This window comes from Actinomadura mexicana, assembly GCF_900188105.1.
In the GTDB taxonomy this organism is placed as follows: domain Bacteria; phylum Actinomycetota; class Actinomycetes; order Streptosporangiales; family Streptosporangiaceae; genus Spirillospora; species Spirillospora mexicana.
This window is the reverse complement of record NZ_FZNP01000001.1, coordinates 855,671-967,252: the sequence shown is the minus strand read 5'-3', so window position 1 is coordinate 967,252 and position 111,582 is coordinate 855,671. Positions and strand designations below refer to the sequence as shown.

At 73.3% G+C, this 111,582-nt stretch carries 109 protein-coding genes (2 of these 109 only partly in view); 58 read left to right on the top strand and 51 right to left on the bottom strand.

What is annotated here, in order from left to right:
• The 3 genes from CHC11_RS04320 to CHC11_RS04310 form a co-directional block, all read left to right on the top strand.
• Nucleotides 1-143: the 3' end of an acyl-CoA synthetase gene (locus tag CHC11_RS04320; protein WP_089310203.1), read on the top strand. 1,426 nt of this gene lie to the left of the window's left edge; only the last 143 of its 1,569 coding nucleotides appear in the window; its start codon lies beyond the left edge, outside the window; the stop codon is at nt 141-143.
• Between the two features lie 251 nt (nt 144-394).
• Complete coding sequence (locus CHC11_RS04315; RefSeq protein ID WP_089310202.1) at nt 395-865, top strand: MarR family winged helix-turn-helix transcriptional regulator; 471 nt, start codon at nt 395-397, stop codon at nt 863-865.
• Nucleotides 866-1,116: 251 nt separating this feature from the next.
• Nucleotides 1,117-1,647 carry a pyridoxamine 5'-phosphate oxidase family protein gene (locus CHC11_RS04310; RefSeq protein WP_089310201.1) on the top strand — a complete coding sequence of 177 codons (531 nt, stop codon included), beginning with the start codon at nt 1,117-1,119 and terminating at the stop codon, nt 1,645-1,647.
• A gap of 67 nt (nt 1,648-1,714) precedes the next feature.
• Here CHC11_RS04310 and CHC11_RS04305 read toward each other — a convergent pair whose 3' ends face one another.
• Nucleotides 1,715-2,152 carry a VOC family protein gene (locus CHC11_RS04305; RefSeq protein WP_245918731.1) on the bottom strand — a complete coding sequence of 146 codons (438 nt, stop codon included), beginning with the start codon at nt 2,150-2,152 and terminating at the stop codon, nt 1,715-1,717.
• Nucleotides 2,153-2,350: 198 nt separating this feature from the next.
• On the opposite strand from CHC11_RS04305, the gene CHC11_RS04300 reads away from it, so the two are divergent.
• Entirely contained in the window at nt 2,351-3,076 is a 726-nt protein-coding gene (locus CHC11_RS04300) for an SDR family oxidoreductase (RefSeq protein ID WP_089310199.1), read from the top strand.
• 4 nt (nt 3,077-3,080) lie between these two features.
• Here the strand turns inward: CHC11_RS04300 and CHC11_RS04295 are convergent, their stop codons facing one another.
• Nucleotides 3,081-3,656 carry a TetR/AcrR family transcriptional regulator gene (locus CHC11_RS04295; RefSeq protein ID WP_089310198.1) on the bottom strand — a complete coding sequence of 192 codons (576 nt, stop codon included), beginning with the start codon at nt 3,654-3,656 and terminating at the stop codon, nt 3,081-3,083.
• A 15-nt stretch (nt 3,657-3,671) separates the two neighbouring features.
• On the bottom strand, nt 3,672-4,226 hold the full coding sequence (locus CHC11_RS04290) for a YhgE/Pip family protein (protein ID WP_245918698.1): 555 nt from the start codon (nt 4,224-4,226) through the stop codon (nt 3,672-3,674).
• A 356-nt stretch (nt 4,227-4,582) separates the two neighbouring features.
• On the opposite strand from CHC11_RS04290, the gene CHC11_RS04285 reads away from it, so the two are divergent.
• The gene (locus CHC11_RS04285) at nt 4,583-4,954 is read left to right on the top strand and encodes a DoxX family protein (RefSeq protein WP_089310196.1); all 372 of its coding nucleotides are present in this window, start codon (nt 4,583-4,585) and stop codon (nt 4,952-4,954) included.
• A 73-nt stretch (nt 4,955-5,027) separates the two neighbouring features.
• The gene (locus tag CHC11_RS04280) at nt 5,028-6,641 is read left to right on the top strand and encodes a serine/threonine protein kinase (RefSeq protein ID WP_089310195.1); all 1,614 of its coding nucleotides are present in this window, start codon (nt 5,028-5,030) and stop codon (nt 6,639-6,641) included.
• A gap of 9 nt (nt 6,642-6,650) precedes the next feature.
• Here the strand turns inward: CHC11_RS04280 and CHC11_RS04275 are convergent, their stop codons facing one another.
• The gene (locus CHC11_RS04275) at nt 6,651-7,841 is read right to left on the bottom strand and encodes a lipid-transfer protein (protein WP_089310194.1); all 1,191 of its coding nucleotides are present in this window, start codon (nt 7,839-7,841) and stop codon (nt 6,651-6,653) included.
• Complete coding sequence (locus tag CHC11_RS04270; RefSeq protein ID WP_218825922.1) at nt 7,838-8,287, bottom strand: Zn-ribbon domain-containing OB-fold protein; 450 nt, start codon at nt 8,285-8,287, stop codon at nt 7,838-7,840. The genes CHC11_RS04275 and CHC11_RS04270 overlap by 4 nt, the downstream gene beginning before the upstream one ends.
• Nucleotides 8,288-8,510: 223 nt before the next feature.
• Here CHC11_RS04270 and CHC11_RS04265 point away from each other — a divergent pair, with 223 nt between their 5' ends.
• The 3 genes from CHC11_RS04265 (at nt 8,511) to CHC11_RS04255 (ending at nt 10,666) form a co-directional block, all read left to right on the top strand.
• Nucleotides 8,511-9,278, top strand: a complete 768-nt coding sequence (locus tag CHC11_RS04265) for an SDR family oxidoreductase (protein WP_089310193.1) — start codon at nt 8,511-8,513, stop codon at nt 9,276-9,278.
• 34 nt (nt 9,279-9,312) lie between these two features.
• Nucleotides 9,313-10,272, top strand: coding sequence for an LLM class F420-dependent oxidoreductase (locus CHC11_RS04260; protein WP_089310192.1), 960 nt, complete (start codon nt 9,313-9,315; stop codon nt 10,270-10,272).
• A 94-nt stretch (nt 10,273-10,366) separates the two neighbouring features.
• Nucleotides 10,367-10,666, top strand: coding sequence for a Fe-S cluster assembly protein HesB (locus CHC11_RS04255; RefSeq protein ID WP_089310191.1), 300 nt, complete (start codon nt 10,367-10,369; stop codon nt 10,664-10,666).
• A 70-nt stretch (nt 10,667-10,736) separates the two neighbouring features.
• Here CHC11_RS04255 and CHC11_RS04250 read toward each other — a convergent pair whose 3' ends face one another.
• The gene (locus CHC11_RS04250) at nt 10,737-10,937 is read right to left on the bottom strand and encodes a hypothetical protein (RefSeq protein ID WP_089310190.1); all 201 of its coding nucleotides are present in this window, start codon (nt 10,935-10,937) and stop codon (nt 10,737-10,739) included.
• A gap of 122 nt (nt 10,938-11,059) precedes the next feature.
• Nucleotides 11,060-12,127: a phosphotransferase family protein gene (locus CHC11_RS04245; RefSeq protein WP_089310189.1), complete on the bottom strand. Its 1,068-nt coding sequence runs from the start codon at nt 12,125-12,127 to the stop codon at nt 11,060-11,062.
• Between the two features lie 116 nt (nt 12,128-12,243).
• On the opposite strand from CHC11_RS04245, the gene CHC11_RS04240 reads away from it, so the two are divergent.
• From CHC11_RS04240 to CHC11_RS43275, 4 genes are all read left to right on the top strand, one after another.
• Complete coding sequence (locus CHC11_RS04240; protein ID WP_089310188.1) at nt 12,244-12,894, top strand: MBL fold metallo-hydrolase; 651 nt, start codon at nt 12,244-12,246, stop codon at nt 12,892-12,894.
• Nucleotides 12,891-13,661 carry an HAD family hydrolase gene (locus tag CHC11_RS04235; RefSeq protein WP_245918697.1) on the top strand — a complete coding sequence of 257 codons (771 nt, stop codon included), beginning with the start codon at nt 12,891-12,893 and terminating at the stop codon, nt 13,659-13,661. The genes CHC11_RS04240 and CHC11_RS04235 overlap by 4 nt, the downstream gene beginning before the upstream one ends.
• A gap of 87 nt (nt 13,662-13,748) precedes the next feature.
• The gene (locus tag CHC11_RS04230; RefSeq protein ID WP_245918696.1) at nt 13,749-14,009 is read left to right on the top strand and encodes a PspC domain-containing protein; all 261 of its coding nucleotides are present in this window, start codon (nt 13,749-13,751) and stop codon (nt 14,007-14,009) included.
• An 83-nt stretch (nt 14,010-14,092) separates the two neighbouring features.
• A complete protein-coding gene (locus CHC11_RS43275; RefSeq protein WP_089310186.1) occupies nt 14,093-18,079 on the top strand; it encodes a hypothetical protein in 3,987 nt (1,328 codons plus the stop codon).
• Between the two features lie 3 nt (nt 18,080-18,082).
• On the opposite strand, the gene CHC11_RS42390 is transcribed toward CHC11_RS43275, so the two are convergent.
• Nucleotides 18,083-18,583, bottom strand: a complete 501-nt coding sequence (locus CHC11_RS42390) for a CGNR zinc finger domain-containing protein (RefSeq protein ID WP_245918695.1) — start codon at nt 18,581-18,583, stop codon at nt 18,083-18,085.
• A 207-nt stretch (nt 18,584-18,790) separates the two neighbouring features.
• Between CHC11_RS42390 and CHC11_RS41080 the strand changes: the two genes are divergently transcribed.
• Together CHC11_RS41080 and CHC11_RS04215 are read left to right on the top strand one after the other, a co-directional pair.
• Complete coding sequence (locus CHC11_RS41080; RefSeq protein WP_179278667.1) at nt 18,791-18,949, top strand: hypothetical protein; 159 nt, start codon at nt 18,791-18,793, stop codon at nt 18,947-18,949.
• A 39-nt stretch (nt 18,950-18,988) separates the two neighbouring features.
• Nucleotides 18,989-19,474, top strand: a complete 486-nt coding sequence (locus tag CHC11_RS04215) for a hypothetical protein (RefSeq protein ID WP_089310185.1) — start codon at nt 18,989-18,991, stop codon at nt 19,472-19,474.
• Here the strand turns inward: CHC11_RS04215 and lysX are convergent.
• Nucleotides 19,471-22,770, bottom strand: a complete 3,300-nt coding sequence (gene lysX / locus CHC11_RS04210) for a bifunctional lysylphosphatidylglycerol synthetase/lysine--tRNA ligase LysX (RefSeq protein ID WP_179278666.1) — start codon at nt 22,768-22,770, stop codon at nt 19,471-19,473. The genes CHC11_RS04215 and lysX overlap by 4 nt on opposite strands.
• A 158-nt stretch (nt 22,771-22,928) precedes the next feature.
• On the opposite strand from lysX, the gene CHC11_RS42385 reads away from it, so the two are divergent.
• Genes CHC11_RS42385 through CHC11_RS04195 form a run of 3 tightly spaced genes read left to right on the top strand, consistent with a single transcriptional unit; the run spans nt 22,929 to nt 27,971 of the window.
• Complete coding sequence (locus CHC11_RS42385) at nt 22,929-24,770, top strand: serine/threonine-protein kinase (protein WP_245918694.1); 1,842 nt, start codon at nt 22,929-22,931, stop codon at nt 24,768-24,770.
• Nucleotides 24,770-26,467 (top strand): serine/threonine-protein kinase, encoded by a 1,698-nt coding sequence (locus CHC11_RS04200; protein ID WP_143226911.1) that lies wholly within the window; start codon nt 24,770-24,772, stop codon nt 26,465-26,467. Before CHC11_RS42385 ends, CHC11_RS04200 begins: the two co-directional genes overlap by 1 nt.
• A 22-nt stretch (nt 26,468-26,489) precedes the next feature.
• Nucleotides 26,490-27,971 (top strand): serine/threonine-protein kinase, encoded by a 1,482-nt coding sequence (locus tag CHC11_RS04195; protein ID WP_089310184.1) that lies wholly within the window; start codon nt 26,490-26,492, stop codon nt 27,969-27,971.
• Between the two features lie 20 nt (nt 27,972-27,991).
• Here CHC11_RS04195 and CHC11_RS04190 read toward each other — a convergent pair whose 3' ends face one another.
• The 8 genes from CHC11_RS04190 to CHC11_RS04155 all read right to left on the bottom strand — a co-directional run bounded on the left by CHC11_RS04190 (nt 27,992) and on the right by CHC11_RS04155 (nt 35,357).
• Nucleotides 27,992-28,603, bottom strand: a complete 612-nt coding sequence (locus CHC11_RS04190; RefSeq protein WP_089310183.1) for a response regulator — start codon at nt 28,601-28,603, stop codon at nt 27,992-27,994.
• 88 nt (nt 28,604-28,691) lie between these two features.
• Nucleotides 28,692-29,357, bottom strand: a complete 666-nt coding sequence (locus CHC11_RS04185; RefSeq protein ID WP_089310182.1) for a response regulator — start codon at nt 29,355-29,357, stop codon at nt 28,692-28,694.
• Entirely contained in the window at nt 29,354-30,637 is a 1,284-nt protein-coding gene (locus tag CHC11_RS04180) for a sensor histidine kinase (RefSeq protein ID WP_089310181.1), read from the bottom strand. Before CHC11_RS04180 ends, CHC11_RS04185 begins: the two co-directional genes overlap by 4 nt.
• A 58-nt stretch (nt 30,638-30,695) precedes the next feature.
• On the bottom strand, nt 30,696-31,757 hold the full coding sequence (locus CHC11_RS04175) for an alpha/beta hydrolase-fold protein (RefSeq protein WP_089310180.1): 1,062 nt from the start codon (nt 31,755-31,757) through the stop codon (nt 30,696-30,698).
• Between the two features lie 60 nt (nt 31,758-31,817).
• Nucleotides 31,818-32,951: an alpha/beta hydrolase gene (locus CHC11_RS04170; RefSeq protein WP_089310179.1), complete on the bottom strand. Its 1,134-nt coding sequence runs from the start codon at nt 32,949-32,951 to the stop codon at nt 31,818-31,820.
• A 31-nt stretch (nt 32,952-32,982) separates the two neighbouring features.
• Nucleotides 32,983-33,855 carry a cytochrome P450 gene (locus CHC11_RS04165; RefSeq protein ID WP_089310178.1) on the bottom strand — a complete coding sequence of 291 codons (873 nt, stop codon included), beginning with the start codon at nt 33,853-33,855 and terminating at the stop codon, nt 32,983-32,985.
• A gap of 102 nt (nt 33,856-33,957) precedes the next feature.
• Nucleotides 33,958-34,605 carry a response regulator gene (locus tag CHC11_RS04160; protein WP_089310177.1) on the bottom strand — a complete coding sequence of 216 codons (648 nt, stop codon included), beginning with the start codon at nt 34,603-34,605 and terminating at the stop codon, nt 33,958-33,960.
• Nucleotides 34,602-35,357 carry a sensor histidine kinase gene (locus CHC11_RS04155; protein WP_179278665.1) on the bottom strand — a complete coding sequence of 252 codons (756 nt, stop codon included), beginning with the start codon at nt 35,355-35,357 and terminating at the stop codon, nt 34,602-34,604. Before CHC11_RS04155 ends, CHC11_RS04160 begins: the two co-directional genes overlap by 4 nt.
• A 340-nt stretch (nt 35,358-35,697) precedes the next feature.
• Here CHC11_RS04155 and CHC11_RS04150 point away from each other — a divergent pair, with 340 nt between their 5' ends.
• Together CHC11_RS04150 and CHC11_RS41075 are read left to right on the top strand one after the other, a co-directional pair.
• Nucleotides 35,698-37,260 carry a Rieske 2Fe-2S domain-containing protein gene (locus CHC11_RS04150; protein ID WP_218825920.1) on the top strand — a complete coding sequence of 521 codons (1,563 nt, stop codon included), beginning with the start codon at nt 35,698-35,700 and terminating at the stop codon, nt 37,258-37,260.
• A 132-nt stretch (nt 37,261-37,392) separates the two neighbouring features.
• The gene (locus CHC11_RS41075) at nt 37,393-37,545 is read left to right on the top strand and encodes a hypothetical protein (RefSeq protein ID WP_179278664.1); all 153 of its coding nucleotides are present in this window, start codon (nt 37,393-37,395) and stop codon (nt 37,543-37,545) included.
• A 4-nt stretch (nt 37,546-37,549) separates the two neighbouring features.
• Here CHC11_RS41075 and CHC11_RS04145 read toward each other — a convergent pair whose 3' ends face one another.
• From CHC11_RS04145 to CHC11_RS04115, 7 genes are all read right to left on the bottom strand, one after another.
• Nucleotides 37,550-38,470 (bottom strand): hypothetical protein, encoded by a 921-nt coding sequence (locus CHC11_RS04145; protein WP_089310175.1) that lies wholly within the window; start codon nt 38,468-38,470, stop codon nt 37,550-37,552.
• A gap of 41 nt (nt 38,471-38,511) precedes the next feature.
• Nucleotides 38,512-39,261 carry a sugar transferase gene (locus CHC11_RS04140; RefSeq protein ID WP_143226909.1) on the bottom strand — a complete coding sequence of 250 codons (750 nt, stop codon included), beginning with the start codon at nt 39,259-39,261 and terminating at the stop codon, nt 38,512-38,514.
• 2 nt (nt 39,262-39,263) lie between these two features.
• Complete coding sequence (locus tag CHC11_RS04135; protein ID WP_179278663.1) at nt 39,264-41,957, bottom strand: O-antigen ligase family protein; 2,694 nt, start codon at nt 41,955-41,957, stop codon at nt 39,264-39,266.
• Nucleotides 41,954-43,174 carry a glycosyltransferase gene (locus CHC11_RS04130; protein WP_089310172.1) on the bottom strand — a complete coding sequence of 407 codons (1,221 nt, stop codon included), beginning with the start codon at nt 43,172-43,174 and terminating at the stop codon, nt 41,954-41,956. Before CHC11_RS04130 ends, CHC11_RS04135 begins: the two co-directional genes overlap by 4 nt.
• A gap of 67 nt (nt 43,175-43,241) precedes the next feature.
• Nucleotides 43,242-44,387 carry a DegT/DnrJ/EryC1/StrS family aminotransferase gene (locus CHC11_RS04125; protein ID WP_089310171.1) on the bottom strand — a complete coding sequence of 382 codons (1,146 nt, stop codon included), beginning with the start codon at nt 44,385-44,387 and terminating at the stop codon, nt 43,242-43,244.
• A 4-nt stretch (nt 44,388-44,391) separates the two neighbouring features.
• A complete protein-coding gene (locus tag CHC11_RS04120; RefSeq protein ID WP_089310170.1) occupies nt 44,392-45,744 on the bottom strand; it encodes a YveK family protein in 1,353 nt (450 codons plus the stop codon).
• Nucleotides 45,745-45,854: 110 nt separating this feature from the next.
• Nucleotides 45,855-46,508 (bottom strand): response regulator, encoded by a 654-nt coding sequence (locus tag CHC11_RS04115; RefSeq protein ID WP_089310169.1) that lies wholly within the window; start codon nt 46,506-46,508, stop codon nt 45,855-45,857.
• Nucleotides 46,509-46,771: 263 nt separating this feature from the next.
• Here CHC11_RS04115 and galE point away from each other — a divergent pair, with 263 nt between their 5' ends.
• Nucleotides 46,772-47,776, top strand: coding sequence for a UDP-glucose 4-epimerase GalE (gene galE, locus CHC11_RS04110; RefSeq protein WP_089310168.1), 1,005 nt, complete (start codon nt 46,772-46,774; stop codon nt 47,774-47,776).
• A gap of 69 nt (nt 47,777-47,845) precedes the next feature.
• On the opposite strand, the gene CHC11_RS04105 is transcribed toward galE, so the two are convergent.
• Nucleotides 47,846-48,529 carry an HNH endonuclease family protein gene (locus CHC11_RS04105; protein ID WP_089310167.1) on the bottom strand — a complete coding sequence of 228 codons (684 nt, stop codon included), beginning with the start codon at nt 48,527-48,529 and terminating at the stop codon, nt 47,846-47,848.
• A gap of 156 nt (nt 48,530-48,685) precedes the next feature.
• Nucleotides 48,686-49,309, bottom strand: a complete 624-nt coding sequence (locus tag CHC11_RS04100; protein WP_089310166.1) for an NAD(P)-dependent oxidoreductase — start codon at nt 49,307-49,309, stop codon at nt 48,686-48,688.
• Nucleotides 49,310-49,409: 100 nt separating this feature from the next.
• Between CHC11_RS04100 and CHC11_RS04095 the strand changes: the two genes are divergently transcribed.
• Nucleotides 49,410-49,796: a winged helix-turn-helix transcriptional regulator gene (locus CHC11_RS04095; protein ID WP_089310165.1), complete on the top strand. Its 387-nt coding sequence runs from the start codon at nt 49,410-49,412 to the stop codon at nt 49,794-49,796.
• An 89-nt stretch (nt 49,797-49,885) separates the two neighbouring features.
• Here CHC11_RS04095 and CHC11_RS04090 read toward each other — a convergent pair whose 3' ends face one another.
• Both CHC11_RS04090 and CHC11_RS04085 read right to left on the bottom strand, forming a co-directional pair.
• Nucleotides 49,886-50,293, bottom strand: a complete 408-nt coding sequence (locus tag CHC11_RS04090) for a YybH family protein (protein ID WP_179278662.1) — start codon at nt 50,291-50,293, stop codon at nt 49,886-49,888.
• Nucleotides 50,290-50,982 (bottom strand): SDR family NAD(P)-dependent oxidoreductase, encoded by a 693-nt coding sequence (locus tag CHC11_RS04085; RefSeq protein ID WP_089310163.1) that lies wholly within the window; start codon nt 50,980-50,982, stop codon nt 50,290-50,292. Before CHC11_RS04085 ends, CHC11_RS04090 begins: the two co-directional genes overlap by 4 nt.
• Before the next feature lie 88 nt (nt 50,983-51,070).
• Here CHC11_RS04085 and CHC11_RS04080 point away from each other — a divergent pair, with 88 nt between their 5' ends.
• Nucleotides 51,071-51,505 (top strand): MerR family transcriptional regulator, encoded by a 435-nt coding sequence (locus CHC11_RS04080; protein WP_089310162.1) that lies wholly within the window; start codon nt 51,071-51,073, stop codon nt 51,503-51,505.
• Nucleotides 51,506-51,626: 121 nt separating this feature from the next.
• On the opposite strand, the gene CHC11_RS04075 is transcribed toward CHC11_RS04080, so the two are convergent.
• Together CHC11_RS04075 and CHC11_RS04070 are read right to left on the bottom strand one after the other, a co-directional pair.
• Entirely contained in the window at nt 51,627-52,004 is a 378-nt protein-coding gene (locus CHC11_RS04075) for a hypothetical protein (protein WP_089310161.1), read from the bottom strand.
• Nucleotides 51,983-52,381: an ATP-binding protein gene (locus CHC11_RS04070; protein WP_143226908.1), complete on the bottom strand. Its 399-nt coding sequence runs from the start codon at nt 52,379-52,381 to the stop codon at nt 51,983-51,985. The genes CHC11_RS04075 and CHC11_RS04070 overlap by 22 nt, the downstream gene beginning before the upstream one ends.
• 215 nt (nt 52,382-52,596) lie before the next feature.
• On the opposite strand from CHC11_RS04070, the gene CHC11_RS04065 reads away from it, so the two are divergent.
• The 7 genes from CHC11_RS04065 (at nt 52,597) to CHC11_RS04035 (ending at nt 58,814) form a co-directional block, all read left to right on the top strand.
• Nucleotides 52,597-53,391, top strand: a complete 795-nt coding sequence (locus tag CHC11_RS04065; RefSeq protein WP_179278661.1) for a helix-turn-helix domain-containing protein — start codon at nt 52,597-52,599, stop codon at nt 53,389-53,391.
• Nucleotides 53,382-53,567 carry a DUF397 domain-containing protein gene (locus CHC11_RS04060; protein ID WP_089310158.1) on the top strand — a complete coding sequence of 62 codons (186 nt, stop codon included), beginning with the start codon at nt 53,382-53,384 and terminating at the stop codon, nt 53,565-53,567. The genes CHC11_RS04065 and CHC11_RS04060 overlap by 10 nt, the downstream gene beginning before the upstream one ends.
• Nucleotides 53,568-53,627: 60 nt before the next feature.
• Nucleotides 53,628-54,284 carry a hypothetical protein gene (locus CHC11_RS04055; protein WP_143226906.1) on the top strand — a complete coding sequence of 219 codons (657 nt, stop codon included), beginning with the start codon at nt 53,628-53,630 and terminating at the stop codon, nt 54,282-54,284.
• 86 nt (nt 54,285-54,370) lie between these two features.
• Nucleotides 54,371-55,750 carry a Fic family protein gene (locus CHC11_RS04050; RefSeq protein WP_089310322.1) on the top strand — a complete coding sequence of 460 codons (1,380 nt, stop codon included), beginning with the start codon at nt 54,371-54,373 and terminating at the stop codon, nt 55,748-55,750.
• 286 nt (nt 55,751-56,036) lie between these two features.
• The gene (locus tag CHC11_RS04045; RefSeq protein ID WP_089310156.1) at nt 56,037-56,627 is read left to right on the top strand and encodes a PadR family transcriptional regulator; all 591 of its coding nucleotides are present in this window, start codon (nt 56,037-56,039) and stop codon (nt 56,625-56,627) included.
• Nucleotides 56,614-57,234, top strand: coding sequence for a GyrI-like domain-containing protein (locus CHC11_RS04040; RefSeq protein ID WP_089310155.1), 621 nt, complete (start codon nt 56,614-56,616; stop codon nt 57,232-57,234). The genes CHC11_RS04045 and CHC11_RS04040 overlap by 14 nt, the downstream gene beginning before the upstream one ends.
• A gap of 299 nt (nt 57,235-57,533) precedes the next feature.
• Complete coding sequence (locus CHC11_RS04035; protein ID WP_143226905.1) at nt 57,534-58,814, top strand: CE1 family esterase; 1,281 nt, start codon at nt 57,534-57,536, stop codon at nt 58,812-58,814.
• Here the strand turns inward: CHC11_RS04035 and CHC11_RS40050 are convergent.
• Nucleotides 58,799-59,074 (bottom strand): hypothetical protein, encoded by a 276-nt coding sequence (locus CHC11_RS40050; RefSeq protein ID WP_143226904.1) that lies wholly within the window; start codon nt 59,072-59,074, stop codon nt 58,799-58,801. The two genes, CHC11_RS04035 and CHC11_RS40050, sit on opposite strands and share 16 nt — an antisense overlap.
• A gap of 149 nt (nt 59,075-59,223) precedes the next feature.
• Here CHC11_RS40050 and CHC11_RS04030 point away from each other — a divergent pair, with 149 nt between their 5' ends.
• The 5 genes from CHC11_RS04030 (at nt 59,224) to CHC11_RS04010 (ending at nt 64,737) form a co-directional block, all read left to right on the top strand.
• Nucleotides 59,224-59,904 (top strand): TetR/AcrR family transcriptional regulator, encoded by a 681-nt coding sequence (locus CHC11_RS04030; RefSeq protein WP_245918693.1) that lies wholly within the window; start codon nt 59,224-59,226, stop codon nt 59,902-59,904.
• 214 nt (nt 59,905-60,118) lie between these two features.
• Nucleotides 60,119-61,345 (top strand): PucR family transcriptional regulator, encoded by a 1,227-nt coding sequence (locus tag CHC11_RS04025; RefSeq protein WP_245918692.1) that lies wholly within the window; start codon nt 60,119-60,121, stop codon nt 61,343-61,345.
• Between the two features lie 32 nt (nt 61,346-61,377).
• Complete coding sequence (locus tag CHC11_RS04020) at nt 61,378-61,986, top strand: TetR/AcrR family transcriptional regulator (RefSeq protein ID WP_089310151.1); 609 nt, start codon at nt 61,378-61,380, stop codon at nt 61,984-61,986.
• Nucleotides 61,983-63,323: an MFS transporter gene (locus CHC11_RS04015; protein ID WP_089310150.1), complete on the top strand. Its 1,341-nt coding sequence runs from the start codon at nt 61,983-61,985 to the stop codon at nt 63,321-63,323. The genes CHC11_RS04020 and CHC11_RS04015 overlap by 4 nt, the downstream gene beginning before the upstream one ends.
• The gene (locus CHC11_RS04010) at nt 63,313-64,737 is read left to right on the top strand and encodes a pyridoxal phosphate-dependent decarboxylase family protein (protein WP_089310149.1); all 1,425 of its coding nucleotides are present in this window, start codon (nt 63,313-63,315) and stop codon (nt 64,735-64,737) included. Before CHC11_RS04015 ends, CHC11_RS04010 begins: the two co-directional genes overlap by 11 nt.
• On the opposite strand, the gene CHC11_RS42380 is transcribed toward CHC11_RS04010, so the two are convergent.
• A complete protein-coding gene (locus CHC11_RS42380) occupies nt 64,734-67,214 on the bottom strand; it encodes a D-alanyl-D-alanine carboxypeptidase family protein (protein WP_245918691.1) in 2,481 nt (826 codons plus the stop codon). The two genes, CHC11_RS04010 and CHC11_RS42380, sit on opposite strands and share 4 nt — an antisense overlap.
• A 215-nt stretch (nt 67,215-67,429) precedes the next feature.
• Between CHC11_RS42380 and CHC11_RS04000 the strand changes: the two genes are divergently transcribed.
• The 3 genes from CHC11_RS04000 to CHC11_RS03990 all read left to right on the top strand — a co-directional run bounded on the left by CHC11_RS04000 (nt 67,430) and on the right by CHC11_RS03990 (nt 69,527).
• Entirely contained in the window at nt 67,430-68,008 is a 579-nt protein-coding gene (locus CHC11_RS04000) for an RNA polymerase sigma factor (protein WP_245918690.1), read from the top strand.
• Nucleotides 68,005-69,039 carry an LCP family protein gene (locus CHC11_RS03995; RefSeq protein WP_143226903.1) on the top strand — a complete coding sequence of 345 codons (1,035 nt, stop codon included), beginning with the start codon at nt 68,005-68,007 and terminating at the stop codon, nt 69,037-69,039. The genes CHC11_RS04000 and CHC11_RS03995 overlap by 4 nt, the downstream gene beginning before the upstream one ends.
• A gap of 68 nt (nt 69,040-69,107) precedes the next feature.
• Complete coding sequence (locus tag CHC11_RS03990) at nt 69,108-69,527, top strand: CBS domain-containing protein (protein WP_089310146.1); 420 nt, start codon at nt 69,108-69,110, stop codon at nt 69,525-69,527.
• Between the two features lie 151 nt (nt 69,528-69,678).
• Here CHC11_RS03990 and CHC11_RS03985 read toward each other — a convergent pair whose 3' ends face one another.
• A complete protein-coding gene (locus CHC11_RS03985; RefSeq protein WP_089310145.1) occupies nt 69,679-70,077 on the bottom strand; it encodes a DUF3224 domain-containing protein in 399 nt (132 codons plus the stop codon).
• Between the two features lie 72 nt (nt 70,078-70,149).
• Entirely contained in the window at nt 70,150-71,328 is a 1,179-nt protein-coding gene (locus tag CHC11_RS03980; RefSeq protein WP_245918689.1) for an aminotransferase class V-fold PLP-dependent enzyme, read from the bottom strand.
• A gap of 107 nt (nt 71,329-71,435) precedes the next feature.
• On the opposite strand from CHC11_RS03980, the gene CHC11_RS03975 reads away from it, so the two are divergent.
• A complete protein-coding gene (locus CHC11_RS03975; protein ID WP_089310144.1) occupies nt 71,436-73,316 on the top strand; it encodes an ABC transporter ATP-binding protein in 1,881 nt (626 codons plus the stop codon).
• Between the two features lie 36 nt (nt 73,317-73,352).
• On the opposite strand, the gene CHC11_RS03970 is transcribed toward CHC11_RS03975, so the two are convergent.
• Genes CHC11_RS03970 through CHC11_RS03960 form a run of 3 tightly spaced genes read right to left on the bottom strand, consistent with a single transcriptional unit; the run spans nt 73,353 to nt 74,445 of the window.
• Nucleotides 73,353-73,781, bottom strand: a complete 429-nt coding sequence (locus tag CHC11_RS03970) for an SRPBCC family protein (protein ID WP_089310143.1) — start codon at nt 73,779-73,781, stop codon at nt 73,353-73,355.
• Entirely contained in the window at nt 73,778-74,089 is a 312-nt protein-coding gene (locus CHC11_RS03965) for an ArsR/SmtB family transcription factor (RefSeq protein WP_089310142.1), read from the bottom strand. Before CHC11_RS03965 ends, CHC11_RS03970 begins: the two co-directional genes overlap by 4 nt.
• Nucleotides 74,086-74,445, bottom strand: a complete 360-nt coding sequence (locus tag CHC11_RS03960; RefSeq protein ID WP_089310141.1) for a VOC family protein — start codon at nt 74,443-74,445, stop codon at nt 74,086-74,088. Before CHC11_RS03960 ends, CHC11_RS03965 begins: the two co-directional genes overlap by 4 nt.
• A gap of 103 nt (nt 74,446-74,548) precedes the next feature.
• Here CHC11_RS03960 and CHC11_RS03955 point away from each other — a divergent pair, with 103 nt between their 5' ends.
• Nucleotides 74,549-75,469: an NADP-dependent oxidoreductase gene (locus CHC11_RS03955; RefSeq protein WP_089310140.1), complete on the top strand. Its 921-nt coding sequence runs from the start codon at nt 74,549-74,551 to the stop codon at nt 75,467-75,469.
• Between the two features lie 21 nt (nt 75,470-75,490).
• Here the strand turns inward: CHC11_RS03955 and CHC11_RS03950 are convergent, their stop codons facing one another.
• Nucleotides 75,491-76,315 carry a hypothetical protein gene (locus CHC11_RS03950; protein WP_089310139.1) on the bottom strand — a complete coding sequence of 275 codons (825 nt, stop codon included), beginning with the start codon at nt 76,313-76,315 and terminating at the stop codon, nt 75,491-75,493.
• Between the two features lie 112 nt (nt 76,316-76,427).
• Here CHC11_RS03950 and CHC11_RS03945 point away from each other — a divergent pair, with 112 nt between their 5' ends.
• Both CHC11_RS03945 and CHC11_RS03940 read left to right on the top strand, forming a co-directional pair.
• Entirely contained in the window at nt 76,428-76,673 is a 246-nt protein-coding gene (locus tag CHC11_RS03945) for a hypothetical protein (RefSeq protein ID WP_089310138.1), read from the top strand.
• Entirely contained in the window at nt 76,670-77,128 is a 459-nt protein-coding gene (locus tag CHC11_RS03940) for an SRPBCC family protein (RefSeq protein WP_089310137.1), read from the top strand. The genes CHC11_RS03945 and CHC11_RS03940 overlap by 4 nt, the downstream gene beginning before the upstream one ends.
• Before the next feature lie 61 nt (nt 77,129-77,189).
• Here CHC11_RS03940 and CHC11_RS03935 read toward each other — a convergent pair whose 3' ends face one another.
• Nucleotides 77,190-77,927, bottom strand: a complete 738-nt coding sequence (locus CHC11_RS03935; protein ID WP_089310136.1) for an SDR family NAD(P)-dependent oxidoreductase — start codon at nt 77,925-77,927, stop codon at nt 77,190-77,192.
• A gap of 164 nt (nt 77,928-78,091) precedes the next feature.
• On the bottom strand, nt 78,092-80,773 hold the full coding sequence (locus CHC11_RS03930) for an ATP-binding protein (protein WP_089310319.1): 2,682 nt from the start codon (nt 80,771-80,773) through the stop codon (nt 78,092-78,094).
• A 109-nt stretch (nt 80,774-80,882) separates the two neighbouring features.
• On the opposite strand from CHC11_RS03930, the gene CHC11_RS03925 reads away from it, so the two are divergent.
• Nucleotides 80,883-81,341 carry an SRPBCC family protein gene (locus CHC11_RS03925; RefSeq protein WP_089310135.1) on the top strand — a complete coding sequence of 153 codons (459 nt, stop codon included), beginning with the start codon at nt 80,883-80,885 and terminating at the stop codon, nt 81,339-81,341.
• Nucleotides 81,342-81,434: 93 nt separating this feature from the next.
• On the opposite strand, the gene CHC11_RS03920 is transcribed toward CHC11_RS03925, so the two are convergent.
• From CHC11_RS03920 to CHC11_RS03905, 4 genes are read right to left on the bottom strand one after another with little or no spacing between them, the layout of a single operon-like run.
• Nucleotides 81,435-82,376 carry an ROK family protein gene (locus CHC11_RS03920; RefSeq protein ID WP_089310134.1) on the bottom strand — a complete coding sequence of 314 codons (942 nt, stop codon included), beginning with the start codon at nt 82,374-82,376 and terminating at the stop codon, nt 81,435-81,437.
• Complete coding sequence (locus tag CHC11_RS03915; RefSeq protein ID WP_089310133.1) at nt 82,373-83,188, bottom strand: carbohydrate ABC transporter permease; 816 nt, start codon at nt 83,186-83,188, stop codon at nt 82,373-82,375. The genes CHC11_RS03920 and CHC11_RS03915 overlap by 4 nt, the downstream gene beginning before the upstream one ends.
• Entirely contained in the window at nt 83,185-84,129 is a 945-nt protein-coding gene (locus CHC11_RS03910; protein ID WP_245918688.1) for a carbohydrate ABC transporter permease, read from the bottom strand. The genes CHC11_RS03915 and CHC11_RS03910 overlap by 4 nt, the downstream gene beginning before the upstream one ends.
• Nucleotides 84,130-85,377 (bottom strand): extracellular solute-binding protein, encoded by a 1,248-nt coding sequence (locus CHC11_RS03905; RefSeq protein WP_089310132.1) that lies wholly within the window; start codon nt 85,375-85,377, stop codon nt 84,130-84,132.
• Nucleotides 85,378-85,757: 380 nt separating this feature from the next.
• Here CHC11_RS03905 and CHC11_RS03900 point away from each other — a divergent pair, with 380 nt between their 5' ends.
• Nucleotides 85,758-86,561 (top strand): SRPBCC family protein, encoded by an 804-nt coding sequence (locus tag CHC11_RS03900; protein WP_089310131.1) that lies wholly within the window; start codon nt 85,758-85,760, stop codon nt 86,559-86,561.
• 11 nt (nt 86,562-86,572) lie between these two features.
• Complete coding sequence (locus tag CHC11_RS03895) at nt 86,573-87,778, top strand: SRPBCC family protein (protein ID WP_245918687.1); 1,206 nt, start codon at nt 86,573-86,575, stop codon at nt 87,776-87,778.
• Between the two features lie 25 nt (nt 87,779-87,803).
• On the opposite strand, the gene CHC11_RS03890 is transcribed toward CHC11_RS03895, so the two are convergent.
• Nucleotides 87,804-90,554: an AAA family ATPase gene (locus CHC11_RS03890; protein WP_089310130.1), complete on the bottom strand. Its 2,751-nt coding sequence runs from the start codon at nt 90,552-90,554 to the stop codon at nt 87,804-87,806.
• Between the two features lie 271 nt (nt 90,555-90,825).
• On the opposite strand from CHC11_RS03890, the gene CHC11_RS03885 reads away from it, so the two are divergent.
• On the top strand, nt 90,826-92,082 hold the full coding sequence (locus CHC11_RS03885) for a PucR family transcriptional regulator (protein WP_089310129.1): 1,257 nt from the start codon (nt 90,826-90,828) through the stop codon (nt 92,080-92,082).
• 23 nt (nt 92,083-92,105) lie between these two features.
• Here CHC11_RS03885 and bdeA read toward each other — a convergent pair whose 3' ends face one another.
• Complete coding sequence (gene bdeA, locus CHC11_RS03880; protein ID WP_425427266.1) at nt 92,106-92,981, bottom strand: bis(hydroxyethyl) terephthalate hydrolase; 876 nt, start codon at nt 92,979-92,981, stop codon at nt 92,106-92,108.
• A 132-nt stretch (nt 92,982-93,113) separates the two neighbouring features.
• Entirely contained in the window at nt 93,114-93,362 is a 249-nt protein-coding gene (locus CHC11_RS41070; protein WP_179278613.1) for a hypothetical protein, read from the bottom strand.
• A 45-nt stretch (nt 93,363-93,407) separates the two neighbouring features.
• On the opposite strand from CHC11_RS41070, the gene CHC11_RS03875 reads away from it, so the two are divergent.
• On the top strand, nt 93,408-95,516 hold the full coding sequence (locus CHC11_RS03875; RefSeq protein WP_218825919.1) for a sensor histidine kinase: 2,109 nt from the start codon (nt 93,408-93,410) through the stop codon (nt 95,514-95,516).
• Here the strand turns inward: CHC11_RS03875 and CHC11_RS03870 are convergent.
• Complete coding sequence (locus tag CHC11_RS03870) at nt 95,513-96,118, bottom strand: response regulator transcription factor (protein ID WP_089310127.1); 606 nt, start codon at nt 96,116-96,118, stop codon at nt 95,513-95,515. The genes CHC11_RS03875 and CHC11_RS03870 overlap by 4 nt on opposite strands.
• A gap of 122 nt (nt 96,119-96,240) precedes the next feature.
• Here CHC11_RS03870 and CHC11_RS03865 point away from each other — a divergent pair, with 122 nt between their 5' ends.
• Nucleotides 96,241-96,972 (top strand): ABC transporter ATP-binding protein, encoded by a 732-nt coding sequence (locus CHC11_RS03865; protein WP_218825918.1) that lies wholly within the window; start codon nt 96,241-96,243, stop codon nt 96,970-96,972.
• On the top strand, nt 96,972-99,398 hold the full coding sequence (locus CHC11_RS03860; RefSeq protein WP_089310126.1) for an ABC transporter permease: 2,427 nt from the start codon (nt 96,972-96,974) through the stop codon (nt 99,396-99,398). The genes CHC11_RS03865 and CHC11_RS03860 overlap by 1 nt, the downstream gene beginning before the upstream one ends.
• A 6-nt stretch (nt 99,399-99,404) precedes the next feature.
• Here the strand turns inward: CHC11_RS03860 and CHC11_RS03855 are convergent, their stop codons facing one another.
• Together CHC11_RS03855 and CHC11_RS03850 are read right to left on the bottom strand one after the other, a co-directional pair.
• Complete coding sequence (locus tag CHC11_RS03855; RefSeq protein ID WP_089310125.1) at nt 99,405-100,154, bottom strand: SDR family NAD(P)-dependent oxidoreductase; 750 nt, start codon at nt 100,152-100,154, stop codon at nt 99,405-99,407.
• Nucleotides 100,154-100,849: an SDR family NAD(P)-dependent oxidoreductase gene (locus CHC11_RS03850; protein ID WP_089310124.1), complete on the bottom strand. Its 696-nt coding sequence runs from the start codon at nt 100,847-100,849 to the stop codon at nt 100,154-100,156. Before CHC11_RS03850 ends, CHC11_RS03855 begins: the two co-directional genes overlap by 1 nt.
• 176 nt (nt 100,850-101,025) lie before the next feature.
• On the opposite strand from CHC11_RS03850, the gene CHC11_RS03845 reads away from it, so the two are divergent.
• The 9 genes from CHC11_RS03845 to hpnH all read left to right on the top strand — a co-directional run bounded on the left by CHC11_RS03845 (nt 101,026) and on the right by hpnH (nt 110,987).
• Nucleotides 101,026-102,069, top strand: a complete 1,044-nt coding sequence (locus tag CHC11_RS03845) for a PucR family transcriptional regulator (protein WP_089310123.1) — start codon at nt 101,026-101,028, stop codon at nt 102,067-102,069.
• A gap of 405 nt (nt 102,070-102,474) precedes the next feature.
• Nucleotides 102,475-103,278 carry an SAM-dependent methyltransferase gene (locus tag CHC11_RS03840; protein WP_089310122.1) on the top strand — a complete coding sequence of 268 codons (804 nt, stop codon included), beginning with the start codon at nt 102,475-102,477 and terminating at the stop codon, nt 103,276-103,278.
• A 139-nt stretch (nt 103,279-103,417) separates the two neighbouring features.
• Nucleotides 103,418-104,362, top strand: coding sequence for a helix-turn-helix domain-containing protein (locus tag CHC11_RS03835; RefSeq protein ID WP_245918686.1), 945 nt, complete (start codon nt 103,418-103,420; stop codon nt 104,360-104,362).
• 293 nt (nt 104,363-104,655) lie between these two features.
• Nucleotides 104,656-105,522, top strand: coding sequence for a squalene synthase HpnC (gene hpnC, locus CHC11_RS41985; protein ID WP_218825917.1), 867 nt, complete (start codon nt 104,656-104,658; stop codon nt 105,520-105,522).
• Nucleotides 105,523-106,383: a presqualene diphosphate synthase HpnD gene (gene hpnD, locus CHC11_RS41980; protein ID WP_218825916.1), complete on the top strand. Its 861-nt coding sequence runs from the start codon at nt 105,523-105,525 to the stop codon at nt 106,381-106,383.
• Entirely contained in the window at nt 106,380-107,756 is a 1,377-nt protein-coding gene (hpnE, locus tag CHC11_RS03825; RefSeq protein ID WP_218825915.1) for a hydroxysqualene dehydroxylase HpnE, read from the top strand. Before hpnD ends, hpnE begins: the two co-directional genes overlap by 4 nt.
• Entirely contained in the window at nt 107,753-108,025 is a 273-nt protein-coding gene (locus CHC11_RS03820; RefSeq protein WP_089310120.1) for a hypothetical protein, read from the top strand. The genes hpnE and CHC11_RS03820 overlap by 4 nt, the downstream gene beginning before the upstream one ends.
• A gap of 30 nt (nt 108,026-108,055) precedes the next feature.
• Complete coding sequence (shc, locus tag CHC11_RS03815; protein WP_089310119.1) at nt 108,056-109,918, top strand: squalene--hopene cyclase; 1,863 nt, start codon at nt 108,056-108,058, stop codon at nt 109,916-109,918.
• A 64-nt stretch (nt 109,919-109,982) separates the two neighbouring features.
• Nucleotides 109,983-110,987, top strand: coding sequence for an adenosyl-hopene transferase HpnH (hpnH, locus tag CHC11_RS03810; RefSeq protein WP_089310118.1), 1,005 nt, complete (start codon nt 109,983-109,985; stop codon nt 110,985-110,987).
• A 70-nt stretch (nt 110,988-111,057) separates the two neighbouring features.
• Here the strand turns inward: hpnH and CHC11_RS03805 are convergent, their stop codons facing one another.
• Nucleotides 111,058-111,582 carry the 3' portion of an NlpC/P60 family protein gene (locus CHC11_RS03805; protein WP_089310117.1) on the bottom strand. Its footprint extends 192 nt past the window's final position, so 525 of the gene's 717 nt are visible here — the last part of the coding sequence; its start codon lies beyond the right edge, outside the window — the gene reads right to left on this strand; it ends in the stop codon at nt 111,058-111,060.

The following is a 111,582-nucleotide window of genomic DNA, read 5'->3' as shown; positions in this document are numbered from 1 at the left end:
AGGAGCTGAACGAGCACTGCCGCAAGCAGCTGTCGGGCTACAAGGTGCCGCGCGTCTACGCGTTCGTCGCGGAGATGAAGCGCTCCCCGGCCGGCAAGGCGGACTACCGCTGGGCGAAGCAGGTGGCGGAGGAGGCCGGATAGGGGGCGGATGGGGGTCGGCCCCGAATCCTCGTGGGATCCGGGGCCAGGAGCGGACCTCTGTTAGTGGTCCTAACAAAAACCATGGTAGGCGCCGTCCCGCAGTGGTGCGATCATTGAACGGTGTCGGCTCCGCCACACGCCGTCGCCGTTCCACCTGGTCCCGGCGGGGCCGGGTCGATAGAATCTCCCCCAGAGAGTCGCTCTTGAAATGAGTGTCTCTACATGAGAGAAAAAGGGAGAGAGGTCAAGGCGTGTCGACCCCGGAGCGCGAGCGGATGGCGGGCGAGCTGCAGATGGCGATGCAGCGCAGCACGATGTTCACGGTGCTGCTGCACCATGCCACCGCGAGCAAGGCGGGCATGAACGTCACCGACGCGCAGTGCGTCAACGCGCTGACGCTGGACGGCCCCCAGACGCCCGGCCGGCTCGCCCAGCTCATGGGCATCACGACCGGCGGCGCCATCACCGCCGTCATCGACCGCCTGGAGCGCGCCGGCTACGTCCGCCGCACCCGCGACCCCGACGACCGCCGCCGCGTGATCGTCGAACTGGTCGAGGAGAACGTCGCCCAGTTCGCCCGCTACTTCGAGCCGATAGGCCGCGCCTTCCGCGACCGCCTCGACACCTACACCGACGACCAGGTGGCCCTCCTCCTCGACTGGATACGCCGCAACAACGAGACGATGCCGTCCGTGATCGAGGAAATCCGCAAACTCCCCTGACGCCCGAAAGACGAGGAACGCTCCGGCGTGGCGGGGGCCGCCGCGCCGGAGCGTCAGTTGCTTGTGCGGAGGGACGCGTCAGTCCACGTGGCCCTTGAGGTCCTCCGCCAGGGTCGCCTGGTCCCCGTGTATTCGAGTCGGGCGGGGGAGAAAACATGACGGTAGGTGTCAGGTTTTGGGGCGAGGGTGGAGGTACCGGCCGGCGCTGGGGGATGAGGATGTGGACCGGACCCTTCGGACTAGGACTTGCCATGCGTGAAACCCGAGAAGAACTCGTAGAGCTCCAGGCGCTTCTGGACGACTCTCTGTCCCGCTCTACCGCGCATCTGCGTTCGATCATCAACACGGAGAGGAGCCTGACCGCGCAACAGCTCTGCCGGGTGCTCACCGGCATGCGCACCCTGGCCCTGTCCACGGTGACCGCCAAGGGGGAGCCGCGGATCAGTGGTGTGGACGGGCACTTCCTGCACGGGAGGTGGCACTTCGGCACGGCGCGCGACGCGGCCAAGGCCCGCCATCTGGCGGCCCGGCCCGCCGTCAGCGCGGCGCACATGCGCGGGGAGGACCTGGGGGTGTTCACGCACGGCACGGTGGAGATCCTCAACCCGCCGGACGGCGAGCCGGCCGCGGACTGGCCGGACCTGCTCGCCTACTTGAAGGGCTTCTACGGCGGGGACGCCTTCGACTGGGACGACGAGATCGTCTACTACCGGTTGCGTCCGCACTGGATGGCCGCCTACGCGCCCGACGTCGCCAAGATCACGGCGGAGGCCGGATCCTGACCCGGTCGGATCAGGCGGGCGGCGCGCTGCCGTCGGCCGGGGCCCACGGCGACCGCGGAGCGCGGGATCAGCGGCCTGGCAGGCGGGTGGTGATCTCCTGGAGGTGCCAGCCGTTGCCGTCGGGGTCGTTGAAGGAGGCGAACGAGCCGTAGCTCGTCCGATCGGGATCCGGACCGGGGCGCAGCGCGTGGGCCTGGGCGTGGTGGAAGACGCCGCCGGCGTCGTGGAAGATCTCGCTCACCTGCGCGCCGCGCTCGACCAGTTCCGCCCTGGCGGCTTCGATGTCGTCCACCACCAGGTGCAGGCCGTGCGCCGATCCCGGTTCGTCCGGGCTGACGCCGGAACCGAAGATGACGGAGCACGCCGACCCCGGCGGCGTCATCTGGACCACCCGGAAGTCGTCGCCGGTGGCGACGTCGGCGTCCTCCCTCCAGCCGAGGGCTTTGTAGAAGTCCTTGGCCCGGTCGACGTCGGTGACGGGCACCACCACGACCTCCAGTGTCATGTCCACGCTGCGGCCTCCTCCGTGCTGGATCTTCTCCACGTTCACATCTTTGGCGCGTGAGCCCGGGAAGCCACCCAAAGGCCGATAAAGACTTCGAAAGATGGGTTTTGACATGAACGGCGCGGGCGATGGTGGCGCCGTACGCCTTCCGGTCGCCGTCTCGTCGGCTCCCGGGAGCCACCACCGGTCGGGGGGATCATGGGGACGCAGTTGGAGGGGCAGACCGTCGTCCTGGTCGGCGGCAGCGCGGGGATCGGGCTGGAGACCGCACGGCTCGCCCGGGCCGAGGGAGCCGAGGCCGTCCTCACCGGGCGCAGTCCGGAACGGCTGGAGCGCGCAGCCCTGGACGTCGGCGCGCGGAGCACGGCCCTTTTCGACGCCAACGACCGGGCCGCCGTGGAGGAGTTCTTCCGGGAGCTTCCCTCACCCATCGACCATGTGCTGATCACGGCCGGGGGACCGCGCTACAAGCCCCTGCTGGAGATGGACGCCGACGAGGTGCGTGAGGAGGTCGGCGGGCACATGGTGGTGGCGCTCCAGGTCGCGCGCAGCGCGGCCCCGAGGATGCGCCCCGGGGGCACGCTCCTGCTCATGGGCGGCACCGGTGGCCGCCGCATCCGCCGCGGACTCGGGCTCATCTCCGCCGCCACCGCCGCGCTTCCCCCGTTCACCGCGACCCTCGCGCTCGAACTCGCGCCCGTCCGGGTCAACCTCATCGCCGCGGGCTTCGTCGACACGCCGCTGTCGGCGTCGCTTCTCGGGGACCGGCTCGACGAGCGCAGGAACGAGCTGCGGTCGGCGCTCCCGATCGGCCGGGTCGTGGGTCCGGCCGACGTGGCCGCACTGGCCGTCCACATCATGGCCAACACGGCGCTCACCGGCGCCACCTACGACATCGACGGCGGCCAGCAGTTCGTCCAGTGAAGGATCAGGTGGTGAGGCGGCCTCGCAGGAGGGCCAGCAGGGTCGCCTGGACGTCGTCCAGCGAGCGGCCGGGCTGGAGGGCGCGCCAGTCCAGTGCGACGGTGAGGACCATGCCGAAGACGGCGGAGGCGGCCGTGCCGGTGTCCAGGTCGGAGCGGAGGTCGCCCGTGCCGACCGCTTCGCGCAGGACGCCGGCCACGACGTCGATGGCGCGCTCGCGGATCAGGCGGGCGGCGTGCTGCCAGTCGCCGCCGGCCCGCCACGTCTCGGCGATCAGCAGCCGGGCGAAGGACTCGTGCTCGCCGATGAACGCCAGCTCGGCGGCGACGACGGCCTCCAGCGCCTCCAGCGGGGGACGGCCGGACGCGGCGTCGCGCAGCGCGGTGGCGAGGCGGTCGACGCCGTACTCCAGCAGCGCCGCGAACAGCGCGGCCTTGCCGTCGAAGTTGTAGTAGACGGTGCCCTTGGCCACACCGGCGCGCTCGGCGATCTGGTCGACGGTCGTCGCGGCGAGCCCGCTCTCGGCGATCAGCTCGATCGCCGCGGTGAAGAGCTTCTCCCGGGTCGTGATGCGGGCCACGTCCGCTGCCTCCGATCAGAGCTTCAGTGCCGGGTGCAGGCGCTTCATCGTCCAGACCCGGTTGTGCCGGACGGCCGGGGCGGTGAGCGCGAGCCCGCCGCCCAGGAAGGCGGCCAGCACCGCACAACCCTGCCATACGGAGGCCAGGTCGCCGCCGCTGATCAGATGCCGGACGGCGTCCACGACCCACGGCGTCGGCAGGTACGGGCAAACGGCCTGGAAGAACGCCGGGCTCGTCTCGACCGGGTAGGTGCCGGCGGCCGAGGTGAGCTGGAGCATCAGCAGCGCCAGCGCGATGATCCGGCCGATCGGCCCGAAGCGGGCGTTCACCCACTGGATGACCGCGAGGAACGCGGCGGACGCGAGCGCGAGGAACGCGACGAGGCCGGGCCAGTGCTCGGCGCGCAGGCCGAGCGCGAAGTGCAGGACGGCGAGGGCGGCGCAGGGCGCGGTGCGGCCGGTGCCCGCGATGCCGCTGACGGCGACGAGCGCGCCGGCCGGGACGGGCAGCTCGACGTCGCGGAATGCCCAGCCCCGCGCGCCTTTCACCCCGAGGCCCCGCGCCCGCACGGACGCTCCGCGTGCGGGACCGGCTCCGGGGCGGCCCCCGCCAGCCCCGAAGCCGATCGGGCGGGGTCCAGGGACGGGCGCCGGGGTCCCCCCGGCCACGGCGGCCGTCCCTGGAGTCTGGTGCTCGGACGTCAGCGCGACCTTCCGAAGAGCCAGATTTGTACTGACTGGTCAGTGCAAATCTAGCTCCGCCGAGAACCTCGCGGATCCGCCCGAAGCGGTGACATCAGACACGTGACCGCCACGACTCAGGTCACACGGAACAGAGCCGTGATTTGAGTCACAAAAGGCACATCCGACCAGGGAGACGGCGGGATCACTATTGGACGCACTGTCTGATCTGACACACTTCGGGGATGACCGAGTCGTCGCGCGCGCACCGCAGGCTGGCCACGCTCATGGCCGGGATGGGCACCCTCCACATGATCGTTCCGAAGCCGTTCGACGCGCTCGTCCCCGAGCGGCTCCCCGGCGGGCCGCGGACCTGGACCTACCTCAGCGGCGTCGCCGAGCTGGCCTGCGCCGCGGCCGTCGCCCACCCCCGCACCCGCAGGGCGGGCGCGCTCGCCACGGCGGGCCTGATGGCGGCGGTCTTCCCCGCCAACGTGAAGATGGCCCGCGACTGGCGCCACCGCCCGCTGCCCCTCCGCGCAGCCGCCTACGGCCGCCTGCCGTTCCAGGCCCCGCTCATCGCCTGGGCCCTCCACGTGGCCCGCAAGGCCGACTGACGACCCGGGGGCGCGGCTCCTCCCGGAATGAGATCATTCTCGGCGGTGCGTGGCGACGAGGGGCCGGTGAACCATGGAAGCACTCCGTGCGGAGGATCCCGCTGAGATCGGTGGCTATCCGCTGCTGGGGCGTCTGGGCGCGGGGGGCATGGGGCAGGTCTATCTGGGGCTGACCGGTAGCGGGCGGCATGTCGCGCTCAAGGTGATCCGGGAGGACTTCGAGGGGCCGACGGCGCTCGCCCGGTTCCGCCGCGAGGTCGCGACCGTCGAGCGGGTGCGCAGCAGGTTCGCCGCCGCGATGGTCGGCGCGGGGCTGGACGCGCCGCCGTACTGGCTGGCGACGGAGTACGTTCCCGGACCGACGCTCCGGCAGGCGGTGGCCGCGCACGGGCCGCTGCCCCCCGAGACCTGCCTGCGGCTGCTCGCCGAGCTGGCGCAGGGGCTCCTGGAGATCCACCGGCACGGCGTCCAGCACCGCGACCTCAAGCCGGGCAACGTGATCCTCGCCCCGGACGGGCCGCGGCTGATCGACTTCGGGATCGCGCGCGGCGAGGGCCAGACGCAGATCACCCAGACCGGCGCGTGGAACGGCACCCCCGGCTTCGTCGCGCCCGAGGTCGTCCGCGAGCAGCGGCCCCTTCCCTCGTCGGACGTGTTCTCGCTCGCCGGGACGGTCGTCTACGCCGCCACGGGACGTCCCCCGTTCGGCGGCGGCCGCATCGAGGCGATCATCCACCGCACGCTCAGCGGTGAGATCGACCTGGAGGGCGTCGACCCGCGCGTCGCCGGCCTGGTCCGGCAGTGCGCCGAGAAGGAGCCCGAGGCCAGGATCACGCTGGAGCGGCTGCTGCGACAGGCGCCCGTGCCGGGTCCCCTCGCCGCCGATCCCGCCTACCGGCGGATCGTCGGCGTCCCGCGGCCGATGCCCGCCAGCGTCACGGACGCCATCGCGTCGGGGCTCGTTCCGGCCGACCGCACGAGGACGGTCCCGGGCGTCTCGCGTGGACGGTCGCGCGCCGCCGTCATCGCGGCGGGCGCGGGGGTGGCCGCCGTCGTCCTGGTGGGCGCGCTCCTCGCGCGGTTCGTCCTCGACGGGGACGGCGGCGACGACAACCGGAACAAGCCGCAGGCAGGGCAGGGAACGCAGGGCGGGACCGCGACCGGTGACCCCGCGGGCTCGACTCCCGGCGGCAAGACCCCGGGCGCGACCAAGGGCGCCAACGGCGCCCCACCGGACCGGATCCTGGTCAAGCAGCCCGGTGACATCGCCGACCTCCGGTGGAGCGCGGCGAACTCGGCGTGCCAGCCCGCCGCCCGTCCGGAGGACTTCGACCTCACCCGCGACACCCAGACGTCAGTGCCGCGTGAGCCGTACACCAAGAAGACCGTCGACTTCGGCCTGCGCTTCAAGTACTCGGAGCCGCCCAGGTACTACGTGGCCGTCCAGGTCCGCCCGCCGGTGGAGCAGCAGGGGAACGGGGTCACCGGGGTGGTGCAGAGCAAGCCGCACCTGTACCCCGGCAACGCCGCGTGGCTGAACATCCACTACCCGTCGGAATTCGAGTGGGGGGGCGCGGGCAACGGCACCTACCCGCTGATGAAGGGCGACTGGACGGTCATCTGGCTGCACGTCCACCCGAACGGCGACGCCTACTACCTGACCTGCGACGGCTTCACCGTCGCCTAGGCGCCCGGCTCAGCGGACGGTGATCACGGCGGAGCCGTGGCCGAAGAGGCCCTGGTTCACGGCGATGCCGGCCCGCGCGTTCTCGACCTGGCGGCCGTCGGCCTGACCGCGCAACTGCCAGGTCAGCTCGCAGACCTGCGCGATCGCCTGCGCCGGGATCGCCTCGCCGAAGGAGGCGAGCCCGCCGCTCGGGTTGACCGGGACGCGACCGCCGAGCGTCGTGGCGCCCGACCGGAGCAGTTCCTCGGCGCCGCCCCTCCCGCACAGGCCGATGTCCTCGTACCAGTCGAGTTCGAGGGCCGTGGACAGGTCGTAGACCTCGGCGAGCGACAGGTCCTCGGGGCCGAGGCCCGCCTCCTCGTAGGCGGCGTGCGCGATCGCGGACCGGAACGGCCGCTCGGGTTCCGGGACGGTCATCGCCGAGTCCGTCGCGAAGTCGGGCAGGTCCAGGACGTTCTTCGGGAACGTGGGCGTCACCGTCGACAGCGCCGGGATGCGCACCGGGTCGGCTATCCCGTGCTTCCGCGCGAACTCCATGGACGTCAGGACGAGCGCCGCGCCCCCGTCGCTGGTGGCGCAGATGTCCAGCAGCCGCAGCGGATCGGCGACCACGGCGGACTCGCGTACGTCCTCCACGGTCACCTCCTTGCGGTACCGGGCGTTCGGGTTCGACAGCCCGTGCCGGGCGTTCTTCACCTTGACGGCGGCGAAATCGTCCAGTGTCGCGCCGTACATGGCCATCCGCCGACGCGCGTACAGGGCGAAGTAGATGGGGTTGGTCGCGCCCAGCAGGCGGAAGCGGAGCCAGTCGGGGTCGTCAGGGCGGTCCCCGCCGACGGGCTTGAAGAAGCCCTTCGGTGCGGCGTCGGCACCCACGACCAGCGCGACGTCGCACAGGCCCGCGAGGATCTGCGCGCGCGCATTGCCGATCGCCTGCGCCCCGGACGCGCACGCGGCGTAGCAACTGGACACGCGCGCGCCCGACCAGCCGAGCGCCTGCGCGAACGTCGCTCCCGCGATGAACCCCGGATAGCCGTTGCGGATGGTGTCCGCGCCCGCCACGTACTGGACGTCCGTCCACGCGAGGCCGGCGTCGGCGAGCGCGGACCGTGCCGCCGCGAGCCCGTACTCGACGAAGTTGCGGCCCCACTTGCCCCACGGATGCATGCCCGCGCCCAGCACGGCGATGTCGCGCGTCATGTGACGGGCCTCCACATCCAGACGGTGTACTCGGCCTCGTCGTCCTCGTAGAGGACGCCCTCGGTCAGCTCGACCTCCATGCCGACCGCGAGGTCGTCGACGGTGTGGCCGGGGGCGACCTGGCCCAGGACGACCATGCGTTCGGCTTCGAGTTCGACGGCCGCGACGGTGTAGGGGACGAACGGGTCGGGGGAGACGTACGGCGGCGGCGGCTTGTAGCGGGAGTCGGCGTACGACCAGATGCGCCCGCGCCCCGACAGCGCGTAGGGCTCCAGTTCGGAACCGTCCTTCGGGCCGGCGCAGCCGGGGTTGCGGCAGGCCAGCTCGTTGCGCGGGAAGTACGGCGTTCCGCAGGCGCCGCAGCGGGTACCCACCAGGCGGACGTCGCCGTCCCCGGTGGTGAACCAGCCCTCGATCGCCGGACGGCGTTCCTTGGTCGTGGTCACGCGGTCCTCCTCGTCTCCGACCGGGCGCAGCGTAACAACCGGGCGAGCGCTCGAAACGGGACGTGTCCGGTGAGCGGGACGGCTCCGGCGCCGACCCGCGCGAACCCAGCTAACTGACTCGTCAGTCACTTCGGTACAGTGAACCGAGTCGGATTCTGGTCATGCCGCCCGCAGGGTGCGAAAAGGCAGGCCCTCGGGGTGCGAACAGGTAGGGAGCGTGCGGATGCGGACTGGTCTAGAGGGCAAGACGGCGCTGGTCACCGGGGCGTCCCGGGGGATCGGGAAGGCGATCGCCACCGCGTTCGCCGCCGAGGGGGCGAACGTCGTCCTCTCCTCCCGCAAGCAGGAGGCGCTGGACGAGGTCGCCAAGGAGATCGGCGCGGCCCACCCGGGCGCCGGCGTCCTGGCCAAGGCGGCGCACGTCGGCGACGCGGAGCAGGCCGCCGCGTGCATGGACGCGGCCGTCGCCGAGTTCGGCGGCCTCGACATCCTGGTCAACAACGCCGGAACGAACCCCTACTTCGGCCCGATGGCCGACATCGAGCCCGCCGCCGCGGCCAAGACCGTCCAGGTCAACCAGTTCGCGATCGTGCAGTGGACGCAGCTCGCGCTGCGCGCCTCGCTCGCCGAGCGCGGCGGCGCGATCATCAACATCGCCTCGGTCGGCGGCATGGTCACCGAGCACGGCATCGGCTACTACAACGCCACCAAGGCCGCCGTGATCCACCTCAGCCGGCAGTTCGCGATGGAGCTGGCCCCGAAGGTCCGGGTGAACTGCATCGCGCCCGGCCTGGTCAAGACGCACCTCGCCCGCGCCCTGTGGGAGAACAACGAGGCCGAGATCAGCAGGTACATGCCGCTCGGCCGCCTCGGCGAGCCCGAGGACATCGCCGACGCCGCGGTGTTCCTCGCGGGCGACGCCTCGTCCTGGATGACCGGGCAGACGCTCGTCGTGGACGGCGGCGCCACCATCCGGCCCTCGATCGCCTGACCGTCCGGGAACACCCCTAGAAAGGGAGACGCGCATGTCACGCTGGGGACTGACCATTCCGCTGACCGGCCTCCCGCTGGCCGAGCACCGCGAGATCGTTTCCGGGCTGTCCGGGCTCGGCTACACCGACGCCTGGTCGGCCGAGACCAACGGCGCCGACGCCTTCACCCCCCTGGCGCTCGCCTCGCAGTGGGACCCCGGGCTGCGCCTCGGACCGGCGATCGTCCCGGTCTACACGCGCGGCCCCGCCCTGCTGGCCCAGCAGGCCGCCACGATCGCCGACCTCGCGCCGGGACGGTTCGTGCTGGGCATCGGGACGTCGTCCGACACGATCGTGGAGCGCTGGAACGGCATCCCGTTCGACGAGCCCTACAAGCGCACCCGCGACACGCTGCGCTTCCTGCGCAGGGCGCTCGCGGGGGAGAAGGTGAAGGAGGAGTACGACACCTTCGCCGTGAAGGGCTTCAAGCTGGAGAGCGCACCGGCGACGCCGCCGCCGATCGTCCTCGCGGCGCTGCGCCCCGGCATGCTGCGGCTCGCCGCCCGCGAGGCCGACGGCGCGATCACCAACTGGCTCGCGCCGAAGGACGTCCGGACGGTCCGCGGCGCGCTCGGCGACGAGCCGGAGCTGATCGCGCGGCTGTTCGTCTGCCCCACCGACGACGCCGAGGAGGCCCGCGCGATCGGCCGCTGGATGATCGCCGCGTACATGACGGTCCCCGTCTACCGGGCGTTCCACGAGTGGCTCGGACGCGGCGAGGCGCTGCGCCCGATGAACGAGGCGTGGGCGGCCGGCGACCGGAAGAAGGCGCTGGAGGTCATCCCGGACGAGGTGGTGGACGACCTGATCGTGCACGGCTCCCCGGAGCGGTGCCGCGCCCGCGTCCGCGAGTACACCGCCAACGGCCTCACCACCCCCGTGCTGGCGATCGTCCCGGGCGGGGGCCTCTCCCAGGCGGAGGCGGTGCGGGCGCTCGCCCCGAGTGCGGACTGAGACCGTCCGATCACGTCCCGATGTTTACCGCAGTGAGGATCGGGGAGGGTGGGGCAAATCCCGACAGCGAACGAAGAGACGTGAGGAGCTGATCGTGCTCACGCTGACCAGCGGTGCCGTCCAGGTCATCCGTACGGTGACCGCCAACCCGGAGCTTCCGCCCGAGACCGGCATCCGCATCGAGTCCGGGCTCGACGGCTCGGACGCGCTGCGGCTATCGGTGGCCCCGGCCCCCGAGGCCGGCGACCAGGTCGTGGAGGAGGAGGGCGCCAAGGTGTACCTGGAACCCACGGTCGCCGAGATGCTCGACGACAAGACCCTCGACGCCCAGGTCGACCCGCAGGGCGACGTGGCCTTCACCATCGCGGAGGGGTCTGAGGGAACTCCCACCTGACGTGTAGGACGAGACCGGGGCGCGCCCGCCGGGCCGCCCCGGTCTCGCGTCCTGTCCGCCGTCCCGCGCGTCAGCGCATCGCCGCGACCACGGCGACCACGGCGAACACGAACGCCGCCGCGGTGAGGACAGCGAACGCGGCGATCACCGCGCAGGCCAGGCCGCGCGGCTGGTCGCGCCAGATGGGGGAGCGGTCGCGCGCCTGCCGGTCCGGTTCTCGCCGGAACGACCGTCCCGCGTCCAGGGGGTCGGGCGAAGGCGGGGTCGTCACGAGCGCCAGTGTCGCAGATGGATCACTCCGCCCGCCGCCCGCCCGGGACGTCGCATCGCGGGGGCGCGGGCCCGTGTTCGGGCGGCCGTCGGGGACCGGTCAGCCCGGGAACCACGGGTGCGTCACCGGTCCCCTCCCAGGATGCGGGCGAGCAGCTGCGTGCAGTTGTTGTCGTGGGGGAAGTCGGACGTCTCGTCGATCCAGCCGAAGTCGATCATCGCCTGCCCGATCCGGGCCATGATCACCGAGAACTTGAAGCCGGACAGGATCTCGTAGTACGCCATGTGGCGCATCGGGCGTCCGAGCAGCTCCTCGTAGCGGGCGACGGTCTCGGTGTAGGAGGGGAAGCCCTCCAGCCGGGCCGCGCCGACGCCCTCGGAGTGGTGCCGGTCCAGGAACATGAACCAGGCGAGGTCCTCTTCGGGGGCGCCGAGCACGGCGCCCTCCCAGTCCAGCACCGCCGCCGGCGTCCCGTCCTGGAAGATCACGTTGCCGATGCGGGCGTCGCCCCACAGGGCGACGGGGTCGTCCGGCTCGTCGGGGCGGTTCGCCTTCAGCCACTCCAGGGCCCTGAGCGCCGTCTCCTGCGGCCCCTGGTAGGCCCAGCCCAGGTAGTGCTCGTAGTAGGTGAGCCGCTGGTCGAGGCCCGGCGCCCCCCAGGCCGGCTGGTCGAGGAAGCCGAGGTCCAGCGCGCGGACGTCCAGCCGGTGCAGCCGCGCCATGATCTCCAGGGTGGACCACCACATCGCGGCCCGCTCGCCCGGCGGTACCTCGGTCACCCAGCCGTCCATGTGGTACGGCGGCATGTCGGTCGGGACGCGGCCGTCGACGCGGCCCATCACGAAGAACGCGGCGCCCAGCACGTCGCTGGACGGCTCGTACCAGCGGATCGGCGGCACCGGGATGGAGGTGCGCTCGTCCAGGATGCGCATCAGCCGGTACTGCTCCTCGAACCGCGGCTCCGGGAAGATCTGGTACTTCTCCGGGGCGACCCGCGCGACGAGCGGTTCGCGCCTCGGCGCGCCGCCGGCGTCGTTCCACTCGGCCTCGAAGAGCAGGGTCTCGTTGGAGAAGCCGCTGGTCTGGGGCGTCTCCACGCGCGGGATGCGGACACCGGGCAGATGGCCCTGCAGCCACCGCGTGAGGGTCCGCCTGGTGATCTCGGGATCGCGCTGGTCGGGAACGGGCATCGCACCGCCTCCTTGCCGTGCCTGCTGGCCGGGGTCGGGCCCGAATTAGAACGTGTTCTATCAACGGTCCGGGGGGTGGTCAATGGGCGGGGGCGGTCCCGTGAAAAAATCGCCGGATGCGCCTCACCAAGCTCGGACACGCGTGCGTGCAGCTCGCCGAGGACGACCGCGCGATCGTCATCGACCCCGGCTCGTTCAGCGGGGCCGCGGACGCGCTGGCCGCCGCCGACGCCGTACTGATCACCCACGAGCACTTCGACCACTTCGACGCCGACGCGCTGCGCGCGGCGATGGCCGACCGCCCCGCCCTGGAGGCGTGGACGTCCCGCGCCGTGGCGGAGAACCTCGCCGACCTCGGCGGACGCGTCCACCAGGTCGGCCACGGCGACGCCGTCACGATCGCCGGCTTCGACGTCCACGTCTACGGCGAGGACCACGAGATCATGCATCCGGACCTGCCGCCCGTCCCGAACGTCGGGTTCCTGGTCGACGGCGAGGTCTTCCACCCGGGGGACGCGCTGACCGTCCCGTCCGAGCCCGTCCCGACGCTGTGCCTGCCCGGCAACGCGCCCTGGATGCGGGCGCTCGACCTGTACGAGTACACGCGGGCGGTCCGCCCGGAGCGCGCCTTCGCCATCCACGACGGGCTGCTCAACGACATCGGCCTCCAGGTGATGCAACGCGTCCTCACCAGTGCCGGCGACGAACTCGGCAGGGAGTTCGTGCGCCTCGCTCCCGGCACCACCGTGGACCTGGCCGCCAAGTGAACGCCTCCCCCCGCATCCCCCCGACCGCCGAGCCGCCGGCCGGCGAGCGCGCCGGTTCCGCCGAGCACGGAGCGCGCCTCCTGGAGCCCCGCTCCATCCAGGCCGTCTTCTTCGACATCGGCGAGACCCTCATCAACGAGGGCGAGATCTACGGGCGCTGGGCCGACTGGCTCGGCGTGCCCAGGCACACCTTCCTCACCAAGCTCGGCGCGCTGCTCGCGACCGGCGGCGACCACGCGGACCTGTTCGAGTACTTCCGGCCCGGGTTCGACCTAGAGGAGGAGCAGCGGCGCCGCGAGGAGGCGGGCGTCCCGAACGGGTTCGGGCCGGACGACCTGTACCCGGACGCGCGGGCGTGCCTGTCGGGCCTGCGCGACCAGGGCCTGTTCGTCGGGATCGCGGGCAACCAGCCGGTCCAGGCGGCCGAGCAGATGGCGGAGCTGGCCCTGGACGCGGACGTCGTCGGCATCTCGGACGTGTGGGGCGTCAGCAAGCCGTCCCACGAGTTCTTCGAGCGCTGCGCCCAGCTCGCCGACGTCCTGCCCGACCGCGTCCTGTACGTGGGGGACCGCATCGACAACGACGTCCGGCCCGCCCTGGACTTCGGGATGCGGGCGGCGTTCCTGCGCCGCGGCCCGTGGGGGAACATCCAGAAGGACGACGAAGCGCTCGGCGAGTGCCTGTTCGTGCTCGACGACCTGGCCGGCCTGCCGAGCCTCGTCGCCGAGCACAACGCCGGCCGCGCCCAAGGGCCGGCTGCCCCCTAGGGGACGTCCCGTACTCCTGAGGTAGCAGCGGGGAACACGCCGAGAGAGCGATGTGGGACCGGCCGTCCGGTTCGTAGCGTGAGGGACATGGCCGCGAGAACCGCGGTCGTGTTCACCGCTCGAAGAATCGGGGAGAGAAGAACCATGAACGGCCTCTATCGTCCGCGTCGCGACCGCGTCATCGCGGGTGTCTGCGCCGGTCTCGCGCGCCGGTTCGGCATGACCCCGTGGACCGTCCGGATCCTGTTCCTGCTCTCGTGCCTGCTGCCCGGGCCGCAGTTCGTCGTCTACCTGGTCCTCTGGGCCATGATGCCGAACGAGGAGCGCCACATGGCCGGCGCCCGCTAACTCAAGATCAACGATTGTGCTCGACCGGGGCCGCCCAGGGGTGTTAGATCGGGGCACCACCATTCCCGTGGGGAGGAGCCGCGGTGCCTGACGAGGCTCCGGGTCCCGGCCGTCCGGGCCAGGCCCTGGACGAAGCCGCCGCGCGGGAGGCAGACCACGCGGCGCGACTGCTCGGGTACCTGCGCGACCTGGCGCGGGCCCGGCGGCGCCCCTCGCGCGACCTCGCCGACCACGAGCACGTCCACTGGCTGGCCGGCCTGCCCGGCGACGTCTACGTGGAGGCCGACGCCGGGCCCGGCGAGGTGCTGTTCAGCGTCCCGGTCATCCCGCTGACGCCGCCGGTCGTGCTGGAGGAGTTCGACGGCTGGCTCGGCCTCCGCAACTGGTACCGCATCCTGCGCGACCTGTCCGGCGAGGAGGCGGTCCTCGCCACGGGCCTGCTGTCGTGGCGGCCCGCCGTCCACGACCATCTGCTGAGCACGCCCGTCCGGATCGTCCTGGACGAGCGGACCGAGCGCGTCGACGTCGTCCTCGCCGGGCACACCACCCTGCGCGACCGGGAACTGCTGTCCGGGCACCCCGGCTTCCGGCCCGCGGACTGGATCGCCGACGCCGTGCAGGCCGGGCAGGGCTTCGGGCTCAACGCCTCCGTCGGCGACGTCCTGCGCAAGTGGTGCCAGGTCGCGCTGACGAGCCCCGCCGACTACCGCGAGGACTGGACGCCCGACGCCGACGCCGCCTCGCCCGTCCCCCGACTGCGCCTCGCGCCCGCCCTCGTCGTCCGCCCGGCGGGCCGCGAGGCCGTCGCCGACCACCACGCCAAGCTGCTGAGCCTGCTGCCGCGCGGCGTCCCCGAGGGGGTCGCGCGGTTCGTCTCGCCGACGCTGAAACCGCAGGTCATGCACATACCGGAGCGGGCGCCGGAGACCGTCCCGGACCTGCTCGCCGGGCTGCTCGCGCGGGGCCGCCGGGTGCTCGTCGCCACCTCCGGCCCGGCCGCGTCCGCCGCGCTGCGCAGCGCGCTCCCGCCCGGCCTCGCCGCCCTCACCGCCACCGACGCCGCCATGGCGGCCCGCGTGGCGGACGCGATCCGCGCCGCGGGCGACCCCGGCCTCGACGCCCTCGCCGAGCGGGAGGAGGCCGCCGCCCGGCGGGTCGCCGAGATCACCGAGCGCCTGCGCGGCGGCGAGCCGGCGGAGCCCCCGCCCGACCTGCGCGGCGAGGAGCCCGAGCTGTCGTGGATGCCGGTCCGGCCCGACCTGCCGCCGGGCCCGCCGATCTCCCGGTCAGAGGCCGCCGAGCTGGTCGTCCTCCTCGCGGAGGAGACCGCCGAACGCAAGGCCCGCACCGAGCAGCGGGACGTCGACCCGGGCGCGCTGCCGAGCGCCGCCTACGTCCGCACCCTGATCGAGGCGGAGGCCGCCGCCGCCGAGCGCGCCGAACGGTCCCGGACCGAGCTGTCGCAGCTCCTGCGCGACAGCGACGTCACCCTTCTCGCCCGCCTCGACGGGGACGCCTCCGTCGTCGGCGCCGCGCTCCGCGACCTCGGCCTGGAGGGCCACCCGGGCGGCTGGAGCCCCTCCGACCTCGCGGTGCGCGCCCTCGGCGACGCCCTCGCCGAGCGGCGGCCCCTCATCTGGGCCCGCGTGGTGGAGATGACGTCCCGCGCGCAGTGGGCCGAGCACGCCCTCGGCGAGCTGAGCGGCCACCGCGTCGAGCTGCCTTCCGACGCCGACCTGCGCGGCCTCGCCGCCGCCGCCCAGGACCTGCGCGCCTACCTGGCCGACGGCGGCGCCCTCAAGCGCGGTCCGCTGCGGTCGGGGGCCCAGCGCCAGGCCGAGCCACTCCTCGCCACGGTGAAGGTGGACGGCGCGGCGCCGACCACGCCGGAGCTGCTCGACATCGTCCACACCGACCTCATGGTGCGGATCACCTGCCGGGAGCTGCAGTACGTGTGGGAGGCCGCGGGCATCTCCTTCCCCGCCGACCTGCCGCCCGACGAGCGCGTCGCCCGCTTCGTCCGCGCGCACGCGCGGCTCGCCCGCGTCCGCGACGCGATGACCGCCCTGGACTCGACGCGGCGGCTCCTCGAACGCTCCGGCTTCCGCGTGCCGCTCGTCCATCCGATCCAGTGGCACGACTACGCCGCGGCCCTGCGCAACGCCCTCGAAGGGCTCGGCGTCGGCCGCGCCACCGCCGACCTGGACGCCCTCCGCGACTCGATCGGCCCCGCCGACGGCGACGACCCGCCCGAGCTGCGCGCCGCGCTCGCCGCCGTCGACGCCCGCGACGCCGCCGCCTACGGCCGCGCCCTCGGCGCCCTCGCCGAGGCCCGGCACGAGCGCTCCCGGCAGATCCGGTCCGAGGAGCTGGTCGCCCGCGTCCGCGCCGTCCACCCCGACCTCGCCAACCTCATGGTCGCCACCGACGGCGACGAGGTCTGGCACGCCCGCGCCCGCCGCTGGGACGACGCCTGGACGTGGGCCCGCCGCCGCGCCGCCTCCACCGGCCCCGCCGCCGCGGACCGCCTCCGCGACGCCCTCGCCGAGGCCGAGGACGCCCTGCGCAAGGCCCGCGCCGACCTCACGGCCGCCCGCGCCGCCGCGTCCGCCCTCGCCCGCTCCGGACCCGACATCGTGCCCGCGTGGATCCTCCCGCTGTGGCGCGTCCCGGACGTCCTCCCGCCCGCCCCCGACGGCTTCGACGTCGTCATCGTCGACGGCGAGCACGAGGCAGGCGCCGAGGCGCTCTTCGTCCTGTGGCACGCGCCCCGGACCATCCTCGTCGGCCCGTCCGGCCCCGAGCTCCCGCCCCCCGAGGGTCCGCCGCCGAGCCCCCGCCTCCCGTCCGACCTGCACGACGTGATCACCCCCACCACCCCGCTCTTCACCGCCCTCACCACTCCCCGCACCCCGCCGTCGCCCGCCGCGCACCCCCTGTTCGAGCGCCCGGACGCGACCCAGCGGGACATTCCGATCCAGCCCCCGAGCCCCGCCTCGGAGCTGCCTGCGCGCAAGGAGGCAGACCCGCGAGCTCGTGATCCCCGCGCGGGGCAGCGGCCGGACGTGACGCAACAAGACCTCCGTCCCCGGCCGCCCGCGGCTCCGCGTAAGGAAGCCGAAACGAGACCCCGCGATCCGCGCCCGCTGGAACGGCCGAAAGAGCCGCGCCAGGAGGAACCGCGCGGCGACGTGCGCGGTCGGGCACCCGCGCGCCCGCAGGGGACCGCCTCCGGACCGGGAGCACGTGAGGACCGTGGCCCGCGTGCGGGGGAGCGGCCGGACGTGACGCAGCAGGACGTGCGGGCCCGGCCGCCCGCGCGTCCTGGCGCGGGTGCGCCCGGGCAGGGCGTCCCGCCCCGGCGCCTGGACGCGGCGCGGCGGGAGCCGCAGGGCACGGAGCAGCAGGGGCAGGGCGAGGCGCCGCCCCGCCCGGGCGGGCGCGGCGGCGGCCTCCCGCCTCGGCGGCTGGACGCCATGAGGCGGGACGAGCCCGCCCAGGAGGCGGGCGTCCAGGCCACGGGCCCCAACCCGCGCGTCCCGGAGCCCGAGCACGCTCCGCCTCCCGGCCGGACGGACATCCCGGCGATCTGGGGTAACCCCGGCCCGCTACCGGACCCGAAGCCGACCCGGCGATCACCGCCTCAACAACCACAACCTCGCCCGCAGCCGGAACCCCCGCCACGGACACGACCCCCGCAGCAGGCGCAGTCTCGTCCGCAGTCGGAGACCCCGCCACGGACGGAACCCGCGCGCCGGCAAGGCCCGCAGCAGGGGCGGCCTCGTCCGCAGGCGGGATCTCCGGCGCGCGCGGAAGGGGCGTCGCAGGGGCGGGCGAGTGGGGCATCGGGTGGGCAGGCGAAGGTCCGGCGGGGGCGGTCGATCGCGTCCTACAAGCGGCCCGAGCTGGTCGAGATCGTCGGGCACGTCGCCGAGCGCGAACCGGATCTCACCGACGACCAGATCGTCGAGCTGGTCACGCGGCTCCTCGGATGCCCTGAGGACGAGGCGCTGCTCGTCGGGGCGCGCCTGCGGTACGCGGTGGAGGCGTACCGGGAGGGCACCCGGTAGCGGTCACCGGCTCGCCCGGCGGCGGGCGCGGTGGGCGGCGACGGTCGTGCGGCTGGCGCAGGCGTTGGAGCAGAACCGGCGGCTGCGGTTGCGGGATTCGTCCACGTAGAAGCGGGCGCAGCCGTCCGCGCGGCACCGGCCCACGGTGACGTCCGGGTCCCCGCACACGACGTGGGCGAGGGCGGCGGCGCAACTGCGGCCGAGCCACTGGACGCCGTCTTCCCCGTCGCGGGCGAAGTGCAGGTGCGGGCCGTCCCCGTCGTGCGCGGCGACGTGCATCGCGGGCGGGTGGCGGTCCAGGAGCAGGTTGACCGGGAGGGGCGGCCCGCCGTCGGCGACGGCCGCGACCGCGTCGCGCAGGGCCGGAAGGAGGTCTCCCAGGTCGTCCGGTTCCGCCACGTGGTGCTGCTGGAAGAACTCCCGCCGCAGCTCGCTCGGCTCGTCCCCGTTGACCAGTTCGACCGCGAGCCGGGTCAGGTTGCCGATGTAGGCAACATAGCGCACGTGACCACCTACCTTCCCGATCCCATGATAGGAGCATGGCGAAGGGTCCGGTGTCGCCGCCGACGCCACCCGATCCTGCGCCGCACGCGGTGAGCCCGCCGGGCCTCCGACGACGGCACAGACCACCGCGAGTACGGGCCCGTCCACGGGGGCACTCCGGCCGGTGAGTTCGGGACGATCGATCTCGACCAGGCGCCGGGCTGGGCCGTGTACGGGCACCACAACGACATCCTCACCTTTGTCGCTCCCGAAGAGGCCGGGGACGACGCGCCCGATCTGGCCGGGGGACTTCTCGGACGTTCCAAGCGCGATCAGGACGGCCGGGAACTCGTGGTCGTGCATGTGGAGGACAAGCGCATCCGGTGAACGGGGCGTGTGTCAGAGGATGTCTGTACAAATGTGTGCGTGACGGAATGGGGCGAGGCGGCGTTGGCGCGGTTGCGGGCGGACGCGCACCGGGGGCTCGGGGACGCCGGCCTGCTCCAGGGGCGTCCGCTGACCCCGGTGCTCCAGTACGCCGGGGACGTGCTCGTCGCCGGCCTGGCGCGGGGCCGTGACGTGCGGCCGCTCGCCCTGGCGTGCCTGGACGGGCTGGACGAGCGCGGTCTGCCCGGCGACGCGGAGCTGGCGGACGAGCTCGCCGCCGCCCTCGGGGTGCGGGCGCCGACCGGGCTGGCTCCGCTGCCCGTCGATCTGGGGGCGGTGGCCGCGGCGATGGAGGACGGGTTCCAGGTGCTCGATCCCGAGCGCGGGGACGTGCTCCCGGCCGACGAGGCGGAGGGGCTGCCGGTCCCGCCGGGCGACCTGCCCGAGGGGGAGGACGCCCGGCGGGGAGCGGCGCGTGCGTGGCTCGCGGGGCAGGGGTTCCGGCCCGTTCCGCGGAGCCTCTAGGAGCCGGGGCGCACCAGCGGGAACGGGATCGTCTCGCGGATGCTGCGGCCCGTCAGCGTGATCAGCAGCCGGTCGACGCCCATGCCCATGCCCCCGGCGGGCGGCATCGCGTACTCCAGGGCGCGCAGGAAGTCCTCGTCCAGCTCCATGGCCTCCGGGTCGCCGCCCGCGGCCTGGAGCGACTGCTCGGTCAGCCGCTGCCGCTGGAGGATGGGGTCGATCAGCTCGGAGTAGGCGGTGCCGAGTTCGAGGCCGAAGATGATGAGGTCCCACTTCTCGGCCAGGCGCGGGTCGTCGCGGTGCGGGCGGGTCAGCGGGGACGTCTCGGCCGGGTAGTCGCGGACGAACGTCGGCGCCGCCAGCTTCTCCTCCACGAGCGCCTCGAACAGTTCCTGGACGACCTTGCCCTGCCCCCACTGCGGGTCGACGTTCAGCCCCGTCCGCTCGGCGAACGACCGGACCCGTTCCGGCGAGGTGCCCGGGGTGATCTCCTCGCCGAGCGCCTTGGACACCGACTCGTAGACGGTGATCTCCTCCCACGGCTCGGCGAGGTCGTGCTCGACGCCGTCCCGGACGACGACGGTGGTGCCGAGGGCGGCGCGGGCCGCGTCCACGACGAGGGAGCGGGTCAGCTCGGCCATGGTGTCGTAGTCGCCGTAGGGCTCGTAGGCCTCCAGCATCGTGAACTCGGGGTTGTGCCGCTGCGAGACGCCTTCGTTGCGGAAGCTGCGGTTCAGCTCGAAGATGCGGCCGGCGCCGCCGACGAGGAGGCGCTTGAGGTAGAGCTCGGGCGCGATCCGCAGGTAGAGCTGCATGTTGTAGGCGTTGATGCGGGTGGTGAACGGGCGGGCGGTGGCGCCGCCGTGCACCGGCTGGAGCATCGGCGTCTCGACCTCCAGGTAGCCGCGGGCGCGCAGGCCGTCCCGGACGGCGGCGACGGCGTCGCCGCGCATCCGCAGCATCCGGCGGGACTCGTCGTTGACGATGAAGTCCACGTACCGCTGCCGGACGCGGGCCTCCGGGTCCGACAGCCCGGAGCTCTTGTTCGGCAGCGGGCGCAGGCACTTGGCGGCGAGCGTCCAGGAGGACGCGAGCACCGAGAGCTCCCCGCGCCGGGACGTGACGACCTCGCCCCGCACGCCGACCTGGTCGCCGAGGTCGATGAGCGACTTCCAGCGGCGCAGCGAGTCCTCGCCGAGAGCGTCGGCGGTCAGCATGACCTGGAGGTCGCCGGTCTCGTCCCGCAGCGTCACGAAGATCAGGCGGCCGTGCTCGCGGGCGAGGACGACGCGCCCCGCGATCGCGACGGCGTCGCCGGTGCGGGTGTCGGGGGCGAGGCCCGGGTGCCGCGCCCGGATGCCGGAGGCGGCGTCGGTGCGCTCGCAGCCGCGCGCGTACGGCTCCATCCCGGCGGCGCGGATCTGGTCGAGCTTGGCGTGCCGGACCCGCTCCTGCTCCGACAGCCGGCGCTGCGGGGCGCGGGCCGCCTCCGCGGCCTCCTCGATCTCCTTGATCTTGTCCACGAGGTCGTCGGCCGGGACCATCGCGGCGGCCCGGTCCAGTTTCGGGCGGTTCAGGCTCGGCAGGAACCCCTCGGCGCGCGCGTAGGCGAGGCCCAGCCGGACGAGGTGCCGCCCGTGCTGGTAGCAGATGAAGCGGGGACGCCAGTCGGGCATGTACTTGGCGTTCGACAGGTACAGCGACTCCAGCTGCCAGAACTTCGACGCGAACGACAGGAACCGGTAGTAGAGCCGGGCGACGGGGCCCGCGCCGATCTGGGAGCCGCGCTCGAACGCCGAGCGCAGCATGGCGAAGTTCAGCGACAGCTGCTGGGCGCCGACCGCGGCGGCCTTCTCGGCGAGCTTGGCGACCATGTACTCGTTGAGGCCGTTCTCGGCGAGCCGGTCGCGGCGCATCAGGTCGAGCGACAGCCCGGCCCGCCCCCAGGGGACGAAGCTGAGCAGGCCGCGCAGCTCCCCGTGCGCGTCGAACGCCTCGACCATGACGCAGCGCCCGTCGGTCGGGTCGCCGAGCCGGCCGAGCGCCATGGAGAAGCCGCGCTCGGTCTCCTCGCCGCGCCAGGCGTCGGCGCTGCGGATGAGCTTGGCCATCTCCCAGCCGGGGATCTGCGAGTGGCGGCGGATCCGCACGGTGTACCCGGCCCGCTCGACCCGCCGGACGGCCTGGCGGACTTGCCGCATCTCCCGTCCGTCCAGGTTGAAGTCGGTCAGGTCGACGATGGCCTCGTCGCCGAGCTCCAGCGCGTCGAAGCCGTGCCGCCTGTAGACGCGGGCGGCGCGCTTGCCGACGCTGACCGCGCCGGGGATCCAGGCGTGCGCGCGGCACTCGCCGAGCCACGCCTCGATCGCCTGGTCCCACGACTCGGGGTCGCCGAGAGGGTCGCCGCTGGCCAGCGAGACCGAACCCTCCACCCGGTAGGCGATGGCCGCCTTACCGTTCGGTGCGACGATGACGTCCTTGTCGCGGCGCAGCGCGAAGTAGCCGAGGGAGTCCTGGTCGCCGTACTCGGCGAGCAGGGCGCGCGCCGCCAGCTCCTCCTGGGGGCTGAGGACGGGGTCGCGCCGGCCCGGCCTGAACAGCGCCCAGAAGGTGGCGATCATCAGTCCGGTGCCGAGCACCCACAGGATCACGTTCACCCAGAACGGCACCGACACGTCGATCGGCTTGCCGGTGACGCGCGGCCCGAGGACGGTCTGGGAGACCGCGTAGAGCGGGTGCGTCCAGAAGTCGCCGCGGGAGTTGCGGTCGGTCAGGGTGACCAGGAACGTCCCGATCCCGCAGGTCACGATCAGGAGGCTGGTGAACACGACGGTGGCCAGGCGCCGGTTGGCCCGGTCGGGCAGGGTGGTGAACTGGCCGCGCGCGCAGATCAGCAGGCCGAGCACCGCCAGGTACACGGCGGCGGTGACGATCAGACCGACGGGGGTGGGCTTGTCCGGGTTGAACAGCGTCGTCAGGACGGCGGTGACGCCGAGCGCGGTGGGCAGGCAGAAGATCAGGACGAGGATCCGCCACGCGGCCTTCTTGCGCCGCCGGACGCCCATCGACAGCAGGATCCACAGCAGGCCGATCGGGACGCTCGGGAACCAGCCGAGATAGCCGATCCATCGCAACGCCCAGATATCGGCTATCTCAAGGATGAGACCATAGGAGACCCATGCGAGCAGCGACAGGATCCCGGAGAGTCGGGTGTACCAGAAGAAGATCGTCGGCGCGGCCTGGATCAGCCGCCCCCACTCGCCCCGCAGGCCGCGCTGCTGGCCCTGCTCGGTCATGGTCCCCTTCCTACCGGGTCGCACGTCGGCCACGCCTCCGCTTCCGCGCACCCGGCCGGCGGCGAACCGCGTGGTGATCTCGGACGTCGTACGGGTAGGGGGAAGTGGCTTGCACTCTCAGTCCAAGGTTGTCAGCAAAAGTCGATATGGTCGCGGATATGCCAAATGAACCCGCCGGTGAGCGGTTGCTCGCTCGCCGCTACCGCCTGGTGACCCAGGTCGGCCGAGGCGGCATGGGGACGGTCTGGCAGGCGCACGATGAGGTCCTCGGTCGTGACGTTGCGGTGAAGGAGGTCATCCTCCCGCATGGTCTCACCGATGAGGAACGCGCCGTGCACCACAAGCGCACGTTCCGTGAGGCCCGCACCGCGGCCAGGCTCAGCCACCCCGGCGTCGTCGCCGTCTACGACGTCGTCGAGGAGGACGACCGCCCCTGGATCATCATGGAGCTCATCAGGGCGCGCTCCCTGGACCAGGTGATCAAGCAGGACGGGCCGATGGAGCCGCGCCGCGCCGCGGAGATCGCCCGGCAGATGCTCGCCGCGCTGCACGCCGCGCACGAGGCCGGGGTGCTGCACCGCGACGTCAAGCCGAGCAACGTGCTGATCACCGGCACGGGCCGGATGGGCGAGCGCGCCGTGCTCACCGACTTCGGCATCGCGACCGCCTCGGGCGACGCCACCCTCACCCAGACCGGGCTCGTCATGGGCTCGCCCGCCTACATCGCGCCGGAGCGGGCCCGCGGCCGCGTCGCCGGACCGGCCTCCGACCTGTGGTCGCTGGGCGTCACCCTGTACGCGATGCTGCACGGCAAGTCGCCGTTCGAGCGCCCCGAGCCGATGGCCGCGCTGGTCGCGGTGATCTCCGATGAGCCCGACCCGCCGGAGAAGGGCGGCCGGCTCGTCCCGGTCATCGAGGGCCTGCTGCGCAAGAACCCCGACCAGCGGATGGACGCGATCGAGGCCGGCCGCATGCTGGACGAGATCGTCCGGCAGGAGACCGTCGACACCCAGCGGACGATGGCCGTCGAGTACCCGGCCGCGGAGGCGCCGGGCACGCAGACGACCATCCCGGAGGCGCCCGGCGAGGCGCTCCGCCCGGCGGACGCCGGCGCCCGCCCCGACCAGCTCACCAGCTTCGACCTGCCGAGGGGGGCGCCGAGCGCGCCCGAGACCGCGAACCCGGCCGAGACCGCGCCCGACCCCGACCGGGTCCGCTCGTGGCGGCCGGGCCCCCGCACGCAGCCAGCCGGAAGGGTGACGACTCCGGGCGAGGGACCCGCGCCCGGGCCGGACACCCACTTCCCGCCGACCACCCACCACCCGGTCGCCGGGCGTCCCGCGCTCGCGTCCAACCGCAACGTGCTGATCATCGCGGGGGTGGTGCTGCTCGTCATCCTGGTCGTCGTGGGGATCGCGCTGGCCGGCAATGGCGGAGACGACGACGCGAAGGGGCAGAAGAAGGGCGCCTCGACGCCGCCGGCCACGGGGAAGGCATCCTCGTCCTCCCCGGTCAAGTCCACGAACCCGAGCCCGGCCCTCCCCGCCGGGTTCAGGACGCACAAGGACCGCAGCGGCTACTCCGTTCCCGTCCCGGACGACTGGAAGGGACCCGAGCGCAAGAACGGCGGCGACTTCTTCTACGCGCCCGGCCGCAAGACCTACATCCAGATCGACCAGACCGACGACCCGGGCGCCAGCGCGATCGACGACTGGCGGCGCCAGGAGCGGGGCGGCTCCGGCTGGCCCGGCTACCGGAAGCTCAGGATCGCGGCGACCGGGGACCACCCGCCGGTGCCCGACACCGGGAACGGCGACAAGTCGGCGGACTGGGAGTTCACCTACGACGGCGACGGAGGCCGGGTGCACATCCTCAACCGAGGGTTCGTGACGAAGGGGCACGGCTACGCGATCCTGCTGCGGGCCCCCGCCGGCGACTGGGACGAGGTGTACTCCGAACTCCAGCCGGTCTACCGGTTCTTCAAGCCCGCGGACGCCTGATGGAAGGGCGGCTGCTGGCCGGTCGGTACCGGCTCGAATCCGTCGTCGGGCGCGGCGGCATGGGCACCGTGTGGCGCGCCACCGACGAGACCCTCGACCGCGAGGTCGCGGTCAAGGAGGTCGTGCTGCCCGCGGGCCTGAGCGATGAGGAGCGCGAGAACCGGCACCGCCGGACGCTGCGCGAGGCCCGCGCCTCGGCAAGGCTGAACCACCCCGGCGTCGTGACCGTACACGACGTCGTGGACGAGGACGGCCGGCCGTGGATCGTCATGGAGCTGGTGCGGGCCCGCTCCCTCCAGGAGGTCGTGGAGGAGGACGGCCCGCTGCCGCCCGGACGGGTCGCGACGATCGGCGCGCAGATCGCGGGCGCGCTGCGGGCGGCGCACGCGATCGGCGTCCTGCACCGCGACGTCAAGCCGGCGAACGTGCTGGTCACCGGCGACGACCGGGCGGTGCTCACCGACTTCGGCATCGCGCAGGTGGCGGGCGACGCCACCCTCACCGGCACCGGACTGATCATGGGGTCGCCCGCGTACATGTCGCCCGAGCGGGTGAACGGCGACCCGGCGATCCCCGCGTCCGACCTGTGGGCGCTCGGCGCCACCCTGTACGCGGCGACGGAGGGCAGGGCGCCGCACCACCGCAGCGACGCGATGGCGGTCCTCGCCGCCGTGATGACGCAGGACGTCCCGCCGCCGAAGAACGCGGGGCCGCTGGCGCCCGTCCTCACCGGGCTGCTGGAACGCGACCCGGTGCGGCGGATGACCGGGGACCGGGCCGAGGAGGCGCTCAGGGCCGTCGCCTCCGGGCACGCCGCGGACGCGGCCGCCGCGCAGATCGCCGCCAACGAGGCGACGGCCGCGGCCGCCGGCGCCACCTGGACCGCGACGCTCCCGTCCGGCCCTTCGCCCGCGCCGGCGCGGTCGCACGCGCACGCGTCCATTCCGGTGCCCGTCCCGCCCGAGACGACGGAGCACTATCCGCCGGGAACGGGCACGCAGTGGACGCAGGGGCTCCCGTCCGCCGCGCCGGCGCGGCGGAAGTCCCCGGTCCTGCCGGTCCTCGCCGGCGTCGTCGTGGCGGCGGCGGTCCTGGCGGTCGCCGGGTACGCCCTCTGGCCGAAGGGCTCCGCGGCCGGCGGGCCGGGCGCGTCGCAGCCGCCGCAGGCCGCCGGGCAGACGACGCCGGTCACGCAGACCACCCCGACAGCCTCCTCGGACGACCCCGCGCCCACGCCGGGTCCGAGCGGGCAACGGCTGCCCGACGGGCTCGTCCGCGCGAGCGGGCCCGGCTACACGATCGCGGTGCCGCGCGGGTGGCGGCGCTCGGTGCAGGGCAACAGCGTCGTCTGGACCGACCCCGCATCCAGCGCCTACGTGCAGGTCGACCGGACGGTCTGGTCCGGCGACCCCTACGAGCACTGGGTCACCTGGGAGCGGGAGGCGATCGCCGACGGCAAGCTCCAGGGCTTCCAGCGGATCGGAGAGATCACCCGCACGACCGTCGCCGGGCGGCCCGCGGCCGACATCGAGTTCACCTGGTCCCGCTCGGGCGGCACGCGCGCGAAGGACCGCGGCGTGATGGTGGACGGCCGGCCCTTCGCCGTGGTGGTGGCGGTACCCACCTCCCAGTGGAACGAGAACGAGACACTCGTGAACAATGTGCTCGACACGTTCCAGCCCTCCGGGGTGGGATGACCAGTGGGGGGACCTTCTAGAGATGGCACAGGCACGTCTGCTCGGTAACCGCTACCGGCTCGACTCGGTGGTCGGCCGCGGCGGCATGGGCACCGTGTGGCGCGCCTTCGACACCATGCTGGACCGCGAGGTCGCGGTGAAGGAGGTCGTGCTCCCGCCCGGGCTGAGCGACGCGGAGCGCGCCGTCCTGTACGAGCGGACGTTCCGAGAGGCCCGCGCGTCGGCGCGGCTGAACCACCCCGGGGTGGTGACCGTCCACGACGTCGTCGAGGAGTCGGACCGGCCCTGGATCGTGATGGAGCTGGTCCTCGCCCCGTCGCTGCAGGACATCATCGAGCGCGGCCCGATGGAGCACCGCCGGGTCGCCGACATCGGGCTGCAGATGCTCGGCGCGCTCCAGCACGCCCACCAGAAGGGCATCCTGCACCGCGACGTCAAGCCCAGCAACGTGCTGGTCACCGACGCGGGGCGGGCCGTGCTCACCGACTTCGGCATCGCGCAGATGGAGGGCGACTCGACGCTCACCCAGACGGGCCTGGTGATGGGGTCGCCCGCCTACATCGCGCCGGAGCGGGTGCAGGGCGAGCGCGCGGTCCCCGCCTCCGACCTGTGGGCGCTCGGCGCGACGCTGTACGCGGCCGTGGAGGGCCGCTCCCCCTACGAGCGGTCGGACGCGATGTCGTCGCTGCAGGCCGCGCTGACCGAGCCCGTGCCGCCCGCGCGGAACGCGGGGCCGCTCGGCCGGGTGCTGGAGGGGCTGCTCGCGCGCGAGCCGTTGCGCCGGATGACGGCGGCGCAGGCGCTGCCGCTGCTCACCCAGGTCGCGGCCATGCCGCCGCCGTCCCCGCCGCGGCCGCCGCCGGTGAACGAGACGATGACGGACGAGCCGTCCGCCCGCTACCTGCCCGGCGGCCGGTCCGAGAACGCCTCGGAGACCGTCCTGGACCCCGAGGACCTCGACCCGGTCACCCGCCGCGACGTGGGGAAGGGCGGCGAGCCCGACCCGGTGACCCGCCGCGATCCGGGCCGGTTCCAGGACCGCGGCGCCCCGAACCGCCCGCCGCCGCCCCCTCCCCGGCCGGATCCGGAGCCGCGGACGCTGGTGGGGACGGAGTGGGCGCCGCCCCCGTCCCAGCACCCGTCCGTGCGGCGACCGTCCGTGCACCCGTCCGTGCGGCAACCGCATCCGGGCCTTCCGCCGCAGACGCCTCCGCCATGGGAGCAGCCGCAGCAGTACGCGAACTGGCAGCAGCCTCCGCCGCCGCCCGTCCACGACGGGCCCGGCGGTGGCGGGGAGCGCCGCAAGACGGTGCTGGTCGTCACGATCGCGGTCGTCCTCGTCGTGGCGGCGGTGCTGCTGGGCGCGTTCATCCTGCGCGGCAGGCTGAGCACGGGCTCGCTGGGCGACGCGCCCGGTCGGCCGTCGGCGGCGAGCCCGCTGATCTGCGCACCGCCGGCGGTGACGGCGGGCTGCTCGGAGACCACGTCCGTCATCACCGGGTAGGGCGGCGTCAGGGGAAGCCTTCAGCCGCCCGCCGCCAGGGCGTCGAGCGCCGTCCGCAGATCGGCGACGTGGGCGTCGAGCTCGTCGGCGGGCTCGCCGGACCGCATCCGGGCGATGTCGGCCTCGATGCGGGCGACCCGCTGGTCGAGGGCCGTCAGGAGCCGGTCGCACCCCGCCGGGGTGGCCTCGCCCTCGCCCTCCTCCAGCGTCTGGCGCAGCAGCCGGGCCTGCTGCCGGAGCTGCTGGTTCCGCCGGTGCAGCTCCACGAACACCGACGTCTTCGCGCGCAGCAGCCACGGGTCGAACGGCTTGGTGAGGTAGTCGACGGCGCCCGCCGCGTAGCCGCGGAACGCCTGCTCGCCGGCGCCGCCGCCCGCGGTGAGGAAGATGATCGGGATGTCCCGGGTGCGCGGCCGGGCCTTGATGTGCTCGGCCGTCTCGAAGCCATCCATGTCCGGCATCACGACATCGAGCAGGATCAGCGCGAAGTCGTCGTTCAGCAGCTCTTTCAGGGCGGCCTGGCCGGAGGTGACCGGCACGACCTCGACCGGCAGCGCGTCGAGCACGGCCGCGAGGGCGGTGAGGTTCTCCTCGCGGTCGTCGACGGCCAGAATCCTCGCGTCGTGCGGCACCGGACTCCTCACGTCGGTGACGGCCTGTGCCGTCCACCCTGTCATGATCCTGCGGGCGGCAACAGTGAATCGCCGCTGGGTAAAGTTTCTAGGGCAGCCAGCCCGGTTTGACCAGTCCCGACTCGTAGGCGAACACCACGAGCTGCGCCCGGTCGCGCGCCCCCAGTTTCACCATCGTGCGGCTGACGTGCGTCTTCGCCGTGGCGGGGCTCACCACGAGCCGGGCGGCGATCTCCTCGTTCGACAGTCCCTCGCCGACCAGCGCCATGACCTCCCGCTCCCGGTCGGTGAGCGCGTTCAGCCGCGGCGAGGGCGCGGGCTCCTTGGCCCGCGCGGCGAACTCGGCGATCAGGCGCCGGGTGACGCTGGGTGACAGCAGCGCGTCCCCGTCCGCGACGGCCCGGACGGCGTGGATCAGCTCCACCGGCTCGGTGTCCTTGACCAGGAACCCGCTCGCCCCGCCGCGCAGCGCCTCGAAGACGTACTCGTCCAGCTCGAACGTGGTGAGGATCACGATGTGCGCGCCGTTCAGGCGTTCGTCGGAGGCGATCCGCCGGGTCGCCTCCAGGCCGTCCAGGCCGGGCATGCGGATGTCCATCAGGATGACGTCGGGACGCAGCCGGCGGGCCAGCGCCACCGCCTCCTCGCCGTCGCCCGCCTCCCCGGCGACCTCGATGTCGGGCTGCGCGTCCAGCAGCGCCCGGAACCCGGCCCGCACCAGCACCTGGTCGTCGGCCAGCACCACCTTGATCATCGCGCATCCCCCTCGGGCCCGGCCGCCCCGGCGTCCGGGCCGGCGTCCAGCGGCAGCCTCGCCCGCACGCCGAACCCGCCGCCGGTCCGCGGACCGGCGTCGAACGCGCCGCCGAGCGCGGCGGCCCGCTCGCGCATGCCGCGGATCCCGCTGCCGGCCGGCCGGTCGTCCAGCGGGGACACGCCCCGGCCGTCGTCCTCGACCTCCACCACGATCTCGTGCTCACCGTAGGCGATGCGGACCCGCGCCGTCACCGGGCCGGGACCGGCATGGCGGGTCACGTTGGTCAGCGACTCCTGGACGATCCGGAACGCGGCCAGGTCTGTGCCGGCGGGCAGCGGCCGCCGCTCCCCGGTGATCTCGGCCTCGACGTCCAGCCCCGCGGACCGCGCGCGGGCCAGCAGGTCGTCCAGCCCGTCCAGCCCGGCGGTCGGTGCGCGGGGCGCGGTCTCGCCCTGCGCCCGCAGCGCGCCGATCACCCCGCGCATCTCGGTGAGCGCCTCCTTGCTGGCGTCCTTGATGGCGGCGAGCGCCGTCCGTGCCTGCTCGGGGTTCTCGTCCATCAGGTGCAGCGCCACGCCCGCCTGCACGTTGATCATCGAGATGTTGTGCGCGAGCACGTCGTGCAGCTCGCGGGCCATCAGCAGCCGCTCCTCGCTGGCCTGGCGGCGCTCCTCCTCGGCGCGCGTGCGGGCCGTCTCGGCGGCGCGCTGCCCGCGCATCCGGATCAGCTCCGCGGTGACCAGCACCACCAGCGCCCACCCGACCACGAAGCTCGACCCGCCGAGCGTCGGCTCCTCCACCGGGAACGGGCCGCCCTGACCGCGCTCGGCGGCCGGGACGCCGATCAGCGCGGTGAGGCCGAAGAACGCGGCGAGGCCGATGCCGGTCCCGGCCCAGACCAGCAGCCGGTGCCCGGCGACGACGGCGGCCATCATCGCGACGGCCAGGGCCAGCGGCGCCGGGCCGTAGGTGTAGGCGCGCAGGAAGTACAGGGCGGTCACCGCCGCGGTGGAGCACACCGTGAACACCGGGTACCGGCGCCGGAACAGCAGCAGGACGGGCCCGGCGAGGAGCAGCGCGAAGCCGAGCGCGTCCAGGCCGGTGTGCCCGAGGGACTCGCTCCCGTGCTCCCACGGCGGGCCGCCGGGCCGCCCTCCGTGCGACCGGTCGCCCTGCGCGCCCAGCGACCCGCCCACCTGGAGGAACGCGACCAGCAGCGGGACGACCCACACCGGCCACGCGGCGGGCCGCGGCCAGCGCGGCGGCGAAGTGCTCATTCCTGCACGTTAAGTCATGGGCCCGCCGGGCCACGTCGGCCCTGGGGAGTCAGCGCCCCTACTCCGCGGGAGGTATCCGGAGCCGGGTTCCCAGCCACGCCAGGACGGACGCGACCTCGGAGGCGGACGCGGGGGAGCCGGCCACCGGGGAGGTCTCGACGCGCATCGGCGGGCGCGCCAGCGCGGCGAACCGCCGTGCCTGCTCGTCGCTCCTCCCGGCCGCGACGAGGACCGACACCGGGGGCGGCGGGACGTTCTGGAGCCGCCACAGCAGGTCGTTGCCGAGCCGGTAGCGCTCGCTGCCGCCGTAGAGGTCGCCGTCCGGCGCGCCGAACCGGCCGCCGAGGCTCGCGGCGGCGGCGAACCGGTCGGAGCGGAGCATGGCGAGCCGCGCCGCGCACCACCCGCCGCCGCCGGTCCCCGCCACGCCCCATCCCTCGCGGGACTCCGCCACCCGGTACTGGGACGCCAATGCCTCGGGGAGGTCCTGCGCGAGGTAGGTCTCGCCGAGCGTGGGGCGCGGTCCTGGCACGTCCATGCAGTCGGCGGCACCGTGGAGCCGCACCACCGCGTACACCATGGGCCGCGTCGCTCCGGCGGCGCGGGGCAGGTCGGCGTCCCGCAGCCGGTCGGCGGGGGCGCCGTCCCCCATGAGGACGACCACGGGCAGCCGCTCGGCCCGCTGGAAGTACCGCGGCGGGAGGTAGACGTACGCTTCGGCGTCCGTGCCGCTGCGCGCGCCGTGGATGGTCAGGCGGTCGACCCGTCCGTCCTTGGCGGGGTCGGGCCTGTGGCCCGCCCGCTTCGGGCCGAGGCCGGTGGCGGTGCGCTCCACGAGGCGTCCCGCCGCCCGCTGCGGCTGGACGTGCTGGACCCGGAGGTGCGCGGGATCGTTGCCGAGCAGCTCGTTCCACGTCGCGTAGAACACGAAGTACCGGTTGGCCAGCAGCACGACCGACGCGGTGAGCGCCGCCTGCGTGGCCAGCAGGAGCCCGGAGCGCGCCAGCACGACCCGGACGCCCGCCCCCGCGAGCCGCCGCCACAGGACGACGGCCGCGACCGCGCAGCCGAGCGCCAGCAGGCACACGGGGCCGATGAGGGCCGCGGACACCGGTTCCACGTCAGCTCACCGGTTCCATGTCAGCTTCACCGGTTCCATGTCAGTTTCACGGGTTCCATGTCACTCGCCCCGCAGCAGCGCGCTCAGCCACCGGATGGACGGCGGGATGTACTTGCGGAACGTCTTGAAGTTGTGGCCGCCGCTGCTCAGCAGCACCTTGTCCACGACCAGCGGAGGACGCGCGGCCCGCATGAACCTCTGCGCCGACGGGAACGTCTTCTCGCCGGCGTCCGCCGACGCCACCAGGATCGACACCGGCGGCGCGGGGAGGTGCCGCAGCCGCCAGACGAGGTCGTCGCCCATCCGCACGGCCCTGCTCCCGCCGTACAGGTCGCGGGTCGTCGGGTCCATCAGCGCGTCGAAGTGCCCGGCCATGCTGACGGCGGCGGAGAACCGGTCGGAGTGGAGCATCGCCAGCTTCGCGGCGCAGAACCCGCCGGTGGAGTACCCGCCGAGCGCCCATCCGCTCCGGTCCCGCGGCACGCGGTAGGTCTCGGCGACCGCCTCGGGGACGTCCTGGGCGAAGAACGTCTCGACCTGGGGGCCGCCGGGCACGTCGGCGCACTCGGTGTCCCAGCCCCGCACCACGGTCGGCCGCATCATCACGTAGATCATCGGCTGGATCCGCCCCCGCGCCTGCGCCCGCGCGGCGTCCTCGGGGACGTGCCCCTGACGGATCCACACGAGCCGGTCCGCCGCCGGGTACCCGGCCAGCAGGATCACCACCGGGAAGCGGCGGGCGGCGTGGGCGCGCTGGAAGTACTGCGGCGGCAGGTACACGTACGCCTGCGACGCCAGGCCCGTCCGGACGCCGCGGATGTCGAGGCGCTCGACCTGGCCGTCCTTCGCCGGGACGTGCTCGGCGCGCGGTCCCGGGTCGAGGCCGGCCTGCACCGTCCGCACGACCCTCGTCGCGGCGGCCGCGTTCCCTCCGGAGGGCCGGTGCGCCTGGGCGCCTCCGCCGGCGGCGCTCAGCAGGTCCGTCCACGACCCGTAGAACAGGTAGTGCGAGTTCAGGGCCGCCACCAGCGTGAGCAGGACGGACGACTGGCAGCCCGCCAGCATCAGCGCGCGGGCTCCCGCGGCCCGAGGCCCGGGTGCCGCGGCACGCGGCCAGGCCCGCACGGTCGCGGCCATACAGCCGAAGGCCAGCAGGACGAGCAGGCTCAGCGTCCCCGGGCTCGTGAGTCCCACGCACCTACTACGACCGAGGGGCGGGAAAGGTTCAGCGGGCCCAGCGGACGGGCAGGTGCGCGAACCCGTGCCGGGCGCTCGACCGCAGCATCACCGGCTCGCCCGCCGGCCGCGGCAGGCCGGGACGTTCGAGCAGCGCGACGAGCAGCGCCCGCAGGTGCACGCGCGCGAGCTGCGCGCCCAGGCAGGCGCGGTGCCCGAACCCGAAGCACAGATGGGGCGGGGCGTCCCCCAGGAACCGGTCGGGGACGAAGCGCCCCGGCTCGGGGAAGACCCCGTCATCGTGGTTCGCGGACACCAGCCACAGCATGACCTCCTCGCCCGCCAGCAGCGGCACATCGCCCATGACCGTGCCGCGCCGCACGGTGCGCCGGACGTGCAGCACCGGCGTCCACCAGCGCAGCATCTCCTCGACCGCGCTGGCGAGGAGCCGCTCGTCGCGCCGCCCCTCGCGGAGCCGGACGTACTCGGCGGGGTGGCGCAGCAGCGCGTGCAGGCCGCCGGCGAGGGTGTTGCGCAGCGTCTCGGGAAGGTCGCGGGCGACCTCGCGGACGAAGTCGACCTTCTCCCCCTGCGGGATCCGCGCGAGCATCGCCTCCGCCGGCGGATCCATGTCGATCAGCGCGGCCTCGCCCGGCGGCTCCGCCGCGCTCAGCGGCCCGTGCACGACACCGTCCACCTGCGGCGAGAACAACTCGGGGTGCGCGAGCGCATGCCGGACGTCGCGGTGGCGCAGCACGGCCCAGGCGCCCGGCCGGCCCGCCGTGCGCCCGTCGAGCCACACCACCGGCGTCCGCGTGCGGAGCCGTTCGAGCCTGTCGTAGGGGACCCCGCGCACGTAGGCGTCCGGGCAGTCGAGGACCCCCGCGTCGGAGACGGGCGGCGTGCCTCGCCGTTGAGGCATGGGAACCTCCTCTCCCAGGCAGACGCTAACGCGTTGGGGTCGCCCCCTGAAGGGCCGGATTCGGCCGTGCCCGCTGAGGATCCCGCCGAAACCGCGCGCCGGCTATCCCGCGAGCCACTCCCCGGTCTCCACGCTGACCAGGCCGTGCCGGGCGGCCTCGATCACCGCCTCCCGCTGCGAGTGCACCCCCAGCTTGCTCAGGACGCTCTGGACGTGGCTGCGCGCCGTGCTGCGCGTCACCCCCATCGCCTTGGCGAGCATCTGGGTGGACTCGCCGCGTGCCAGCCGCGTCAGCACCTCGCGTTCCCGGGGCGTGAGGAACCGCGCGAACTTCCGCGCCTGGGCGCGCCGCCTGCCGTCGCCCCGGCGGATCTCCTGGTCGACGACGATCTCGTCGGCGGCGACGCGGCGGAGCACGGCGAGGATGTCGCCGGCCTGCTGGCCCTTGTGCGCGAACCCGCGGACGCCGGCCGCGAGGCCCGCCTCCAGCACGGACTGCTCCAGGAATCCGGTCAGCACGACGAACCTCGTCCGCGGGGACGAGCCGCGCAGCCGCGGCATCCAGTCGAGCGCGGTGCCGGACGGGAAGTGCAGGTCGATGAGGCAGAGGTCGGGCTGACCGGTCCGGAGCACGGGCAGCGCCTCGGCGGGGGAGTAGGTCACCCCCACGACGCTGTGCCCGGCGTTCGCCAGCACCAGGGACAGCGACTCGGCGAAGACCGCGTGGTCGTCGCAGATGACCATCCTCATGGGTACGGCCGCCAGTCGTCGGAGTGCGCGTCGGAGCGGGCGTCGGAGTGCGCGTCGGCGAGGGCGGCCGCCGCGCGGTCCTCCGGGGGCGGCGCCGCCGGCAGCACCATGCGGACGCGCGCCCCGCCCATCTCGCAGGTGCGGATCTCCAGGGTGCCGCCGTACCCGGAGATGAGGTCGTGGACGATGCCGAGTCCGAGCGACGCCAGGCCGGGACGGGCCGGGGGCCGCCCCGCCGGTGCCCCCCGGCTCGCGCCGAACCCCGGGCCATCGTCGTCGACCTGGATGACGAGCCGGCCCTGCGCGGCCTCGACGTGCACGTCCACCCGTCCCTCGGCGGCGCGGCACGCGTTCTCAAGGACGTTCCGGACCGCGCGCCACAACGAGACCGGGTCCATGTGCGCCCACGCCTCGCCGGCCGTGAGGCGTATCTCGTGCGGGGTGACGAGCCGCATCCCGGTGACGACCTCGGCGGTGAGGCCGTCCACCCGGATCCGCTCCGGGGCGGGCACCGGGTGGTCGTCGTCCTCGTCGAGCCGGCGCAGCAGGTGGTCGAGCCACCGCGTCTCGCCGAGCAGCTGGTCGATGCGGGCCCGGCTGGTGTCGCCGACGTCCTCCGCGACGACGACGGCCGAGGCCAGCATGATGATCGTGCCGAGTTCGTGCCGGATGTCGTGCCGCAGCCGCCGCCGCCACAGCGGCTGCCCGCCGCGGTCGGACGCGCCCGTCCGGTCGCGGTTGTCGTGGCGCACGCCGTCCCGGACGCCCGTGCCCGCGAGCGCCCTCGCGCCCCCGGAAGTGTCCCCTCGAGAAGATCGAGCCCGCCCGTTGTTCATGACGACCACCGCCCGCTATTCCAGCACCCGTGTCGACGATCGCCCGGCCGCCCCGCGGATGTCCAGCGGCCCGCCCCGCAGAATGCCCTTTTTGTCCGGAAGTGGACATTTCATGGGCAAGGTAAACTCGATCTTTTTTTGGTGCGTCTCCCTCGACATATCCAGTCCCGGCGCATATCTCTTTCATGCTGCGGGCGTAGTCGCTTTACGCACTCCGGCGGGTGCGCCGGCGGGGCCGGGGAGCGACAGTCTGGACATGCCGACTGTCACATTTATCGGACATGCGGGGGTGTCGGTGGACGCGGCCGCGTTCCATCTGCTCGCGGACCCGTGGCTCGCTCCGACCGGGGCCTTTCTGGGCTCCTGGCACCAGTACCCGAGAAACGATCACCTGGAGCTCGCTCCGTTGCTCGACGCCGACTGGGTGGCGGTCTCGCACGAGCATCTCGACCATTTCGATCCGTGGGTCATCGAGCGCCTTCCCGCGCGAACCCGGATCCTCATTCCGTGTTATCCCGGACCCGCCTTCCGGGAACGCATGGCGGCCGCCGCGGGCGGGCGTCAGGTCATCGAAATCCAGCCGTGGGAGAAATTCGCGCTTGACAATCGCGGCTCCTGGATCACCGTCATTCCCGAACTGTCGCCCATGTGCCACGACGCCGCCTTTCTGATCGTGGCGGACGGTCGCGGGATCCTGCATTGCAACGACGCCCGGCTCACCGCCGCGCAGGCCCGCCGGGCCGGGCACCTGGCGGGCGGCCGGCTCGACCTGATGGCGCTGCAGACGTCCGGGGCGTCCTGGCACCCGATCTGCTACGAGTACTCCGCCGCCGAGATGGCCGAGGTCTCGATGGCCAAGCGCGTCTCCAAGCTGCGCGCGGCGCAGCGGCTCGTCCGGCAGACCGCGCCCGTGCTGGCGGCCCCGTTCGCCGGGCCGCCGTGCTTCCTGGACGCCGAGGTCGACCATCTCAACCGGGTACTGGACCAGGCGGACGGCGCGTTCTGCGACCCGGAGGCGGCCACCGCCTGGCTGCGCGAGCATCTGCCGGGGCAGCGCTGGGAGTGCTTCAAGCCGGGCGACACCGTCGACCTGGACACCGGGGAGATCACCCGCGACCCGGTCTCGGCGGAGTTCTCCTTCGCCGACGCCGGCCGGAGCGACTACCTCAGGCGGTACGCCGCCGACCGGGCCGGCGCCATCGCCGCCGTGCTGGCGGACCACCCCGAGCCCGGCCCCGACCTGTTCGACCGGTTCGCCGCCCACTTCGCGCACCTCGGCGGGCTCAGCGACTACTTCCTCCGGCGGATCGCGATGATCGTCCGGTTCGAGGTCACCGGTCCGAACGGCGGCGCCTGGGACGTCGACTTCTCGCCGGACGGCCTCACGGTGGCGCACGCGTCCCCGGACGTCCGCCCGCACTACCGGATCACCACCGCCGCCCGCTGGCTGGACGGCGTGCTCACCGGCCGGATGGCGTGGGAGGACCTGCTCATCTCGTTCCGGCTCAGCCTCTACCGCGACCCCGACGTCTACAACGACCACCTGGTCGGACTGCTCAAGCACGCGAACGCGCCGGCGCTGAACGCCGTCGAGGCGTACGAGACCGGACGGGACGAGAGCGAGCGCATCGTCATCGCCGACGCGGGCGCCCGCTACGACATCCCGCGCTACTGCCCGCACGCGGGCGAGGACCTGTCGGTCGGCGCGGTCGTCCGGGACGGGCGGATCCACTGCCTGGCCCACAACTTCGCCTTCGACCTCGCCACGGGCGAGTGTCTCAACGCCCGCGCCGCCAACCTCACCAGCCGACCGCTCTGACCGCGACACGGGGCTGCGCAGGATCACAAAGGCGTCACGAAGGGTGAGAAAAGGGCGGATCTGGAACAGGGTTTAGATCATGACATGTTAAGTTTTTTGCCTGCTTGTCCGGGGGTTTGAAGGGGTGCGCGGTTGAACCGCAGGAAGCTCGGCCTGGTGGCCGTCGCGTTGATTCTGGCCGTCGGTGTGATGGAGGTCCTGGCCCTGAGACTCGGGTCGCTGGAGTTCCAGGTCCCGTCGAAGTCGCGGCATCCGGCCGTCGCCGACCAGCCCGGCGGAAACTGACCCCTCAGCGCGCCGTGTTGCGGGCCCGCATGAGGCTCTGCAGGTCGGGGTGGGCGCCGCCGGAGGCGTCCGCGAGGGTGGGGCAGGCCCACTCCTCCTGACGCCCCCAGGAGTAGGAGATCTCCAGCGGCGGCCGCGGCGCGAGCCGGTCCCAGCGCGCGAGGATCGCGCGGAACTGGGCCCGCGTCGGCATCCAGTACTGCTTGTCGCCCTGGGTGCAGCTCTGCCCGAACGTCTGCAGGACGGGTGCGACCTTGGCGCGCGGGATCCCGGCGGCGTCCGCCATCCGGACCATCCGGTCGATCGCCCCGATGTCGCAGTGCTCGCGGGCCTCCGGCGAGCCCTTGCAGGGGTAGGGGTCCAGGCCGATCAGGTCGACGCCGACGCGTCGCGGCGTGAGCGCCTTCATCGGCCAGTCCGTCAGCGAGATGAACGAGATCTGCCCGGGTGCCTTCCGCTCGATGTACCGGACGCGGCGGCGGATCTCGCCGGCGACCTCCGGGCAGTCGCCGGTGTTCGGCTCGTCCGACAGGTACCACCCGTACACCTTCGGGTCGCGCCCGAACCGCTGGACGGCCCGCTCGAACGCCTCCCAGCCGAGCTCGAAGTCGCCGCAGGTGAAGTTGCCGACCCAGAGCAGCGCCTGCATCCCGGCGGGGACCCCGGCGACGAGCGCCGGATCCGCCTTGACGTCCACCAGGTCGTAGCCGAGCGCCCGGAGCCGCGGATAGTCCGACGGCTCGGTGTTCAGCGCGATCCGGCGGGTCCTCCCGGGCTCGGTGGCGGGCGTCCCCGGCGTGGCGGCCGGCCCCCCGTACGACCGGTGGACCGGCGTCCGGCCATTCAGGTGGAAAAGGAATCCGGCCGCCAGCACGACCGCCGTGGCGACGGCCGCGATCTTGAACCGGGCGTCCTGGACGTCCATCCCGCGTCACTCCCCGAAGGCGGTGGATGCTCCTGTGGATGTCAGGCCGCGGAGCCGGGCTCCTCGGCGGCGCGCACCGGCTGCTCCCGCGCCCCCTCGACCGCGGTCTCGCGGACGGCCCCGGCGGCGTCCACCCGGAGGGGCGGGACCGTGAAGCCGAGGATGTGCCTGACGGTGTCCCAGAGCGCGCCGAGCGTGGCCCGCATCGACGGGTTCCGGAGGTAGACGGCGTCGACCGCGACCCGCGCCGGGACGATCCGCTCGATGTAGCCGGCGAGGTCGACCTCCTCGCCGGGGCCGAGCACGTCGAAGTCGCGGAACCGGACCTCCGACACGCCCGTCAGGCCGGGCCGGTGGTCGAAGATCCAGCGGCACCGCGCGTCGTAGTGGACGGCGAGGTCGTAGGTCTCCGGGCGCGGCCCGACGAGGGTCATCTGGCCGCGCAGGACGTTCACCAGCTGGGGCAGCTCGTCCAGCGACCACCGGCGCAGGATCTTCCCGGTCCTCGTCAGGCGCGGGTCGCAGTTGGCGGTGACGGTGAGGCCGCCGACGCCCTGCCGCATCGTCCGGAACTTGTACATGGTGAACGGCCGCCCGCCCTGCCCGACCCGCGTCTGCCGGAACACGCCGGGCCCCGGGCTGGACAGCCGCACCAGCAGGTAGACGACCAGCAGCGGGACGCTGAGGAGCAGCAGCCCGGCGACGGCGCCGGCGACGTCCAGCACACGGCGCGCCGTGGACGGGGGGACGCCGTCGGACGTGTCGACGGGACGGCTCGCGAACTCGGACATGATCACCCCTTGTCTTCGGGTGCGGGGGGCGCGGGCGCGGTCCTGCCGACCCGCCGGAACCAGACGAGCAGCGCCGCCGTGGTGGCGACGAAGGAGACGGACGTGGCGACCGCGGCGCCGGTCGCGCCGTGCGCGGGGATCAGGAGCGCGCCGAGGACGACGACGACCGCGAGCCCGAGGCCCTGCCCCGCGGACGCGGCGCCGGGCCGTCCGACCCCGTACAGGTAGGCCATGACGAGCCCGGTGACCCCGAACGTCACGACGCCGGCGAGCCGGATGTAGGTGGGCACGACCGCGTCGTCGAACACGTCGCCGAAGACCCAGGGCAGCGCGGTCCCGGCGACGAGGGCGAGCGGCAGCGCCGCCAGGGCCGACACGCCGAGCGCGGGCAGGATCAGGCGGGACGTCCTCCTGGTCGCGGTGTCCCGGTCCTCCTTGGCGAAGTCCGGATAGAGGATGTAGTTCACCGCGAGCCCCGGAAGCTGCACGAGCTCGGCGAACTTGCTCGCGACCGTGTACACGCCGAGCACCTTCGGCCCGGCCAGCGCGCCGAGCAGCGCCATGTCGAACCGCAGTTGCAGCAGGTCGATGAGCTGGCCGAGGTAGCCGCGGAGCCCGTACCCGGCGATGGACCGGCCGAGCCGGCGGTCGGGACGCCCCCATCCGGCGAAGAACCCGCGCCGCGCCAGCCGCCGGATGATCCATGCGGCGGCGGCGACGTCGGCGAGCACCAGACCGCTGATCAGCGCGCCGGGCCCGTACCAGCCGGTGAGGAGCACGAGGTAGATCGGCAGGAACACGAACTCCTCGACGGCGATGGCGAGACTCGCGCCGGGCTGGTCGTCGGTCCCCTGCAGCAGGCCCTTGCCGACCGAGACGAAGCCCTGCGTGAAGGACGGCGCGGCGGCGGCGACCGCGACCCAGAGTCCGAACGACTTGAAGAACACCAGGTAGACCAGCGGGCTGAGCGCCAGCCAGCCGACGCCGGAGATCGTCGCGCCGATCACGGTCAGCCACGCCAGCGTGGGCCGGACCCGGCTCTGGTCGTAGTCGCCCCGGGCGAGGAAGAACGGCGCCGCGCCCGGCAGCCCGGCGCTGGACAACTGGCACAGCAGTCCCGGCAGGATCCGGACGAGCGTGAAGGCGCCGACGAGCTCGGGCCCGCCGATCCGCGCCACCAGGACCGTCGCCACGCCGAGCGAGGCGAGCGCGCCGACCCGCCCCGCCACGTTCCCCGCGACCAGTGCCAGCAGCCTGCGCCGCGTTCTCCCCGCCCCGCCCTCGGCCTCGGGCTCCGGGAGGCCGGACGCGGGGCGGGGAGCGATGACCGCCGCACCGTTCCGTCTCGCCTGGGGGCGTCGCACGGCCGATGAGACGGTGGGCGCGGTCGCGTGCGGCCGGATGCGCCGGCGGCCGGGGGAGCCGTCGCCGCGTCCGAAGAGGTCGAGCGCGGCGATCAACCCGAAGATCGCCCAGCCGTGGCGGTAGTGGAGCGTCTCGTAGAACAGGCCGGAGACGAGGAAGACGGCGACGAGCGCGCCGAACAGCTCGGGACGCGGGACGAGCCGCGCGTACTCGCCGGTCAGCGCGTCCCGGCGGGCGATCCGCACGCACTTGAGCACGAGGACGAAGACCAGCACGACGAGCGCGGCGCCCCCGAGGAAACCGCGCTCCAGGACCGCGGCGACGTAGTCGTTGTGCGCCTCCCGGACGTAGGTCTCCTGCCGCACCAGCATCTGCCGCTCGGTCTGGCCGGGCCCGATGCCCCACGGGTGCGTCTGGTCGTCGATCATCTGGAGGGTGGTGGCGAGGACCGTGCCGCGCGAGTTCGTGCTCTCCCCGGTCGTCCGCCCGATGGAGTCGCGAAGGATCGGGGACGTCTGGCTGGCGTGGTCCAGGAACGGCTGGACGTCGACCTGGGTGACGACCGTGACGCCGGCCCCGCCCACGAACACGGCGAACAGGCCGACGGCGATCGCGTGGTGCGCCCTGCCCTCGCGGAACAGCCGGAACAGGCAGCCGAGCAGGACCGCGACGCAGAGCGCGAGCAGACCGCCGTTCGAGCCGGTGAGGAGCTCGGCGGCGAGGAGGATCCCGCAGACCGCCCACCGCCTCCCCCGGGACCGCGGATGGCGGGTCGCGCGGGCGACGAAGAAGACGCAGATGAACCAGTTCGACGCGTAGTTCGCGTCGCCGAACGTGAACATCGCGCGCTCGCCGTCGATCTGCTTGCCCGACAGCGCGTCGATGCCCAGCACGAAACCGACGATCATGACGGCGGCGTAGCACGTCCCGATCCGGACGAACGCGCGGAGCGCGACCCTCAGGAGCGCCGGGTCGCGGCCGAGGTTGGCGATGCCCACCGCCCACAGCAGCACGAACATGTCCTTGATCAGGGTCAGCGCGCCCGCCTCGTTGACGACGGCGGCGATCCCGCCCGCGATGATCGTCATCAGCGTCGGGATGAGGAACGGCCACCGGACCGGGAGCCCGCGGGTGCCCGCCCACACCAGCGCCGTCGCGATGAGGCCGACCAGCGCGACGTCGGGCAGCCCGGTGTTGCCGGGGCCCGGCGCGAGGCCGGCCGGCATCAGCATCGGCAGCGAGGCGATGCCCCCGACCAGCACGACGGCCGCCGGCCGCGTGCGGCGCCTCAGCGGCGGCGGCGCGGGCGGGGCCTCGATCACCGTGGTCATGGGCGGCTGGAGTCGCCTCGGTAGGTCTCGTCCAGGACCGTCCCGAGGTACCCGGGCGAGAACCATTCGCCGACCCTGGCCCGGGCCCGCTCCGCCATCCGCGCCGCGGCGGACGGGTCGTCCAGCAGCGCCGACACCGCGGCGGCGAGCCCGTCCGGCTCCCCGGGAGGCACGAGCATGCCGGTCTCCCCGGCGAGCACGAGGTCCTGGTTGGACGGGACGGCCGTCGCGACCAGCGGGATCCCCGCCCCGATCGCCTCGACCAGCACGCACGGGAGCCCCTCCCAGCGGCTCGCCATCGCCATCACGTCGAACGCGGGCAGCACGTCGGCGACGTCCTCGCGGTGCCCGAGCCAGCGCATCCGCCCGCCGATGCCGAGCCTGGCGGTGAGCCTCTCCATCTCGGCGGCCATCGGGCCGCCGCCGACCCACAGCCCGAACACGTCGTCGGGCAGCCGGTCGACCGCCCTCGCGAAGATCTCCGGTCCCTTCTGGAACGTCAGCCGCCCGACCGACCCGACGACCTTCACACCGAGCGGCAGGTCGAGGCGGCGGCGGGCCCGCGCGCGGGAGCCGGGCGCGGTCGCGTAGGCGTCCACGTCCACGGCCGGCCACGACAGCCGGACCCGCTCCGGCGTGGTCAGCCCGAGCCGCAGCGCCGTCGTCACCGTCTCCGACCCGATCGCGAGGAACGCGTCGGTGCGCTTGGCCGCGATCCGTTCGAGGCGTATGTAGAGGTGTCGCCGCGCCCGCGACTGGAACTCGTTGAACGGGAATCCGTGCCACGTGTGGACGATGCGGGGGACGCCCGCGCGGGCCGCCGCGATCCGTCCGAGCACGCCGCCCTTCGCGCTGTGGGTGTGGACGACGTCGTAGCGCCCCTCCGCCAGCACGCGGGTCAGCGTCCGCAGCGCGGCGAGGTCGTCGCGCGGCGACACCTGCGGCACCAGCGGCCCCACCTGGACGATCTCCATCCCCGCCGCGTGGGCCTGCCGGGTGAGGTCACCGGCGGCGGCGTTGGCGACGGCCTCCTCCCCGAAGAGGACGCCGCTGCCGGTGGAGGAGGCCGTGCTGTCCATACCGACGCCGCCGGTGACGATCGCGGGCTCGTAGCCGCCGTCCGGCAGCGCCAGCGCGCCGTTCAGCGCGACCTGGCCGGCGCCCCCGTTGAAGCGGGTGATCACCGTGGCGACTCTGAGCTTCCTCGGGGTGCTCATGCGCACCTCACAGGCCGGGAGGGCCGGATCCGCGCCCCGCGCCGTCGCGGCAGGAGTCCTCGCACGGTCAGCTCCGGCTCCGCAGCGCCGCGGAGAGCGCGGTGACGACGCGCTCGACGCCGTCGGCCGTCAGCCCCGGATACAGCGGCAGCGACAGCAGCTCCTCGCCGACCCGGTCGGTCACCGGCACCCGGGCGCACTCCTCGGCGCCCAGGATCCGCTGGTAGGCCGTCATCTGGTTCGCCGGGATGAAGTGCACGGACGTCGCGACGCCCGCCGCCTCCAGCTCGGCGCTGATCGCGTCCCGGTCGCGCACCCGGACCTGGTAGAGGTGCCAGGCGTGCTGGACGCCGTCCAGGGCGCGCTGGGGCAGGACGAGGCCGGGCAGGCCCGCGAGCGCGGCGTCGTAGCGGGCCGCGATCTCGGCGCGGTCCCGCTGCCAGCCCGGCAGGGCCGCGAGCTGCGCCCGCCCGATCGCCGCCTGGACGTCGGTCATGTTCGCCTTCAGCCCGACCGTCTTCACGTCGTACCGCCAGCTGCCGCCGGGCAGGTACCGCTTCCACGAGTCCTTGCTCATCCCGTGCATCCGCATCCCGCGGACCCGGTCGGCGAACTCCCGGTCGCTGGACGCGACCGCGCCGCCCTCGCCGATCGGCATGTTCTTGGTGGCGTAGAAGGAGAAGCACGCCGCGAACGACTCCGACCCGACCGGCCGGCCGCCGCGCCCGGCGCCGGGGCCGTGCGCCGCGTCCTCGACGACCTTCGTCCGGTCCAGGCCCGCCGCCTCGGCGAGCGCCGCGACGTCCACCGGGTAGCCGCCCTGGTTCTGCACGATCATCGCCGCGGGGACGGCGCGGCCGGCCGCCGCCGCGACCGTCCCGGGGCTCGGGACCAGCGTGTCCTCGTCGATGTCGACCAGCACCGGCCGGTGCCCCGCGTGCAGGATCGCGTTGACCGCACCGCAGAACGTCAGGCTCGGCGTCAGCACCGCCGAACCCGGCGGGAGGTCCAGCGCGCGCAGGCACAGCTCCAGCGCGGCCGTGCACGAGGAGACCGCGACGACGTGCGCGGCGCCCAGATGGTCGGCGAACTCCTGCTCGAACGCGGCCGTCTGCGGCCCCGTCGTGATCCAGCCCGAGTCGAGCACCTTGACGACGGCGTCGGCCACCTCGCCGGCCACCGACGGGACCGTGAACGGAACGGACGAACTCATCTGGTCACCCCTTGATCTTCCGGGACGCGGCGACGACGCCGAGCAGCGGCCAGCCGGACGCGGCGACCAGGTCGCGGACGGTCTCCAGGCCCGCGGCCTTCGTCACCGGCCCGACCACCACGACCACGCCGACCTCGTCGTCCGAACCCGGATCGATCTCCTCGAACGCGTGCACGTGGCAGAGCCGGCGCGCCGGGACCGCCGGGCCGATCTCCGAAGGCGATATCTCGGACTTCTTCGTCATCACGGCGGTGCCCGCGCGGACCACCGACGTGCCGCCCTTGCTGTTGCCGGACCCGCCGCCGGCCGGCGGCGCCCCGCCCTTGCCGCCGTCGCCGTCGCCGTCCGGGTCGTCGTCTCCGGGGCGGGCCGTGACGACCTTCGTGCCGTCCCCGTACACGGCGGACGCGACCGACGACACCACGTCGGCCGGCAGCGGGCCGGGCGCACCGACCAGTGCGACCCGTCCGACCCCCTCCTTCTTCACGGCGAGCTGGACGCGCCGCCCGAGGTCGGCGAGCTGCGCCGGCCCCCGGTCGACCCAGCCGAGCAGCGGCACCCCGAGCCGCCGCGCGACCCGCCGCTGCCCCGGGATCGTGGGACGCGCCGTCTCCGTCAGCACCGCGATCAGGATCCCGCCGACCAGCCCGACCAGGCCCGCGATGGCCGCCGTCATCACGACCGGATTGGTGCGCGGCGCGAGCACCGCCGGCTGCACCACCGACGCCGTCCCCGCCGACGACAGCTGCGTCTGCAGATCCGACCGGTTCGACCGCAGGTCGGTGAGCTCCGCCTGCACCCGCTCGCGCTCGTTGGCGGCGCCGATGTCGGGATTCGGCTGCGCGCCCGCCCGCCGCGACAGCGGGCCGAGACGCTTCTCCAGACCCCGGACGCGCTTGTCGATGTCGTCCATCTGCTGGCGGATCGAGCCCTGGTTGGACTCGTTGATCTCCTTGATGACGGCGGCGCCGATCGCGTCGGCCAGCCGCCGCGCCACGCCGGGGTCGCGGTCCTTCACCGTCAGCTCGACCACGGTGGACGTCCCGAGCCCGGTCACCCCGATCGCCTTCGCCGTCTTCACCGTCGACCGGTCGAGACGCTGCTGCCGCAGGACCCCGCGCAGCAGGTTCTCGCTGGTCGCGAACGCCTTCACCTGGCTGACCACGATGGACACGCCCGCGTCCCCGGGGGCCGCGTCGGTCGCCCGGCTGCTCGCCTGCAACCGCGTCCCGGCCGTGTGGGGCGGCTCCCGCCCGCTCATGGCCAGGCCCACCAGCACCAGGGGGAGAAGCGTCATGACCAGCAGGAGCGCCCAGTAGCTCCGGACCACCCGCGCGGCGACTTCGTCGATCTCCACGATCCCCCCTCCGGCTCCGTCATGGCGAGCGTAGGAAGCCGCCTCGCCGGAGGAATCACCAAAAAGACGACCCCGCTCTACGTCGTTTGCACCAGAGCGCGCCCCCTTGCTCAGTAGTCGTCCGAGGCGGGCCGCATGCCGGCGCGCATCGCGAGGGTGATCGCCTCCAGAGCGGAGTGCAGGTCGAGCTTGGCCAGCAGGTTCTGCGTGTGGGTGCGGACGGTGTTCGCCGACAGGCCCAGCCGCTCGGCGATCTCCGCGCGGCCGAGGCCGTCCACCATGCACTGCAGGACCTCGCGCTCCCGCGGCGTCAGCTCGGCGATCCGTCCGCCGCCGCCGCCCTCCGTCAGCCTCCGCAGCACCTCGCCGAGCACGTCCGGGGGGATCCAGCCGCCCTGCCGGGCGGCGGACCGGATCACCCGGGCGACGAGATCGGCGCTCTCGGTCTTCTCCACCCAGCCCACGGCGCCGGTCCGGACCGCCCGCACCATCGCGTCGACGTCGCTCATCGCGGTCAGCATGACGACCCGGACGTGGGGGTGGCGCTTGCGGACCCGCTCCAGGACGTCCAGCCCGCTCTCCGTGTCCAGCGTCAGATCGAGGACGAGCACCCGCGGGCGCTCGGCGGCGGTCAGCGCCAGCGCGCGCCGCACGTCGGCGGCGATCGGGAGGATCACCAGATCGGGTTCGCGCCCCAGCCGGGCCGCGAGGGCCTCGGCGAACAGCGCGTGATCGTCCACGATGAGGACACGGATCGGTTCCATGCACCGACGATGACCGCTGCGCGACCCCGGCGGATCCTGCAAACGCTGTACTTCGTTTCGGCCGTCCCATTGCCGGGAGCCCGATTCGCGGCCGCGCGGGACGACGGCTCCGGGGGAGGCTCGTGCGCGGACGCGGCCGGGCCCGGCCGGTTCACGCGCGTCCGGACCCGGTCAGCGGGGCCGCGAGACATTGACCGTCCGCGGCGGCCTGCTCATCCTGTGGCTGGAACTTCAGGGGACGCACTGGCCTGCAGGGATGCCACATGAAAGTGCTGATCACAGGGGGAGCCGGCTTCATCGGCAGCACGATCGCCTCCGCCTTCGCCGAGCGCGGGGCCACCCCCGTGGTGCTCGACAGCCTCATCACCGGACGGCGGGAGTTCGCCGACGGCAAGGTCTTCTACCAGGGCGACATCGGGGACGGGGACCTGGTCGACGAGATCTTCCGCGACCACCCCGACATCGCCGTGACCGTGCACTGCGCCGCGCTGATCGTGGTGCCCGACTCGATGACGGACCCGCTGCGCTACTACCGGGTCAACCTGTCCAAGACCCTCGACCTCGCCGGCCACCTCGTCCGCAACGGCCGCGATCGGATGATCTTCGCTTCCACCGCGGGGATGTACCGTCCGGAGGCCGACCTGTCGGTGACCGAGACGTCCGAACTCGAACCGCAGAATCCCTACACCCGCTCGAAGATGATGGCGGAGCTGCTTCTGCAGGACTTCTGCAGGGCCTACGGGCTGCGCGTCATCTCGCTGCGGTACCTCAACCCGATCGGCGCCGACCCGCGGCTGCGCACCGGCCTGCAGAACAGCAAGCCCACCCACGCCCTCGGCAAGATGATCGAGTGCTACTCGCTGGGCGTCCCCTTCAAGATCACCGGGGTGGACTGGGACACCCGCGACGGCACCGCGATCCGCGACTACATCCACGTGTGGGACATCGCCCGCGCCTTCCACGCGGCCGCCGCCCGCTTCGACGCGGTCATCCCGCCGGCCGGCGACCACGCCCGCTACGAGGTGATCAACCTCGGCACCGGCGACGGCACCACCGTCCGCGAGCTCGTCGCCGCCTTCCGCGAGGTCGTCGGCGACTCCTTCCGGGCCGAGGACGCCCCCGCCCGCCCCGGCGACGTCGTCGGCGCCTACGTGGACCCGGCCAAGGCATGGGACCTGCTCGCCTGGAAGCCCGAGTACACCGTCGAGGACGCCATCCGGCACTCCCTCCAGTGGGCCGGCCGCCGAGGGAACTCGGACGTCGCCTGACCCGCCGCGGCGGCCCGTCCGGTCACCTCACCCCTTCCGCAGGGGGACCGGACGGGCCGCCGCCGGGTGTCAGCAGGTGGCGAGCATGTCGGTCAGCGCGTCCTTCTCCGCCGCGTCCGCGCGCAGGCCGTACCGCCACTTCACGTCGACCCAGCTCCTGGCGTAGGTGCAGTAGAAGGAGGTCAGGGGCGGCTTCCAGAGGGCGGGGTCCTTGTCGGCCTTGGCCTGGTTGACGTTGTCGGTGACGGCCCACAGCTGGCTGCTCTCCATATCGTTGGCGAACTGGCGGCGCCGCGCGGTCGTCCACTCGTTGGCCCCGGAACGCCAGGCCTGCGCAAGGGGGACCATGTGATCGATGTCGACGTCCTGGCGATCAGTCCACACTCCCCCGTCATAGGGGCTTTCCCACCGGCCGGAGGTGGCCCGGCAGGCGGCATCGGTCACCACGTCCTGGCCGTCGCGCTTGAGGACCGCCTCGCGGGTGTCGCAGGCGCCCTCCACCGTGGCCCAGTGGGGGAACCGCTCGCGGGAGTACCCCTCCATGGACCCCTCCGGCGCGGTGGTGAGCTCGGCGAGGTGGACGCGCGCGGCGGCCACGTCCGGCGGGGGCGGCGGGACCAGCCGCACCGCCCGCTGCCGCGTCTGCCGGTCCGGGTGCGGGGTGTGCGCGGCGGCGGGCGCGACCAGGAAGCCGGCCGACACGGGCAGGGTGGCGATGAACGTGCAGATGGCGGTAGCCGGCCAGCGGCGCATGGAGCTCTCCCACGATCGGTGACCACCGAAGATCGGTGATCACCTCAGCGTGACGATCTTCATGTCAACCGCCGGCGATGCCAGGGTGAAGATCATTCCCATCCCGGCAAAAGGATCCCGCCCACCCCACCGCGGGAAGCTCGGGGACCTCGGGCGTCACGCCTCCCGGACGCTGACAGCGGTGCGGTGGTGGCGCGGCGCCTCGATCTCGTCGAGAAGCGCGATCGCGAAGTCCGCATACGTGATCCGGCTGGCCGGGTCGCCATGGTCGGCGACCCGGTACCGGCCGGTGCGCGTGCCGTCATGGTCGAAGTCACCCGCGGGAGCCACGTACGCCCAGTCGAGGTCGCAGGTTCCGAGCTTGTCCAGGCCCGCCGCGTGGCCGAGGTAGAAGGAGCGGTACTCGTTGGGGTAGCCGGGCTCGTCCATCAGCGGGGCACCGGACGCCCCGGGCATGATCGACGCGAGGCCGACCACCACCAGGCGGCGCACCCCCGCCTTCGCCAGGCCGGTGCCCAGGGCACGAGACGACGCGGTGAAGAAGTCGTGCGGTGCCACCGTCAGGTCCACGGCGGCGCTGACGGCGGCGTCCTGCCCGGCGGCCGCCTGCTCGACGCTCACCGCGTCCGTGACGTCGCCCGCCACGACCCGCGCGTCGGTCAGGTCGCCGTGACCCGCGGGGTCGCGCACCACGGCGGTGACCCGGTGGCCGCGCCGGCGTGCCTCGGCGACGGCCTGCCGCCCGGCCCGTCCACCCGCACCGAAGACCACGATGTTCATGAGGACCCCTTTCACCAGGGCCGGAACCCCTCTGCCCGACCACTGCGCGGACGCTATCGGGGGCCGTGGTTACCGCCGGGATACCGGCTATCGTGAGGCCATGAGGGAACCCCTGCCCGCCGACATGTTCGACGAGCTCTGCCCGTCCTCGCTCAACCCGATCCGGTTCGGTGACAAGTGGGCCGGGCTCATCATCCGCTGCCTGGAGCATGGGCCTCGCCGGTACTCCGAGTTGCGCGTGCCGCTCAGCCGCGTCACCCCCAAGGTCCTCACCCAGTCGCTGAGGTCCCTCGAACGCGACGGTCTGGTCAAGCGCACCGTCTACGCCGAGGCAACCCCGCGCGTGGAGTACGAACTGACCCCGCTGGGCCGCAGCATGCTCGTACCGATGGCGTCCGCCTGCGCCTGGGCGGAGGAGCACTGGGACGAACTCCTCGACGCCCGCGAATCACACCCCGACGCCCCCCACCTCGACCGCGCCGGATGACCCGGCACGGCATGAAGCCGCCCGGCCGGATCGGCCACGGTTCGAGCCCGCTCCTCCTCTCGTCACCCCGCCGCCGCGACTGATCACCTTCAGCGCGCCGCTGCGTGGTACTGGCGGATCCGCCAGGTCCCCTCACAACGCTGAGCGACAACGGAAAGGCGGATGGGGGTGTTCTCGCCCGTGCGGGAGGTGAAGGTCACGTCCGCGAACCCGCCCACGATTCCGTCGCACAGCGGGTTCGCCCGCAGTACCTCCACGCTCGCCGCCCTCGCGCCCTCGGCGACGTCGTCGTAGTAACCGAAGATCCCGGCCGGGCCGACCAGCAGCCGCGGGCTGATGCCCTGGAACAGGGCGTCCTCAGTGAACAGCGAGACGAGGTCAGCCGTCCGGTGGTCGTCGAAGGCCCGCTGCCAGCGGCCCAGCAACTCGGCGATGACGCCGTAGGCGGCGTCTTCCGTGCCCGCGTCTGGGAGCCCTGCTCCCGTGATGCCGGTCAACCCTGATCGCCGTCGGCGTCCGGCACCGCGTCCTCGGCGAGGCCGCTGTGAAGGACTTCCTGCTGCCATGCGTCCCGCGGCTGGGAGTGCAACCGCCAGTAGTGTTCGGCGATGTCGTCCGGGTCGAAGGCCGTGCCCGGAGCGACGGGACCGTCGACGGTGACGCTGGCCACGTGGACACCGGAAGTCCCGTACTCCTGGTCGAGCAGAGCCACCAGTGTTCGCACGCCCGCCTTGCCGAGCGAGAGGCTGACATACTGCCGCTTCGGCTCGGGCATCCCGCCGGTGATGATGAACGAACCGCTCCCGCGCCGCGCCATCTGGGGTCCGACGTGGGCGGCGGCGGTGAGCGCTCCGACCACGTTGACCGCCCAGGCGTCCATATGAGCGCGCTGGGACAGCTGTCCGGGCGTGTCCGGCTGGACGATCGCCGCGTTGTAGACCACGACGTCCGGGAGGCCGAACTCGTCGGTCGCGGCGTCGAGAGCGGCGCGCAGCGCCGTCTCGTCGGCGACGTCGGCGGTCAGCGCGATGACCGGCGCGCCGAAGGCGGACACCGCTTCGGCCGCGTCGGCGACCGTCGCGGCGGTCCGTGCGATGAGGCCTGTCGGCAGGCCCTCTCGGGCGAAGCGGCGCGCGACCGAACGGCCGATTCCCGGACCGGCTCCGATGACCACTGCTCCCGGCATGGCGGGCTCCTTCCCCTTACGAGCTTGATCAGGCAGGACGTTAAGGTGTCACATCGGTGTGAAGGTCAAACCCGGAGCAGGAGGCCGCATGAGGATCGGTGACCTCGCCGCCGCGACAGGGGTCAGCCGGCGGTTGCTGCGCTACTACGAGGAGCAGGGACTGCTCCGGCCGCTACGGCTGGCCAACGGCTACCGCGAGTACTCCGATTCGGACGTCGCCGCGGTACGCCACATCCGCGTCCTGCTGGACGCCGGCCTGCCCACCGCCGTCATCGCCCGGGTGCTGCACTGCGTCCGCGACGACGGTGAGCGGCTCATGCCGTCGACCTGCCCGGAGATGGTCGGCAACCTGCGCCGTGAGCACCACCGCATCTCCGAGGCGATCAGTCGGCTCCAAACGTCCCAGCAGCTGCTCGACACCCTGCTCACCGCCGCCCTGCGCCCATCCGACGCCCTGCCCGTCGGCGTCGCCGGCCCGGCCGCCCACCAAACCCCGGGCGCCCCGGAACCGGACCGCGACTGAACGGCGGCCGCCGACGACCGAAGCAACTAACCGCCTGACTTGATCTTCCGGTATAGGCCGCGATGGCTCTTTATAGAGGCGGAAGTAAGAGTCATCGTGGTTCTGCTGGTGACGAGCGCTGTTACCAGGTGGAGGGGAACATGCGGTGCTTGAGGAGTGCGTCCACCTGGTCGGCGGCGCGTTCGGTGTCACCGCAGGGGGAGAGGTAGCCGCGCCCGCCGCGCTCGGCTTCGTAATAGGCCCAGGTCCGACCGGGCATGGCATGGACGCTCACTGTCAGACGGACGTGGTCGTCCGGGCTGAACGCGAGGACCAGTAGAAGCGGCACCCAGGTAGGGAGGTCATCGGCCTGGTAGTGCTTGACGCAGCGGTAGCCCCTGGACTCGATCGCAGCGGCGAGCAGCTCCAGATACAGGATCGCCGTCGCGCGTCCCAGCCGGGTCCGCCACCAGAGCAGGCGCCCTCCCGCCTGGACGATCAGCGAGCGCAGCGAGCCCATACGACCTTCCCCTCCTCGTTGAGCGGCCGGACGCCCCAGTCGTGGACGAGCTCGGACAGCAGCAACAACCCGCGCCCGCCCTCCGCGTCGTCGGACTCGCCCTGGACGACGGGGAGGGCGCTGCTCTCGTCCCACACCTCGATCACGGTGAGCGGTTCGCGGACGTCCGGGAGGACGCGCACGACGATGTGCCCGACACCGACGTGCCGGTAGCTGTTGGTCACCAACTCGGTGACCACGAGCCGGCCGACGAAGTCGTCGGCGTGCCCGAGTTCGCGGAACCGGTCGGTGAGGTAGCGCCGCGCTTTCGCGGGAGCCTCGTCAGACGGTTCCAGAACGAGCGGCGGCGCCTCTGGCGCGAGCATGACCGCTGGCATCGGTGAACCCCTCCAGCCTGGACGGCGGCTGATCTCGACGGAGGCATCACGTCAAACCGGGAGAACCTGCCGCTATCACCCTGTGTGTTGGAACGAACACAATCAGGCCATGAAGCGCTCTACGATGTCTGTGTAGTGAATGACTGCTAACAAAAGACCAACACGCACTAACACTAGTGATGACAGCCCCACCTGTGACCTCCCGGGAGGACGTCATGACGATGTACAACAAAGTCAAGCCTGAGTTCTTGAGCTTTGGTGCAGAGGTCAGGCGCCTCCGGAAGGCGGCGGGCCTCAATCAACAGGTCCTTGCCGACCTGGTCAACGTGACGCGTAGTTACATAGCGCAGGTCGAGTCTGGTCGTACGCGCTGTCGACGGGAGTTCGCACTCCGGCTCGACCGGGCGCTCAAGTCCGGAACGGCTCTCGTCGACACGTGGGATGAGCTACTAGAATCGATCAAGTCAGACAAGTATCCCGAGTTTTTCGCCAACTTTCCGAAGGCTGAGCAAACGGCTATCATGCTCCGCGCCTTTGAGGAGCGGTTAGTTTACGGACTGTTCCAGCGGGAGGCGTATGCACGCGCACTTTTGGGTGATGAAGATGCCGTGAGGAGCAGGATGAGGCGGCAGGATATTCTAAGTCAGAATCCTGGCCCGGCACTCTCGGTGGTAATGGACGAGACTGTCCTCTATCGTGAGGTGGGCGGGAAGGAGACGATGAGAGAGCAGCTGGAATATCTCATCGAGCTCTCCTGTAGGGACAAGATTACTCTCCAGATAGCCCCGATTCGCTACATACGAAACGTATGGGCGCCCTTCGTCATCGCTACCCTGCCCGACCAGCGTCAGGTTGTGTACACGGACAACGCCTACGGGGGTGAGACCACGACAAGCCCAAGGCATGTGGCATTGGTGATTGAGACGTTTGTCGTGTTGCAGGGAGAGGCGCTGAATGTGAGAGATTCGCGAGCGCTGATCAGAAAGGTGATTGATGAGAGATGGATGTGACTGAAGTTGTATGGCGCAAGGCGTCGCGCAGCAAGGAAGACGGTTCAAACTGTATAGAGCTGGCCGAGTTCTCCGGAATCGTTGCAATTCGTGACAGTAAAGATCCTGGCGGCCCCCAGATTTCGGTAAGTCGTAACGACTTTCGGGGTCTCGCTGAGGTACTCAAAAAGTTGTAAGTATGGCCTCCAGTGAAAGGAGAATCTGCCAAGGAAACGGCTTGGAGGGATTTGCTGGACGTGGCGGAGAACGAGTTGGTAGATAACTGCGTCGAGATCGCTGGCATTGCGAGGGCTGCGGCGATACCCGACAGCAAGGGCCCGAGAGCCCTCAAGTGCATCGTCGGCCGTGGTGAGTTTCTGGTGCTTCGCAGAGCCCTGAAGATTTCTACGTCCTGCCGCTGGAGCGCCCGGGAGGCCAGGCGTCCCGAGCGCGGCTGCGGTCACCGGTTTGTGGCGTATGGCGCTGTGTGGGATGTGCACGCGGCGTTAGTGTGTGCCCGGATCAGGAAAGGTGTGTGTTCCGTGGGTATCGCTCGTGCCAAGGACTGGGTGCCGAACAGGCCGGTGCAGGATTCAAGACTCGCGTGGGAGGCCGCGGTGCCGGAGTTGCGCCGCCGGGCGAACCCATGGTGGGCGGTGCCATTGCGGATTCTCGGCGGAGCGGTCCCTCTCGGGCCGATGCACCGGCACATTCCCGGTGGGTCCACCGGCTATGCCCGGGAGGTCGGCCGGGAGGCGTCCAGTGGGCGGCTCAAGCGGTTCGCCGTTCCGGTCGATGTCGTGGCCGAACGGCTGAGGCCGGACGAGCGGAGGATTCTGCGTGCTGAAGGAGTGCTCCCCGACTGGTTCTTCGACGCCGTGGAAGAGGAGCGGCGCGCGCGGAAGAGGCGCTGAGGCGTCTGGCTAGCTGTTCTGTCCCATGAGGTTGGGGACGCATATCCCCTTGCCGAGGTGCCGGGTGGGCGTGGCAAGCTCACGTGGTGATCGTTGATCTGTCCCCTCGCTCGCTGAGCTGGGACGAGGTTGACCCCTCTCGTCATCCGTTCGACCGCTCGTCGGCAGCGCAGGCGGTGGACTCGCTCGGGCCGGCTCGGTGTGCATGTCGCCGTCCCGAGGTCTCCTTCGCCACCCCGGCGATGAGGGTCCGCGACCACGGCAACGGCAAGCTCTGGGCGGACGCCATGTCACACGCCCTCTCTGAGCGTTTCGGTCGTTGGGCCGTGGGCTGGCGCTGGGCCCACGATGAGGGTGACTTCGACGGCGGTCCAGTCGGTGGCTGGTGCTGCCCGCGGCACTCGATCACCACACCGGAGGAGACGCTCGCCCATGTCGTCGCGGCGCTGTGCGAGTGGCGCGCGTGGCTGGAGAGTCTCGCCGACTGGTTCGAGGCCTACCCGTTGCGGTCGACCGCTGTCGCCGACCAGCGGATCCTGTGGGAGATGGCCGTCCGGAAACTGATCTGGCAGGTCGTTGACCGCACGGGCCACGGCAGCGGCTGGTACGGGCACTGCGAACAGGTACTCAACTGGTTCCTCCAACGCTGGCATGTGGCGGCCGACGTCGCACAGGCTCTGGTCGCCGAAGCGATCGGTGGGCGATTCCACAGCTGGACCAGCCCAGGAACAGTGCTGGTCGGCGACATCGCCGAACAGCTCGCCCTGTCCCTACCAGGGGATCCCGTCGAGCCCGACTCCTGCGGGCCTGCCTTGGACCACCTGGAGCGCTGGCTTGCGGCACGTGGTGCCGTGCCCTGGCAAGACGCCTCGGACGGCGGTGGGGACGACCCGGTGACCCCGTCCCATGACGGAGCGGTGGAAGACATCCTCGCCTTCGACGGCGCCATAGAACCCGCCCGTGCCGAAGGCATGCTCGCCGCCCTGGAGTTGGTCCGGACGGACGCGACGCGCGGTGCCCCCCTCACCTTCGAGCGGCTCCAGGGCTGGCAGCAACACGTCCTCGGCACGTCCCGACCACCCCCGTTTCGCAGCTCGCCCGCCTTCGCCAAAGGGGGCCGCGAACGCTACGGCATCGGTCCTGACACACGCAGCCGCCTTGATGCCTGCCTCGCGGAGAGCGCGCACGACAGTGAGCGTCCACTCTCCTTGACCGCTCGCGCGGCCCGGGCCTATCTCGACATCTGCTTCTTTCACCCGTTCGACGACGGCAACGCCCGCGCGGCGTTCCTCGCCCTCATCTTCATCCTCGCCCGTGAGGGCGTCGCGCTCGACGACGTCAGCCTGCTTCGGCGCGTGAGCTTCCAGGCCGACGACCCCCGAGAGCCGCTGATCCTCACCCGGAGCATCAACATCAGCCTCTCGTTGACCCGACGCAGACTTTCCTCTCAGGGGTATCGGGAATAGACGGTTCAACGACAGGCCGCCGGTCCACTCCAGCAGCGGCCGCCCGTCATCGACAACGCAGCGGGCCAGTCGAAGCGGACCGGTCTCGGTCAGCGGGGCGAGTCATGCTCACCTGCGCCGACGCAGCGCCAACTCCCCACCACGCCGGCGTCCTGACCGCCCGACGTCGCGAACGCGCCCGCATCCGCGACGAGCGCCGGGGCCGTCCGCCCCGTAAGGCCGCCTGAGCGGGGACGCAGGTGCGGTCATCGCACATGGACCTTTGTTCTAGCGCTAGGATATAACGGTGGCCGCCGACCTGACACCCGCTGAGCTGACGTTGCTCGGCCTGCTCGTGGAGAAGCCGAGGCATGGCTACGAGCTGGACGAGGTCATCAGCGCCCGCGGCATGCGCGAGTGGACCGAGATCGGCTTCAGTTCGATCTACTACCTGCTGACCCGGCTCCGCGACCGTGGGCTGATCACCGAGATCGACGTGCCGCGAGCCGGCCCGGGAAAGGCCCGCCGGGTATACGGGCCGACGCCCGAGGGGCGTCGAGCGTGCGCACGGGCGGCCGAGGCCGCGGTGGCCGAACTGCGGCCGGTGTTCCCGCCCCTGCTGGTCGGTCTGGCCAACCAGCCGGTCATCGCGCCCGAGCGCCTGCGGGCCGCGCTCGACCGGCGGGCCGCGGCCCTGGCGGAGAAGGCGGCCGCCGTCAGGGCGGCCCGCGACGCGCAACCTGACGTGCCCGGTTTCGTCCGCGCCACCTTCGACTACGCGCTGGGTCAGTTGGCGGCCGAACAGCAGTGGCTGGCCGACTACCGGGCGGCCGAAGCCGAGGACCACTCTCCACCAAGCCCCCCGGCCAGAAAGGCAGACGGCAATGACCCGCTATGACATCAAACGAGAACTCAAGCAGTGCTACGCCCCGAAGAACACCGACTGGGCTCTGGTCGACGTGCCCGCGCAGCAGTTCATCGCCGTCGACGGTTCCGGCGACCCCAACACCAGCGCCGACTACGCCCGCGCCGTCGAGGCGCTCTACGCCGTCGCCTACACGATCAAGTTCACCAGCAAGTCCGCCCTCGGCCGGGACTTCGTCGTCGGGCCGCTCGAAGGGCTGTGGTGGTCCGACCGCCCGGAGGTGTTCATCACCCGGGTCAAGGACGCCTGGCAGTGGCGCATGCTCATCAGCCAGCCCGACTGGATCACCGCCGACCTCGTCGACGAGGCCAAACAGGCCGCGCTGGCGAAGAAGGGCCTCCCCTCGATCGCCGAGGTCCGCCACGAGACCCTGAAGGAGGGCACCAGCGCCCAGCTCCTGCACGTCGGACCCTACGACGATGAGGGGCCCGTACTCGCCAGGCTCCATCACGAGTACCTCGCCGCGAACAACCTGCGAATGTCCGGGCACCATCACGAGATCTACCTCGGCGACCACCGCCGGACCGAGCCCGCCAAATTGAAGACCGTCCTCCGGCAACCCGTCCAGACGGCGACCTGATGGAGTAGCACCGACGAATCGCGGTCACTGCACGTTTCCGAAACCAACTCACCCGGAGCCGCAGAGTCCGTGGTCGGGCCCTGCCCGGGTGTCCGGTGGCGGCGGGTGGGGCCCCGAGGCGGCTGATCGCTGCGCCCGTGAGGGGGCCTACCTGGAGGTATGAAAATTAGTTGTCGGGGGGTGTCAAAAAAGGCGGGCAAGTGTGTTCGGTTGGTGAGTGGTCGTTGATGCGGGCGGGACTTACTGTGGCGCGACTTCGCCTTTGACGGGCCTGTCGGCGATTCACAGGAGGGACCGCTGTGGACTCCCAGCTCGCTCGGATGCGGCGCGGCTTCGGTGCCGCGCTGCTGGCGGGGACGGCGTTGAGCGCCGTCTCCGCGGGAACGGCCCACGCCGCCTCACCCGCCGCAGATCGTGTGACCGTCACCGCGGCCGGGTCGCCGGCCTACTCCCTGACGGGGGAGCTGTCCTCGGGGGCCATCGCCGTCCTGGACAATGTCGCGTCCTACGAGACCAACAAGATCCAGGGGACGGGGACGCTTCCGGGCGCCGAAGGCGGTACCGCGACCGTTTCCTTCGACATCGTTCGCGAAGGCTTCGGGATGAAGGGGACGTTCACCCTCAAGGATCCCGGCGCGGGTGTGGAGGTGTCCGCGAACGTCGGCGGCCAGGTCGCGGTTCCCGGTCAGGCCACGGTGAAGTGGGAGGGGAGCGGGACCGTCCGGCGCGGCGGCGCGGCGTCCGGCCGGCGGGTCTCGTTCACGGTCGAGGACCGCCGTCCCGATCCGGGCGACCACGCCATCCGCATCACCCACGCCGGGCAGGCCAGGAACGCCGTCCTCCGGCTGCCCGACGACTACGACGGTACGCCGCGTCCGGTGCTGTTCCATTTCCCCGGGCTGTTCGAGACGCCGGGCGCCGCCGAGTTCTTCGGCCGCATGGCCGACTACGCGCAGACCCGCGGCTTCATCATGATCACCCCTGAGCACTACGGCAAGGGCTGGCAGGGCGTCCAGGTGGGGACGCCGAGCCCGGACGTCGACGATCCCGGGTTCGTCGGACGGCTGCAGGACATCCTGGTCGAGCGGTTCAACGCCGACCCCAGGCGCCTGTACGCGTCCGGCATGAGCAACGGCGGCTTCTTCACCAGCAAGATGGCCTGCGACAACGATCGGTTCGCCGCTTATGTGCCGGTGTCCGGCCAGCTCAACGATCCCGGCGCCTGCCATCCCGGACGCCATGTCCCGATCGTCCTGATCCACGGGGACGGCGACCCCCTCGTCCCCTACACGACGGTCCAGCCCGCGCTCGACTTCTGGATGCGCAACAACGGGTGCGGCACCAGGGCCGTTCCGACGAACCTGCCCGACACCGCGCCCGGCGACAACACCACCGTCGTCCGCCATGACCACCCCGACTGCCCGGCGGACGGCCCCGTCACGCTTTACCAGATCAAGGGCGGCGGGCATAACTGGCCCGGCGGGACGCCGTTCCTCGGCCCGTTCCTCGGCGGCACCACCTACGACATCGACGCCAACGCCGTGATCTGGGACTTCGTCTCCCGCTACCGCCTCCCCTGACCCCCGCCGGATCCACTGTCCCGGCCTGGACGGCGACGGCGTCCTGCTGCTGCGCCCGCACGACCCCGAGCAGCCTTTCCGGCTCGCTGCACAGGCGGCCGAGCGGCGCGCCGGTCGGCGTAGCGGGAGACGCCGCGCGGGGTGAAGCTCTGGTAGACCATGCGGCGCCGGTGCGCGTGCTCGGGATCGTCCTGCCCGATCATCGACGGGTCGGACGGGTCGGTGGCGTACATCTCGCCGTCGAGAAGGTCGATGGCCACGGGCTCGCTCCTCGGGACAGGAGAGGGAGACGTGAGTCGAGACCAGCGTCTCACCCAAGCAAGCGGTAGGTCTATCGTGAACCCGGACGCGCCGTCGGTAAAGGGGCATACGCCGGTGATTAACGCGTTAGGGGGCGATGTACGGAAGAATGGGGAACGGTCACGGCGAGGCGGGCCATGCGGAAGGGCAGGGCGATTTGAGCGGCGAGGCGCGGTTCACCGTCACGCGGACGCTGAGCAAGGACCAGCAGGCGCGGCGCGAGCGCCTGATCGACTCGGCTCGCGAGCTCGCGCTGGAGGGCGGGTACCCGGCCGTCACCATGCACGACGTGGCCGACCGCGCCGGGGTCGCCCGCGCGACCGTCTACCGGTACTTCGCCACCAAGGACCACCTGCTCACCGAAGTCGCGGCGACGTGGGCGCACCGCGTCACCGACGACGTCGACGCGCTCGCCGTCGGCGACACGCCGCAGGAGCGGCTCACCGCCCTGCTGGAGCGCATCGTGTTCGTCGCGGCGGCGGAGCCGACCCTGACGTCGGCGATCATCCAGGCCGTGACCTCGGACGACTCCAGCGTCGACGACGCCCGCACGGTGCTGTTCCTGTTCCTGCGCGACCGGCTCTCGACGGCGATCGGCGACCCGGTGCCCGAGCGGGACGACGTCGAGATCGTCCTCGGGCACATCCTGCTCGCCGCGCTGATCAGCCTGGCGTCGCTGCGCCAGCCGGCCGAGGAGGTCGCCGCGATGGTCCGCACCGCCGGGCGGCTGGTGCTCGCCGGCGCGTTCGCCGCCCCCACGCCCCAACCACCGGGTACGCGACCGGGCTGATCTACCTCGCCTCGGCGCCGCGGCCGTGTTCGCAGCCCCGAGCCCCCGCCGCGCGTGAAGTCCGGCGGCGATGCGGGACGCCCGTTCCGCGGGCGCCCCTGCGGGTGTGGCGCCTTTTGTCAGTCGGCTTACAAGTGACGCAGCGCAATGCGTGTTGCGTCTTGCAGCCCGCCCGCCCGGTCGTCGGTAGCTTCCGGAGCGGGAGGTGCGAACGGTGACCACGAGCCTTGAGCAGCGCTCGCCGCTGAAACCCTGGGCCGGCGTCCCCCGCGAGCTGTCCACCGTGTTCCGGCCCCACCTGGACGCCCTCGCCGAGGAGATGATCGAGGAGATCCTCGCCGGGATCCCCGAGTACTCCCGCCCGCAGGACGAGGAGTACGCGCGGCTCGTCCGGCTGGCCGTCGAGGGCGCGCTGCGGCAGTTCGTCGACCTCATCATGGACCCGGAGAGCTCCTGGGAGCCGGTCGCCGCCGTCTACCGGGAGATCGGCTGGGCGGAGGCGCGCGAGGGCCGCAACCTGGACATCCTGCAGACCTCGCTGCGGCTCGGCGCCCGCGTCGCCTGGCGCCGGCTCGCCGCCGAGTCCGAGCGGTACGACATCTCCCGCCGCACCCTCGCCGGCATCGCCGAGGCGATCTTCGCGTTCCTGGACGAGATCGCCCGCGCCGCCACCGAGGGGTACACCAAGGCCCGTGAGCAGGAGGCCGGCGAACTGGAGCACCGCCGCCGCAGGCTGCTCGATCTGCTGCTCGCCGAGCCGCCCGCCGCCCCGCAGGCCGTCGCCGACCTGGCCCGCCTCGCCCAGTGGCGCGTCCCGCGCACGGTCGCCGCCGCCGTCCTGTACGAGCGGGGGCGGCAGCCCTTCTCGCACCCGTCCCTGCCGCCCGACGTGCTCGCGGACGTCAACCGCCGCGAACCCTGCCTCCTCGTGCCCGACCCGGAGGGCCCCGGGCGCGGCCGGATGCTGGAGTCGGCGCTGCGCGACTGGGTCGCCGCGCTCGGCCCGACCGTCCGCACCGAGGACGCGGCCAGGTCGCTGCGCTGGGCCCGGGAGGCGCTGCCGCTCGCGCGCCGCGGCGTCCTGCCGTCCGACCGGCTGATCCGCTGCGCCGAGCACATGCCGGCGCTCGTCGTCTTCAAGGACGAGGAGCTGGTCCGCGCCGTCGCCGAACTGCGGCTCGCGCCGCTGAAGGAGGTCCGGCCCCGGCACCGCGAAAGGCTCATGCGGACGCTGCTGGCCTGCCTGCAGAACGGGTTCAACGCCACCGAGGTCGCGAACCGGCTGCACGTCCACCCGCAGACCGTCCGGTACCGGCTGCACCAGCTGGAGGAGCTCTTCGGCGAGCGGATGTACGAGCCGGAGCTGCGGCTGGAGATGGAGATGGTGCTGACCGTCCGGCTCACCGAGCCCCCCGCCGCGGCCGCTCAATCAAGCGATTGACCGGGCGCGGTCCGAGCGCCTAGCGTGAGCGGATGAGCAGCAGCGATACCGGGCGTGACCGGATCATCGAGGCCGCCACCCGGCTGTTCGCCGCCCTCGGCTACGACGGGACGTCCACCCGGATGATCGCCGAGGCCGCCGGGCTCAACATCGCCACGGTGGCCTACCACGTCGGCGGCAAGCGCGACCTCTACCTCGCCGTCATGGAGCGCGCCCACCGGGCCGAGCGGCAGGTGCTGGAGGAGGCCCTCGCCGAGATCACGTTGGACGAGCAGGGCCTGCTCACCCTCGTCGACCGTTACGTCGAGTTCTGCATGGAGCGGCCCGAGATCCCGGCGCTGTGGATGCACCGGTGGCTGTCGGACGCCGCCGACGTCGCGCATCTGGAGGACGAGTACGTCCGGCCGCTGATGGAGCTGGTCAGCGAGGCCGCCCGCGGGGTCGTGAGCGACGAGGTCGACCTCGACTTCCTCGTGTGGACGGTCGTCTGGTGCACGCACGGGTTCGGCTCCGGCGGCGTCCTCGACCAGCAGGGGAAACGCCGGAGACTGGACGACCCGCAGGCGGTCGCCCGGTTCCGCGCCCACCTGCGCCGGACGGTCGCCGCGGCGATCAGCCCGCCCGCCGGCAGCCCCGGATGACCGCTGCGCTGCCCCGGCGGCGGCTCCTCGGCTACGGCGTCGGCTCGATCGGCACCGGCGTGTTCTCCGCCGTCCCCGGGCTGCTGCTCCTGTACTACCTCACCGACGTCCTCGGCGTGTCCGCCGCGATCGCCGGGGCCGTCCTCGTGGTCCCCAAGGCATGGGACGTGCTGCTCAACCCGATCGTCGGCGCCGCCAGCGACCGCGAGGCCGTCCGGACGGGCCGCCGCACCCGCCTGCTGACGCTGGGCGCGCTGACCCTGCCGGTCCTGTTCGCCGGGATGTTCGCCGTCCCGGCCGACTCCCCGGGGCTCGCGGCCGGCTGGGCCGGGATCATGTTCCTGCTGGCCGCGAGCGCGTTCGCGTGTTTCCAGGTGCCGTACGTGGCGCTGCCCGCGGAGATCTCCGGCGAGCCGTCCGAGCGCGGCCGCGCGATGGCGTGGCGGGTCGTCTGCCTGACGGTCGGCATCCTGGTCGCGGGCGGGCTCGCGCCCGTCCTGACCGGCGCCGCCGGCGGCGGGCGCGCGGGATACGCCCTGATGGGCGGCGTGATCGGGCTCGTCATGGGCGCGGCCATGGTGGCGAGCACGCTGGCGACCCGCTGGATCCCCTCCCGCCCGGGGCCGCACCCGCTCGGGCTGGCCGCCGCACTGCGCACCGCGCGCGGCAACCGGCCGTTCTTCCTGCTGCTCGGCGCGCACGTCGGGAACACCCTCGCCGTCGCGATCATGCTGGCCGGGGCGCCGTACGTCGCGACGTACCGGCTGGACGACTACGGCCTCACCTCGGTGATGTTCGTCTGCATGGTCGCGCCGAGCGCGTTCGCCGTCCCGCTGTGGCGGTGGCTGGCGCGCCGGTACGGGGAGGTCGGCTGCTACGCGGCGGCGCTGGTGGTGTTCGCCGCGACCGGCGTCGCCGCCTACCCGCTCATCACCTCCACCGCCGGGGTCCTGGCCCTCAGCGCCCTGGTCGGCGTCTGCTACGCGGCCGTGCAGCTGCTCCCGCTGTCGCTGATGCCCGAGACCGTCCACGCCGACGCCGGGCGGACGGGGCACGCGCAGTCCGGCGCCTTCACCGGGCTGTGGACGGCGGCGGAGACGGGCGCGCTCGCCCTCGGCCCCGGCGTCTTCGCGCTGATCCTGGCCGTCTCGTCGTTCCAGTCCTCCGACCTGGACACCCCCGTCGTCCAGCCGGAGTCGGCCCTCACCGGGCTGACCGCCGGGTTCACGCTCGTCCCGGCCGCGCTGCTGCTGCTCAGCGTCCCCCTCCTGCTGGCCTACCGCCGGCGGGCCGCCGTCCACCGCACGATCGAGGGAACACCGGAACATGCCGTCTGACCGCCTTCCCGAAGCCGGCCGCCCCGGCGCCGACCTGCTCGCCGAACTCGCCCGGCTGCGGAACGCCGACCTGCCCGTGCGCGGCGGGCAGGTCACCGCCTACGTCTACGACACCGGGCGGGAGGCCGTCCACGAACTCGCCGCCACCGCCTACCAGGAGATGCTGGAGGTCAACTGCCTCGACCCGACGGCGTTCCCGAGCATCGTCGCGCTCGAACGTCAGATCGTCGGGTGCGTCGCGGGCAAGCTGGGCGGCGGGACCGGCATCTTCACCAGCGGCGGCACCGAGTCGATCATGCTGGCGGTGAAGGCGGCGCGGGACGCCCGTCCGGTCGAGGGCACGCCGCAGATCGTCCTGCCCGCGACCGCGCACCCCGCGTTCCACAAGGCCGCGCACTACCTCGGCCTTGAGATCGTGCACGTTGCGGTCGACGACGCGTTCCGCGCCGACCCGGCCGCGACCGCCGCCGCGCTGACCCCCCGCACGGTGCTGGTCGTCGCCTCGGCGCCGTCCTACCCGCAGGGCGTCATGGACCCGGTCCCGGAGATCGCCTCCATCGCCGCGTCCGCCGGGGTGCCGTGCCACGTGGACGCCTGCGTCGGCGGCTGGGTGCTGCCCTGGCTGCGCGACGCCGGACGGGACGTCCCGCCGTTCGACCTGTCCGTGCCCGGCGTCACGTCCCTCTCCTGCGACCTGCACAAGTACGGCTACTCGCCCAAGGGGGCATCGGTCGTGCTGTTCGCGGACGAGTCGCTCCGCCGCCGCGCCTACTTCGCGTCCGCGGAATGGCCCGGGTACACCGTCATCAACGCGGGCGTGCAGAGCAGCAAGAGCGCCGGGCCGCTGGGCGCGGCGTGGGCGACCCTCATGGCGGTCGGCGCCCGGGGCTACCGCGACCTCGCCGAGTCCGCGATGACGGCGGCCGAGCGGCTGGTCGCGGGCGTCGCGCGGATCCCGGGCCTGCGGGTGCTCGGCGAGCCCGCCGCCCCGCTCGTCGCCGTCGCCTCGACCGACCCGGCGCTGGACGTGTTCGTCGTCGCCGACGAGGCCCGCGCCCGGGGCTGGTTCTTCCAGCCGCAGCTGTCCTACCAGGGAATCCCGCGGAACCTGCACTTCACGCTCACCGGCGTCAGCGACGTCGACGCCCTCCTGGCGGCGCTCGCCGACGCGGTGAAGGCCGCCCGCGCCGCCGGGCCGCCGGACGTCCCGTCCGGCCTGGTGGACGCGCTCGCCGACCTGGACCTCGACAGCCTCGACGACGCCGGCTTCGCGGGGCTGCTCGCGTCCGTCGGCGTCGACCTCGCCGGCGGCGCGGAGCTCGAGATGGCCATGGTCAACGCCATCCTGGACGCCCTGCCGCCCGCCACCCGCGAGGCCCTGCTGATCCGCTTCCTGTCGGCCCTGTACGCCTAGCCGCGGCGCGTCAGCCGTTTGACGATGGACGGGGACCGTCCCGTGCCGACCTCCACCGGCACCCGCGCGGCGCCCGCGTCCACGACACCGGCCTTCGTGCCGCGCTCGGGCTCGGCGGGCGGGTCGCCGTCATAGTCGACGGGCACGGTGAGGCCGGGCCAGCCGACGACGTTCACCGGCGACGTGGCGGTCAGCGCCTTCCGGCCGCCGAGCCCGTCGTCGATCCAGGCGACCGTCTGCCCGGGGCGCGCCAGCGGCACCGCGACCATGGCCTGCTCGGCCGCGACGAGGATGCCCTCCGCCGTGTTGACCGCGTCCGCCGCGCTGGGGGAGCGCTGCCCCATCACCGCGCCCACGATCAGGGTCTGCGTGCCGCCGACGTTCCGGTGCGCGGCGAACACGAAGTTCCCGCCCGCCGCGTCCGTGTATCCGGTCTTGCCGCCGACCACGCCGTTGCGCCCGAGGATGAAGTTGCCGCCCTGCCGCGGGGAGCCGCCTCCGTCCGGCACGTACATCCGGTTGTTCACGATCTCGGTGAACGCCGGGATCCGCATGGCCGCCCGCAGCAGTTTCACCTGGTCGGCGGCCGTGCTGACGGTGCCGGAGTGGTAGCCGCTCGGGTCGGTGTAGCGCGTGCCGGTCATGCCCAGCCGCTTCGCCGCGGCGTTCATCTTCGCCACGAACGCCTGGTCGCTCCCGGAGTCCCAGCGCGCCAGCTCGTGCGCCACGTCGTTCGCGGAGATGATGAGCAGGGACTCCAGCGCCTTGCGCTGGGTCAGCCGCTGGTTCGCCGTGACGCCGAGCAGCGACTCGCCGCGCCGCTTGCGCGCCGGGATCTGCGCCGCCGCCTGCGGCGACACCGTCAGTACCGGCCCCGCCTCGCCGGACCTCAGCGGGTTATCGCTCAGGTACACGTAGGCGGTCATCACCTTGGCGACGCTCGCCGTGGGGGTCGGCACGGCCCCGCCCGCCGAGCCCATCGTCCCGAGCCCGTCCACGTAGAGCACCGCCTGGCCCACCGCGGGCCACGGCAGCACCGGCGCCTGCCCGGGGAAGGTGTGGCTGGACGCGATGGTCAGCCGCACCGTCGGGTCGGGCGGCGGCCGCAGCAGCTGCCCGGCGACGACCCCGGCCACGAGGACCAGCATGGCCGCGACGACGACGAGCCAGCGCCGCCCGCCCTTCCGCTTCTCCGCCACGGCGGGCGCGGCCGGAGGCGTCGCCGGGGCCGGTTGGGCCGGTGGGGCCGGTGGGGCAGGTGGGGCCGCCCCGTCCCAGGGCACGCTCCACTGCCCGGACGTCCGCGCCGCCGGAGCCGGGAGCGACGCCTCCCAGGGCCCGTCCTGCGCCGACAGATCCGGCAACCGCTCGACCCGCGTGGGGCCGGCGGACGAGGGCGCGCTTCGGGGTGCTTCCGGCCACATGGCCGGTGCGGCCGCGCCCTGGGGGCGTCCCGTCTCGGGGGGTGCCACCTGCCGCGCTGGGGCGGACGGCGCCGCGCCGGCACGGGCCTCCCGGACGTTGCGGGGTGTGGTTTGCCGTGCCGCAGGCGCGGGCGCGCCTTGGGGACGCTCGCTGTCGGGCGGGCCGGGTCGCGCCCGGTTGCCGCGCGTTTCGCGGACGTCGCCGGGGCGTTGCTGGTGTTGCGGCGGCGCGGGGGCGGTGTGCGGGGCCGCGCCCTGGGGCCGTTCGGTGTCAGGGGGGGCCGCGTGGCGTCGTGGCGGGGCGGCCGGAGCCGCGCCGGCACGGGTTTCAGGAACATCGCCCGGTGTTCTCTGCTCTGTCGCCGGCTCGGGGGCGCCCTGGGGGTGTCCGGTTGCGGGCCGTACCGCGTGGCGGCCGCTGGTTCGGGGGGTTGCGGCCGGGGGCGGGTCGTCGTCGGGCTTCGGGGGCGCGGCATGGCGCCGTGCCGGGGTGCTGCGCGCCTCGCGGGCGTCGTCGGTGCGCTCCTGCGGTTCCGGCTGCGTGGCGGGGGCCGCGCGGTCCTGCTGGGGCGCGGTGGTCTGGGTGGGGTCGTCCTCGGGGCGCTCTTCGGCCGGGGACTCCTCCGCTGGGGAGGCGGTGCCGTCCTCCTGGGCGGGCTCCTCGTCCTGGACGGACGGGGACGTCGGGCGCCAAGGCTTGGTCTCCGGGGGCGGAGCAGCGGTGGCGGAGGGCGCCTCGTGCTCGGGCTCCTCGTCCGGGGGAGGAGGCGTGAACTGGACGTACCAGGTGCTGCCCGCCGGCTTCTCGGACGCCTCGTCGCCGGCCTCGTCGCCGGCCTCGTCCGCGACCTCGCCGACCTCGCCGGCAGCCTCATCGACCTCGCCGGCAGCCTCGTCCGCGCCCTCGTCGGTCTCGTCGCCGGGCTCGTCCCGCCGCTCGGCGGGACGGCGGACGGCGATGTCCGGACGGGTCAGGTTGACCTTCACCGGCACGCGGAACTCGGCGGTTCTGTTGCGCGCCGGTTCCGCGTCAAGCTCGGCGTCGTCGCCCACGTGCAGACCCCCTCTGCTCGTTCCCCGACAGGCGGCGGAGCGGTCCTGCCGACAACCCCGTGCACATAGAGGATGCGCATTTTATCGGGAAGGTTCGCCGGGATCCGTATCGGCGCGCGCCGTGTCGCCATGAACCTGGAGCGCGGGTTGCGGAGATACATCGCTGACAACGTCCCCGCACGGGAAGGCCCGGTGCGCATGCCATGGTGGCCGCGATGACCGTTCCCCCGACGGCTCGGGAGTGCGACGCCGCTCTCATCGAGCGTTCGCTCGCCGATCCCGAGGCGTTCGCCGCGCTGTTCGACCGCTATTCGGCGATGCTCTACCGGTACGTCTCCCGCAGGCTCGGGGAGGCCGCGGAGGACGTCGTCGGGGAGACGTTCCTTGTCGCGTTTAGCAAGCGGCACCGCTACGACCTGGAGCAGCGGGACGCGCGGCCGTGGCTGTTCGGCATCGCGACGAAGCTGGTCGCGCGGCATCACCGGGCGGAGGCCGCGCGCTACCGGGCGCTGCGGCGCAGCCCCGTGGACGGTCCGGTGGAGGGACCCGACGACCGCGTGGCGGCGGGGGTGACCGCGTCGGCCACCCGTCCCGCGCTGGCGGCGGCGCTGTCCGGCCTGGCGCGCCGCGACCTGGACGTCCTGCTGCTGGTGGCCTGGGGCGACCTGTCCTACGAGGAGGCGGCGCGGGCGCTCGGCATCCCGGTCGGCACGGTCCGCTCCCGCCTCAACCGGGCGCGGCGCAAGGTGCGCGCGGCGCTCGGCGACACCGACCCGACGCGCGAGGAGGCGTGAGCGTGGACGACCTGGACCTGATCCGCGGCCTCGGCCGCGACCTGGAGCACGAGCCGCCGCCGTCCCTCGCCCGGCAGCGGAACCGGCTGCTGGACGGGGCGCGGCGCGGGCGCCGCGGCACGGTGCGCTGGATGGGCACGGTGCGCTGGACGGGCACGGTGCGCTGGACGCTGCTCGGCGTGGTCGCGGCGGTGACGGCGGCGGCGATCCTCGTCCCGGCGGTGGTGCTGCACAGGCGCGACGCGAGGCCCGCGGCGACCGGCTCGACCGCGCCCACTGCCGCGAGGGCGATGAACGTGCTGGTCATCGGGCTGGACGCCCGCCACGGCGGCGCGCAGCGCTCGGACACCCTGCTGCTCGTGCACGTCCCCGCCGACCGGAAGAGGCCGCAGCTGGTGAGCATCCCGCGGGACGTGCTCGTGCGCATCCCCGCCTGCGGCCGGAACCCGGCGCGGCAGGCGACGGTCAACACGGCGTTCCCGCTGGGCGGCGCCGCCTGCACGCGCAGGACGGTGGAGGCACTGGCCGGCGTCCGGGTCGACCAGACCGTGGTGATCGACTTCGGCGGGTTCACGCGGGTGGTGGACGCGCTCGGCGGGGTCGAGGTGACGCTGCCGAGGGCGGTCGACGATCCCGGCTCCGGGCTGAGGGTCCCAGCCGGCCGGCAACGGCTGAAAGGGGCGCAGGCCCTCGCCTACGTCCGGGTCCGGCACGGCCTCGGGGACGGCTCCGACCTGGACCGCGTCGAACGCCAGCAGCGGTTCCTCGCCTCGCTGGCGCGGCAGGCCGAGAAGCTCATGGCGGAGAACCCGCTGAGGTTCGCGCGCTTCCTCGCCGTCGTGGCCGACTCGGTCGAGAGCACGCCGAGACTGGACGCCGGGGCGCTGCGCACGCTCGCGCGCGGGTTCGACGGGAGCGGCGGGGTCGCCGCGGCCACGATTCCGGTCCGTCCCGCGCCCTCGGACATGAACCGGCTCGTGGTGGACGAGGCCGCCGCCCGCAGGGTGCTCGCGCCGTTCCGGACGCGATGAGTGAGCCCCCCGTCTGCGGGTAGGGGCCGAATCGCCCCCGGCTGCGACCCACGAGCAAGGAGTGAGCGATGGCCACGAAAGTCCGCGACATCATGACCGGCTCGCCCACGTCGGTGTCGCCGGAGCTCGACATCGTGACCGTGGCGCGTGCGATGCGCGACGAGGAGATCGGTGCGGTCCTGGTGGCGGAGGGCGACGACCTGAAGGGCGTCGTCACCGACCGCGACCTGGTGGTGCGCGGGCTCGCCGCGGGCGGCGACCCCGCCCAGGCCAAGATCGGTCAGATCGCCAGCAGGGTGACCGCGACGGTGGGGCCCGACGACTCCCTCGACAGGGCCGCGCAGATCATGCGCGAGCGCTCCGTGCGGCGGCTCCCCGTCATGGAGGACGGCCGTCCGGTGGGCATCGTGTCCATCGGCGACCTGGCGATCGAGAAGGACTCGGCGTCCGCGCTCGCCGACATCAGCGCGGCACGCTCCAACACCTGAGGGGCGCTGCCGGGCCGGTCTCCACTGGCGGACTCGACCTGGCAGCCGCCGGTGAGTGAGAACCTCCATCACCCGGATCCCCCGGCGCTCACCGTCCCCCTCGACCGTCCGCCGCAGGGTCGGGGATCAGAAAGATGCTCCCCGGACATGCCTAGCCGAGTTCGTAGTCGAACCAGATCCGGTGCGTGCCGTCGGCATCGATGGCGATACCGCCCGTCCCGGTGATCCCGGCCAGCGCGCCCGTTCCGCTCGCCGGGACGATGACGAAGAACGCGTTGTCCATGCCTTCGCCCAGGGTCGTCGCAGAGTGCGCGAAGTTGAAGGCGCCGGCTCGGTCATGAAGCGTCCCCTCGAAGGACTCCATCGCGACGTAAGTGCCGGTCCCGTGGTCGAAGGCAGAGGTGAACAACGTGGCGGAGCGTCCGACCACGTCACCGTCGTACCGCTTCTCCATCGTGGCGACAGCGACCGGCAGCGCGGTCTCGATCGCCGGGCTCGGCATCGGAGTCGGGGTGAAATCGGCAACTTTGAACGTTCCTGAAGCTTGCACCCCTGGATGCTATTACGCGCCGCAGGCAAACCCGGGCTCTAAGCCGTCCACTCCTGATCTGCCGGACAGTGCCTACTCGGGCAGCACGGACAGGAGCCGCTCCAGTTCCTCGTCGGTGTTGTAGTAGTGCACGGAGGCCCGCACGGCCGCTGGACGGGCGTGCGGGTCGTATCCGTGCGAGAGCGGGTCGGTCACGTTGACGTTGACGCCCCGCTCCCTGGCCGCCGCCTTGACGGCGGCCGGGTCGCGTCCGTCCACGGTGAAGGTGACGATGCCGGACGGCCGCGTGCCCTTGTCCAGGACCGTGATCCCGGGACGGGCGGCCAGTTCCTCCCGGAGCCGGGCGGCGAGGCCCAGGACGCGGTCCTCGATCCGCGCCGCCCCCAGGTCGGCCGCGTAGTCGGCGGCGACGCCCAGCCCGATCTGCCCGGCGACGTGCCGTTCCCACGTCTCGAACCGCCGGGCGTCCTCGCGCATCTCGAACCCGTCCGGCGCCTTCCAGTCGGCGGCCTGGAGGTCGAGGAACGGCGGGACGAGCGTCCGCAGGATCCCGCGCCGGACGTACAGGAACCCGGTGCCGCGCGGGCCGCGCAGGAACTTGCGCCCCGTCGCCGACAGGATGTCGCAGCCGATCTCGTCGACGTCCACCGAGAGGTGCCCCACCGACTGGCACGCGTCCAGGAGGTACAGGACGCCGTGCGCACGGCACAGCCGCCCGACCTCGGCGGCCGGGTTGATGAGCCCGTTGTGCGTGGGAATGTGGTTCAGCGACACCAGCCGGACGTCCCCCTTGGCCAGTTCGGCCACCAGCGCGTCCAGCGAGAGAGTGCCGTCGGGCTCGTCCGGGACGACCTCCACGCGCGCGCCCTTGGCCGCCGCCACGTGCTGGTAGGCGATCGCGTTGCTGGAGTACTCGCTCGTCGTCGTCAGGATGCGGTCGCCTTCCGCGAAGGGGATCGCGTAGAACGCCATGTCCCACGCGCGGGTGGCGTTCTCCACGAAGGCGATCTCGTCAGGGCGGGCCCCCAGAAGCCGGGCCACGGCGTCGTAGAAGTGCGCGATGGGCGCCTCGTTGCGTTCGGCCGCCTCGTACCCGCCGATCAGCGTCTCCAGTTCGAAGTGCCCGGCGACGGCGTCGATGACGGGACGCGGCGGCAGCGCGGCCCCGGCGTTGTTGAGATGGGCCACCCTGGCGCAGCCGGGGGTGTCGGACCGGAGCTCGTCGATGTCCACGGGCAGCCCTTCCTTCACGGAAACGTCGTACCCCCGCGGGATACTGACATCCGGCGGCGGCTTGACCTCAACCAATGTTGAGGTCGCATGCTTGCTGTTCCAGGCTAACGATCACAGGGGTCTCCATGGACATGGAAGTCACGGCGTGGATGTCGCTGCACCACGCCATGAACGCGCGGGACAGCAGGCCGTTCTCCCGGGCGACGCTGCGGCGCATCGCCCGCTTCGCCCGCCCGCACCGGGGCATTCTCACGGCCTTCCTCCTGCTCAGCGTGGTGATGGCGGTCATCGCCGTCGCGACGCCCGTCCTCGCCGGGTGGGTCGTCAACGCGATCGTCGACCATGACGCCACGTCCACGGTCGTGTGGCTGGCCATAGTGATCGCGGTTCTGGCGCTCGCCGAGGGCTCCCTCGGGCTCGTCAACCGGTGGTTGTCCGCGCGCATCGGCGAGGGGCTGATCCTCGACCTGCGCACCTCCGTGTTCGACCACGTCCAGCGCATGCCGGTCGCGTTCTTCACCCGGACCCGCACCGGCGCCCTGGTGAGCCGGCTCAACAACGACGTGATCGGCGCCCAGCGCGCGTTCAGCGACACCCTCTCCGGAGTGGTCAGCAATCTCGTGACGGTGCTGCTGACCTTCGCCGTGATGGTGCGCATCTCCTGGCAGATCACCTTGCTCGCGCTGGTCCTGCTGCCCGTCTTCGTCCTCCCGGCCCGCCGGATGGGCAGCCGCCTGGCCAAGCTCGAACGCGAGGCCGCGTCGCACGACGCCGCGATGAGCACGCAGATGACCGAGCGGTTCTCCGCCCCCGGCGCGACGCTGGTGAAGCTGTTCGGGCGCCCGGCCCGAGAGTCGGCCGAGTTCGCCGCGCGGGCCCGCCGCGTCCGCGACATCGGGGTCCGCACCGCGATGGTGCAGCACGTCTTCATCACGGCGCTCACCATGGTCTCGGCGCTCGCCCTCGCGCTCGTCTACGGCGTCGGAGGGTTCCTGTCCCTGCGCGGCCACCTCGACGCGGGCGCCGTCGTCGCCCTCGCCCTGCTGCTCACCCGCCTCTACGCGCCGCTGACCGCCCTGGCCAGCGCCCGCGTCGAGGTGATGAGCGCGCTCGTCAGCTTCGAGCGGGTCTTCGAGGTGCTCGACCTCAAGCCGCTCGTCGCCGAGAAGCCCGAGCCCCGCGACGTGCCCGAGGGCCCGGTGACCGTCGAGTTCGACAACGTCACCTTCGCCTACCCCTCCGCCGACAAGGTCTCCCTCGCCTCCCTCGAAGAGGTCGCCACCCTCGACACCCGCGGCGGCGTCGACGTCCTGCACGACGTCTCGTTCCGCGCCGAGCCCGGCCAGATGGTCGCCCTGGTCGGCTCGTCCGGCGCGGGCAAGTCGACGATCGCGCAGCTGCTGCCGCGCCTCTACGACGTCGACTCCGGCGCCGTCCGGCTCGGCGGCGTCGACGTCCGCGACCTGTCGTTCCAGGCCATCCGCGACACGCTCGGCATGGTGACGCAGGACGGGCACCTGTTCCACGAGTCGATCCGCGCGAACCTCCTGCTGGCCCGCCCCGAGGCGCCCGAGGAGGAGCTCTGGGACGTCCTGCGCCGCGCCCGCCTCGACGCCCTCATCGAGGGCCTGCCCGACGGCCTCGACACCATCGTCGGCGAGCGGGGCTACCGCCTGTCCGGCGGCGAGCGCCAGCGCCTCACCATCGCCCGGCTCCTGCTCGCCCGCCAGCGCGTCGTCATCCTGGACGAGGCCACCGCGCACCTCGACTCCACGTCCGAGGCCGCGGTCCAGGAGGCCCTGACCGAGGCCCTCGACGGCCGCACCGCCGTGGTCATCGCGCACCGCCTGTCCACCGTCCGCGCCGCCGACCTGATCCTCGTCGTGGAGAGCGGCCGCATCATCGAACGCGGCACCCACGAGGAACTCCTCGCCGCGGACGGCCGCTACGCCGACCTCTACCGCACCCAGTTCGCCGACGACCCGCCCCTGGAGCCCGTCGCCTGACCCCGCCTCCGGGCGTCTCGCCGGCCTGCGCCGAGGTCAGCGCAGGCCGGCGAGGAAATCCCGCAGGGAGCGCAGGACGCCGGAGCGCCAGCCGCTGCCCATGCCGCGGAAGGCGTGGGCGTTGACGGGGTCGTCCAGGTCGAAGCCCGCGTGTTCGACGAAGAGACGGGTGCCGTGCCCCTCGGGGACGAGCCGCCACGTCACCGTCGTGTCGAGGCCGCCGCCGCGCCAGCTGATGCAGAGCAGGCGGACGTCCTCGACGTCGAGGACGCGGCACGCGATCGTCCCGTCGAAGCCGATCGCCGGGATCGGCTTGGCGGTGAACGTGAAGCGGTGCCCGACGACGGCCTTGAAGTCGTTCGGCATCAGCCACCGGGCCAGCAGGTCCGGATCGGTGAGCGCCCGCCACACCTTCGCGGGCGGATGCGGCAGGAACTCGTCCACCTCGATGCGCTCGGCGCTCAAAGGTCCTCCTCGTCCAGCAGGTCGCGCAGGTCGGAGAGCTTCTCCCGCCAGAAACGCTCGTACGGGGTGAGCCACTGCGAGATCTCCCGCAGGGGCGCGGGCTCCAGCCGGTAGATGCGCTGCCGGCCGTCGCGCCGCTCGCTGACCAGTCCGGCGTCGCGCAGCACCTTGAGGTGCTCCGACACGCTCGGGCGGCTCATCGCGAAGTGCGCGGCGAGGTCGTTGACCGGCCGCGGCCCGTCCAGCAGGAGGGCGGTGAGCTCCCGCCGGACGGGGCTGGCCAGGGCCGCGAAGACGTCCACTGTCACCGCGCGGCCAGCACGATGCCGTTGCCGTCGGGGTCGGTCAGCGTCGCCTGCCGTCCCCAGGGAAGGTCCTGCGGGCCCTCGACCCGCACCCCGGCGCCGCGCAGATGCTCGCAGTCCGCGTCGAGGTCGGTCGTCTCCAGTATCAGACCGTGCACGGTCCCGGGCGCCGCGCCGGGCACATGGTCCGCCAGCACGACGTTCGTCTCCGCGCCCTTGGGCGCCAGCTGGAGCCAGCGCATCGGGCCCGTCGAACGGTCCATCACCACCTCGAAGCCGAGCTTGCCCGCGTAGAAGTCCTTGGCCGCGTCCTGGTCGGAGACCGGCACGGTCAGCAGCCGCACATGCGTGATGTTCATGCGCCCCAAAATATGTAGGGGACTGCCTACCTGTCAAACGTAGGGAAGTCCCTACGCTTCGGCGGCCATGTTTGCCGGGCGGGCCGGGTGGCAGGCTGGGGGCATGCGCGCCGTCACCTATGACTCCTATGCCAGCGACAACTCGCACCTGCGGGTCGGAGACGTCCCGGACCCGAAGGTCGGCCCCGGGCAGGTCCTGATCGAGGTCCGCGCGGCCGGGGTCAACCCCGTGGACTGGAAGGTCATGGCCGGCGGCCTGGACGGGATGATGGACGCGGTGTTCCCCGTCATCCCCGGCTGGGACGTCGCCGGGGTCGTGCGGGGGCGCGGTCCCGACACGCCGGAGTTCGCGGACGGCGACGAGGTCATGTCCTACGCCCGCAAGGACGTCGTCGGCGCCGGGACGTTCGCGCAGTACGTCGCGGTCCCGGCGGACCACGTGGCGCGCAGGCCCGCGTCGCTCGACTGGGACCAGGCCGGCGGGCTGCCGCTCGCCGGAATGACCGCGCAGCGTTCCCTGGACCGCCTGGAGGTCGGGCCGGGCGACGTGCTGCTCATCCACGCGGCGTCCGGCGGAGTGGGGAGCCTGGCGGTCCAGATCGCACGGGACCGCGGCGCCCGCGTCATCGGCACGGCCTCGGAGGGCAACCACGGCTTCCTGCGTGATCTCGGCGCCGAGCCCGTCGCCTACGGGGACGGGCTGGCCGAGCGCGTCCGGGACCTGGCGCCCGGCGGGGTGTCCGCCGTCGCCGACTTCGCGGGCGGCCAGCTCGACACGACCCTCGCCGTCCTGGCCGAGGGCGGGCGGCACGTGTCGGTCGCCGACAACACGGTCGGCGAGCACGGCGGCCACTGGATCTGGGTCCGCCCGAGCGGCGCGAAGCTGGCCGAGCTAGCGGCCATGGCCGACCGCGGCGCGCTCACGGTGGAGGTCGCCGGGACGTACCCGCCGGAGAAGGTGGGCGAGGCCTTCGACGCCAGCCGGGGCGGGCACACGCGCGGCAAGCTCGTCATCACGCCGTAACGGGCGGATCCCTCCGGTCCGCTAGATCGACTTGCGCGCCAGACCGGCCTGCCGGGCCTTCTCCCGGCGCTTGTGGGCGGCCTGCCGCCGGGCCTTGTCCTGCGCCGCCCAGTTCTCCGGCTGCATGCACATCAGCTCGCCCGTGTCCGGGACGAGGATCACCCCGCCGAAGGGGTCGTCCCCGGCGAACCACACTCCGTTCTCGATCCCCCTGGGCCACCGGTCGGAGAACAGCGGCTCCCTGGCCGACATGCGCGGGGAGTCGCCGTCGCCCAGGGTCAGGGACCGCACCCCGTTGCCGCGCAGGTTCGACTTCTTCACGGGGGTGCGGAACTCGAAGTCGTAGACCTTCAGCACCCGGGCGCACTTCCGCAGGCAGGCGATCTGGGGGAGCCAGAACCTCGTCCCCAGCAGCAGCGCCACCCCACCCGTGCCGACGAACGGGTAGAGGTAGCGGACGTCCACGGCGAGCGGGACGGCCACCATCGAGACGCCGGCCACCACCAGCACGAGGTAGCGCCCGATCAGGACCTTGTAGTGGTGCTTCACCGGGCCCCGGCGGTCGGTTCCGTCCGTGGCATAGGGGACGGCGCCGCGGAACGGCCCTTCGAGCAGCACGTGCAGCGCCAGGAGGACCACGGTGGCGAGCCCGACCATCCCGGGGATCGCGATCCAGAACAAGGAGTCGCTGAGGACCGCCAGCACGAGCCCGTAGGAGATCGCGTAGCCCGGGACGAGCCAGGCCGCCCACCACAGGCCGCCCCGCGGGCCGGTGTCCGTCGCCGCCCGCCCGCCCGGTGGCCGTTCTCCGTCGGGGTCGCCGGGCGCGCCCGAAGGTTCCTGCATGACGCTCCCTCCCCTTTCGCCTGCCACGTCCGAAGATCGCGTGATCGTCCAAGGTAAGGGTGATCGCTCGGGTATGACCACCCGTACCAGGTCAATCTGGTAACTTGGTACCATGGTAAAAGTTGAACGGGTGCAGACCGGCGTGCGGATCGAGCGCAACGTGCTCAAGGTGCTCAAGGCGCTGGCCGAGTACCTCGACCTGTCCCTGGGCGACCTGGTCGAGGGCATCGCCCTGCACGCCTTCGAGGGCAGGGCCCCCTTCTCGCCGGAGACGCTCGCCAAGATCGAGCAGCTCAAGGACGTCTACGGCCTGACCCTGACCGCGGCGGACGCGCACACCCTGGACGACGGGCGATGAGCGGCGCCCGGCACCGGCTCACCGGCCGCCTGACGGTCGCGCTGCCCCCGGACGAGGCGTTCCACCTGTTCACGGCGCAGGGAGAGCGGCGGTGGGTGCCGCACTGGGAGCCGTCCTTCCCCGCGCCCGCCGCCGACGACACCGAGCCCGGGACGGTCTTCCAGACCCTCGACCGCGACCAGACCACCACCTGGATCGTCGTGGAGGCGACCCCGGGGCGGCGCATCCTCTACGCGCGCGTCACCCCGGGCGTCAGCGCGGGAACGGTCTCCGTCGTCCTGGACGAGGCCGGCGACCAGAGCAACGTGACCGTCACCTACGAGCTCACCGCACTCTCCAGCGGGGGAGCCGCCCACCTGCGCCGTTTCGCCGACGGATACCCCGCCTTCCTGGCGGGCTGGCAGGACGCCATCGCCGAGACCCTGCACGACGACGCCCAGGGCCCGACCACCTGACCGGCGACCGACGCTCGCATGGCAACGCGGGATCGGACGAGACGGCGCCAGGACGGGCCGGTCAGTCGACCAGGGCGCCCGCGGTGATGTTGACCTGCGTGGAGGTCAGGCTGGCGGCGTGGTCGGAGGCCAGGAAGGCGGCGACGCGGCCGACGTCGGTGAGCGTCGCGGCGCGCTTGAGCAGGGTGGCGTCCACCATCTGCTGCTTCACCGGGTCCGGCAGGGCGTCGCCGGGGATGCCGCCGGTGCGCATCGACAGGACGCGGACCGAGCGCGGCCCGAGCTCGCACGCCCACTGGCGGCGCATCGCCTCCACCATGTCGCAGCCGATCTGCACGGTCCCGAGACCGGGCGCGCGGTTGGTGCTGTCGGAGCCGCCGAAGTGCAGGATCACGCCCGAGCCCTGCTCGACCATGTGCCGCGCGGCGGCCCGGGTGGTCACCAGGAACGAGCGCGCGATCTTCTCCAGGGCCCGGCCGAAGTCCGCCACCGGCATTTCGATCATGGGCCGGAACAGCGCGTCCTGGGAGATGAGGTTGACCGACACGTCGATGCTGCCGGCCGTCTCCACGACCGAATCGACCCAGCCGTTCACGGCGTCCTCGTCCAGGGCGTCCACGCGGGCCGTCTCGGCGAGGCCGCCGGCGGCCCGGATCTCCTCGGCGACGGCGTCGAGCTTGGCGGGGGTGCGGCCGGCGAGGAACACCCGCGCGCCCTCGGCCGCGAAGCCGCGCGCCATGGCGCCGCCGATGTTTCCGCCTCCGCCGTAGACGACCGCGGTCTTGTTCTCCAGAAGCATGGTGATTCTCCGTTCGTTCGAGGTGGCCACGACGCTACGAGCTCGGCGGGACGGCCCGCATCGGTCATCGAACGGGCGTTCAACGGGGCAGGTCGGCGGGGGTGGGCGGGGCCGGGGAGCGGCGCGGGCGGGGCGGGCCGGGCGGGTGCGGCGGCGGCCCTAGGTCATGTGTCCGATACCAGCCGGGCCAGCTCCGCGCGGCGGGTGACGCCGATCTTCGGGTACGCCTTGTAGAGGTGGTGCCCGACCGTGCGGGGGCTGAGGTAGAGCTGCGCGCCGATCTCCCGGTTGCTGAGCCCGGCGGCGGCGAGCCGCACGACCTGGAGCTCCTGCGGGGTCAGCCGTTTCAGCGGGTCGGCGTCCCCGGACCGGGCCGCCGGCCGGTCCCCGAGGACCTCCAGCTCGGCGCGGGCGCGCTCGGCCCAGCACTCGGCGCCGAGCCGGGCGAACGCCGCCCGCGCGGCGGTCAGCTCGTCCCGGGCCTCGGTGCGGCGGCGCCGGCGGCGCAGCCACTCCCCGTACAGCAGCCGGGTCCGCGCGGTGTCGTAGGCGCGGTCGCCGTGCAGGCCGAGGGCGGTGCGGTAGTGCTCGTCGGCGTCGTCCCCGGTGGCGAGCAGGGCCCGGCAGCGGGAGATCAGGGCCGTGCTCGACGTGGCCGCCGCCCATGTCTCGAACGCGGGAAGGTGGGTGCGGGCCAGCTCCGGGCGCCCGGCGCGCACCGCCGCCTCCGCGTGGTCCGGGACGGCGCGGATCAGCACGTCGTGCCGGGCCGGGCCGGAGCACACCGCGTCCAGCCGCTCCAGGGCGGCCGCGGCGTTCCCCTCGGCGAGGTCGAGAAGGCCGAGGCCCCAGGACGCGAGCGCGGTGTTGGTCGGGTGCAGGTCGGCGTGTTCGAGGACGCCCGCCGCCAGGGCCCGGCTGCGCCCGGCGTCGGACTCCAGCCGCACCGCGATGCACCGCAGCGCGGTCACCTGCGTGTCCATGCCGATGTCGACGGCGAGCGACATGCCCTCGGCCGCCGCCGCGTCCGCGCCGCGCAGGTCGCCGAGCAGGACCCGCCCGATCGCGAGGCCCTCCAGGATGTAGGGCAGCCAGCCGAGCGCGCCCCGGGCCCTGGCCTGCGCGGCCATCCGCTCCAGCAGCCCGGTCGCGGCGCGGTCGTCGGCCACGAGCAGGCCCATGAAACCGGCGATGATGAGTTCGACGACGTCCTCGATCTCGCCGCGCCGCGCGGCCTCGAAGAGCGCCCGCATCGCAGGGACGGCCCCCCGCGCGCCGTCCGCCAGGCCCCCGTAGGCGATCAGCGCGGCGGTCACCGGCGCCTTCGCCGAGCCCGCGGGCAGCCGCACCCTCCCGAGCAGCTCGACGCTGCGCCGCACCAGGTCGTGGGCGCCGGCGTCCCGGGCGGACCAGACGGCCTCCGTCAGCATGGACACCGCCCGCTCGGGATCGCTCCCGGCGATGAGCGCCGCGCCCCGCAGCGCCAGCTCCGCGTCGGCGGCCGGCGAGGTGCGCTCGTAGGCGACCTGGGCGCGGACGAAGGTGGCCTCGGCGACGACCCCGTCCTGCTCGGTGAGGTGCTCGGCCTCCTCGGCGAGGCGGGCGGCCTGGTCGGGCCGGCCGGCGTCGTAGGCGGCCCGCGCCGCGTGGACGAGCCGCCGGGCCCTGCCCTCCGGCTCGGTGCTGAGCCGCGCGGCGCGCTCGTAGGCGGTGGCGACGGCGGCGGTCCCGCCGCGCAGCTCGGCCCGGTGCGCGACCCGTTCGAGCTCGGCGGCGACGCCCTCGTCGGGGCCGGTCGCGGCCGCCGCCAGGTGCCAGGCGCGCCGGTCGGCGTGCTCGTCGCCGCGCAGGACGCCCGCCAGGGCGCCGTGGACGTCGATCCGCCGGTGGTGGGCCGCGTCCTGGTAGGTGACGGCGCGGATGAGCGGGTGGCGGAACCGCACCTCCCCGCCGTCCAGGACCACGAGCCCGGCCTCCTCGGCCGGTCCGAGGTCGGCCAGCGTCAGGCCGAGCGCCTCTCCGGCGCGCAGCACGAGGCCGAGGTCGGCGGTGCCGTCGGCGGCGACCATCAGCAGCAGCCGGCGGGTGGCGTCCGGCAGCTCGGCCAGCCGGCGCCGGAACGTCTCCTGCACCCTGCCGCCGACCGGCAGCGGACCGGCGGGACGGGCGGGCCGCGACCGCAGGGCGCTCCCCAGCTCGATGAGCGCGAGCGGGTTGCCGGCCGCCTCGTCCAGCAGGCGCTCCCGCACCGGCACGGTGAGGCCGGGCGCGCGCGCCGCCACCAGGTCTCCGGCGGCGCCGCGGTCCAGGCCGGTCAGCCGCAGCACCTCCAGGCCGCGGTCGGGGAACGGGCGGGCGCCGTCCCGGGCCGTGAAGATCATGGAGATGGGGTCGGCACCGAGCCTGCGGGCGGCGAACAGCAGCGCGTCCAGCGACGCGGTGTCCAGCCACTGCGCGTCGTCCACCAGGCACACCAGCGGACGGTCGGCGGCCAGCTCCGACAGCAGCGTGAGCGTGGCCGCGCCGATCAGGAAGCGGTCGCCCGCCGGGCCCGAGCCGAGGCCGAACGCCGACCGCAGCGCCGCCGCCTGCTGCTCGGGCAGCGCGTCGAACCGGTCGCCGTGGGGGTGCAGCATCAGATGCAGCCCGCCGAACGCCAGCTCGGTCTCGGACTCGACGCCGGTCCCGCGGACGATCCGCATGTCCCCGGCGCCCGCCGCGATCCCTTCGATCAGGGCCGTCTTGCCGATCCCCGCCTCGCCCTGGACCACCACGGTCCTGCCCCGCCCGGCGCGGGCGTCTCCGAGCAGACCGGCGAGGTGGTCGAGCTCGCGGTCTCGCCCCATGAGCACGGCACCCACACTACAAGCCGCACCCCCCGAAGCCGGACGAACCGTCCACCCCCGCGGCCCGGAGCGGCGGGGGTCGTGTCAGGGGGCGCCGTAGGGTGGGCGCATGTACTCGACGCGGGTGTCGCGGCACGTGAGGGCCCGTCCATCGGACGTCTACCGGGCGCTCACCGACGCGGACGCGATCATGAAATGGCGGGTACCGGACGGCATGACGAGCGAGGTGCACGAGTTCGACGGCCGCGAGGGCGGCGCCTTCCGGATCTCGCTCACCTACGACGCGCCGACCGGCACCGGTAAGTCGTCGGCGCACACCGACACCTACCACGGGCGGTTCGTGGAACTCGTCCCCGGCGAGCGCGTGGTCGAGGTGTTCGAGTTCGAGACCGCCGAGCCCGCCCTGCAGGGCGAGATGACGATGACCACGACGCTCACCGAGGTCGACGGGGGCACCGACGTGCTCATCGTGCACGACGGCGTGCCCGACACCGTGCCGGCCGCCGACAACGAGACCGGCATGCGCATGGCCTTGGACAACCTGGCCAGGCTCGTCGAATCGGACTAGGAGTCCGCTGCGGAAGTGCCGAACGGGCGTCTCGCGACCGCCGCTGATCAGGCCATCGGTCGGCGTGCCCGGCCGTGGTCGTCCGGCGGATTCCTAGGCGTCGTCGAGCAGGCGGCGGGCGAGGATCGTCGCGCCCCTGACGGCCGCCTGGTCGTCCAGTTGCGTGCGCAGCACGCGGGGCGGGTCGCGGAACTTCAAGCGGGCGGTCAGGCGCGATTCGAGGGGGCCCAGGAGCGCGTCACCGGCGCGGGCGAGGCCGCCGCCCATGACCACGAGGCCCGGGTCCAGCAGCAGGGTCGTCGCGGCGAGGCCGTCGGCCAGGCAGTCGAGCGCCTCCGACCAGACCCGCCCCGCCTTCTCCTCACCCCTCCGGGCCCGCGCGACCACCTCTTCGGCGGGTACGCCCTCGCCGTGGCGGCGGGCGATGGCGGCGGCCGAGGCGTAGGTCTCCAGGCACCCCCGGTTCCCGCAGGCGCAGGGCTCGCCGCCGGGGCGGACGACGACGTGGCCGATCTCGCCGCTCCAGCCGACCGTCCCCGGGTAGGGGGCGCCGTTCAGGATCAGGGCGGCGGCGATGCCGGTCCCGACGGCCACGAAGACGAAGTCGCCCGCACCGCGGCCCGCTCCCAGCACGGCCTCGGCCAGGCCGCCGGTGCGGACGTCGTGGCCGATGGCGACGGGGATGCCGAGGCGCTCGCGCGCCAGGCGCAGGATCGGCACGTCCCGCCATCCCACGTTGGCGGAGTGCACGGCGGTGCCCGTCGCCTCGTCCACGATGCCGAGCAGGGCGATGCCGGCCGCGCGGGCGGGGGAGCCCAGGGACGCGGCGCGGGCGGCGAGATGGGCGGCGAAGTCGAGGACGCCGCCCACCGGGTCTGCCCGGTCGGTGGGCCGCGACTCGCTCGCCAGGACCTGAAGGTCCCCGTCCGCCCGCGCACCTTCACCGACCCGCGCACCTTCACGGACCAGTGCACCTTCACCGACCAGAGCGGCCTTCATCGTCGTGCCGCCCACGTCCAGCCCGATCAGAGTCATTTGACCGAGCCCGCCGTCAGGCCGCCGATGAGGTAGCGCTCGATGAAGACGAACAGGACGACGACCGGGATGATCGCTATCAGCGAGGTGGCGAAGAGGTACTGCCAGTGCGCCTGGTACTGGGTCACGAACGACGGGATGCCGACGGTGAGGGGGCGGCGGTCCGGGGACGCGGTGACCGTCAGCGCCACGATGTACTCGTTCCAGGCCGCGATGAACGTGTAGACGATCGCGGTGACCACGCCCGGCATGGAGATGGGCAGGGTGACCCGGGTGAGGGCGCCGATACGGCCCGCGCCGTCCAGGAAGGCGGCCTCCTCCAGTTCCTTCGGGATGCTGGAGAAGTAGCCGTGCAGGATCCAGATGCAGAACGGCAGGTTGAACGCCGCGTTCACCAGGATGAGCGACAGCAGGGTGTCGGTGAGGTCGAGCGCGACCATCTCCCGGTAGATGCCGATCACCAGCGCGGTCGGCGCGAACATCTGCGTGACCAGGACGAGCAGCAGGAACGCCCCGCGTCCCCGGAAGCGGTTGCGGGCCGTGTAGTACGCGGCGGGCATCGCGCAGGCGAGGGTGACCAGGGTGGCGGCGGCCGCGACGGTGAGGGAGACCCGCAGGTACGTCCAGACGGGCGCGGCCGACCAGACGTCCACGAAGTTCGACCACGTCCAGTGCGAGGGCAGGTAGGTGCCCGGCGACTCGGTCAGTTCGCGTTCGGGCTTGAGCGCGGTGACGAACATCTGCAGGTAGGGCAGCAGGAACGCCAGGGCGACCAGCCAGCCGACGCCCGTGAGGACGATCCGGCGCGTCATCGGACCTCCTCCCGCCAGCGGGCGGCGCGAAGGTACAGCAGCACCATCACGAGGATCAGGGCGAAGTTCACGACCGCCATCGCGCCGGACTCGCCGACGTTCTGGTCGTAGAAGGCGAGTTTGTACATGAAGGTGGTGGTGGTGTCGGTCTTGCTGCCGGGGCCGCCGCCCGTCATCGCCCAGATGATGGGGAACGAGTTGAAGACGTTGATCACGTTGATGATGGACCCGATGAGCACGGCGGGGCGCAGCAGCGGCAGCGTGATGGCGACGTAGGTGCGCACGGGCCCGGCGCCGTCGACGCGGGCCGCCTCGTACACGTCGGCGGGGATCGTCTGGAGCCCGGCGAGGATGACGAACGAGGTGAAGGGCAGCGACACGAACACCGCCACCCACATCATCCACAGCATCGCCTGCCCCGGGTGGGCCAGCCAGTTCACCGGCTCGTCGATCACGTGCAGGTCGAGCAGCACGCGGTTGACCAGGCCGGAGTAGTTGTCCAGCATCCACTTCCAGATCAGCGCCGTCATCAGCACCGACGCCGCCCACGGGACGATGACGGCCCAGCGCACGACGCGGCGGCCGGGGAAGCGGGCGTTCAGCAGCTGGCCGAGGGCGAGCGAGAGCAGCATGGTGATGACCACGACGCCGGCGACCCACAGCAGCGTCCGCAGCACGACCGGGACGAGGTCGTCCTCACCGAACAGGTCGGTGTAGTTGCCGCCGCCCCGGTAGCCGAGCGTGACCCCGGACGAGCTGATCTTCTGCAGCGAGGTGCGCGCCATCTCGATGACGGGCCACAGCACCACGAGCGCGATGAGCGCGAGGGACGGGGCGAGCCACGGCAGCGGCGCCAGGGCGCGTCCGGTCCGCCGGAGGAGGGAGGGGCGGGGGGCCGTCGAGGCGGCGGCCCCCCGCTCCCCGGCCTTGGGATCCCGCACTCAGCCGGCCTTCTCGGCCGTCTTCTGGATCTTGTCCAGGACCTTCTTCGGGTCCTCGTTCGCCGCGGCGGTGCCGAGGTCCTGCTTGACCGCGCCCGCGACCGCCGACCACGCCGGGTTGGACGTCGGCGCGAACTTCGACGTCGGGAGCGCGTCCACGAACTGCTTCATGTACGGGTCGGCGCTGAGCGCGTCGCCGGCCGACTTCGTCACCGGCAGGAAGCCCTCGGTGGTGAGGAACTTCGAGGTGTTCTCCTTCTGGTAGAAGAAGTCCAGGAACTTCTTGACGGCCTCCTTGTTCTTGCCGCCGTCCTTCTTGAACGCGGCGAGGACGTCCATGACGCCGAGGGTGTTGTGCTCGGTGCCGCTCTTGCTCGGCAGCGGCGCGACGCCGAAGTCCAGCTCCTTGTTCACCGGGTCGATGAACCCGGCCTTGGTGAACGGGCCGCCGATCGCCATGCCGATCTTGCCCTGCGCGAACTGGTTGAACACCGTCTTGCGGTCGGTGGTCTCCGGGTTCGGCTGGGTCAGCCCGGACTTGTTGAGGTCCTTGAGGAAGGCGAGGGTGTCGACGTTGGCCTTCTGGTTGATCGCCCACTTGCCGGACGCGTCGACCCAGCCGCCGCCGTTGTTCATCGCCCAGGAGTAGAACTCGGCCTGCGACTCCTCGGGGCCGAGCGGCAGCCCGTACCCGGTCGCGCCCGCCTTCTTGATCTTCTCCGCGTCCGCCCTGACGTCGTCCCAGGTGGCGGGCGGGTCGCTGATGCCGGCCTTCGTGAACAGTGCCTTGTTGTAGAAGAGCAGGCGGGCGCTGGAGATGAAGGGCAGGCCGTACTGCGCGCCGTTGTACTGCGCCTGCTGGACGAAGGTCGGGGTGAAGTCGCCGAGCGTTCCCGGCGACAGCACCTCGTCGGCCTTGTAGATGAGGCCGTCGCGGGCGAAGTCGGAGAACGCGTTGTAGTTGAGGACGTCCGGAACCTGCTTGGTCTGGACGTAGGTCTTCACCTTGGCGTCCATCTGGGTCCAGTCGACCATCTCCAGGTTGACCTTGTAGCCCGAGTTCTTCGCCTCGAAGTCCTTGATCAGGGCGTCCCAGTAGGGCTTGGTGTTGTCGTCGTAGATCGCGGCGACGAACTTGATGGTCTTGCCGTCGGAGTCGCCTCCCGACGAGCTGCCCTTGCCGCAGCCGCTGACGCCGAGTGCCACGGTCAGGCCCGCGGCGACGACGCCCATGAGGTGCCGTTTCATCTGTCCCCGCCTTCTCCGGCTTTCGCGCATGAAAGATTCTGCGCGGTGTGAACGCCCCCCGAGCACAAACGCGCGTGGTGGGGATGAAGATAAACACTGGTCCGTACCAGTTCAAGGGGCCCGTAAAGCACGACTCACAACCGTTATGCGAGGTTTCGGAGACGCCGATCTGGTCCGGTGTCCACGCTGGGCTGGTCTGGTCGCCCGACAGCAGCGTCCGGACGTTCGCTCCCGGAGCTCGCTCAGGACGTCGCCGGAGCCGCCGTCCTGACGCGGCCGGCCGCCTGAGATGTCATTCATCTTGCCTGCGTCCTGTTTTGCCCCAGCTTGACCGGGTAACCCGCCGCCGTACCCGAGTTGGACGATGAGGTGGACAGGACATGAAACTCCGGACGGGCCCGGTCGCGGGCGCGGCCGTCGGCGCCGGCGGGGCGCTGGCCGCGCTCTCGGCGCGGCGCCTGGCACGCCGTGGCCTGGCCGGGCTCGTCACCCGGCTCGAACGGCGGCTCGACCGCGCGGTCCGGCACCTCACCGCGAAGGCGGAGCAGGCCGGCCCGCTCGCCAAGGCCGCCCTGGCCGGGGTGAAGGCGCTGCAAAAGGGCAAGTCCCCCTTGCGCGCGCTGCTGAGCTTCGGCTGGACGGCCCTGAAAGAGACCCTCGCCGGCATCTTCGGGCGGGGACGAAAGGGGAAGCTGACCAACATCGTCGAACAGATCGACGTGGGCGCGCCGCGCCGGCTGGTCTACGACCAGTGGACGCGGTTCCAGGACTACCCGTCCTTCATGAAGAAGGTCATCAGCGTCGACCAGGCCGACGACACCAGGCTGAACTGGAAGGCCAAGATCTTCTGGTCGGCGCGCACGTGGGAGTCGACGATCGTCGAGCAGGTCCCCGACGAGCACATCGTGTGGCGCTCGAAGGGCCCGAAGGGCCACGCCCACGGGACGGTCAGCTTCCACGAGCTGACCCCCGACCTGACCCGCGTCCTGCTCGTCCTGGAGTACCACCCCGTCGGTCTGTTCGAGCGGACGGGCAACCTCTGGCGCGCCCAGGGCCGCCGGACGCGGCTGGAACTGAAGCATTTCCGCCGTCACGTGATGACGCAGGCGCTCCTCCACCCGGACGAGGTGGAGGGCTGGCGCGGCGAGATCCGCGACGGCGAGACCGTCACCAACCCCAAGTGAGGAAGCGGAACATGGCACGCGCAAACCCGATGGGCAAGCTGCCCGTCGGACAGATCGCCAAGAGGCTGCCGATCGGCGGGCGCAAGCGCTCGTCCGGTCTGAGCGCCATCACCAAGGCCCTCCCGGGCGGCCGGGCCGTCGGCACCGCCGGCGGTGTGCTGCTCGGCGCGGGCGCGGCCGTCGCGGCGAGCCGGGCCATCGCCGGCAACCGGGGCGGGCGCGACTCCGACCAGGGCGACCAGGAGCAGTCGAAGGTCTCCGGCACCGGCAAGGGTGCGAAGGACGAGGCCGAGAACGACACCAAGGCCGACACCAAGGCCGACACCAAGGCCGAGGCCAAGGACGCCAAGGACGCCAAGAACTCCAAGGACGACGCCAAGGACGAGCAGTCCGGCGGCAAGGGCAAGGGCATCTTCGGCAAGCTCAAGAACATCCTGCCCGGCGGCAAGGGCGGGAAGGGCGGCAAGGGCGGCGGGAAGAAGGTGAAGGTCACCAACATCATCGAGCACACCGACATCGGTGCGCCGGCCCGCCTCGTCTACGACCAGTGGACGCAGTTCCAGGACTACCCGTCCTTCATGAAGAAGGTCATCAGCGTCGACCAGGCCGACGAGACCAAGCTGAACTGGAAGGCCAAGATCTTCTGGTCGGCGCGCACGTGGGAGTCGACGATCGTCGAGCAGGTCCCCGACGAGCACATCGTGTGGCGCTCGAAGGGCCCGAAGGGCCACGTGGACGGGACGGTGAGCTTCCACGAGCTGGCGCCGAACCTGACCCGCGTCCTGGTCGTCCTGGAGTACCACCCGCAGGGCTTCATGGAGCGGACCGGGAACCTCTGGCGCGCCCAGGGCCGCCGCGCCCGGCTCGAACTGAAGCACTTCCGCCGGTACGTGATGACGAACTCGCTCACCCGCGCGGACGAGATCGAGGGCTGGCGCGGCGAGATCCGCGACAGCGAGGTCGTCCGGACGCACGAGGAGGCCATGGAGGAAGAGGAGAAGTCCGGCAAGGGCAAGGGCTCCGGGACCTCCAAGGACAAGGGTTCCGACACCGCCAAGGACTCCGAGACGGCCAAGGGCTCCGAGAGCGCCAAGGACTCCAAGGACTCGGAGACCAAGGGCTCCCGGAACGGCCGAGGCACCCGGAGCTCCTCCTCCTCCACCTCCCGCACCGGCAAGACCGAGGACCGCGAGGAGGAGTACGAGGAGGCCCGCTGACCCGGCGGCCGGCCGGATCAGCGGATCAGCGGATCAGCCGGGCCAGCTCGACGCGCGAGCGGATCCCGAGGCGGGTGAAGACGTTGCGGAGATGATGGTCGATCGTCCGCGGGCTGAGCAGCAGGCGCGCAGCGATCTCCCGGTTGGTGGCCCCTTCGGCGGCCATCCGGGCGATGTGCGCCTGCTGCGCGGTGAGCTTGCCGAACCCGCTCGCCGCCCGCGGCGCGGTCTCCCCGGCGGCGCGCAGCTCGGCGCGGGCCCGCGCCGTCCACGGGGCGGCGCCGTAGCGCTCGAAGACGCGCAGCGCGGCGCGCAGGTGCTCGCGGGCGGCGCGAGGGCGTCGCCCGCGCCGCAGCCGGTGCCCGAGCAGCAGCTCCGTGCGGGCCAGCTCGAACGCGGCGCCGGCGGCCTCGTGCAGGCGGAGGGCCTCGGTGAAGTGCTCCTCGGCCTCGCCGTCGCATCCGGCCAGCAGGGCCCGGCAGCGGCGGCCGAGCGCCTCCGGCCCCGGGGGCGAGCCCATTCCGTCCACCCAGCGGCGGAAGTGCTCGTAGGCCCCCGCGGCCGGCTCGTGCTCGCCGGTGCGGACCAGCGCCTCGACCAGGTGCGGGACGGCGAGGAGCCGCGCCGGCGGATGCGCGAGCCCGGCGCCGCCCGGCAGGCGCAGGCGCGCGGCCGCGTCGGCCGGCCGGTCCGCGGCGAGGTCGAGGCACGCGGGCGCCCATGACCCGAGGGCGGCCGCGCGGGTGAGGCCCCGCTCGTCGGCGGTGCCGGTGAGCTGCTCCAGCAGCTCGCGCGTCCTGGCCTCGTCGCCGTTGAAGGCGGCGGTGAGGGCCAGGGTGGCGAGCTGCTCGGTGGCGTGCCCGTGCAGGCGGGTGGCCCGGGCGAGGCGCAGCCCGTCGTGGCAGGCGGCGATCGGCGCGGGGGGATGCCCGAGGAGCGCCTCGCAGCGCCCGGCGGCCATCAGCGCGAACGACTCGGCGGGCGCGTCGCCCGAGCGCCGTGCCGAGGCGACCGCCTCGGCCGCCAGCGCGCGGGTGCGGGCGCCGTCCCCGAGCGCGAGGGCCGAGAGCGCCGCCCACGCCTGCGCGGCGGGGTCCGCCACGTCCGGGCCGAGGCGCGCGGCGTCCCCGAACCGTTCCGCGGCCTCCCGGTACCGGCCGCGGAGCACCGCCGCGACACCGCCGAGGTGGGCGAGCAGCAGCTCGGCGCGCGGGCCGGGCGCGGGGAGGTCCAGCGCGCGGGCGCGCTCGGAGATCTCCAGGCGGGCGCGGTCGTCGCCGGACGCGTCGGCGGCCTCCGCGGCCCACATCAGCGCGTCCAGCGCCGCCCCGGCGTCGGTTCCGGCGAGCCGCTCGGCCGCGTCGCGCAGCACGGGGACCGCGGCCGCGGGGGAGCCCGCCGCCGTCTCGATCTCGCCGCGCAGGGCGGCGGCGCGGGCGATGCGGGTCCCGTCGCAGCCGCGCGGCCTGACCTGCCGGAGCATGGCGCGGGCCCGCCGCGACCGTCCGCTCGCCCAGGCGTCCCCGGCGGCGGCCAGGTACCGGTCCGTCCGCGCGCCGTGCTCGACGGTCAGGGCCGCGGCGCGCTGCCACATCCGCCAGGAGTCGGCGTAGCGGCCCGTCCGCCGGGCCGCGGCCGCCGCCCCCGCCAGCTCGGCGGCGAGCCGGTCGTCGGGCTCGCCCGCCACGGCCGCGCGGTGCCAGAGCCGCCGCGGGCGCTGCCATTCCTGGACCAGGACGCCGGCGAGCAGCGTGTGCGCGTCCTGCCGCTCCTCGCGCGTCGCGTCGGCCCACAGCGAGGACCGGACGAGCCGGTTGCGCACCGTGACCCCGTCGCCCTCGAACCGCAGCAGCCCCGACTCGCGGGCCGCGTCGAGGTCGCCGTCGCCGATGCCGTCCGCCCGGACGGCCCGCTCCATCGTCGCGGCGCCGAGCCACTCCTCCGCCACGGTCATCAGCACCAGGCGCCGCGCCCCGGAGGGCAGCGCGCGGTAGCGGCGCCGGTGCAGGGCGCGCAGGGAACTGGACGGGGGCAGCGCCCGCGGCGGCGGCGCGGCGCCCGACAGCTGCCCGGACGTCAGCGCGCCGGCCAGCTCGCGGATCGCGAGGGGCCGGCCGCAGGCCAGGTCGACGATCTCCTCGGTCAGCTCGCCGCCCGCCGAGCCGTCCAGGTCGCCGCCGAGCGCGTCGCGCAGCACCCGCCGGCTCGCGTCCTCGGCCAGCGGCGCGAGCCGCAACCGCCGGATGCCGGCGAGCGCGCCCGCGTCCGGCTCGCCGTCGCGGACGGACAACAGCACCGCCACCGGCTCGTCCCCGACGCGCCGCGCCGCGAACGCCAGCACCTCCAGTGAGCCCGCGTCGAGCCAGTGGACGTCGTCGGCCCAGCACAGCACGGGCCCCTTCCGCGCGGCCCGGCCCAGCAGCTCGCACACCGCCGTGAACAGCACGAACGGCTCGGCGCGGGGGGCGCCGGACAGGATCGCGGCGAGGGCGTCGCGGTGCGCCGGCGGCAGCTGCGCGACCTGGCCGGACAGCGGGCGCAGCAGCCGGTGCAGCCCGGCGTACGGGACGCCGGTCTCGCCGGGGACGCCGGTCGTGCCGAGCGTGCGGAAGCCCGCGCCGGCGCCGCGCACGGCGGCCTCCAGGAGGGCCGTCCGGCCGACCCCGGCGTCCCCGGCGGCGACCAGGGCGCCGCCGTGCCCGTCCCGGGCCCGGTCGAGCATCGCCTCGACCTCCTGAAGGTCGCGTTCACGTCCGTGCAGCCGTTCGTGTGCCATGCCGGTCCCTCCTCGGCGGGAACCACCCTCGCCCGGGAGCCGCGGGAGCTATTGGACGGGGTCTCAAAAGGGAAGGTGACCTCAGGTCAACACGGGCACCCCGCACCGGTCCAGAGCGGGCTTCGGTTTCGGGGACCCGGCGCAATCGGGACGGGCGCCGGTTGTGAGCGCGCACAGTGTCGGCGTCCCAGGATGGCCCGTGCGCCCCCGTGGTGGCACGATGAGGCCCCCGCGTTGTGCGGGGCGCGCCCGGTGCTGGAGGTGGCCCGCGATGAACGTCGGCCAGGTGGACGCCGATCGCACGATCATGCGCAAGGCGGTGCTGCGGCTCGCGGACCGGCTGCCCGACCTCGCCGACCGGCTCACCGCCGAGATCCTGTCGGGTGACCGCGGCGACCGCGACGACGCCTTCCGCCACGACGTGTGGGAGATGTGCCACACGGGGCTCGGGCACGGCTTCAAGACGATCCTGGACCCCGATCGCGGCCGCGCCGACCTGGAGTGGGCGCGGCGGCTCGGGCAGCGGCGCGCGCACCAGGGCCAGCCGCTCGACCAGCTGCTGCGCTCCTACCGGCTCGCCGGGCGGGTGTTCTGGGAGGCCGTCGTCGAGGTCGTCGGCCGGCACGACCCGGAGAACGTCGCGGCGCTGATCCGGCAGGCGACCCGCACCTGGGACACGATCGACCAGCAGTCCGGCGCGGCGGCCGCCGCCTACCACCGCACCGAGCTGGACCTCGCGCGGCGCAGCGAGGAGCGCGTCCAGGCGATCGTGGACGCCCTCCTGGACGGGCAGGGCGCCGACGGCGGGCTGCTGGCGACCGCCACGTCCGTCCTCGGGCTGCCCGCGACCGGCCGCTACGCCGTGGTGATGCTCGGCGCGGAGGGCGGCTTCGGGGACGGCGTGAACCGGCGGCCCGGCGACACCGGCGGGATGCGGTTCATCTGGCGGCTGCGCACCGACGCCCAGGTGGCGCTGGTCGCGCTCGGCACCGCCGAGCTCGACGACCTCGTGGACGCGGTCCGCCCCTACGCCCGGTCGCACGCCGGCGTGAGCCCGGTCGTCGGCAACCTCGCCGAGCTGGGCGGCGCCCGCTGGTTCGCCGAGCTGGCGCTGCGGACGTGCCGCGGCCCCGGCAACCAGATCGCCCGCCTGGACCGCAGGCTCCCCGACGCCCTCGTGCTGTCCCAGCCCCGCCTCGCCGGACGCCTCGGGGAGGTCGCGCTCGGGGGGCTCGGGGACGTCGACCCCGGGTTCCGCGACGCCCTGCTGACGACGCTGGAGACCTGGCTGGAGTGCGGCGGCTCCGCGGCCCGCGCGGCCGACCGGCTGTTCTGCCACCGCAACACCGTCCTCAACCGGCTCCGCAGGATCGAGCTGCTCACCGGGCGGACCCTCGCCCGGCCCGGCGACCTGGTCGAGCTCGTCCTCGCGCTGAGCGCGCTGCGGCTGCACGGCCCCGGGGACGGCGCGCCCGGCCCGCACGCCGAGGGGCCGCCCGCGCGGGGAGGCGGGCGGCCCGGCAGGTGAGTCGGTCCGGTCGGTGATCAGGGTCAGGAGTTGGGGCAGGTGTCCCGGTACTCGGAGATGGTGAGGTCGCGCGAGGGGGCCGGGCACAGGAACTGGTCGTAGCGGGTGTCGTTGTCGATGTACCGCTTGAGCCAGGAGATGCTGTACTTCGCGATCGTCGTGTTCGAGGTGTTGGGCGCGAAGTGGCTGGCGCCCGCCAGCTCCAGGTACGCCTTCTCCGACGCCGCCGGGATGCTCGCGTAGAACGGCTGGGAGTGGCTGGCGACCGGAGCGACCGTGTCCGCCTGAGCTCCGATGATCATGGTGGGGACGCGCACGTCCGAGAAGTTCTTCTGCAGGTCCCACGGCGTCAGCGGGATCGCGGCCTGCAGCTGCGGGCGGTCCTCGGCGGCCTCCAGCGTCCCGCCGCCGCCCATCGAGTGGCCCATCACGCCGAGCCGGGTCGTGTCGATCCGGGTCCGGACGGTGCTGCGCTGCGTGAGGTAGTCCAGCGCGGCCTCCAGCTGCCGGGCGCGGCTGTCGGGCTGGTCGAGGCGGGTGAGGGTGTCGATCGTGAAGATGACGAACCCCTGCGAGGCGAGCCGCGGCCCGAGCCAGGCCATGCTGGTCTGGTCGGCGGTGAAGCCGGGCGCCACCGCGACCGCGCCGAAGGTGCCCTCGGCGGTGCTGGTCGGGTAGTAGATCGTCCCGCCGCCGAAGCCGGTGACGCCGAGGGACGAGACGCTCGTCTGGGACGTCGCGAACGGGCCGCGCAGGGCCTCGATGCTCTGCCGCGTCGGGGCGGGGCCGCGCTCGTAGGGGTTGTCGGCGGCCTGTGCGGTCTGGGGGACGGCGAGGGCGGCCGCGGTCAGCGCCGCGGCCAGCGCCGTCTTCGCCGCGCGTGCGGTGAGGGTGGGCACGTCGTGTCGCTCCTGTTCCGGGGGGCGGAGCCGGAGGGCCGGCTCCGAAACGGGGCGGGGCCGGTCACCCGGCTCCTGGACGCGCACATTCTCGGCGCGCGGCGCGCCCCGGGACATCGGCGAAATCGCCGGTCATCCCGTGACGGCCGCCCTGACCAGCCGGAAGAAGCCGAACGGCCGCAGCGCGTCGTCCCGCCGCCACAGGTGCGCGGGGACGACGTCCTCCGGCACCGGTATCCCGGCCGCCTCCAGCAGCCCCTTCCTGCATTCCTGGGCCGCCGGATGGTCGGCCTTGAAGACCGGCGACTCCTGACGGAGTTCGGGGCCGCCCGCCCCGGCTCGTACGCTGGCACCCGTCGCCGTGACCGGACTCGCGGGCACGGGCGGCGGGGACGGCGGCCCTCGGGCCGGGAAGCGGGGGACGGGGTGGCAGGGGCGGTACCGGGGCCGCGGTCGGCGCGGGTGATCGTCGGGGTGGTGCTCGCCTCGTTCGCCGCGGTGTACGCGCTGGCGGCGCCCTCGCGGACGGAGGGCGCCGCGCGGGTGGCCGCGGCGACCGCGCTCGTGGTGGTGGTCGTGCTGGCCCAGTTCGTCCAGGTCGTGCCGCACTGGCGGAGACGGCGCGGCTGGAGCCTGCCGGCGCAGGCGGCGGCCGCCTACACGGGCGTCATCGCGTTCGGGACGTCGGCGGGAGTCCTCGGCTTCGTCGTCGGGTCGCTGCTGCTCGCGGGCGCCTGGCCGGCCGCCGCCTGCGTCCTGGCGAGCGCGGCGCTCGCGGACGCCCTGCGCGGCGGCGCGAGCGCCGACGTCACGATCACCTGCCTGCTGACCGGGCTCGTGGTCTACGGGCTGGTGCGGCTGGCGGACCGGGCGGACGACGTCGCGGCGGCCCGGCTGCCCCTCACCGTGGCGGCCGTGGAGCGGGAGCGGCTGCGGATCGCGGCGGAGCTGGACGGCGGGCTCGGCGACGGCCTGCGGGCGATCTCGGCGGGCAGCCGGCGCGCGCTCGACCGGCCGGAGGGCATCGCGGACGTGCTGGCGGTGGCCAGGGAGTCGCTGAACAGGGCGCGCACCGCCGCGGCCGACCTGCGGAGCATGTCGCTCGCCCCCGAGATGGCGGCGGCGCGGGCGCTGCTGGAGGCGGCGGACGTCCGGGCCGAGGTGCGCGAGGGGCACCGGGAGCCGCTCGGCCCGGCCGGGGCGCTGCTGGCGACGGTGCTGCGCGAGGCGGTCACGGACGTGGTGCGCGCCGGTTCCGCGCGGACCTGCCTGGTCGCGACGTCGGAGCGGGGCGGCCTCGTCGGGTTGCGGGTGGTCAACGACGGCGTCCGGACGGCCGAGCGCGGCGCGGACGGACTGGAGGCGGCGGCGGGACGGGTGCGCGCCGCGGGCGGGACCTTCTCGGCCGGCCTGGACGAGGACGGCCGCTTCGCGGTGGAGGCCGCCGTCGCCGCGGGGGAGCCCGCGGTGAGCCTGCCCGACCGGGCGGCCTACCGGCTCTCGCTCGCGCTGCTGGCCGCCGTCCTGGCGGGGTTCTCCGTCAAGGGGCTGCTGCTGGTCGCGTGGGGGCCGCTGTGGCCGGCCGCCGCCGCGGGGCTGGCGCTGATCTCGGCGGTGCAGCTGCTCTGGGCCGGGCGCGGGCGGCCCCGGTGGTGGCCGCCGATCCTGGCGGTCCTCGGCTTCGCTCCCCTCGCCGTCTTCGGGAAGGCGTGGCTGGGCGTCGCCGGGTTCCTCGCCGGGACGTTCCTGGTCGGGCTCCCGGCATGGGCCGCGGTCCCCCTCGTGGCGGCGTGCATGGCGGCGACCGGCGTCGCCGCGCGGGCCCTCGGGCTCGGCACGGCGGCGGTCGCCAACTACGTGATCAGCACGCTGGTGACGGGCCTGGTGGTGTACGGGCTCGTCCGGCTGGCGCGGCTGGTGCGGGACCTGCGGGCGGCCGGGGACGAGCTGGCGAGGGCGGCGACCGTCCAGGAACGGCTGCGGGCCGCCCGGGACCTGCACGACCTGCTCGGGCACAGCCTGGCCGCGATCCTGCTCAAGTGCGAGCTGGCCCGCCGGCTCGCCCGGGTGGACCCGGAGCGCTCCCGCGCGGAGCTCGCCGAGGTCGTCGGCATGGCCGAGCAGGCCCGCGGCGACCTGCGCACCGCGACCGGCGGGGACGCCGAGCTCACACTGGACGGGGAGGCGGCGTCGGCGCGGTCGGTGCTGGCGGCCGCCGGGGTCGAGGTCGAGACCGTCCTCGGGCACCCGGTCCTGGACGGTCGCGTGTCGGCGGTACTCGGCACGGTCCTGCGCGAGGCGGTGACCAACGTGCTCCGCCACAGCGCCGCCACCCGCAGCACGATCGCGACCGGACGGGACGGCGGCGCCGTCTGGCTGGTCGTGGAGAACGACGGGCTCGACCCGGCGGCTCCCCGGACCGCCCCCGGCGCCGGCATCGGGAATCTGACCACGCGGCTCGCCTCGGCGGGGGGAACGCTCAGCGTGCGCGCCGACGGGAAGGGATGCTTCCGGCTGGAGGCGAGGATCGGCTAGAGCCAGCCCGCCTCCCGCGCGATGCGCGCGGCGTCGGTGCGGTTGCGGGCGTCGAGCTTGGTGACGGCGGCCGTCAGGTAGTTGCGCACCGTCCCGGCGGACAGGTGGAGGCGCCCGGCGATCTCCGGGGCGTCCGCGCCCTCCGCCGCGAGCCGCAGCACGTCGGTCTCGCGCGGGGTGAGCGGGTTGTCGGCGAGGTCCCAGGCGGTGAGCGCGAGGCTCGGGTCGAGGACCCGCTCCCCGGCGGCGACCCTGCGGATGCCGGCGGCCAGCTCCTCCGGCGGCGCCGTCTTCAGCAGGAAGCCGCGGACGCCCGCCGTCAGGGCGCGGCGCAGGTGACCGGGCTTGCCGTGCCCGGTGAGCACGAGTGTCGCGACGTCGGGGACGGCCTCGCGCAGCGCCGCCGCCGCCGCGAGGCCGTCCAGGCCCGGCATGTCGATGTCCAGCACGGCGACGTCGGGACGGGCCGAGCGGGCCGCGGGCAGCACCTCGTCCCCGCGCTCGACCTCGGCGACCACGGTGAGGTCGGGTTCGAGCGCCAGCAGCGCGGCGAGGGCGCCGCGCACCACGTGGTGGTCGTCGGCGAGAAGCACCTTGATCACGGCTCATGTCTACCAGGCGCCGGCCGCCCGGACGGCGTCACGCCCGCACCCGTGACGAGGTCACGGGTGGCCGGTGATCTCCACTCTGGTGGCCGGAACCGCAGGTCACGAGACTGATGGGCATGAACGACGCGGTGCGCATGAACGCGGTGAGCAAGGTCTACGGACGAGGTAGGGGAGCGGTGGCGGCGCTGCGGGAGGTGACGGCGTCCCTCCCGCGGGGCCGCCTCACGGCGGTGATGGGGCCGTCGGGTTCGGGCAAGAGCACCTTCCTGCACTGCGCCGCCGGTCTCGACACGCCCACCTCCGGCACGGTCCGGCTGGGGGACACCGAACTGTCCTCCATGAACGAGACGAGGCTGACCGAGCTGCGCAGGCAGCGCGTCGGCTTCGTGTTCCAGGCGTTCAACCTGGTGTCGTCGCTGACCGTGGAGCAGAACATCACCCTTCCGCTCCGCCTGTCGCGCACGCGCCCGGACAAGGCGTGGCTCACCGAGGTGGTCGCCCGCGTCGGGCTGGCGGACCGGACCGGGCACCGGCCCGGGCAGCTGTCCGGCGGGCAGCAGCAGCGGGTCGCGATCGCACGTGCCCTGGTGACGCGCCCGGACGTGGTGTTCGGGGACGAGCCCACGGGCGCGCTCGACACGGTGACGGCCCGGGACGTGCTGACGCTGCTGCGCGAGGCCGTGGACGGCATGGGCCAGACGGTGGTGATGGTCACGCACGACCCGGTCGCCGCCTCCTACGCCGACACGGTGCTGTTCCTGGCGGACGGACGGATCGTCGACACGATGGACGCCCCGTCCAGCGACAAGGTCGCCGCCCGCATGACCCGGCTGGGAGCGTGGAAGTGATGATCGGACTCGTGCTCGGCACGCTGCGCCATCGCAAGGCGGGCTTCGCGGGGGCGTTCGCCGCGCTGCTGTGCGCGGCGGCCCTGGTCTGCGCGTGCGGCATCCTGCTCGACACCGGCCTGCGCGGCTCCGTCGCGCCCGAGCGGTACGCGGGGGCGCCGGTCGTCGTCACCGGCGACCAGTCCGTCCACCAGGTGACCGTCAAGAAGAAGGGCAAGCGCAAGCACAAGGCCAAGCCGCTCGCCGAGCGCGTCTGGCTGCCCGCCTCGGTCGCCGCGAGGGTCCGGGCGGCGGACGGCGTCCGGGGCGTCGTCACCGAGGTGACGTTCCCCGCCGAGATCGGCGCCGCCGTGGACGGCCGCCCGTCCTCCGGCCACGGGTGGGAGTCCGCGGCGCTCACCCCGTTCACCCTCCGCGAGGGCCGCGCCCCGGCCGCGGACGACGAGATCGTGGTCGACGCCGCCACGGCGCGCGCCCGCCGCCTGCACCCGGGCACGGCGGTGCGGGTCGAGTCCGCCGTCCCCGGCACCTACCGTGTCGTGGGCGTGACCCGGCAGGCGCTCGCGCACCAGACCGCCGTCTTCTTCTCGACGGCTCAGGCGGCCCGCCTGTCCGGCCACGACGGCATGGTCACCGCCGTCGGCGCCCACGGCCCCGCCCGGGCCGTCGAGGAGGCCGTGCGCGGCACCACGGCGACCGTCCACACCGGCGGCGACCGGGGCCGGGCGGAATTCCTCGGCGCGGAGAAGGCGCGCGTCAAGCTCATCTCCCTGGGCGGCGCCCTCGGCGGGACGGCCCTGCTCGTCGCCGTCCTCGTGGTGTCCGGGACGTTCGCGCTGTCGGTGCGGCAGCGGGAGCGGGAGATCGCGGTGCTGCGGGCGGTCGCCGCGACGCCGCGGCAGGTCCGCCGGATGATCGGGGGCGAGGCGCTGCTGGTCGGGCTTCTCGCGGGACCGCTCGGCGCGGCGGCCGGCCTGCCGCTGGCGTTCCGGCTGCGGGACGAGTTCCGCGGGCTCGGCGCCCTCCCGCCGAACCTGGACCTCGTCGTCGGCCCGTTCCCGCCGCTCGCCGCCGCGCTCGCCACCGTCCTCGCGGCCGTGGCCGCCGCCCGGATCACCGCCCGCGGGGCGGCCCGGGTCCGTCCCGTCGAGGCCCTCGGCGACGCGGCGACGGGCCGCGCCCGGCTCGGCGCCGTCCGGACCGCGGCCGGACTGGCCGTCGCGGCCGGGGCCGCCGCCCTGACGGTGCTGCTGGCGCACCTCGACACGGAGGCGGCGTCCAGCCCGGTGACGATGCTGACCACGATCGTCTGGACCGCGGCCGTCGCGATCCTCGGCCCCGCCGTCGTCCGGGCCGCGATCGCCGTGCTCGCCGTCCCGCTCCGGCTCCTCCCGGGCGGCGGGCTCCTGGCGGCGGCCAACCTCGCCGCGGGCGCGCGGCGCCTGGCGTCCGTCGTCACCCCGCTGACGCTGATGATCGGGCTGACCGCGACGATCCTGTTCGTTCAGACGACGATCGGCCACGCCGCGACACGGCAGGCGCGCGAGGGCACGCTCGCCGCGCACGCCGCCGGTCCCGGGATCCCGCACGGCACCGCCGAGCGGATCCGGCGGACGCCCGGCGTGACCGCCGTGACCGAGGTCCTGCACGGCACCGTCCGGGTCGGCCTGGAGAACTACGGCGTCCAGGGCGTCACGCCGGAGGGCCTCGACCGCACCCTGGACCTGGACGTCCGGGCGGGGTCGCTCGACCGCCTGGACGCCTCCGGCATCGCGGTCAGCGCCACCGCCGCCCGGCGCCTCGGCGTCGGGCCCGGGGACCGGCTGCCGCTCACCCTCGGCGACGGCACTCCGTTCGCTCCCACCGTGATCGCGGTCTACGGGCGCGGCCTCGGCTTCGGCGACCTGACCGTCGACCGCGACCTGCTGGCCGCCCATGTCGACGACCCCCGCGGCACGCTGCTGATCGCGGGCGGTCCTCCGCGCGGTCTCCCGGTCGCGGCCCCGGGCGCGCTCGCCGAGGCCGGGCCGGCGGGCAACGCGGAGATCGCCTACGTCGCCATGGGGCTGATCATCGCCTTCACCGCGATCGCCGTGGTGAACACCCTCGCGATGGCCACCGCCGGCCGGTCCCGCGAGTTCGCCCTGCTGCGCCTGGTCGGGACGACCCGGCGCCAGCTCATGGCGATGCTCGGGTGGGAGACGCTCGCCGTCGCCTTGATCGCCGCCGTCCTCGGCACCGCGATCGCCCTCGCCACGCTCGCCGCGTTCGGCGCGGGCATGACGGGCGGCCCCCCGTACGTCCCGCCCCTCGGCCACCTGGGAATCCTCGCCTGGGGCCTCCTGCTCGCCGCGGCCGCGACCTTCCCGGCCGCACGCCTCGCCATGGCCTCCCGCCCCGCCGAAGCCGTGGGCGCCCGCGAGTGACGCCGGTCAGGCGCGGGAGCGGGTGGTGCCGCCGTTGACGTGGAGGATCTGGCCGACGAGGGTCGGGAGGCGCTCGTCGGCCAGGAACGAGACCGCCGCCGCGACCTCCTCGGGGGTCGCGATCCGGCCGAGGGGCGCCCGGGCGGCGTACCGGGCGCGGATCTCCTCGACGCGCACGCCCGCGGCCGCCGCGTCCACCTCCAGCAGCGGCGTGTCGATCGCGCCCGGCGCGACCGCGTTCACCGCGATGCCGAGCGGGGCGAGTTCGCGGCCGAGCGACTTGGCGAGAGCGACGACCCCCGCCTTGGACGCCGAGTAGGCGCTCGCGTTCGGCCACCCGATCAGCCCCCACTCGGACGCGGTGAACACCATCCGGCCGCCGCCGCGCTCCACCATGCCCGGCATGACGGCCTGCGCGCACGCGAACGTCCCGCCGAGGTCGTCGTCGACCGCGCGCCACCAGCCGCCGCGGTCCTGCACTTCGGTGAACGGGACCATCTCCAGCCGGCCGGCGCAGGTGACGAGGAGCGCGATCTGGCCGCCCGTGCGGCGCTCGATCTCCGCCACCATCGCGGTCACCGCCGCCGGGTCGGAGACGTCGGCCGGCGCGGCGAGGCCGTTCAGCTCGGCGGCGAGCGCGGCCACGTCCCGCCCGGGACGGTCGTTGAGGGCGACCATGCGGCCGTCGGCCGCGAGCCGGCGCGCCACGGCCGCGCCGAGCCCGCCGGCCGCCCCGGTGATCAGCGCGATCGTCATCAGAGCACCGTCCCGGCGTTCGGGGAGAGGACCTCGCCGGCGCAGAACGTGCCGTCCTCGACGAGGTAGGCGACGGCGAGCGCGACCTCCTCCGGGGACGTCAGCCGCCCGGCCGGCACCCCCTGCAGGTAGGACGGCCTGCGCCAGGGCGAGTCGGACGGGACCATCGGCGTGTTGGTCGGGCCGGGCGCCACCGCGTTCACCCGTATCCCGGACGGTCCGAGCTCCACCGCCAGCGACCGGACGAACCCGATCACCGCGCCGGTGGCCGCCGAGTAGTGCGCCTCGGCGCTCGCGCCGCCGATGGCGAGGTGGGAGGTGACCGCCACCATGCTGCCCCGGCCGCGCTCGGCCATCCCCGGCGCGACGGCCGCGCACACGTTGACCACACCGCCGAGGTGCACCCGCAGCATCCGCCGCCAGTCGGGCCAGGCGATGTCGGACATCGGGACGATCGCGTGGTGCCCGGCCGCGCACACCGCCGCCTCGACCGGGCCGAGCTCCCGCTCGATCCGCCGGACCGCCGCGCTCACCTGCGCGGGTTCCGCCACGTCCACGCTCACCGAGTGGTAGGTGTCCGGGGCCTGGCGCAGGTCGAGCCCCGCCGTCCGCCAGCCGCGCCCCGCCAGCTCGCGCACCAGCGCGGAGCCGACGCCACCGGCCGCCCCGGTGACGAGCGCGACCCGCCCGTCCATGAGATCACCTCGCAACCCTCCGAAAACACCAGGCAAACCCGGCATAACCGCTGGTGACAAGCATCATGGGGATTTCTTGGCCGAACCCACCACGGCGCGCCCGGCCTTTCGTGCACTTGCCCAAAACACGGTCACGGCCGCGGGAGGGCGCCCGGCCGGGGTGAGAGGGTGAGGCTGTGACCAGCGATTCCGCGCTGCCGCACCTCACCGTCCGGCAGCTCCTGGAGGTGCCGCGCTTCCGGCTGCGCCTGGTCGCCGGGCAGGACGGCCTCGACCGCCCGGTCCGCTGGGCGCACTCCACCGAGCTGCTCGACCCCGGCCCCTACCTGCGCGGGCAGGAGGTCGTGCTGACGGTCGGCGCGTCGCTGCGGGACGCGGGCGCGTGCGCCGCGTTCGCCGCCTCGGTCAAGGCCGGCCGCGCGAGCGCGATCGGCTACGGCGTCGGCGACATGACCGACGCCGTCCCCGCGGAGCTGCGCGACGCCTGCGACCGGGCCGGCCTCCCGCTGCTGGAGGTGCCGCCGGAGATCCCGTTCCTCGGGTTCACCGAGTGGTTCGCCGAGCGGCTCGCGTCCGCCGGCGACGAGCGGCACGAGCGGGAGGAGACCGGTCGGCTGCTGCGCATGGTGCGCGACGGGCTCGCGTCCGCCGAGGCGCTGCGCTCCCGGATCGACGACGCCGGGCTCGACCCCGCGTCCCTGCTGGTGATAGCGATGGACGGCGCGGTCGAGGAGCAGCTGCCCGGCGTCCTCGGCCTGGACGAGGACACGGCCCTGCTCGTCACCAACGACGCCCACGCCTGGACCGAGCCCGCCGGCGTCGGCAGCCCCGGCCCGCTCGAGCACCTGCCGCTCTCGCTCGCCGAGAGCCTCACCGCGCTGGACGCCGCGCGCCGCGGCGGCGGGGTCGTGCACGCCGCCGACCTCGCCACCTTCCAGGCCCTCCTCGGCCGCCTCGACCAGGACCAGCTGGCCCCGTTCACCGAGCAGATCGCCCGGCCGCTGAGCGACTACGACGCCGCGCACGGCACCCGCCTCACCGAGACGCTGCGCACCTTCCTGGACATGGGCGGCGCGGTCGGGGCGACGTCGCGGACCCTGTTCCTGCATCCGAACACCCTGCGCCACCGGTTGTCCCGGATCGAGTCGCTGACCGGCCGCGACCCGATGCGGTTCGAGGACCGGGTGGCGCTGGCGATCGCCGTCTGGGCGGGGCGCTGAGGGCCGTCCCCCGTCCAGAATCGTCTGATATGGACGGGATTAGGGGTTTGCGGCCTTCGGTGATGAGGGCAGCGCGGTTCGGCAAAATCTCGGAAAAGAGCGACGTCGATTCCCGGGTGCCCAGTCCGATCATCATGACGGCGCGGACACCGGTCCCTGTCCCCACCGAAAGTGATCATTTCCGGTCGTCCGGCCGGTGCCCGCACGGGTCCGTTCCTGGATCACCTTCGTCGCTCCAGGCGCACGCGCCACGCCGATTTCGGCGTTCTGACCACCCTGCGTATTCATTGTCGTCCTGAATGGGCGGGCGGACAGGTCCGAATTCCGCTTTTCCGGCCGCTCTTGGGATGGGGGGTCTAGGTTTGCCGCGAGAGGTGCCCGTACCTGCTGGAAGGAGCGTCAGACATGACGGATGCCACCCGGGGCCCGGGAAAGGGATCGGACACCAAGATCAACACTGATGTCCCGCAGTCGGCGCGGATCTGGAACTACTGGCTCGGGGGGACCGACAACTACGAGATCGACCGGGTCGCCGGCGACCACTACGTCGGGCTCTACCCGGGCATCGTGGAGATCGCCCGCGCCGGCCGCTACTTCATGGACCGGGCGATCCGGTTCCTGGCCCGCGAGCGCGGGATCCGCCAGTTCATGGACTGCGGGACCGGCCTGCCCACCGTCGACAACACCCACGAGATGGCCCACCGCGCAGCCTCCGACGCCAAGGTCGTCTACGTCGACAACGACCCGCTCGTCCTCGCGCACGCCCGCGCCCTCATGAACGAGGGCCGCACCGCCTACATCGACTGCGACCTGCACGACCCGAAGACGATCATGGATCGGGCCTCGGAGCTGCTGGACCTGTCCCGGCCCGTCGGGCTGATGATCATCGGGGTGCTGGGGCACATCGTCGACCCCGACGAGGCGTACGGCGTCGTCCGCGGGCTGATGGACCCGCTGCCGTCCGGGAGCTACCTCATCCTGCACGACTCCACCGACGAGAACGAGAGGTTCAACGCGGCGCAGCGCGCCTACGACGAGACCGGCGCGAACCCGTTCCGGCTGCGCACACCCGAGTTCATCCGCGGCTACTTCGACGGCCTGGAGATGGAGGAGCCGGGGCTGGTGACGAGCGGGGCGTGGCGTCCCGAAGTGGGGCCGATCGAGGGCGAGGCCCTGCCGACCAGGTGCGGGGTGGCCCGTAAACCCTGACGCGCCGTGCCGAGAACCGCCGGAGGGGTCCGGACCACGTGGCCCGGACGGTAGGTAACATACGGTCTTATCTCCGACGCGCAGCGTGAACTATAGTCGGAGCGGTCGTCCATGCCGTCTTCTGATGAGGAGTCCCCCCTTGGCCTCCGTCACGATCACCGGCAGCAGGAAACCGACGTCGTCGCGGAGCGCTCCGGCCGGTGCGGCCCGCGCGCAGGGCGACCCGCTCGTCCCGCGCATGCTGCTCGCCAAGCGGCTCCGCGAGCTGCGGGAGGCGGCCGGGCTGTCCCGGCCCAGGGCGGGCCTGGCGATCGGCGCGTCCGAGTCGAAGATCACGCGGCTGGAGCTGGGCCGCACCCGCGCCAAGGCCGGCGACGTCGCCGGGCTGCTCGACCACTACGGCACCGACCCCGGCGAGCGCGCGACCCTGCTCGCCCTCGCCGAGCAGACCGGCGCGCGGCCCTGGTGGCACGGCGACGGCGACATCGTGCCGCGCTGGGTCCGCGACTACCTCAGCGCCGAGCAGGCGGCCAAGCTGGTCCGCACGTTCGAGGCCCAGTTCGTCCCCGGCCTGCTGCAGACCGAGGACTACGCCCGCGACCTGGTCCGCCGCCTGCACCCCGAGTCCGAGGCCGAGGTCGAGCGGCGCGTGGAGCTCCGGATGCGGCGCCAGCGCGTCCTGCGCCGCCGGCCGCGCCCGCTCAACCTCTGGGTCGTGCTGGACGAGGGGGCCCTCTGGCGTCCCGCCTGCGCGCCCGAGACGATGCGCATGCAGATCCTGCACATCGTCGAGCAGTGCCGGCGGCCGAACGTCACCATCCAGATCGCGCCCCTCGGCATCTCCGGCCAGGTGGCCGGCGACGGGTCGCTCACCCTCGTCCGGTTCCCGCAGCAGGGCCTCCAGGACATGGTCTATCTGGAGCGTCCCGACAATGCCGTCTATCCGACGCGGCGCGCCGAGATCGAGCACCACTGGCACATTTTCAACAGGCTGGTCACCGAGGCCGCACCTCCCGAGCAGACGCCCCGGATACTCGCGCGAATCCTCACCACCTACCGAACCGCCTACTGGACGACGTACTGAGCCGGCCGCCGCCCGCTGCGCGCGGCCCGTGGCCCCCGCCTGCCGGGGGCCACGATCGGTTTATGGGTGAATGCGCCATGACCACCGGTGATCGCCCGCGCCTCCGATTCCATATTCCCGCCTGACCGCTTCCGGCCTATATTCATAACGGACGGAAAATCGGGAGGCTCAGCGCGGCCGATCGGGGACGTACGAATCATGGGCCCCGTCGATGGCCATGTTTACCGGTCGGTCACCCGGTTAACGGGCATCGATGTACGCCCCCGCGCCGCCACCGCCCCAGGGGGAACACCATGTCCGTCAGCGAGCGATTGTGGAACGCCACCGAGGAACGCCGGGCGAGGACCGAACTGCAGGCCGGGGAGAACTTCCCCGTCGCCTCCCGGCTGCTTCCCGCACGCCACCGCGCGCACCTGCTGAACGTGTACGGGTACGCGCGGCTGGTCGACGACATCGGCGACGAGGCGCCGCCGGGCGAGCGGGCCGGCCTCCTCGACCTCGTCGAGCGCGACCTCGACCGCGTCTACGCGGGGGAGCGGCCGGAACTGCCCGTGCTGCGCGACCTTGCCGGGACGATCGTCGCACGCCGCGTCCCGGCCGAGCCGTTCCGCCGCCTCGTCCAGGCGAACCGCCAGGATCAGGACGTCACCCGGTACGCGACGTTCGACGACCTCCTCGGCTACTGCGCGCTGTCCGCCGACCCGGTCGGGCACATCGTCCTGCACGTGTTCGGCGCCGCCACGCCGGACCGGCTGCGCCTGTCGGACAAGGTGTGCACCGCGCTGCAGATCATCGAGCACTGCCAGGACGTCGGTGAGGACCACCGCAACGGCCGCGTCTACCTGCCCGCGGACGACCTGCGGCGGTTCGGCTGCACCGAGGACGACCTCACCGCCCCGGCGACCCCGACCCGGCTGCGCGGCGTCGTGGCGCTCCAGGCGAAGCGGGCGCGGCGCATGCTCGGCGAGGGCGCCGCCCTCACCGGCGGGCTCCACGGGTTCGCGCGGATCGCCGTCGCCGGATACGTCGCGGGCGGCCTCGCCGCCCTCGACGCGCTGGAGCGCGCCGCCTACGACGTCCTGCCGGGCCCGCCACGGCCGAGGAAGGTGCGGCTGCTCGCCGAGTGGTCGCGGACCATGGGAAGGAGAAGGGCAGCATAGATGGACGCATCCACCGCCTACCGGCACTGCGAGAGCGTCGTACGCTCCCAGGCGCGCAACTTCTCTTACGGGATCCGGCTGCTTCCCCCGCCCAAACGGCGCGCCCTCAGCGCCGTGTACGCGTTCGCCCGGCGGATCGACGACATCGGCGACGACCACGGGGCGCCCGTGGCGGACCGGCTCGCGAAGCTCGCCGACGAGCGCGCGCGGCTCACCGACCTCGGCGCCCATCCCCGCGACCCCGTGCTGGTCGCGCTGGCCGACGCGGCCCGCCGCCACCCGATCCCCATCGACGTGTTCGGCGAGCTGATCGACGGCTGCGAGGCCGATGTGCGCGGCGAGACCTACGACACCTTCGAGGACCTCCTCTGGTACTGCCGCTGCGTCGCCGGTTCCGTCGGCCGCCTGTCGCTCGGCGTGTTCGGGACGGCCGACCCCGCCACGGCCGTGCCGCGCGCCGACGCGCTCGGCGTCGCGCTGCAGCTGACGAACATCCTCCGCGACGTCCGGGAGGACGGGCTGAACGGCCGCGTCTACCTTCCCGCCAAGGACCTCGTCCGGTTCGGGTGCACGCTCGACCGCGACGAGGCGGGCCGGGCGACCGACGACCCCGGCCGATCGGCGAGCCTCATCCGCTTCCAGGCGGACCGGGCGGGGCGGTGGTACGCCGACGGCCTGAAGCTGCTGCCCATGCTCGACCGGCGCAGCGCCGCGTGCGCGGGCGCGATGGCGGGCATCTACCGGCACCTGCTGCGGCGCATCACGGCCGACCCGCTGGCCGCCCTGGAGACGCGGACGTCCCTGCCCGCCTGGGAGAAGGCGACCGTGTCCGCCATGGCGATGGCCGGGATCCACCGGTGAGCGCCCGCGACGGCGGCCCGCCGGAGGTCGCGATCGTCGGCGGCGGGCTCGCCGGGGTCGCCACCGCGCTGGCGCTCCAGGAGGCGGGAGTGCGCGCGACGATCTACGAGGCGCGCCCCCGGCTCGGCGGCGCCACCCACTCGTTCTCGCGGGACGGGCTGACGGTCGACAACGGGCAGCACATCTTCCTGAAGTGCTGCTCGGCGTACCAGGGGCTGCTCGCCCGGCTGGACGCGCTGGACCGCGTCCGCGTCCAGGACCGCTTCGACGTCCGCGTCCTGACCCCGGACGGCCGCGGCGGACGGCTCCGCCGCGCGAAGGCGCCGGGACCGCTGCACCTGCTGCCCGCGCTCGCCGGGTACCGGCTGCTGTCGCCGTCCGACCGGCTGCGGGCGGTCGGCGGGTCGCTGGCGCTCGGCCGCGCCGGCCCGTCCGACCCGTCGAACGACCGGATCAGCATGGGCACCTGGCTCGCCGAACACGGGCAGGGCCCCTGGGCGCGCGAGGCCCTCTGGGAGCTGTTCGTCACGGCCGCGCTCAACGCCCGCCTGGACGGCGCCGCGTTCGGCCCCGCCGCGTTCGTGTGCCAGACCGCGCTCCTCGGCCGCTCGGACGCCGCCGACATCGGCGTGCCCGCGGTCCCGCTCGGCGACCTGCACGGCACCCTCCCGGCGGCCAGGATCGAGCGCGACGGCGGCCGGATCCACCTGAACGCGAAGGTCACGGCGATCGACGCCGGGCCGAAGCTCGTCGTGGACGGCTCCCCGGTCGGCGCCGACGCCGTCGTCGTCGCCGTGCCCCACCGTGCGGCGGCCGCGATCGTCCCCGAGGAGGCGGCCCCCGGCCGGGCGCGCTGGGGCGGCCTCGGCTCCAGCCCGATCGTCAACGTCCACGTCGTCTACGACCGTCCCGTCCTGCGGGTGGACGGTGCGGACCCGCCGTTCGCCGCGGCGGTCGGCTCGCCCGTCCAGTGGGTGTTCGACCGCACCGAGGTCGGCGGCCTCACCGGCGGCGGCCAGTACCTGGCGGTCTCGGTGTCGGCGGCCGACCGCTGGATCGACACGCCCACCGCCGAGCTGCGCGCGGTGTACCTCGCCGAACTGGAGCGGCTGTTCCCGGCCGCCCGCCGCGCCCGCGTCACCGACTTCTTCGTGACGCGGGAGCGGCACGCGACGTTCCGTCAGAGCCCCGGCAGCGACGCGCTGCGTCCCGCGTCCGCGACCCGGCTGCCGTGGCTGTTCCTCGCCGGCGCGTGGACGGACACGGGCTGGCCCGACACGATGGAGGGAGCCGTGCGCAGCGGCCTGACCGCGGCCCGCCTCGTCCGCCGCCACCTGCACCGGGCGGCCTCGGGCGGGGTGAGCGGCCGATGACCGCCGTCCCGACCCCGATCACCGACGGGCGCGCCCTGGTCGACCGGGCCATGCGCGCCTCCGCGGAGCGGCTCGACCCGTGGACCCGCCGCGTGGACGGTGTTCGGCCCGTCCGCCGCCATCCTCGGCGACGACGCGCTGATGGCGCTGTCGGAGAACCTGCTCCTGGACCGGCCGCCGGGCGCCACCTCGACGACTCGGGCATCGACGATGCCGTGGCCGCCGAGTTCCGCGACATCGCGCTGTTCGTCACCTCCCGGGACCACTGACCCCGCCGCGCGCGAGAAGGGAAGCGCTGAATGACCACCACCGACGTGTCCGGACTCACCGGCGCGGCCGCCGCCGTCGAGGCCGCCCGCGACCACCTGATCGGCCTCCAGGCGCCCGAGGGCTGGTGGAAGGGCGAGCTGGAGACCAACGTCACCATGGACGCCGAGGACCTCCTGCTCCGCCAGTTCCTCGGCATCCGCTCCGACGCCGACACCAAGGACGCGGCGCGCTGGATCCGCTCCGTGCAGCGCGACGACGGCACCTGGGCGAACTTCCACGGCGGCCCCGCCGACCTGTCCACGACGATCGAGGCGTACGTCGCGCTGCGGTTCGCCGGCGACCCGGTGGACGCCGGGCACATGCGCGAGGCCGCCGCGTACGTGCGGGAGGCGGGCGGGATCGAGGGCAGCCGCGTCTTCACCCGCATCTGGCTGGCGCTGTTCGGGCAGTGGTCCTGGGACGACCTGCCGGTCATGCCGCCCGAGCTGATGTTCCTGCCGAGCCGCGTCCCGCTGAACGTCTACGACTGGGCGTGCTGGGCGCGGCAGACGATCGTCCCGCTGACGATCCTCGGGTCCCTGCGTCCCGTCCGGGCGCTGCCGTTCGACCTGCCCGAACTGCGCTGCGGCGTCATGCCGGCCAGGGACGCCCGGGGCTGGGGGGCGGCGTTCAACGCCCTCGACCGCGTCCTGCACGTGTACGAGAGGCGGCCGGTGCGCCCGCTGCGCCGGGCGGCGCTGCGCCGGGCCGCCGACTGGATCGTCGCCAGGCAGGAGGCCGACGGCTGCTGGGGCGGCATCCAGCCGCCGTGGGTGTACTCGCTGATGGCGCTGCACGAGCTCGGCTACGGCCTCGACCACCCGGTCGTCAGGCGCGGCCTGGACGGGCTCGAACGCTTCACGATCCGGGACGAGAGGGGACGCCGCCTCGAGGCGTGCCAGTCGCCCGTCTGGGACACGGTGCTCGCCATGAACGCCCTCGCCGACGCGGGGGTTGCCGCCGACCACCCCTCCCTGCTGCGGGCGGCCGAGTGGGTCGTCGGCGAGGAGGTCCGCGGGCCGGGGGACTGGGCGGTGAAGCGGCCGGACGTCCCGCCGGGCGGCTGGGCGTTCGAGTTCGACAACGACGTCTACCCCGACACCGACGACACCGCCGAGGCGATCCTGGCGCTGCGCAGGGTCTCCCTTCCTGCGGCGGAGGAGCCGATCAGGCGGGCCGTCCGCTGGCTGGAGGGGATGGCGTCGCGCGACGGCGGCTTCGGCGCCTTCGACGCCGACAACACCCGCGAGCTGTGCACGAAGCTGCCCTTCTGCGACTTCGGCGCCGTCATCGACCCGCCGTCCGCCGACGTCACCGCCCACGTCGTCGAGGCGCTGTCGAAGGAGGGCCTCGCGGAGTCGGCCGTGGTCAGGCGCGCCGTCGTGTGGCTGCTCAGGGCGCAGGAGGCGGACGGCTCGTGGTTCGGGCGCTGGGGGGCGAACCACGTGTACGGGACGGGTGGCGTGGTGCCGGCGCTCGTCGCGGCCGGGGTCGGTCCCGGCAAGCCCGCGATCCGGCGCGCGGTGGTCTGGCTGGAGGACCACCAGAACCCCGACGGGGGCTGGGGCGAGGACCTGCGCTCCTACGACGACCCCGCGTGGATCGGGCGGGGCGCCTCCACCCCGTCGCAGACGGCCTGGGCGCTGCTGGCGCTGCTCGCCGCCGGCGAGCGCACCGCGGCCGTGGAGGCCGGCGTGCGGTGGCTCGTCGACCACCAGCGCCCGGACGGCACCTGGGACGAGGACCAGTTCACCGGCACCGGCTTCCCCGGCGACTTCTACATCAACTACCACCTGTACCGGCTGGTGTTCCCCGTGAGCGCCCTCGGCCGCTACCTGGAAGGCGCGAGATGAGGCGGCTCGCGCGCGGCCCGGGGGAGACCACCGGGTTCACCCTGCACAAGGAGGTCCGGACACCATGAGCATGCCGCTCCGCCAGAGCCTTCGCATCGGGGGCTACATCCTGCGCAACAAGCTGCGCGGCCGGGAGAAGTTCCCGCTCATCGTCGAGCTGGAGCCCCTGTTCGCCTGCAACCTCGCCTGCGCCGGCTGCGGGAAGATCCAGCACCCGCACGACGTGCTGAAGAAACGCATGCCGGTCGAGCAGGCCCTCGCCGCCATCGAGGAGTGCGGCGCGCCGATGGTCTCCATCGCCGGCGGCGAGCCGCTCATGCACCCGCAGATCGACGAGCTGGTGGACGAGCTCGTCCGGCGCAAGAAGTACGTCTTCCTGTGCACGAACGCGCTGCTCATCCCCAAGAAGATCGACAAGTTCACGCCGTCGCCGTACTTCGCGTGGGCGGTGCACATCGACGGCCTGCGGGAGCGCCACGACGAGTCCGTCTGCAAGGAGGGCGTCTTCGACGACGCGGTCGCGGCCGTCAGGGAATGCAGGCGGCGAGGGTTCCGCGTCACCACCAACACGACGATCTTCAACACGGACACGCCGCAGACCGTCATCGACGTCATGAACTACCTCAACGACGACCTCGGGGTCGACGAGATGATGATCTCCCCCGGCTACGCCTACGACAAGGCGCCGGACCAGGAGCACTTCCTCGGCGTCCAGGAGACGCGGGAGCTGTTCCGCAAGGCGTTCGGGGACGGCAACCGCAAGCGGTGGCGCTTCAACCACTCGCCCCTGTTCCTGGACTTCCTGGAAGGCAAGGTCGACTTCCCCTGCACGGCCTGGGCGATCCCGTCCTACTCCCTCTTCGGCTGGCAGCGTCCCTGCTACCTGATGTCGGACGGCTACGCGCAGACCTACCGGGAACTCCTGGACGAGACCGACTGGGACTCCTACGGAAGGGGACGCGACTCCCGCTGCGCCAACTGCATGGCCCACTGCGGCTACGAACCCACGGCCGTCTTCTCGACGCTCGGTTCCCTGAAGGAGTCCTTGCGGGCGGTCCGTTCGGTCTGACTCCACGGCCCGCCCAGCCCGGCACCGGCGATCCGCCGATGCCGGGCGTTTCCGAGGGCTCCGGGGCGGCCTATTTGAGGGACGTCGGCCGGTACGCCTTGTACTCGTCGTCTGAGGACAGCCCGTAGTCGAGCGTCCGGTGGTCGGTTCCGTACCGGCCGCGCTGCTCGTAGGCCCAGTACGACGAGTGCTCCTTGTCGGCCCACTTCTCGAAGATGACGACATGCCGGGTGGTGTTGCTGCCGAGGGCGTCCATGACGAGGTCGCCCTTCTTCAGTTCGGACATCCCGATGCGCTCGGTGTACCGCGACGAGGTGAGGCCGACGGTGTTCGTCCCGGGCTCCGGCAGCCCCAGCGCCATGGACACGTAGCCCGAGCAGTCGGTGCGGTAGCCGTTGTGCGTGCTGGTCTGGCTGTAGGGGACCCGCTCGTCGGAGTGCGGATGCCACATCCTGGCCCGCGTGATGACCTCGGACCGCTCGTCCGACTCCGGCTCGGCGGCCTGCTTCTGGGGCTTGGCCTTCGTCGACGGCTCGGCCTTCGCCGGCGCCTTGAACTCCTTCTGGACCTGGGCCTGCGCCCTGGCCTGCTCCTG

Excerpts from the sequence above, each read along its gene's own strand:
- CHC11_RS04310 (WP_089310201.1), top strand. The coding sequence starts at position 1,117 with ATGCGTGAAACCCGAGAAGAACTCGTAGAGCTCCAGGCGCTTCTGGAC.
- CHC11_RS04305 (WP_245918731.1), bottom strand. The coding sequence starts at position 2,152 with ATGACACTGGAGGTCGTGGTGGTGCCCGTCACCGACGTCGACCGGGCC.
- CHC11_RS04300 (WP_089310199.1), top strand. The coding sequence starts at position 2,351 with ATGGGGACGCAGTTGGAGGGGCAGACCGTCGTCCTGGTCGGCGGCAGC.
- CHC11_RS04285 (WP_089310196.1), top strand. The coding sequence starts at position 4,583 with ATGACCGAGTCGTCGCGCGCGCACCGCAGGCTGGCCACGCTCATGGCC.
- CHC11_RS04280 (WP_089310195.1), top strand. The coding sequence starts at position 5,028 with ATGGAAGCACTCCGTGCGGAGGATCCCGCTGAGATCGGTGGCTATCCG.
- CHC11_RS04275 (WP_089310194.1), bottom strand. The coding sequence starts at position 7,841 with ATGACGCGCGACATCGCCGTGCTGGGCGCGGGCATGCATCCGTGGGGC.
- CHC11_RS04265 (WP_089310193.1), top strand. The coding sequence starts at position 8,511 with ATGCGGACTGGTCTAGAGGGCAAGACGGCGCTGGTCACCGGGGCGTCC.
- CHC11_RS04260 (WP_089310192.1), top strand. The coding sequence starts at position 9,313 with ATGTCACGCTGGGGACTGACCATTCCGCTGACCGGCCTCCCGCTGGCC.
- CHC11_RS04245 (WP_089310189.1), bottom strand. The coding sequence starts at position 12,127 with ATGCCCGTTCCCGACCAGCGCGATCCCGAGATCACCAGGCGGACCCTC.
- CHC11_RS04240 (WP_089310188.1), top strand. The coding sequence starts at position 12,244 with ATGCGCCTCACCAAGCTCGGACACGCGTGCGTGCAGCTCGCCGAGGAC.
- CHC11_RS04230 (WP_245918696.1), top strand. The coding sequence starts at position 13,749 with ATGGCCGCGAGAACCGCGGTCGTGTTCACCGCTCGAAGAATCGGGGAG.
- lysX (WP_179278666.1), bottom strand. The coding sequence starts at position 22,770 with ATGACCGAGCAGGGCCAGCAGCGCGGCCTGCGGGGCGAGTGGGGGCGG.
- CHC11_RS42385 (WP_245918694.1), top strand. The coding sequence starts at position 22,929 with ATGCCAAATGAACCCGCCGGTGAGCGGTTGCTCGCTCGCCGCTACCGC.
- CHC11_RS04200 (WP_143226911.1), top strand. The coding sequence starts at position 24,770 with ATGGAAGGGCGGCTGCTGGCCGGTCGGTACCGGCTCGAATCCGTCGTC.
- CHC11_RS04195 (WP_089310184.1), top strand. The coding sequence starts at position 26,490 with ATGGCACAGGCACGTCTGCTCGGTAACCGCTACCGGCTCGACTCGGTG.
- CHC11_RS04185 (WP_089310182.1), bottom strand. The coding sequence starts at position 29,357 with ATGATCAAGGTGGTGCTGGCCGACGACCAGGTGCTGGTGCGGGCCGGG.
- CHC11_RS04180 (WP_089310181.1), bottom strand. The coding sequence starts at position 30,637 with ATGAGCACTTCGCCGCCGCGCTGGCCGCGGCCCGCCGCGTGGCCGGTG.
- CHC11_RS04165 (WP_089310178.1), bottom strand. The coding sequence starts at position 33,855 with ATGCCTCAACGGCGAGGCACGCCGCCCGTCTCCGACGCGGGGGTCCTC.
- CHC11_RS04160 (WP_089310177.1), bottom strand. The coding sequence starts at position 34,605 with ATGAGGATGGTCATCTGCGACGACCACGCGGTCTTCGCCGAGTCGCTG.
- CHC11_RS04150 (WP_218825920.1), top strand. The coding sequence starts at position 35,698 with ATGCCGACTGTCACATTTATCGGACATGCGGGGGTGTCGGTGGACGCG.
- CHC11_RS04145 (WP_089310175.1), bottom strand. The coding sequence starts at position 38,470 with ATGGACGTCCAGGACGCCCGGTTCAAGATCGCGGCCGTCGCCACGGCG.
- CHC11_RS04140 (WP_143226909.1), bottom strand. The coding sequence starts at position 39,261 with ATGTCCGAGTTCGCGAGCCGTCCCGTCGACACGTCCGACGGCGTCCCC.
- CHC11_RS04135 (WP_179278663.1), bottom strand. The coding sequence starts at position 41,957 with ATGACCACGGTGATCGAGGCCCCGCCCGCGCCGCCGCCGCTGAGGCGC.
- CHC11_RS04130 (WP_089310172.1), bottom strand. The coding sequence starts at position 43,174 with ATGAGCACCCCGAGGAAGCTCAGAGTCGCCACGGTGATCACCCGCTTC.
- CHC11_RS04125 (WP_089310171.1), bottom strand. The coding sequence starts at position 44,387 with ATGAGTTCGTCCGTTCCGTTCACGGTCCCGTCGGTGGCCGGCGAGGTG.
- CHC11_RS04115 (WP_089310169.1), bottom strand. The coding sequence starts at position 46,508 with ATGGAACCGATCCGTGTCCTCATCGTGGACGATCACGCGCTGTTCGCC.
- galE (WP_089310168.1), top strand. The coding sequence starts at position 46,772 with ATGAAAGTGCTGATCACAGGGGGAGCCGGCTTCATCGGCAGCACGATC.
- CHC11_RS04105 (WP_089310167.1), bottom strand. The coding sequence starts at position 48,529 with ATGCGCCGCTGGCCGGCTACCGCCATCTGCACGTTCATCGCCACCCTG.
- CHC11_RS04100 (WP_089310166.1), bottom strand. The coding sequence starts at position 49,309 with ATGAACATCGTGGTCTTCGGTGCGGGTGGACGGGCCGGGCGGCAGGCC.
- CHC11_RS04095 (WP_089310165.1), top strand. The coding sequence starts at position 49,410 with ATGAGGGAACCCCTGCCCGCCGACATGTTCGACGAGCTCTGCCCGTCC.
- CHC11_RS04085 (WP_089310163.1), bottom strand. The coding sequence starts at position 50,982 with ATGCCGGGAGCAGTGGTCATCGGAGCCGGTCCGGGAATCGGCCGTTCG.
- CHC11_RS04080 (WP_089310162.1), top strand. The coding sequence starts at position 51,071 with ATGAGGATCGGTGACCTCGCCGCCGCGACAGGGGTCAGCCGGCGGTTG.
- CHC11_RS04075 (WP_089310161.1), bottom strand. The coding sequence starts at position 52,004 with ATGGGCTCGCTGCGCTCGCTGATCGTCCAGGCGGGAGGGCGCCTGCTC.
- CHC11_RS04070 (WP_143226908.1), bottom strand. The coding sequence starts at position 52,381 with ATGCCAGCGGTCATGCTCGCGCCAGAGGCGCCGCCGCTCGTTCTGGAA.
- CHC11_RS04065 (WP_179278661.1), top strand. The coding sequence starts at position 52,597 with ATGACGATGTACAACAAAGTCAAGCCTGAGTTCTTGAGCTTTGGTGCA.
- CHC11_RS04060 (WP_089310158.1), top strand. The coding sequence starts at position 53,382 with ATGGATGTGACTGAAGTTGTATGGCGCAAGGCGTCGCGCAGCAAGGAA.
- CHC11_RS04040 (WP_089310155.1), top strand. The coding sequence starts at position 56,614 with ATGACCCGCTATGACATCAAACGAGAACTCAAGCAGTGCTACGCCCCG.
- CHC11_RS04030 (WP_245918693.1), top strand. The coding sequence starts at position 59,224 with ATGGGGAACGGTCACGGCGAGGCGGGCCATGCGGAAGGGCAGGGCGAT.
- CHC11_RS04020 (WP_089310151.1), top strand. The coding sequence starts at position 61,378 with ATGAGCAGCAGCGATACCGGGCGTGACCGGATCATCGAGGCCGCCACC.
- CHC11_RS04015 (WP_089310150.1), top strand. The coding sequence starts at position 61,983 with ATGACCGCTGCGCTGCCCCGGCGGCGGCTCCTCGGCTACGGCGTCGGC.
- CHC11_RS04010 (WP_089310149.1), top strand. The coding sequence starts at position 63,313 with ATGCCGTCTGACCGCCTTCCCGAAGCCGGCCGCCCCGGCGCCGACCTG.
- CHC11_RS04000 (WP_245918690.1), top strand. The coding sequence starts at position 67,430 with ATGACCGTTCCCCCGACGGCTCGGGAGTGCGACGCCGCTCTCATCGAG.
- CHC11_RS03990 (WP_089310146.1), top strand. The coding sequence starts at position 69,108 with ATGGCCACGAAAGTCCGCGACATCATGACCGGCTCGCCCACGTCGGTG.
- CHC11_RS03975 (WP_089310144.1), top strand. The coding sequence starts at position 71,436 with ATGGACATGGAAGTCACGGCGTGGATGTCGCTGCACCACGCCATGAAC.
- CHC11_RS03960 (WP_089310141.1), bottom strand. The coding sequence starts at position 74,445 with ATGAACATCACGCATGTGCGGCTGCTGACCGTGCCGGTCTCCGACCAG.
- CHC11_RS03955 (WP_089310140.1), top strand. The coding sequence starts at position 74,549 with ATGCGCGCCGTCACCTATGACTCCTATGCCAGCGACAACTCGCACCTG.
- CHC11_RS03950 (WP_089310139.1), bottom strand. The coding sequence starts at position 76,315 with ATGCAGGAACCTTCGGGCGCGCCCGGCGACCCCGACGGAGAACGGCCA.
- CHC11_RS03945 (WP_089310138.1), top strand. The coding sequence starts at position 76,428 with ATGGTAAAAGTTGAACGGGTGCAGACCGGCGTGCGGATCGAGCGCAAC.
- CHC11_RS03940 (WP_089310137.1), top strand. The coding sequence starts at position 76,670 with ATGAGCGGCGCCCGGCACCGGCTCACCGGCCGCCTGACGGTCGCGCTG.
- CHC11_RS03935 (WP_089310136.1), bottom strand. The coding sequence starts at position 77,927 with ATGCTTCTGGAGAACAAGACCGCGGTCGTCTACGGCGGAGGCGGAAAC.
- CHC11_RS03930 (WP_089310319.1), bottom strand. The coding sequence starts at position 80,773 with ATGGGGCGAGACCGCGAGCTCGACCACCTCGCCGGTCTGCTCGGAGAC.
- CHC11_RS03925 (WP_089310135.1), top strand. The coding sequence starts at position 80,883 with ATGTACTCGACGCGGGTGTCGCGGCACGTGAGGGCCCGTCCATCGGAC.
- CHC11_RS03920 (WP_089310134.1), bottom strand. The coding sequence starts at position 82,376 with ATGACTCTGATCGGGCTGGACGTGGGCGGCACGACGATGAAGGCCGCT.
- CHC11_RS03915 (WP_089310133.1), bottom strand. The coding sequence starts at position 83,188 with ATGACGCGCCGGATCGTCCTCACGGGCGTCGGCTGGCTGGTCGCCCTG.
- CHC11_RS03905 (WP_089310132.1), bottom strand. The coding sequence starts at position 85,377 with ATGAAACGGCACCTCATGGGCGTCGTCGCCGCGGGCCTGACCGTGGCA.
- CHC11_RS03900 (WP_089310131.1), top strand. The coding sequence starts at position 85,758 with ATGAAACTCCGGACGGGCCCGGTCGCGGGCGCGGCCGTCGGCGCCGGC.
- CHC11_RS03895 (WP_245918687.1), top strand. The coding sequence starts at position 86,573 with ATGGCACGCGCAAACCCGATGGGCAAGCTGCCCGTCGGACAGATCGCC.
- CHC11_RS03890 (WP_089310130.1), bottom strand. The coding sequence starts at position 90,554 with ATGGCACACGAACGGCTGCACGGACGTGAACGCGACCTTCAGGAGGTC.
- CHC11_RS03885 (WP_089310129.1), top strand. The coding sequence starts at position 90,826 with ATGAACGTCGGCCAGGTGGACGCCGATCGCACGATCATGCGCAAGGCG.
- CHC11_RS03865 (WP_218825918.1), top strand. The coding sequence starts at position 96,241 with ATGAACGACGCGGTGCGCATGAACGCGGTGAGCAAGGTCTACGGACGA.
- CHC11_RS03860 (WP_089310126.1), top strand. The coding sequence starts at position 96,972 with ATGATCGGACTCGTGCTCGGCACGCTGCGCCATCGCAAGGCGGGCTTC.
- CHC11_RS03855 (WP_089310125.1), bottom strand. The coding sequence starts at position 100,154 with ATGACGATCGCGCTGATCACCGGGGCGGCCGGCGGGCTCGGCGCGGCC.
- CHC11_RS03850 (WP_089310124.1), bottom strand. The coding sequence starts at position 100,849 with ATGGACGGGCGGGTCGCGCTCGTCACCGGGGCGGCCGGTGGCGTCGGC.
- CHC11_RS03840 (WP_089310122.1), top strand. The coding sequence starts at position 102,475 with ATGACGGATGCCACCCGGGGCCCGGGAAAGGGATCGGACACCAAGATC.
- hpnC (WP_218825917.1), top strand. The coding sequence starts at position 104,656 with ATGTCCGTCAGCGAGCGATTGTGGAACGCCACCGAGGAACGCCGGGCG.
- hpnD (WP_218825916.1), top strand. The coding sequence starts at position 105,523 with ATGGACGCATCCACCGCCTACCGGCACTGCGAGAGCGTCGTACGCTCC.
- CHC11_RS03820 (WP_089310120.1), top strand. The coding sequence starts at position 107,753 with ATGACCGCCGTCCCGACCCCGATCACCGACGGGCGCGCCCTGGTCGAC.
- shc (WP_089310119.1), top strand. The coding sequence starts at position 108,056 with ATGACCACCACCGACGTGTCCGGACTCACCGGCGCGGCCGCCGCCGTC.
- hpnH (WP_089310118.1), top strand. The coding sequence starts at position 109,983 with ATGAGCATGCCGCTCCGCCAGAGCCTTCGCATCGGGGGCTACATCCTG.